General features: G+C 48.6%; 90 protein-coding genes (2 of these 90 cut by a window edge). 47 read left to right on the plus strand and 43 right to left on the minus strand.

Translation table 11 applies throughout. The features are described 5' to 3' along the window. From FN124_RS29470 to FN124_RS29495, 5 genes are all read right to left on the minus strand, one after another. On the minus strand, positions 1–489 hold the 5' portion of the coding sequence (locus FN124_RS29470; protein ID WP_142688386.1) for a flippase. It extends 858 nt beyond the left edge of the window; only the first 489 of its 1,347 coding nucleotides appear in the window; the start codon lies at positions 487–489; its stop codon lies off the left edge, out of view. Next, positions 482–2,845, minus strand: a complete 2,364-nt coding sequence (locus FN124_RS29475) for a GumC family protein (protein WP_185937453.1) — start codon at positions 2,843–2,845, stop codon at positions 482–484. The genes FN124_RS29470 and FN124_RS29475 overlap by 8 nt, the downstream gene beginning before the upstream one ends. Positions 2,846–2,853: 8 nt before the next feature. After that, positions 2,854–3,615 carry a polysaccharide biosynthesis/export family protein gene (locus tag FN124_RS29480; protein WP_142688388.1) on the minus strand — a complete coding sequence of 254 codons (762 nt, stop codon included), beginning with the start codon at positions 3,613–3,615 and terminating at the stop codon, positions 2,854–2,856. Between the two features lie 121 nt (positions 3,616–3,736). Next, the gene (locus tag FN124_RS29485; protein ID WP_142688389.1) at positions 3,737–4,963 is read right to left on the minus strand and encodes an acyltransferase family protein; all 1,227 of its coding nucleotides are present in this window, start codon (positions 4,961–4,963) and stop codon (positions 3,737–3,739) included. Between the two features lie 580 nt (positions 4,964–5,543). Beyond that, positions 5,544–6,062 (minus strand): hypothetical protein, encoded by a 519-nt coding sequence (locus FN124_RS29495; RefSeq protein ID WP_221887958.1) that lies wholly within the window; start codon positions 6,060–6,062, stop codon positions 5,544–5,546. A gap of 442 nt (positions 6,063–6,504) precedes the next feature. Here FN124_RS29495 and FN124_RS29500 point away from each other — a divergent pair, with 442 nt between their 5' ends. From FN124_RS29500 to FN124_RS29525, 7 genes are all read left to right on the plus strand, one after another. Beyond that, positions 6,505–6,957, plus strand: a complete 453-nt coding sequence (locus tag FN124_RS29500) for a hypothetical protein (RefSeq protein ID WP_142688390.1) — start codon at positions 6,505–6,507, stop codon at positions 6,955–6,957. Further along, positions 6,954–7,841, plus strand: a complete 888-nt coding sequence (locus FN124_RS29505; RefSeq protein WP_142688391.1) for a DMT family transporter — start codon at positions 6,954–6,956, stop codon at positions 7,839–7,841. The genes FN124_RS29500 and FN124_RS29505 overlap by 4 nt, the downstream gene beginning before the upstream one ends. Positions 7,842–7,968: 127 nt before the next feature. Further along, the gene (locus tag FN124_RS29510) at positions 7,969–9,282 is read left to right on the plus strand and encodes a RagB/SusD family nutrient uptake outer membrane protein (RefSeq protein ID WP_142688392.1); all 1,314 of its coding nucleotides are present in this window, start codon (positions 7,969–7,971) and stop codon (positions 9,280–9,282) included. 229 nt (positions 9,283–9,511) lie between these two features. After that, a complete protein-coding gene (locus FN124_RS31280; protein WP_221887959.1) occupies positions 9,512–9,988 on the plus strand; it encodes a hypothetical protein in 477 nt (158 codons plus the stop codon). Next, the gene (locus tag FN124_RS31285; protein ID WP_221887960.1) at positions 9,969–10,445 is read left to right on the plus strand and encodes a hypothetical protein; all 477 of its coding nucleotides are present in this window, start codon (positions 9,969–9,971) and stop codon (positions 10,443–10,445) included. The genes FN124_RS31280 and FN124_RS31285 overlap by 20 nt, the downstream gene beginning before the upstream one ends. Before the next feature lie 2 nt (positions 10,446–10,447). Beyond that, complete coding sequence (locus FN124_RS29520; RefSeq protein WP_142688393.1) at positions 10,448–12,139, plus strand: GH39 family glycosyl hydrolase; 1,692 nt, start codon at positions 10,448–10,450, stop codon at positions 12,137–12,139. A 303-nt stretch (positions 12,140–12,442) separates the two neighbouring features. Continuing rightward, positions 12,443–13,717, plus strand: coding sequence for a TCR/Tet family MFS transporter (locus FN124_RS29525; RefSeq protein ID WP_142688394.1), 1,275 nt, complete (start codon positions 12,443–12,445; stop codon positions 13,715–13,717). Between the two features lie 120 nt (positions 13,718–13,837). Here the strand turns inward: FN124_RS29525 and FN124_RS29530 are convergent, their stop codons facing one another. Continuing rightward, entirely contained in the window at positions 13,838–14,533 is a 696-nt protein-coding gene (locus FN124_RS29530) for a M23 family metallopeptidase (protein WP_142688395.1), read from the minus strand. Positions 14,534–14,658: 125 nt separating this feature from the next. Between FN124_RS29530 and FN124_RS29535 the strand changes: the two genes are divergently transcribed. Next, entirely contained in the window at positions 14,659–16,287 is a 1,629-nt protein-coding gene (locus FN124_RS29535; RefSeq protein ID WP_142688396.1) for a glycosyl hydrolase family 18 protein, read from the plus strand. 46 nt (positions 16,288–16,333) lie between these two features. After that, a complete protein-coding gene (locus tag FN124_RS29540; RefSeq protein WP_142688397.1) occupies positions 16,334–17,203 on the plus strand; it encodes a polysaccharide lyase in 870 nt (289 codons plus the stop codon). Between the two features lie 72 nt (positions 17,204–17,275). On the opposite strand, the gene FN124_RS29545 is transcribed toward FN124_RS29540, so the two are convergent. After that, a complete protein-coding gene (locus FN124_RS29545) occupies positions 17,276–17,959 on the minus strand; it encodes a response regulator transcription factor (RefSeq protein ID WP_142688398.1) in 684 nt (227 codons plus the stop codon). Between the two features lies 1 nt (position 17,960). Further along, on the minus strand, positions 17,961–19,469 hold the full coding sequence (locus FN124_RS29550; RefSeq protein ID WP_142688399.1) for a sensor histidine kinase: 1,509 nt from the start codon (positions 19,467–19,469) through the stop codon (positions 17,961–17,963). Positions 19,470–19,629: 160 nt separating this feature from the next. Here FN124_RS29550 and FN124_RS29555 point away from each other — a divergent pair, with 160 nt between their 5' ends. Beyond that, positions 19,630–20,442, plus strand: coding sequence for a GLPGLI family protein (locus tag FN124_RS29555; protein WP_142688400.1), 813 nt, complete (start codon positions 19,630–19,632; stop codon positions 20,440–20,442). A gap of 54 nt (positions 20,443–20,496) precedes the next feature. Here the strand turns inward: FN124_RS29555 and FN124_RS29560 are convergent, their stop codons facing one another. The 3 genes from FN124_RS29560 to FN124_RS29570 all read right to left on the minus strand — a co-directional run bounded on the left by FN124_RS29560 (position 20,497) and on the right by FN124_RS29570 (position 23,973). Then, on the minus strand, positions 20,497–23,313 hold the full coding sequence (locus tag FN124_RS29560; protein WP_185937454.1) for an outer membrane beta-barrel family protein: 2,817 nt from the start codon (positions 23,311–23,313) through the stop codon (positions 20,497–20,499). A gap of 97 nt (positions 23,314–23,410) precedes the next feature. Continuing rightward, positions 23,411–23,614, minus strand: a complete 204-nt coding sequence (locus FN124_RS29565; protein WP_142688402.1) for a helix-turn-helix transcriptional regulator — start codon at positions 23,612–23,614, stop codon at positions 23,411–23,413. Between the two features lie 5 nt (positions 23,615–23,619). Further along, positions 23,620–23,973 carry a hypothetical protein gene (locus FN124_RS29570; protein ID WP_142688403.1) on the minus strand — a complete coding sequence of 118 codons (354 nt, stop codon included), beginning with the start codon at positions 23,971–23,973 and terminating at the stop codon, positions 23,620–23,622. A 180-nt stretch (positions 23,974–24,153) separates the two neighbouring features. Here FN124_RS29570 and FN124_RS29575 point away from each other — a divergent pair, with 180 nt between their 5' ends. After that, positions 24,154–25,689 carry an alpha/beta hydrolase-fold protein gene (locus FN124_RS29575; protein ID WP_142688404.1) on the plus strand — a complete coding sequence of 512 codons (1,536 nt, stop codon included), beginning with the start codon at positions 24,154–24,156 and terminating at the stop codon, positions 25,687–25,689. Between the two features lie 96 nt (positions 25,690–25,785). Here FN124_RS29575 and FN124_RS29580 read toward each other — a convergent pair whose 3' ends face one another. Together FN124_RS29580 and FN124_RS29585 are read right to left on the minus strand one after the other, a co-directional pair. Further along, positions 25,786–26,778 (minus strand): lipid A deacylase LpxR family protein, encoded by a 993-nt coding sequence (locus tag FN124_RS29580; protein ID WP_142688405.1) that lies wholly within the window; start codon positions 26,776–26,778, stop codon positions 25,786–25,788. Positions 26,779–26,915: 137 nt separating this feature from the next. After that, positions 26,916–29,366: an ABC transporter permease gene (locus FN124_RS29585; protein ID WP_142688406.1), complete on the minus strand. Its 2,451-nt coding sequence runs from the start codon at positions 29,364–29,366 to the stop codon at positions 26,916–26,918. Between the two features lie 191 nt (positions 29,367–29,557). Here FN124_RS29585 and FN124_RS31595 point away from each other — a divergent pair, with 191 nt between their 5' ends. Genes FN124_RS31595 through FN124_RS29600 form a run of 6 tightly spaced genes read left to right on the plus strand, consistent with a single transcriptional unit; the run spans position 29,558 to position 32,256 of the window. Beyond that, positions 29,558–29,680, plus strand: coding sequence for a hypothetical protein (locus FN124_RS31595; protein WP_260607614.1), 123 nt, complete (start codon positions 29,558–29,560; stop codon positions 29,678–29,680). A 36-nt stretch (positions 29,681–29,716) separates the two neighbouring features. Next, positions 29,717–30,121: an MFS transporter gene (locus tag FN124_RS31600; RefSeq protein WP_260607615.1), complete on the plus strand. Its 405-nt coding sequence runs from the start codon at positions 29,717–29,719 to the stop codon at positions 30,119–30,121. Continuing rightward, the gene (locus FN124_RS31605; RefSeq protein WP_260607616.1) at positions 30,052–30,558 is read left to right on the plus strand and encodes an MFS transporter; all 507 of its coding nucleotides are present in this window, start codon (positions 30,052–30,054) and stop codon (positions 30,556–30,558) included. The genes FN124_RS31600 and FN124_RS31605 overlap by 70 nt, the downstream gene beginning before the upstream one ends. Beyond that, positions 30,546–30,779, plus strand: a complete 234-nt coding sequence (locus FN124_RS31610) for a hypothetical protein (RefSeq protein ID WP_260607617.1) — start codon at positions 30,546–30,548, stop codon at positions 30,777–30,779. Before FN124_RS31605 ends, FN124_RS31610 begins: the two co-directional genes overlap by 13 nt. Before the next feature lie 53 nt (positions 30,780–30,832). Then, positions 30,833–31,228 (plus strand): DoxX family protein, encoded by a 396-nt coding sequence (locus FN124_RS29595; protein WP_142688407.1) that lies wholly within the window; start codon positions 30,833–30,835, stop codon positions 31,226–31,228. A gap of 14 nt (positions 31,229–31,242) precedes the next feature. Then, on the plus strand, positions 31,243–32,256 hold the full coding sequence (locus tag FN124_RS29600) for a dienelactone hydrolase family protein (protein ID WP_142688408.1): 1,014 nt from the start codon (positions 31,243–31,245) through the stop codon (positions 32,254–32,256). Between the two features lie 3 nt (positions 32,257–32,259). On the opposite strand, the gene FN124_RS29605 is transcribed toward FN124_RS29600, so the two are convergent. Further along, a complete protein-coding gene (locus tag FN124_RS29605) occupies positions 32,260–32,850 on the minus strand; it encodes a TetR/AcrR family transcriptional regulator (protein ID WP_142688409.1) in 591 nt (196 codons plus the stop codon). Between the two features lie 69 nt (positions 32,851–32,919). Between FN124_RS29605 and FN124_RS29610 the strand changes: the two genes are divergently transcribed. Together FN124_RS29610 and FN124_RS29615 are read left to right on the plus strand one after the other, a co-directional pair. Next, the gene (locus FN124_RS29610; RefSeq protein ID WP_142688410.1) at positions 32,920–33,717 is read left to right on the plus strand and encodes an alpha/beta fold hydrolase; all 798 of its coding nucleotides are present in this window, start codon (positions 32,920–32,922) and stop codon (positions 33,715–33,717) included. Between the two features lie 182 nt (positions 33,718–33,899). Continuing rightward, positions 33,900–34,715, plus strand: coding sequence for an HAD-IIA family hydrolase (locus FN124_RS29615; RefSeq protein ID WP_142688411.1), 816 nt, complete (start codon positions 33,900–33,902; stop codon positions 34,713–34,715). A gap of 40 nt (positions 34,716–34,755) precedes the next feature. Here FN124_RS29615 and FN124_RS29620 read toward each other — a convergent pair whose 3' ends face one another. Beyond that, positions 34,756–35,655 (minus strand): NmrA family NAD(P)-binding protein, encoded by a 900-nt coding sequence (locus FN124_RS29620; protein ID WP_142688412.1) that lies wholly within the window; start codon positions 35,653–35,655, stop codon positions 34,756–34,758. Between the two features lie 81 nt (positions 35,656–35,736). Between FN124_RS29620 and FN124_RS29625 the strand changes: the two genes are divergently transcribed. Next, positions 35,737–36,138 (plus strand): winged helix-turn-helix transcriptional regulator, encoded by a 402-nt coding sequence (locus FN124_RS29625; protein ID WP_142688413.1) that lies wholly within the window; start codon positions 35,737–35,739, stop codon positions 36,136–36,138. A gap of 12 nt (positions 36,139–36,150) precedes the next feature. Further along, the gene (locus FN124_RS29630; RefSeq protein WP_142688414.1) at positions 36,151–36,582 is read left to right on the plus strand and encodes a hypothetical protein; all 432 of its coding nucleotides are present in this window, start codon (positions 36,151–36,153) and stop codon (positions 36,580–36,582) included. A gap of 77 nt (positions 36,583–36,659) precedes the next feature. Here the strand turns inward: FN124_RS29630 and FN124_RS29635 are convergent, their stop codons facing one another. The 8 genes from FN124_RS29635 to FN124_RS29670 all read right to left on the minus strand — a co-directional run bounded on the left by FN124_RS29635 (position 36,660) and on the right by FN124_RS29670 (position 47,325). Beyond that, positions 36,660–37,484 (minus strand): glycerophosphodiester phosphodiesterase family protein, encoded by an 825-nt coding sequence (locus FN124_RS29635; RefSeq protein WP_142688415.1) that lies wholly within the window; start codon positions 37,482–37,484, stop codon positions 36,660–36,662. After that, positions 37,484–38,836: a PhoPQ-activated pathogenicity-related family protein gene (locus FN124_RS29640; protein WP_142688416.1), complete on the minus strand. Its 1,353-nt coding sequence runs from the start codon at positions 38,834–38,836 to the stop codon at positions 37,484–37,486. The genes FN124_RS29635 and FN124_RS29640 overlap by 1 nt, the downstream gene beginning before the upstream one ends. 42 nt (positions 38,837–38,878) lie before the next feature. Continuing rightward, positions 38,879–40,588 (minus strand): SusD/RagB family nutrient-binding outer membrane lipoprotein, encoded by a 1,710-nt coding sequence (locus FN124_RS29645; RefSeq protein WP_142688417.1) that lies wholly within the window; start codon positions 40,586–40,588, stop codon positions 38,879–38,881. Positions 40,589–40,609: 21 nt separating this feature from the next. Beyond that, positions 40,610–44,059, minus strand: coding sequence for a SusC/RagA family TonB-linked outer membrane protein (locus tag FN124_RS29650; RefSeq protein WP_142688418.1), 3,450 nt, complete (start codon positions 44,057–44,059; stop codon positions 40,610–40,612). A gap of 85 nt (positions 44,060–44,144) precedes the next feature. Further along, the gene (locus FN124_RS29655; protein WP_185937455.1) at positions 44,145–45,167 is read right to left on the minus strand and encodes a FecR family protein; all 1,023 of its coding nucleotides are present in this window, start codon (positions 45,165–45,167) and stop codon (positions 44,145–44,147) included. A 48-nt stretch (positions 45,168–45,215) separates the two neighbouring features. After that, the gene (locus tag FN124_RS29660; RefSeq protein ID WP_142688420.1) at positions 45,216–45,755 is read right to left on the minus strand and encodes a sigma-70 family RNA polymerase sigma factor; all 540 of its coding nucleotides are present in this window, start codon (positions 45,753–45,755) and stop codon (positions 45,216–45,218) included. Positions 45,756–45,857: 102 nt separating this feature from the next. Beyond that, positions 45,858–46,370 (minus strand): hypothetical protein, encoded by a 513-nt coding sequence (locus FN124_RS29665; RefSeq protein WP_185937456.1) that lies wholly within the window; start codon positions 46,368–46,370, stop codon positions 45,858–45,860. Positions 46,371–46,467: 97 nt separating this feature from the next. Next, positions 46,468–47,325 (minus strand): AraC family transcriptional regulator, encoded by an 858-nt coding sequence (locus tag FN124_RS29670; protein WP_142688422.1) that lies wholly within the window; start codon positions 47,323–47,325, stop codon positions 46,468–46,470. Between the two features lie 125 nt (positions 47,326–47,450). Here FN124_RS29670 and FN124_RS29675 point away from each other — a divergent pair, with 125 nt between their 5' ends. The 10 genes from FN124_RS29675 (at position 47,451) to FN124_RS29720 (ending at position 64,009) form a co-directional block, all read left to right on the plus strand. Beyond that, on the plus strand, positions 47,451–48,980 hold the full coding sequence (locus FN124_RS29675; protein ID WP_142688423.1) for a sodium:solute symporter family protein: 1,530 nt from the start codon (positions 47,451–47,453) through the stop codon (positions 48,978–48,980). Positions 48,981–49,000: 20 nt separating this feature from the next. Beyond that, positions 49,001–49,945 (plus strand): dihydrodipicolinate synthase family protein, encoded by a 945-nt coding sequence (locus FN124_RS29680; RefSeq protein ID WP_142688424.1) that lies wholly within the window; start codon positions 49,001–49,003, stop codon positions 49,943–49,945. A gap of 87 nt (positions 49,946–50,032) precedes the next feature. Continuing rightward, positions 50,033–50,629 carry an RNA polymerase sigma factor gene (locus tag FN124_RS29685; RefSeq protein WP_142688425.1) on the plus strand — a complete coding sequence of 199 codons (597 nt, stop codon included), beginning with the start codon at positions 50,033–50,035 and terminating at the stop codon, positions 50,627–50,629. A gap of 271 nt (positions 50,630–50,900) precedes the next feature. Then, complete coding sequence (locus FN124_RS29690; protein WP_185937457.1) at positions 50,901–51,881, plus strand: FecR family protein; 981 nt, start codon at positions 50,901–50,903, stop codon at positions 51,879–51,881. Positions 51,882–51,901: 20 nt separating this feature from the next. Beyond that, positions 51,902–55,369, plus strand: a complete 3,468-nt coding sequence (locus tag FN124_RS29695; protein ID WP_142688427.1) for a SusC/RagA family TonB-linked outer membrane protein — start codon at positions 51,902–51,904, stop codon at positions 55,367–55,369. A 12-nt stretch (positions 55,370–55,381) separates the two neighbouring features. Further along, on the plus strand, positions 55,382–56,860 hold the full coding sequence (locus FN124_RS29700; protein WP_142688428.1) for a SusD/RagB family nutrient-binding outer membrane lipoprotein: 1,479 nt from the start codon (positions 55,382–55,384) through the stop codon (positions 56,858–56,860). 5 nt (positions 56,861–56,865) lie between these two features. Then, complete coding sequence (locus FN124_RS29705; protein WP_142688429.1) at positions 56,866–58,089, plus strand: purple acid phosphatase family protein; 1,224 nt, start codon at positions 56,866–56,868, stop codon at positions 58,087–58,089. 44 nt (positions 58,090–58,133) lie between these two features. Beyond that, on the plus strand, positions 58,134–60,371 hold the full coding sequence (locus FN124_RS29710; protein ID WP_142688430.1) for a glycoside hydrolase family 20 zincin-like fold domain-containing protein: 2,238 nt from the start codon (positions 58,134–58,136) through the stop codon (positions 60,369–60,371). A gap of 9 nt (positions 60,372–60,380) precedes the next feature. After that, positions 60,381–62,522: a hypothetical protein gene (locus FN124_RS29715; RefSeq protein ID WP_142688431.1), complete on the plus strand. Its 2,142-nt coding sequence runs from the start codon at positions 60,381–60,383 to the stop codon at positions 62,520–62,522. An 11-nt stretch (positions 62,523–62,533) separates the two neighbouring features. Continuing rightward, positions 62,534–64,009, plus strand: coding sequence for an alkaline phosphatase family protein (locus FN124_RS29720; RefSeq protein WP_142688432.1), 1,476 nt, complete (start codon positions 62,534–62,536; stop codon positions 64,007–64,009). Here FN124_RS29720 and FN124_RS29725 read toward each other — a convergent pair. The 4 genes from FN124_RS29725 to FN124_RS29740 form a co-directional block, all read right to left on the minus strand. Further along, entirely contained in the window at positions 63,993–64,292 is a 300-nt protein-coding gene (locus FN124_RS29725; RefSeq protein ID WP_142688433.1) for a DUF1905 domain-containing protein, read from the minus strand. The genes FN124_RS29720 and FN124_RS29725 overlap by 17 nt on opposite strands. A gap of 127 nt (positions 64,293–64,419) precedes the next feature. Beyond that, positions 64,420–65,982 (minus strand): serine hydrolase domain-containing protein, encoded by a 1,563-nt coding sequence (locus FN124_RS29730; protein WP_142688434.1) that lies wholly within the window; start codon positions 65,980–65,982, stop codon positions 64,420–64,422. Positions 65,983–66,037: 55 nt separating this feature from the next. Further along, positions 66,038–66,715: a hypothetical protein gene (locus FN124_RS29735; protein WP_142688435.1), complete on the minus strand. Its 678-nt coding sequence runs from the start codon at positions 66,713–66,715 to the stop codon at positions 66,038–66,040. A gap of 2 nt (positions 66,716–66,717) precedes the next feature. Beyond that, entirely contained in the window at positions 66,718–68,175 is a 1,458-nt protein-coding gene (locus tag FN124_RS29740) for a patatin-like phospholipase family protein (protein WP_142688436.1), read from the minus strand. A 134-nt stretch (positions 68,176–68,309) separates the two neighbouring features. On the opposite strand from FN124_RS29740, the gene FN124_RS29745 reads away from it, so the two are divergent. Then, positions 68,310–69,332, plus strand: coding sequence for a DUF3500 domain-containing protein (locus FN124_RS29745; protein ID WP_142688437.1), 1,023 nt, complete (start codon positions 68,310–68,312; stop codon positions 69,330–69,332). Between the two features lie 198 nt (positions 69,333–69,530). Here FN124_RS29745 and FN124_RS29750 read toward each other — a convergent pair whose 3' ends face one another. The 3 genes from FN124_RS29750 to FN124_RS29760 form a co-directional block, all read right to left on the minus strand. Then, the gene (locus FN124_RS29750) at positions 69,531–71,051 is read right to left on the minus strand and encodes a sulfatase family protein (protein WP_142688438.1); all 1,521 of its coding nucleotides are present in this window, start codon (positions 71,049–71,051) and stop codon (positions 69,531–69,533) included. Positions 71,052–71,151: 100 nt separating this feature from the next. Beyond that, positions 71,152–73,536: an ABC transporter permease gene (locus FN124_RS29755; protein ID WP_142688439.1), complete on the minus strand. Its 2,385-nt coding sequence runs from the start codon at positions 73,534–73,536 to the stop codon at positions 71,152–71,154. Between the two features lie 28 nt (positions 73,537–73,564). Further along, on the minus strand, positions 73,565–74,125 hold the full coding sequence (locus tag FN124_RS29760) for an AAA family ATPase (protein ID WP_142688440.1): 561 nt from the start codon (positions 74,123–74,125) through the stop codon (positions 73,565–73,567). Between the two features lie 375 nt (positions 74,126–74,500). Here FN124_RS29760 and FN124_RS29765 point away from each other — a divergent pair, with 375 nt between their 5' ends. The 4 genes from FN124_RS29765 to FN124_RS29780 all read left to right on the plus strand — a co-directional run bounded on the left by FN124_RS29765 (position 74,501) and on the right by FN124_RS29780 (position 78,766). Further along, on the plus strand, positions 74,501–75,652 hold the full coding sequence (locus FN124_RS29765; protein ID WP_185937460.1) for a sensor histidine kinase: 1,152 nt from the start codon (positions 74,501–74,503) through the stop codon (positions 75,650–75,652). A 199-nt stretch (positions 75,653–75,851) separates the two neighbouring features. Continuing rightward, entirely contained in the window at positions 75,852–76,592 is a 741-nt protein-coding gene (locus tag FN124_RS29770; protein WP_142688442.1) for an SDR family oxidoreductase, read from the plus strand. Between the two features lie 19 nt (positions 76,593–76,611). Beyond that, positions 76,612–77,517 carry a helix-turn-helix domain-containing protein gene (locus tag FN124_RS29775; RefSeq protein WP_142688443.1) on the plus strand — a complete coding sequence of 302 codons (906 nt, stop codon included), beginning with the start codon at positions 76,612–76,614 and terminating at the stop codon, positions 77,515–77,517. A gap of 118 nt (positions 77,518–77,635) precedes the next feature. Further along, the gene (locus FN124_RS29780) at positions 77,636–78,766 is read left to right on the plus strand and encodes an FG-GAP repeat domain-containing protein (RefSeq protein WP_142688444.1); all 1,131 of its coding nucleotides are present in this window, start codon (positions 77,636–77,638) and stop codon (positions 78,764–78,766) included. 59 nt (positions 78,767–78,825) lie between these two features. Here the strand turns inward: FN124_RS29780 and FN124_RS29785 are convergent, their stop codons facing one another. From FN124_RS29785 to FN124_RS29800, 4 genes are read right to left on the minus strand one after another with little or no spacing between them, the layout of a single operon-like run. Next, on the minus strand, positions 78,826–80,415 hold the full coding sequence (locus FN124_RS29785) for an MFS transporter (protein ID WP_142688445.1): 1,590 nt from the start codon (positions 80,413–80,415) through the stop codon (positions 78,826–78,828). A 2-nt stretch (positions 80,416–80,417) separates the two neighbouring features. Continuing rightward, positions 80,418–81,440 (minus strand): HlyD family secretion protein, encoded by a 1,023-nt coding sequence (locus tag FN124_RS29790; protein WP_260607618.1) that lies wholly within the window; start codon positions 81,438–81,440, stop codon positions 80,418–80,420. A gap of 34 nt (positions 81,441–81,474) precedes the next feature. Then, a complete protein-coding gene (locus FN124_RS29795; RefSeq protein ID WP_221887962.1) occupies positions 81,475–82,758 on the minus strand; it encodes a TolC family protein in 1,284 nt (427 codons plus the stop codon). A gap of 47 nt (positions 82,759–82,805) precedes the next feature. Further along, on the minus strand, positions 82,806–83,054 hold the full coding sequence (locus FN124_RS29800) for a hypothetical protein (protein WP_142688448.1): 249 nt from the start codon (positions 83,052–83,054) through the stop codon (positions 82,806–82,808). 93 nt (positions 83,055–83,147) lie between these two features. Here FN124_RS29800 and FN124_RS29805 point away from each other — a divergent pair, with 93 nt between their 5' ends. Then, positions 83,148–83,936, plus strand: a complete 789-nt coding sequence (locus FN124_RS29805; RefSeq protein ID WP_142688449.1) for a helix-turn-helix transcriptional regulator — start codon at positions 83,148–83,150, stop codon at positions 83,934–83,936. An 82-nt stretch (positions 83,937–84,018) separates the two neighbouring features. Here the strand turns inward: FN124_RS29805 and FN124_RS29810 are convergent, their stop codons facing one another. Beyond that, on the minus strand, positions 84,019–84,243 hold the full coding sequence (locus tag FN124_RS29810) for a hypothetical protein (RefSeq protein WP_142688450.1): 225 nt from the start codon (positions 84,241–84,243) through the stop codon (positions 84,019–84,021). A 123-nt stretch (positions 84,244–84,366) separates the two neighbouring features. Between FN124_RS29810 and FN124_RS29815 the strand changes: the two genes are divergently transcribed. The 4 genes from FN124_RS29815 to FN124_RS29830 all read left to right on the plus strand — a co-directional run bounded on the left by FN124_RS29815 (position 84,367) and on the right by FN124_RS29830 (position 88,752). Further along, positions 84,367–84,846, plus strand: coding sequence for an inorganic diphosphatase (locus FN124_RS29815; protein WP_142688451.1), 480 nt, complete (start codon positions 84,367–84,369; stop codon positions 84,844–84,846). Next, the gene (locus FN124_RS29820) at positions 84,843–85,334 is read left to right on the plus strand and encodes a DUF421 domain-containing protein (RefSeq protein WP_142688452.1); all 492 of its coding nucleotides are present in this window, start codon (positions 84,843–84,845) and stop codon (positions 85,332–85,334) included. The genes FN124_RS29815 and FN124_RS29820 overlap by 4 nt, the downstream gene beginning before the upstream one ends. A 111-nt stretch (positions 85,335–85,445) precedes the next feature. Further along, positions 85,446–88,055, plus strand: a complete 2,610-nt coding sequence (locus FN124_RS29825) for a PAS domain S-box protein (protein ID WP_142688453.1) — start codon at positions 85,446–85,448, stop codon at positions 88,053–88,055. A gap of 181 nt (positions 88,056–88,236) precedes the next feature. Further along, complete coding sequence (locus FN124_RS29830) at positions 88,237–88,752, plus strand: response regulator (RefSeq protein ID WP_142688454.1); 516 nt, start codon at positions 88,237–88,239, stop codon at positions 88,750–88,752. A gap of 6 nt (positions 88,753–88,758) precedes the next feature. Here the strand turns inward: FN124_RS29830 and FN124_RS29835 are convergent, their stop codons facing one another. Continuing rightward, positions 88,759–91,107: an ABC transporter permease gene (locus tag FN124_RS29835; RefSeq protein WP_142688455.1), complete on the minus strand. Its 2,349-nt coding sequence runs from the start codon at positions 91,105–91,107 to the stop codon at positions 88,759–88,761. Positions 91,108–91,197: 90 nt separating this feature from the next. Beyond that, positions 91,198–93,678, minus strand: a complete 2,481-nt coding sequence (locus FN124_RS29840) for a YfhO family protein (RefSeq protein ID WP_142688456.1) — start codon at positions 93,676–93,678, stop codon at positions 91,198–91,200. Between the two features lie 253 nt (positions 93,679–93,931). On the opposite strand from FN124_RS29840, the gene FN124_RS29845 reads away from it, so the two are divergent. The 5 genes from FN124_RS29845 to FN124_RS29865 all read left to right on the plus strand — a co-directional run bounded on the left by FN124_RS29845 (position 93,932) and on the right by FN124_RS29865 (position 99,701). Further along, positions 93,932–94,747, plus strand: a complete 816-nt coding sequence (locus tag FN124_RS29845; RefSeq protein WP_142688457.1) for a serine O-acetyltransferase — start codon at positions 93,932–93,934, stop codon at positions 94,745–94,747. A 93-nt stretch (positions 94,748–94,840) separates the two neighbouring features. Beyond that, positions 94,841–96,895 carry a TonB-dependent receptor gene (locus tag FN124_RS29850; RefSeq protein WP_260607619.1) on the plus strand — a complete coding sequence of 685 codons (2,055 nt, stop codon included), beginning with the start codon at positions 94,841–94,843 and terminating at the stop codon, positions 96,893–96,895. Between the two features lie 203 nt (positions 96,896–97,098). Next, positions 97,099–97,893 carry an MlaE family ABC transporter permease gene (locus FN124_RS29855; protein WP_142688458.1) on the plus strand — a complete coding sequence of 265 codons (795 nt, stop codon included), beginning with the start codon at positions 97,099–97,101 and terminating at the stop codon, positions 97,891–97,893. A gap of 2 nt (positions 97,894–97,895) precedes the next feature. Further along, positions 97,896–98,669 carry an ABC transporter ATP-binding protein gene (locus FN124_RS29860; RefSeq protein ID WP_260607620.1) on the plus strand — a complete coding sequence of 258 codons (774 nt, stop codon included), beginning with the start codon at positions 97,896–97,898 and terminating at the stop codon, positions 98,667–98,669. A gap of 3 nt (positions 98,670–98,672) precedes the next feature. After that, on the plus strand, positions 98,673–99,701 hold the full coding sequence (locus FN124_RS29865) for an MlaD family protein (RefSeq protein ID WP_142688459.1): 1,029 nt from the start codon (positions 98,673–98,675) through the stop codon (positions 99,699–99,701). A 1-nt stretch (position 99,702) separates the two neighbouring features. Here the strand turns inward: FN124_RS29865 and FN124_RS29870 are convergent, their stop codons facing one another. From FN124_RS29870 to FN124_RS29895, 6 genes are all read right to left on the minus strand, one after another. Then, a complete protein-coding gene (locus FN124_RS29870; protein ID WP_142688460.1) occupies positions 99,703–100,407 on the minus strand; it encodes a 3-keto-disaccharide hydrolase in 705 nt (234 codons plus the stop codon). A gap of 99 nt (positions 100,408–100,506) precedes the next feature. Continuing rightward, positions 100,507–101,550 (minus strand): DUF5013 domain-containing protein, encoded by a 1,044-nt coding sequence (locus tag FN124_RS29875; protein ID WP_142688461.1) that lies wholly within the window; start codon positions 101,548–101,550, stop codon positions 100,507–100,509. 30 nt (positions 101,551–101,580) lie between these two features. Then, positions 101,581–103,386 carry a RagB/SusD family nutrient uptake outer membrane protein gene (locus FN124_RS29880; RefSeq protein ID WP_142688462.1) on the minus strand — a complete coding sequence of 602 codons (1,806 nt, stop codon included), beginning with the start codon at positions 103,384–103,386 and terminating at the stop codon, positions 101,581–101,583. 16 nt (positions 103,387–103,402) lie between these two features. Beyond that, positions 103,403–106,522 carry a SusC/RagA family TonB-linked outer membrane protein gene (locus FN124_RS29885; protein WP_142688463.1) on the minus strand — a complete coding sequence of 1,040 codons (3,120 nt, stop codon included), beginning with the start codon at positions 106,520–106,522 and terminating at the stop codon, positions 103,403–103,405. 28 nt (positions 106,523–106,550) lie between these two features. Beyond that, positions 106,551–108,878: a T9SS type A sorting domain-containing protein gene (locus tag FN124_RS29890; RefSeq protein WP_142688464.1), complete on the minus strand. Its 2,328-nt coding sequence runs from the start codon at positions 108,876–108,878 to the stop codon at positions 106,551–106,553. Between the two features lie 29 nt (positions 108,879–108,907). Further along, positions 108,908–111,535: a glycoside hydrolase family 2 TIM barrel-domain containing protein gene (locus tag FN124_RS29895; RefSeq protein ID WP_142688465.1), complete on the minus strand. Its 2,628-nt coding sequence runs from the start codon at positions 111,533–111,535 to the stop codon at positions 108,908–108,910. A 206-nt stretch (positions 111,536–111,741) separates the two neighbouring features. Between FN124_RS29895 and FN124_RS29900 the strand changes: the two genes are divergently transcribed. Next, positions 111,742–115,343 carry the 5' portion of a hybrid sensor histidine kinase/response regulator transcription factor gene (locus FN124_RS29900; protein WP_185937461.1) on the plus strand. 409 nt of this gene lie beyond the right edge of the window, so the window shows 3,602 of its 4,011 coding nt (coding positions 1–3,602); its start codon is at positions 111,742–111,744; its stop codon lies beyond the right edge, outside the window.

Consider the following 115,343-nt stretch of genomic DNA (forward strand, 5'->3'; position numbering starts at 1 on the left):
CAGGTATATGATGACCAGTTTTATTGCGCAGAAAGCGAGGAACACCGTTACTTTGGGAATGATCACCTTTTTTACATTGTGCTTCGCCTGGTAGAAGTAGTCCAGCACATCGAAAGATTGCAGCACAATGATCAGTGCAGAAAAAATAGTGCAGTATATATATAGTTGCTGGTGTTGCCGTGTAAACCACACAATGCTTACGCTGATGGCCATACAGATGATACCGGCCACGATCCGCATTAAGATAACGGTAACTACAATGGCGCCCTGTTTTTGCCCGTTATGCAGGATCTCTTTTACAGCGAGTTTGTCCATGCCAAGTATGGCTACACTGCCTATAATAGTGGTGAGGGCCAATGCATAGCTCCAGATCCCGAATTCCTCCGGGCCCAGGTGCCTGGCAATGAGCGCCATGATGATAATGCCCGGGAAAAGTTTACTGAGCTTATCTATCAAAAGCCAACCGCTATTTTCAAATAATTTATGCAATGCGTTGTTTTATTTTTTTAACCAGTGATGACCACGTATGATGCTGCTGTTTATTTTCTGTGTATGAGTAATGATCGTAGTAGTAATAAGGATAGAAGGTATCCTGTTCTATGCCGTTGAAAATGATCCCTATTTTTTTGAAGAAGCCTTTCCGGACATTTTCTGATACAGGTATCAGTTTGGATTTAAGGGTGAAGTTGTAACGCACCACAAACAGGGCACAGTCGACCTGGCCAGAAATGCTTTTCGCATCGGATACAATACCAATGGGCGACATATCGATCACCACGTAATCAAACAGGTCTTTCAGCTGCGCCAGCAGCTCGGCCATACGCTCTCCCTCGATAAGCTCAATAGGGTTGGGAGGAATAGGGCCGGAAGATACCAGGTAAAGCCCGTCGGTGCCTGGTACTTTCTTAATGATCTCTTCTATGGTTTTATTCCCGATGATGTAATTGGTAACGCCAACGTTATGGTCCAACCCCAGGAACTGCGACAGCTTTGGTTTCCGCAGATCCAGTTCCAGCAGCACCACTTTTTTATTACTTACCGTTAAAGAGTTGCCCAGGTGGGCAGACAGGAAGGTTTTTCCTTCTCCTGATATGCTGGAGGTAAGGAGAATGGTAGGCGTACCGGTAACGCCGGTGAGCAGGAACTTCAGGTTGGTGCGCATATTAAATACCTGCTCCACCAGTACCGAACGGTTTTGAAGCGACATATCGCGGGCGCCTTCTTCCTGCTGGTAAATTTCCGCGATAACAGGCAGATCGAACACCTGTTCAATTTCTTTTTTACTGAGTACACTGGGATTCAGGAAATATTTCAGATAGATGTAAGCGCTGGTGAGTACCAGGCCGGCGGCGATAAAGCCGATGAATACAATAGATTTTTTAGGGGCGATGGGTTTGTCCGGTACAAAAGCAGGAGCAATCACTTTGTTATCTACCACGTTACTGGCATAGGCTACCGATGCTTCTTCCTTCTTTTTCAGCAGGTAGAGATACAGGTTTTCCTTTACGCCCTGCTGTCTTTTTATGTTAATGTATTCTTTTGCATAGGTAGGGATGTTGGCTATTTTTCCCTGTATCTGGTTTACTTTCTGCTGTGTTTCTTTTTGTACCACGTTGGCATTCCTTCTGTATCCGGCAATATAATCGCGGATGGTTCTCCGCGTATCGGTGATCTGCGACTCCACGTTTTGCAGGATCTCGCTGGCAGGCTTGAGGGAAAGCGACAACCGTTTCTTTTCCCGGAGCGCTTCTTCGTACCGGTTGATCATGGAGGTAAGTGTTTGATCAATATTACCAAGTACCGGTGCAAAGGGATAATTGCTGGCGGGGTTGCTGATATAGCTTTCCACCTGGTCAAAAACGGAGAGTTGCATATTGGCTTCGCTGAGCCGGATATCTGCTTCCTTTACCTGTTCCAGCGCCAGTTTGGAGCTGGCGTCAATATCTGTGATGCCTCTCTGGATCTTAAAATTTTCTTCCTGTTTTTCCAGCAGCCCCAGTTCTTCTTTTAAGGAATCAATTCTAACTGCCAGGAAGTGAATGGTTTTAAAGGCCACCCGGTTTTTGTCGTCGAGGGTATATTCATTGTAGGCTTCCAGTAAGGAGTTGAGGAAATCGGCGGTCCTTTCGGGTACGGGGTCTTTATAGCTTACGAGTATTACCGTGGCATCGCGGTTCACCAGCGCGGTACCTATTTCTTCTATTTTTTCATAGGTCAGTTCCGGTACCGAATCCACGCGGATACGGAAAGTGCCGGCAGGAGCGGTGGATGCTGTAGCGGGAAAAGTGATCATGAATTTATCTTTCGCCACGGTGAATGGTTCGCCGGGCCTGGTAGTGAATTGCAGGCCGCTATCGGTGGTATTGTTCACCTGTTTTATTTTCAGCAGATCATTTTCCCGGGTCACATCAAAAATGTAATTGCCTACTTTGGTACTATCGCTCAGTACGCGGATGGTGAGTGGAGGATGGTTGTAGATCTCTTCATTGTTCACTGTTCCTTTCAGGTAATACCGGGTATTAAAGCCGCCGGCTGCGATCACTTTTTCCACCAGGATAGGGGCTTTCAGCACTTCCATCTCGTTTTCAATATTTTTCCCGTTGTTAAAAAGTGCAAGGGATTTCAGGGCATCCATTTCTTCCCCGCCACCTTTTTTTTCATCTTTCAGGTAAAGCCTGGCGGTGGACATATAGATCGGTTTCTTGTATTTCAGGTACAGCATGGCGCCTGTTACCATGGCCATCAGTACCAGGAGATAAAGCGGCCAGTGGAATACCACTTTCTGGAAGAGATCATTCAGATCTATAACGGAGCCCTTATTGCTGGTTGTTTTTTGCTGATTCATAACACTGATCATTTACTTAGAATGACGATCGTGGTAATAAGTGATATTACGCCGATGATGGCCGGCAGCAGCTGTATTGTTTTGGACGTAGCGAATTTGCGGTCGGGGCCGGGCTTTACGTACACAACATCATTATTGCTGAGATAATAGTAGGGTGAAGAAAGGGTTTTGCTGTCGTTCAGGTTCACCGATGCATATGTTTTAACGCCGTTGATCTCCCTTATGATCATGATGTCGTCGCGTTTGGCGGTAACATTGAGATCGCCGGCCATGCTCAGTGCATCCAGTATGGAGGCTCTTTCAGCGCCGATGCGGAAGGATCCGGGGCGGGCTACATCACCGAGTACGGATACTCTGAAATTTACCAGCCGCGTAGATACATAGGCGTTACGGACTGTTTTCTCCAGTTCCTGCGATACCAGGTCGTTGATGGCGGCAGTGGTTTTATCTTTTACATTTATTTTTCCTATCACCGGCAGGGCTATATAGCCGGCACTGTCTACCAGGTATCCCGGTTCCATGCCGCTGTTCGAAGCCGGCCCGGAAACGGTAATGTTAGGGTTAAAGATCTGCGACACTTCTTTATCGAGCGTGGTGATCGTGATCTGAAGGATGTCGCCGGGTTGTATTTTCAATTGCTGCATGCGGTGTAGTGAATCTACTCCCGAGGCTGTTGCAATGTCGTTAAAGTAGGTCAGTTTCCGGGAGCTGTTGCACCCGGTAATTATTATCAACGCCAGGATCAATGGAAAGCTGAATTTCAATCCCATATTAAGTGATTAATTTATCTGTTCGGTACGGTATCACAGGAAGTGTGCATGCAGGTATTTCACCGGCATTCATCACCATTTTAAAACAAGGATCTAACGGGTCTCCTCATTGCGGACTTCTTTATGTTGTTACTTTAACATCAGCTATGTTTACACCGGCCCTGTTTGTTTTAAAGAATCTGGCCCTGAGCTTCTCCTGTGCAGGCAGCTCGAAATAGTAGTAAGTGATCAGGCTCAGTGGCAGCAGAATCAGGAAAAAAAGCAATAAAGTATATGGCGACCGGAATACTAGCCGGTTCATATGAAAGGCGTCTGCTACAAGTACAAAAATGATCTGCAGCGGGAAATGAATTAAGTACATCGCATAGCTGCAGTTACCAAGCAACGCCCATTTTTTGTTCAGCACACCCCTGGAGGTTTCCCACAGCGCCAGGGTAAGGATGGTGCAGGGTGACACCGCCGTGCGGAAGAAGAAGTTGCGGCCCAGTCCAAACGCAGATGCGGAGGACTCCGGGCTTTTACCGGGAAGCACCTGCATATACAGCTTTGTCCATATTTCCTGGAAGAAGGAGAACTGGTATTCTGCAAACAGCATGATCCATAATATTGCAGTAACCACAGCCAGGGCCGGCAGGTATTTCCGGGTCCTGTTCTCTTTCGTCATCCATACATACAGATAGTATACCAGCGCACCCAGGAAGAAAGAGTACATTCCTTTACCGATGATGCTATAGAAATACTGAATAAATATACCTGCAGGGATCATGAGGAGCAACAGCCATTTCTTATGTTGTAGCTTCAGGTAGCAGATAACAAAAAACATCAGGTATAACGCCACTTCCACGGAAACAGACCAGGAAGGCCCGTTAAAGGAGGGGCCTTTTTCAAATCCCCAGTTTTGCATGAACAGCAGGTTCAGGACAAAGTGGTAGCTGTCGTTGAACTGTATAATGAAATAATGCCCGGCATTTCTCAACATCAGCCATTGAAGTATGGCCACAGTTACCAGGGTTACCAGGTGAATGGGGTAGAGCCTGCTGAGGCGGAAGAACATAAACTTGCCAAAGTGAATATTCCTGTTGGCGATGCGTTCCGCATACAGCCAGAAGAAAATAAACCCTGAGAGGAGGAAGAATAAATCGACCGCTACCATGCCATCGTTGTAGAAGGCCTGCAGGTAAATATAGAACGGAAGTGCTGTTTTTTCGAAGCCTCCCTGTACCCAGGTATCATTGGCATAATAAAAGAACTGCCAATGGTAGAGGACAACTATAATAGCGGCGATACCCCTTATAGCATCCAGCGCATAAAAGTGCTGTGGGGAATTTTGATTTTGGTTTGAATTCATCAGGGCGTTTTCAAAGGCGATATTATCAATCTGCAGCAACCGGTCTTGTTGAATAATAATTGTATAGTCTTTCCCGTAGTGATTTGTTGGTAACAGTAGCCAGTCTTTGTTAGTTTTGAGATCTTTTCAATAGAGATATTATCACTGAACAGCAACAGTTCTCAATTGTATAATTCTAATTTAATTATAATAATGACAGTTATGATGCCTGCAAAACAAATGGATGTAATGAACGGGGCGGTTTTAAAATGAACAAAATGAATAAGGGGAAATCGAATAGCAGGTGGCTGTTTTTTATGATCTCTTTTCTCAACGGTTTAAGCCTGCAATTTGGATAACTGCTTTATAAAGTTATTGAGTATACGGATCTGAATGCTTCTCTTTCCAGTCATTTTCCGTCACATTGAAATTGGATAGCTTACAGTTGCTTAACAAACTGTTTAATACGCTTCATTACCTGGTCAAATCCAGGTAATCCTTCTCGATCAGGGCAGCATTTATGCCTGATTCCTCTTCTATGATACGTATTAAATCAGCAAAATCCTTATGTTCATGAAGATATTGTGGCATAGTTCAGTGCTCAATTTTCAGACCGGCGTAAAAAATCCTGATATAGTTTCCTGGCCTTGGCATTGCCGTAATAATTAAACAGCTTCATTAGCGTGTTTTTATCAATTTTCTCCATGAGAGAAAATAAGCGTGTAGTCAGTTCCACAGGATCTTCAGCGAGTGACTCCATATTTCCAGCCAGATCAACGAGCAAATATTCGGGGGTTACCTTTTTGGGATAATGCGGAACAATTTTAAAGTCAAAGAATTTATTACCCAGCTGGAATATGCCGTGTCGTTTATGATTATAAACAATACGTTTATTATACAGCTGGGTGGTACCTACTCCCAGGCTATTGTACGCGTTAGGAGAAGTAAGAAGAAAATCTTTAGCTTTTAAAAAACTACGTACCAGCTCCTTTTCATCCGGGGGAACCTGGCCAAAAGTAGATTGTTTGGGGTAATAATAAAGCCCTTGTTGTAGTTTCTTTAATGTACCATCTTCAATCAATTCCATTAAATGCCTGTCCACCGCATTTGTCCATTGCATAAGTTCTCCCCGACGGTAAACCCGGCCAGGCGAACAGGATATGTCCCTGCTGATCAATAAGAAAGTTGGCAGGCGCGCCATTGCGGTTACTAACTGATACCATTCGCACGAAAAGCCATTCCCCCATATCCTTTCGGACATACCCTACATTAAACCGGTAGTGAAAAAAAAGTTTAACCGTACTTCATCCGCATCTTTATAGATACGGCTTATCAGTGTCGCAAGTATGGCTTATCTATGGGGTATCTATCGGGTAAACGGGGAGTAGCTATACAGGAATGCCCTGAACGGCTGTGTTGTCTTTATAAAATGACCGGGCAGATCATTCTATATTCCGCATTACATTTCCGCTGAAAAGCCTGGTCATGGATAAAGATCATCGCAGGTCAAATATCGGACTAATTATCTAAATTACTTCTGGTTAAATCAATACTCAACCCTTATGACATCCGACACAGCAAAACAAACCGGCAGGAAAAAAGCGATAATGTCACTGTTGGTGGCAATGATCATCCTGGAGATCTTTTTGTTTTTTACAGAATCGGGAGGCGATTGGGCAAATGGACTGATCTTTTTTATAGATGCACAGATGAACCCAGAGGTGTTGGTCTTTTTTATATTTGGTATCACTTATTTTTTGGGAGGAAGAGCAGGAACCGGGATCTTTGAGCAACCGGAAAAATATTTATCCGCAGGAACGAAGTATGGTCTGCTTACCAGTTTGATCATGATCATTTACTGGGCCATTGCTTACCTGGTGAGCAATGGGTTTAATGTAACTTTTTACCAGATCATGCTGATATGGCCTGCTTTATTGTTAACAGCAGCTATAGCATCCGGCTGGTTATGGGCGGCCTGGCGGATCATGCAGAACGTGAAGAATAAAGACTTATGAAGAAAATAGTTGTAACAGAACGGGCAAAAGGTTTTATCAGTATTGTGTTTGTGATGCTCATATGGGGGAGTTCCTTTACGGTTACCAAAACGGTGGTAACAGAAGTATCGCCTTACCTGTTTGCTGCACTGCGTCATATAGTGGCCTGCGGGTTGTTGTTGCCTTTTTATTTGCGGCAGCGGAGAAAAGTACCGCAGCCGTTGCCTTATAAAAGGCTGGCTGTAATGGGCATATTGGGCATTACCGTATACTATGGTCTTTTCAACTCCGCCATGCTTTATATCCCGGCATCCACCGGTGCGTTGGTAGAGGGGTTAATACCGGTGGCGATAGCCATACCGGCGGCATTGTTGTTAAAAGAGCATATTGGGGGCAGAAGTATTGCCGGTATCGTATTATGTGTAACGGGTGTGGTGCTGGTAGGGTTTGTGGGAAATACCGGTGGGGCGCATACCCTGCGGGGCAGTGTGCTGATGCTGCTGGCGGTTTGCTGCTGGAGCGCATATACCTTGTTGTCGAGAAGCCTGAAGGATACAGATACCCTGTTAGCCACCGCGGTGAGCACTTTTATAGGATCGGCCTTTTTAATACCGGCCGCCGGCGTGGAACTGTACGCACATGGTATGCCGGAAATATCCGGGGAGGCATGGGCTGGAATTATTTACCTCGGTGTATTTGCTTCTGCGCTGGCTTACTTTCTTTATAACAGGGCGCTGGAAAGTTTGCCTGCCGCCCAGGTAGGGAATTTCCTGAACCTGAACCCTGTGATCGGTGCGCTGATTGCTGTGATATTCCTGAAAGATACTTTTACGCCCTGGCAGATGGCCGGTGGCCTGCTGGTATTGGCTGGCATCTGGCTGAGCTCAAAACGGCTAAAGCAATAGATCGTTTCTGCGGTGATTAAACCTGGTGATTAATGTGCTGTTGGTATGATGCAGACCGCCGTAGTAAAGTTGATTAATGACATGGATGCTGTAATTTTGCAGTGATTGAATCACCAGCAACTGTAATATGACCAACAGCACTGTTAAACTGCAAAGAATAAAGGACAGCAATATAGGAATAGCCACCCTGCTGGCTTTTGCCATGATCCCTATGTCGGGATTTGCCACGGATATTTATATTCCCTCCTTACCGGGCATGACAACCGCCCTGGGTATTTCCAACAGCCAGGCCCAGCTTACGCTGAGTCTTTTCCTCATCAGCTATGGCCTGTCGCAGCTTTTTATAGGAGGGCTGCTGGATAGTTTTGGGCGCTACCGGATTTCACTGGTGGATATGAAAGAGGAAATACGCCGCGAAAGGGCGGTGGAATTACAGGGCGAAGGTCAGCGCATGGATGACCTGAAACGCTGGCATATTGCGCATATTGAGCTTACAAAGCCATTACTGGGCGTACGTTGGGCTGGTACTGAGTTTGCCGCCAAATACCCCAAAGCGCCGGCTCTTACCGCCGATGGCGATGTACTTGCCGACCCGGTGAGCGAAAGGAAATTTACCGAGAAGAACTACCTGTGGCTGGATAAAGTGATCCTGGTTATTGACGATGTGAAAACATATAATACCGGGAAGTTTGAATGGCTGCTTCATCCCGGTGGCGATGCCCGTAAAACAGGAATGGACATCAGTATACAGAACAATAATGCCGCCGTGCTGGTAAGGCCGCTCTTCCCGGAAACACTGATACAAACAGGCTATAATCATGATTTCCCGGAGAAGATGAAGCTGGTGGCAAGAACGGCTCCGCAGGCAAAGGACCTTACCAGAACAGAAACTTATTTCTCTATACAATACCCGGAAGAAGTGAGACAAACAAAGTTTGTTACCACCATCATTCTGAAGGATTCTGTAAACGATAATAACATTCCGCAGATTGAACGGATTACGGCTGCAAACTATCTTGGCCTGCGTATCCGGCAATCCGGGAAGGTAACAAATGTGTACCTGAACCTGCTGGCAGACGGAAGGAAGATGCACCTGAACAGCTGCAACAATATGGGTGGATGGGATACGGATGCTTACCTGCTTGCCTTTACATGGGCGGAAAATAAGGATACCGGTAAGCCGGAAGATCTGCAGGATCTTTTTGTAGGCTATGGCAGTTATGTAAGAAAGGAACAGCGGGTAGTGTATGAATCTTTATCGAAATTATCCGGTATAGTAAGTTATGGGAAGAGTAATATAGCGGCGCATTTCAGCGGTCAACCCTATGCACGGATAGGGATATTTAGTGCGCGTGAGCCAGATGCGTTTTCCCTGAACGGAAAGAAGACCGCCATTAATTATCAGCCCTCGCTGTTTACTTTTTTACTGAAAGAACAATAATGAAAAGAAGCCTGGTTGTGGTGATGCTCTTTGTTTTTTCATGTGTGCAGCTGCACGCACAGGAATGGCAGTGGAGTATACCGGTAAGGGGTATACGAAAAAATAATCCACGTGCCTGGCTATGGATCCCTCCTGCGTGTAAACAGGTAAAAGGGGTAGTGGTAGCGCAGCATAATATGGAGGAAATTGCTATCCTGGAAGATCCTGTTTTCCGGGAGAATTATCGGCATTGGATTTTGCAGAGATATGGGTATCACCACCGTTTGATCATCTTTTCCGTTTTAATGAAGGCGCAGGTGAAATATTTGATTCCATGCTGCTGCGTCTTGCAGAGGGTTCCGGTTACAGGGAGCTGGTAACTGCGCCGGTGGTGCCGCTTGGGCATTCCGCCGCCGCCAGCTGGCCTTACTATTTTGCCGCATGGAAGCCGGAGCGCACATTGGCAGCTATCTCGGTAAGCGGGCAGTGGCCTTATTTCCGTGATGCCACCTTTGCGCCGGATATATGGGGTAACCGTAACATTGATTTTGTACCTTGTCTGGAAACGATGGGAGAATATGAAGCAGCAGATACCTGGAGCAATGAAGGCTTAAAGGAGAGAGAAGCGCATCCCCGTTTGCCATTGAGCATGCTGGCTTGTCCTGCTGAAGGGCATTTTGCCTCCACCACTGAAAAGGCTGCCTACATTGCCTTTTTTCATTGGTAAAGCAGTGCAGTACCGCATGCCCGGCGCCCACCGGTTCAGGCTACAGTTCCGCCCGGGAATGCTTCCTGACACCGGCCGCTATGACATATGGCTGGCGGCGGAACATCCCGGTGATAGCGTGTTTAAGCCCTCTGTGCAACAGGCGAAGATGACAGTGCCGGCTATACTTACCGGTGGCCGTGCGCAGCATATCCGCTTCGATGCATTGCCGGATACCCGGTATCATCAAAAAGGGATTGCTTTGAAAGCGGAGTCTGATGCAGGTTTACCCGTACAGTTTTTTGTAATGGAAGGACCGGCCCGTATCCTGGATAACCGCGTTTACATAACGCCATTACCGCCCCGCAGCAGGTTGCCCGTGAAGGTAACCATCGGCGCGTGGCAATATGGTATAAGAGACAGTATTAACACGGCGGTACCCGTTTACCGTAGTTTTTATATCACCAGCAATAAATGATCATGCAGAAGCACCTGTTACCGTTTTTTATCCTCCTGTTGCTGTTACCGGCCCTGCCGGGAAATGCGCAGCAGGATACCCTGTTGATGAGCGTAGATACCCGCAAAAGTAAAGGGCCGTTAAAACCAATATGGGCCTGGTTTGGCTATGATGAGCCTAACTACACCTATATGAAAGACGGGAAGAAATTGCTCACGGAAATTGCCGCGTTAAGTAAAGTGCCGGTATATGTGCGCGTACATAGCTTACTGGTAACCGGCGATGGTACCGCTGCATTGAAATGGGGATCTACCAATGCATATACCGAAGATGCCAGCGGCAACCCGGTATATAACTGGACCATTATAGACAGGATATTCGACACCTTTATAGAGCGGGGCATGAAGCCCGTTGCACAGGTGGGTTTTATGCCGGAAGCGCTGTCGGTAAAACCATCGCCTTACCGGCATCACTGGCAACCGGATAAGCAGTATAACGATATATTTACCGGGTGGGCCTATCCTCCGAAAGATTATAAGAAATTTGCCGCACTGGTATATGAATGGGTAAAGCATTCCGTAGCACGTTATGGAAAAGCGGAAGTGGAAAGCTGGTACTGGGAGTTGTGGAACGAGCCTAATATCGGTTACTGGAAAGGCACTACAGAAGAGTATATCAAGCTGTATGATTACACTGCCGATGCTGTGAAACGGGCATTGCCTACTGCCAGGATCGGCGGACCGGAAGTGACAGGCCCCAATTGGGATGTGGCTGCGAAGTTCCTTAAAACTTTCCTGGATCATGTGGTGAGCGGAAAGAACTACGCCACGGGAAAAACAGGCGCACCGCTGGATGTGATCACTTTTCACGCCAAGGGCGCGCCCAAGGTAACAGATGGGCATGTACAGATGAATATGGCCGCACAGCTGCGTGATATTGATAAAGGCTTTGAAATAATAGCCGGTTATCCATCGCTGAAAAAGCTGCCTGTTATTATCGGTGAATCAGATCCCGAAGGATGCGCCGCATGCTCGGAAGCATTTCACCCATCCAACGCTTACCGTAACGGCACTATGTATTCCAGCTACACGGCGGCTTCTTTTGCCCGGAAATATGACCTGGCAGCGGCCCGTGGCATTAACCTGGCAGGCGCGGTGACCTGGGCCTTTGAGTTTGAAGACCAGCCCTGGTTTGCCGGCTTCCGTGACCTGGCCACCAACGGCGTGGATAAGCCTGTGTTGAATGTATTCCGCATGTTTGGCCTGATGCAGGGCAACCGCCTGGAAGTGAGCGGGCAAACGAACTACAACTACCGGCAGATCCTCGACAGCAGCGTAAGGGGAGCCAAAAGGGATGTGAACGCATTGGCTGCCGGCGATGAGCACAGTACCAGCGTAATGGTGTGGAACTATCATGACGATAATATCATTCCCGCACAATCATCTCCCGTAAAAATAAAAGTAAAAGGGCTGCCTTCCACACACGTTTTACTGAAGCATTACCGGATAGATGCAACCCATAGTAACGCTTATGAAGTGTGGAAGAAGATGGGATCACCGCAACATCCTGATGCTATACAAACAGTGCAGCTGGAACGCGCGGGACAACTGGAAGCCATCAGTTCACCGGAGTGGGTGCTTCCCCGTAACGGCGAAATTGTATTAAATACAGATCTTCCCGGACAGGGAGTATCATTGCTGCAATTAACGTGGTAACATTTAATTTCCTGCGTAAAACCTGCCCTGCAGCAATAGCTGCAGGGCTTTTTAGTTATGTCGCAAACTCCCCTGATATTGTCTCGTTTTACCCTTTTTATTGGTAGTGAAGTAAATATCTTTGTGGCTGGTCAATTTTTACCGGTAAAAGATTTGGTTTTACCGGTAAAAAAATGATCCTGGCCGGAAAGGCTTTCTGTAGCGCATCTGCGGGATATATATTTGAAGCCCGAATGAAGGAAATTGGTTGCGGGAAGAAAAAACATCCGCCAGATCCATCGATATACAAAACCATCTATCTATATGCACACATCCAGAAAGGCCGCTATCAGTTTTATTTTCGTTACGTTGCTCATTGATGTAATGGGATGGGGATTGATCATCCCCGTGATGGCGGATCTTATTGCACAGTTAAAACATATCCCCGTTAATGAGGCCAGCACTTATGGAGCGCTGCTGTTGTCCGTTTTTGCGATCACCCAGTTTGTATTTTCCCCTGTGATCGGAAACCTCAGTGATAAGTATGGACGCCGTCCTGTTTTATTGCTTTCCCTGCTGGGTTTCGGGATCGATTATATTATTCTTGCGCTGGCGCCGGCCTATGGCTGGTTGTTTGCCGGACGTATTATTGCCGGTATCACCGGAGCCAGCTTCACTACAGCCACTGCCTATATTGCGGATGTAAGTACTGATGAAACATCCAGGGCGAAAAATTTTGGATTGATAGGCGCTGCATTCGGGCTGGGATTTGTGCTGGGCCCCGCGCTGGGCGCATTGCTGGCCAACTGGGGCATCAGGGCGCCTTTTTATGCTGCCGCCATATTGTGCCTGGTAAACTGTATCTGGGGATACTTTTTCCTGCCGGAATCGCTGGGTAAGGACAACCGCCGTCCGTTCGACTGGAAACGGGCTAACCCTTTCGGGTCACTGAAATTTCTGACACAACACCCGGAAATAGGGGGACTGGCATTCGGATTTTTCCTGATCTACCTGGGTGCACAGGCCGTGCAAAGCAACTGGAATTTCTTTACCATTTATAATTTTCACTGGAGTGAAAAAATGGTTGGTATTTCCCTGGCTGTGGTAGGCGTGCTGGTAGGGGCGGTACAGGCGGGATTAACCAGGGTAATTAACCCGAAGATAGGTAACGAAAAAAGTATTTACCTCGGCTTATCGCTTTACACGCTGGGACTGGTATTGTTTGGCTTTGCCACACAGGGCTGGATGATGTTCGTGTTCCTGATCCCTTATTGCCTGGGCGGGATCTGCGGGCCTTCTTTACAATCGGTGATATCCGGTCATGTGCCTGCTAACCAGCAGGGAGAGCTGCAGGGAGCACTTACCAGCCTGATGAGTCTTACCACCATTATTGGCCCGCTGATCATGAACGGCGCCTTTGCCTATTTTACTTCTGCGAAAGCCCCGTTCCACTTGCCTGGTGTACATTTCCTGATCGGTGCAGTATTTATATTACTCAGCATTGTAATTATTTACAAGGTGCTTTCCCGTGAAAAGAAAGAGCACCCCGAACTGGCTGAAGTGCTCAATAAAGACCTGAGCAGTACGCCTATGCACTAACGGGAGCGGGTATACTATATTTGTATCAGCAAACAGGACTGGCTATTGCAGCCAGTCCTGTTTGTTTTTATCCGGGAGATAAAGTGCATTAGATTGTTAACACTGAATACCCTATGGTGATCAGGGAAAGCTGATCACACTGTTAGACGACGGAAACTCCGCGCGCATGGGTTGAGAAAGCTGCCTATACGGTTGTTTACCAAATTCGTTAAAGTCGGGGATAGCACCTGATACTGTAAATTGCTCAAATACAAAGGGAAGTCCTTCTGCACCAAGCGGTGCATCAGCAGAAGCTACATGCAGGTGAAGGTGTGGCCCGGTGGATTGCCCGGTGAAGCCCAGCTGCGCAATGGAGGTTCCCTTTTTTACCCGTTGACCTGCTTTTACCACTATGCTTCCCGGCTGCAGATGCTCGTAAAATACGTAGGTGTTTTCTGCTATTTTCAGGGAAATGTAGTTGCCGGTAGCCAGGTGGGTAGCATAGCCGGGGTGATGGGATATAGCACTGCTTTCAGGGAAATCAGTTCTTACCGTGCTCACAATACCATCTGCCACAGCCAGTACGGTGGCGCCATAGCCGTGCCAGTTAGTGATGGTGTCTTCATTGCCGCGGGCGAATTTGCCGGTGCTGTCAAGTTTTACAAAATCAATGGCAAACCTGCCGGGGATGCGTGCCACGCCATCCTTTACAAATATGACCCGCCGATGCCCCCTTGCCCATGCGGGGTCGTAAACAGCGGTCCATGGCCCGCCTCTGAGCGGCGGCCCAAGTGCAATGGCCGGCCCGGTTGCCGGTTTGGTAACTGCGGTAATCATCTAAACACAAAAAAAATCCGCATGACGTAGTAATGCCGTAGTGCGGAATACAGGTTCTTTAGCGCTAACTGCTACATTTGAGAAGTCGACACCCACATTTCTTTTCAACCAAAAAAACTACCCGTATGAAAGCATTTTTAACACTGTTAGCCTTCCTTCTGATCTGTACTTTTAACACTTTTGGCCAAGCCCCTTTCCGCGTTATCGGGTACATGCCATCCTGGGCAGGTAATGTAAACCAGGTGCAGTACAGTAAACTTACCCATATCAATTACGCATTCCTGCTGCCTACCAGTACCGGCGGCCTGCAGGCGATCGACAACCCGGCGAAGCTGCAGAGCCTTGTAAGCACGGCGCATGCCAATAATGTAAAGGTGCTGATCTCTGTAGGGGGCTGGAACAATGGCGACGACAGTGGTTTTGAATCGCTGGCGGCCAACAGCACCTACCGGAATAACTTCGTCACTAATATGATCAACTTCGTTAACCAGTATGGGCTCGACGGGGTGGATATTGACTGGGAATACCCGGACCCGGGCGCATCGGCCAATAATTATATTACGCTGATGACGCAGCTCAGCACCGAAATGCATAACAGGGGTAAGCTGCTTACCGGTGCCATTGTAGGTACCGGCGGCGCCAGTATCCTCAGCAGTGCATTTGCACTGGTGGATTTCTACAACCTCATGGCGTACGATTATAATAACTTCGATCACTCCACTTATAATTATGCCGCCCAGTCGGTCAGCTACTGGCGCGGCCGCGGATTGCCGGCTTCCAAAACAGTGCTCGGCGTACCGTTTTATGGCCGGCCTACCTGGGAGTCCTATGCACAGCTGCTGGCCCGGGGCGCAAACCCTTATGCAGATGTATTTGATAATGTAGGCTACAATGGTATTACTACTATCAAACAAAAAACCAACCTGGCCTTCGACCAGGGCAGCGGCGTAATGATATGGGAGCTGTCGCAGGACGCTACCGGGGCCAATTCGTTATTGTCGGCCATCCATGAGGTAGTGCTTACACGCACCAATAATCCCGGCGGTAATGCCCCTGTGGGTCAAACCATCTGGCTGCGTGGCAACAACAACCTGTATGTAAGCGGTGAGAACGGTACCCAGGCTATGAACTGCAACCGCGCCAGCGCGCAGGGATGGGAACAATTCACCGTAGTAGATGCCGGCGGAGGCAAAATAGCCTTACGCAGCCAGGGTAAATATGTATCGTCTGAAAACGGGGCGCAGCCCATTACCTGCAACCGCAGCAGTATACAAGACTGGGAAAAATTCACCTGGATCAGCAACAGTAATGGCACCGTTTCATTTTTATGCAATAACGGCGGTTATATCTGCTCTGAAAATGGAACCCAGGCGATGAGCTCCTGGAGAACAGCCATCGGCGCATGGGAATCGTTCAATTATGGAGTGGTGAGCGGACTGGCAGCCATCAGCAATACCACCGCCGCCATAGCAGGCACGCATGGCGCCATACCGGAAGAAACGGCCACTGCTGCCATCAACGTATATCCCAATCCCATCGCGGCGGGCAGCACTTTCACCGTTACCCTGCAGCATTATAACCCAAAGGCGCCGGTGAGGGCCACCCTGGTGAACGCGGGTATGCAACCGGTGATAGTACAGCAACCCAATGCAAAGAACTTTACTGTAAATACCGGGAGCATCGCCGGCGGCACGTATATCCTGGAAGTGATGCACGACAATAAACGGCTCGTGAAAAAGATCGTTGTCCAATAACCCTCCTGATGATAAAACCTATTTTCTCACCCACAATTAAACGTTCATGAATTCCACTGTTTTCTCACGCAATGTTGCGGCAGCAGGACTGCTGCTTTTAGGCATCAGCTTCAATGCCTGTAAAAAGGAGCTGACTTCTTCCGGCCTGCCGGGCAATCTGTCTGCCGGCGCCGTAGCGGGCATCAGTGCCATTAACAGCACATGGTCTGTTAACTGGGACAATTACGCCAATGGCACTACCTACACTTCCACTAATGCGGCCAATGATTTTGGTAATGTAACCGGCTGGAACAATAACCGGGGGTATATTTCCAACGGCAACCTCCGTATCCAGCTGGACCCGAACGCCCTCTCTGCTGCCGGTGGGGTAGTGGCCAATATCGATGTGGCCGATGGCACGGCCTATGAAATGGATTATGATATCCGTTTCCACAGCCAGTTCGACTGGAGCCGTGGCGGTAAAGTGGGCTTCGGTTTTTCCATTGGCGATGGCAACACCGGTGGGGACCCCGCCTGGGATGGTAACGGTGGCACCTTACGCTTAATGTGGTACCGCAACGATGCCAACAGGGTGTACTTTCAGCCTTACCTGTACTACAGGGACCAGCCCGGCCAGTATGGCGATGATTTCGGTCTTACTTACCCGGCCAGCGGCAGCATACAGAAAGGCACTACCTATCATGTACACCTGTATATAAAAAGCAATACCGGCAGCAATACCAATGGTCATGTTCAGATAGTGATCAACGGCACCGTGTTGCTGGACAGGGATATCCGGTGGACGACCAACGACAGCAAGCGCCTGATCAGGGGTGTGACCTTCCACACCTTCCGCGGTGGCAGCCAGTCGTACTGGGAATCACCTACCGTAGGTTACATTTATTACGATAACCTCAGTATTCATAAGATCAACTGATAAAGCGCAACCTGCCGGCATTTACACCGGCAGGTTTCTTATGCCTGACACCGGCGGTACAGGCCAGAGATGTTAGCCCAGCACAAAGCGGTATCCTACACCCTTAATAGTCAGGATCTGCAGGTTGTCGTCTTCCTTCAGGTGTACCCGCAGCCGGGTGATGTATACATCCAGGTTGCGGCTGTTGAAAAAGGAATCGTGTCCCCAGAGCAGGTCAAGGATGTTTTTTCGGTCTATGATACCGTTTCGGTTTTCGTATAGTAGTTTGAGTAGTTCGCTTTCCCTGTAAGATAGTTTTTTCTCTTCCGTATCATTGGCCAGCACCTGGCGGTTGGCATAAAAACGGAACTTACCGATCTTAATATGATTGGCAGAAGGAGAGGGTGCTTTATCTGATTTGCGCAACACGTTTTCGATGCGCACAATCAGCTCTTCCATACTGAAAGGCTTGCGGATATAATCGTTGCCACCCAGTGTAAAGCCTTTTACAAGATCGTTGGTTTGCGTTTTGGCGGTGAGGAACAGGATGGGTACTTCCTGATCAATGGCGCGTATTTCCGTGGCAATTTCAAACCCGTCTTTATTCGGGAGCATAATATCCAGTACGCATACAGCAGGGTTTACCTGCTGGAACAATTGCATGACGTTGGCGCCATCGCTTTCCAGTATCACTTCATAGCCGCGTCGTTGCAAACTCTCCTTCACTATTTTACCAAGCGACAATTCATCTTCGATATATAGAATTTTAATGTTCATCTCACCCTGTTTTAAGCTTTATAACCCGGCGGTTCTTATCATAATGGATCACCGGCGCTTCCACGAAAGGCAGTTTGATGGAAAAGGTACTGCCTTTATTCAGTTCACTTTCCACTTCAATAAATCCCATATGTGATTGTACAATATGTGATACATAGCTCAGTCCAAGGCCATATCCTTTTATATTATGATGGTTGCCGCTCGGCACGCGGAAAAATTTTTCAAAGATCCGGTGTTTGTATTCACGGGCAATGCCTACACCGTTGTCGGTTACACGTAGTTCCAGGTATTGTTTGTGATCAATGATGTGGATGAGGATATTTGGGTCCTGGATACTGTACTTTAACGCATTGTCCAGCAGGTTATACAGTACGCTGGTCATATGCAGCTTGTCGGCAGTAATGGTAAAATTATGGCCGGTTCTTTTTAACGTAGTAACGGCGCGTTGTTTTTCGAACTGCAGCTTCATGGATATCATCACACTGCGGGCCAGGTCGGTAAGGTCGAAAGGTTCTTTGTTCAAAGGTATTTCCCTGTTTTCGAACATCGACAGCTTCAGTACTTTATCTACCAGTAAAGCCAGCCGGTTCATTTCATTCGCTGATATATCCAGGTATTCGAGCGTTGTTTGCAGGTCTTCCAGCGCGTCAAAATTCCTTAGTGCTTCAATGGCTACACTCACCGTAGCGATGGGCGTTTTCAGCTCATGCGTCATGTTACTGATAAAATCATTTTTCAGTTGGGCCAGTCGCTGTTGCTGTTTCAGGTTGCGGTATAGCAGGAGGAAGGAAAAGATGGTGACAGCCAGGAGGAAGAAAGACACCAGTATTGGTTGGCTGATCCGCCTCAGCAGGTACCAGGTATTGTTCTCAAACTTTACTGAGTAGTTCATTGGTTTGGTAAAACCAATGGTAACGGTGTTATCGTCTATATCATCCGGGAAGGTGTGATACATCTGGGAGGTATCAAATGGGGTGGCACTCACTACAAAAGGAACGGTGATGTTTTCACGGTTAAGCGCCTGTTGATACCGGTCTACCACTTCTTTTACGGTAATTGAATCCCGGAGGGAATCTACCCCGGCCAGGAACTGGAACACGCCGGCGGCGGGAACTGCAGGAAGAGCCCGGGTAGCACTGTATTGTACATTCACGGAGGTATCGTTTACCGTTCCGGCTGTCCTGTTTAATGAAACAATCATGGTCCGTTTTACGCCGGAAATGGCATGGGCGGGTACAAAGGAATCCCTTACCCTTTCCTGCAGTACATTGGAAATGCCGGTCATGCCCGCGCGGTCCTGTATCCGCAGGCTGATATTGGAATCCAGGTTCAGCTTCACCGCCTGCAGGCGGAAAATGGTTTCCCTGAAAAGTATATTGGTGCGTACGGTGAACAGTCTTTTTTCTTCCCGGTAATTATTGCTCAGCCAGTAGGCCTGGAAAGCGGTGATCAGCAGGATGGTCAGCGCAATCAGGAAAACAGTGGCCGGTATGGAAAGTTTATATCGCACTAAATTGATTGAATGGTAAGAAATAACAATACTACGGCAAATGTATCACTTCCCGCTTCCTGAACCCACAAACATTAACCTAAATTAACATTAAATCAAGTCATGTTAACCTCTGTTCCAGCGGGAAGGGAATAGCTTTATTTTCTTAAAAGTATGTAACATGAAGAAAATAATTTTTACGCTGGCAGCCGGCGGATGCCTGTTAACCGCCAATGGTCAGCAGCAACAGGGGCGCGTGCTTTATGAACGCACTGTACAAATGCAGATGCGTATGATGGGAATAGAGGCCGGTACAAGTGCGGAAGGAGAAATGGATAACCTGCTGCCGCATTCCCGGAAAGAAAAGCTGGAACTATTGTTCGGCAATGGGCAATCGCTGCGCCGTGCGGTAGAAGAAGCCCCGGAAGAAATTGCAGACGAAGGCGGTATGCACATACGCATGATGGTGATGGGTAATAATGATGTGAGTTACACCAGCTTTTCAAACAACCGCGTAGTGGAACAACGCGAGTTTGCCGCGAAGAACTATATCATTACAGACAGCATTCACCGGCTCAACTGGAAAATGACCGGCGAAACCCGTACCATCCTTAATTATCCCTGCCAGCAGGCGGTTACACAGCGTATTGGCAAACGCTTGATGAACACCGTGGAAAACGGGCAAGTGAAAAGTAAGGAAGTGGCAGACACTGCCAACATCACTGCCTGGTTTACATTGGCTATCCCCGTTCCGGCCGGCCCGGATTTCCAGGGACAGCTTCCCGGTCTTATCCTGGCCATCGATATCAATAATGGCGCTACCGTTTACCAGGCGCTGGAAGTTTCTCCTGTAGCAGATCTTGCGGCCATCAGGGAACCTTCCAAAGGGAAGAAAGTAACTGAAGAGCAGTTTAATAAGGAAAGAGAAAAACTGATGGCGGAGATGCAGCGCAACGGGCGCGGTATGATGCGGGCTACGAGGATTGCGCAGTAAAGCAGTAAATAAGCAAAGGGCCGGGACATTCCGGCCCTTTTTTACATCACTCTTCTAACGCCTTATCATCCTGATACCTGGCATAGCGGCATTGGAAAGGCCGTTTTTACTGAGACTATAAGTAAAGCTTAACAGGAAGAAACGTTGCAGGTTCCTGATGCGGGAATCTTCAATATAATTCTGGTTGGTACTGCGGCTGATGCCCACATTTTCATTGAGGATATCAAACGCGCTCAGCTTTAGCTCTCCCCGGTTAAAGCGCAGGAATTGCCGGCTTACGGATGCATTCCACAGCGGCACTTTTGCATTGAAGCCATCTGTACGGTTACTGTTCACCGTATAATTCAGGCTAGTGCTGATATAAAAATCAGCCGGCAGCTGCCAGTTCACTTCCCCTTCATATTGTTGCATGAAGTAACCGCTGTTCAGCGCAGGCTGCAGGGAATAGGTTGTTTTGTAATAATTGACACCCGCGCTGAAAGAAAGGTCCAGCTTATCGGCAGGGTCCAGGTCAAAGCGCATGGCAGGCCCCAGCGAAACGGTACTGATGCCGTTGGATGCCTTGTTGATAAACTGTTTGGTTTTGCTATAGCCTACATTGCTGCTGAAATTAACGGTGCCTTTCAGTATGCGTAACGGCAGTCCGAGGTTGATACTGCCGGACACATTAAACACCCCATTCACATTCACCGGCCGGCTGCGTTTAATACCTGCGCTGTCTACTACATCATCGTTTACAATTTTATTTTGCGTTTCCTGGATATTAAAGAATGCAAACAGGTTTTTATTCCTGAACGGGTTTACCGACATGAAGTTCAGTTGTACCGCATGGGTCAGCTCCGGCTTCAGGTCGGGATTACCTTCGCGGATATTGAGCGGATCGCTGATATCCGGTACGGGCTGTAACTGGGCCATGTCCGGCTGATTGGTAATGGCGGCGTAGTTGATGCTGAGATTGCGGTAACGGGTAAAGTCGTACTGAAAACGCAGCGATGGCAGCAGGTTATAAAATGTCTGCCGGATCACGGAATCTTTTTTTCCTGCAATGATAGTTCCTTCCAGGGAGGCGCCCTGCCAGTTAACGCCGGCAGCCAGGCTGAATTTTTTTTGTTTGGTACGCAGGCGTATACCGGCGTTGGTATAGCTATAGGTGTTTTCGAAATTGTTTGTGAGCCCGGGATTCAGCTGATCAAATTTGCCGTTACTGTTGTTGTAGTCCCAGGTGGTTTTATCGGAGGTAGTTTTCGTATAGCTGTTACCGATACTGAATTCCATGAGGGAGTGCTTGAATAACGGTTCCGTATATACGGCGCGCGCCGTATAGCTGTTCATATTACCGGATATGGTGTTCCGCTGATGGATGGAGTCGTAGGCCGGCTGTGATGCAGCGCGGTTATAGAAGTGGTTCACCGACAGGAGGCTGCCGTTGCTTTCGCTGTTATTGGCACTGTTTTGCAGGGCCAGTGAAAAGGTTCTGCCTTTGCGCTGGAATTTTTTACGGAACAGAATATCATTGCGCAGGTTACTGCCATGGCCGGTGGAGTAGTTGTTGCTGAAGCCCTGGTTGGCCGGTTGCTGATCTTCCGAAAGGGTTTCATAGGTGCTGCTGTTTTTGTTGCGGTTTTCCTGGTACCCGAAAGAAGAGGAAATTTTAACAGAGTGCAGGGAGTCGATCCGGATATCGGCGCCCAGGTTGAGGCGGTGTGTATTGTTCAGGTTATTGCTGGTAGCATGCTGGTTATAGAAGTAGGAGGAGTCGGGCAGGAAATATTGCCGCCGCATATCGCTTTCCTGCTGAGGGTTGTAATGGTTGTAGAAATAGCTGCTGGTGAATTCTGTTTTTTTCCCGATGATGTTATTATAGTTGAGCCCACCGCCCCATACAGTATTAATACCATTGCCGCTGCCATTGCTCATGAATGTGGCGGCAGCATCGTCGCTGCTCACGCTGAAGCTGGCATTACCGCTGCCGCTTTGCCGCATGCGGTTCAGCTCCCCGCTGAAGCTCATCATATCCATAAAGGAAAACCCTTCCGCATTGGTATTGTTGGCCATACCGATAAGGGAGAGTTGCCTGGCGCCTTTGAAAGAGTTGATATTGAAGCGTCCTTCGTACCTGTTGCTAGTACCTGCGCCGGCCATGGCTTTTCCGAACATGCCTCTCTTTTTGTCCTGTTTTAGTTTCAGGTTGATGGTTTTTTCGCTGTTACCATCGTCGAACCCGGTGAGCTGTGCAGCATCGCTCAGCCGGTCGTATACCTGCACTTTGTCCACCGCATCAGCAGGAAGATTTTTGGTGGCCATTTTAGGATCTTTACCAAAAAACTCTTTACCATCTACCAGTACACGGTTTACTTTTTGCCCCTGTGCTTTTACGGTGCCGTCTTTCGCCACCTGTACACCCGGCAGTTTTTTCAGCAGCTGTTCCACGCTGGAGTTGGGCGGTGTTTTGAACGATCCGGCATTATACTGCACCGTGTCGCCAACGAGCGTTACCGGCGGCGCTTCGCCGGTGATCTCCACTTCATCAAGATTAATACGCAGGTCGTTCATGACCATGGAAGGGAAACTGGCTACAGGAGAGGCCGCGTTAATGCTAACGCGGCGCTGCAGGGAATGATATTTTACATGCGTGATGAGGAGCCGGTATTCCCCGGCGGGGATGCCGGTGATCTCAAAGTATCCTTTTTCGTTGGTCATGGTAAAGGATACCAGCGAGGAATCTTTTTGCAGTAACAGGGTAATGGTGGCTGCTGCCACTGGTCGACCGGCACTGGTATCAGACAGGGTTCCTTTGATCACGCCATTTTTTTGTGCATTGGCGGCAAAGGATAAGCAGCAGGTAAGCAGCCACAGGTAGATTTTTTGCATAGCGGACATTTACTTTGTAACCGAAAGTAGGTCCACGTTCTGCAAAAGCAGGTTAACAAGCCTTGCATTAATGTTAAGGAAGGTTAATGTATTAAGCTTATTCATCCCCCGGTTCCAGCTCAAACAGCTGTTCCACCGTGGCGCCGAAAATCCGGGCTATTTTCAGCGCCAGCAGGGTAGAGGGAATGAATTTGCCCAGCTCTATGGCATTGATGGTTTGTCTTGATACCTTTGCCTTTTCTGCCAGTTCTGCCTGCGTAATATTTTGTTTGGCCCGTTCTACTTTAATCGTGTTTTTCATACAGGTTATTTACTGTGGCTCCCGGTAAAAAACAACTTCGTATAAAATATCAGGATGCCCAGGATGAGCACCAGCATTATAAAGTAGCGGGGTGTAGACAGCTGGAAGGTGAGCATTCCTTTATTATGAAGATAGGTGGTGGTCACCTCAATGATATAACCCAGTGCAAAGCTGATCATGAGCGCATTGGCGCGGATACTTTGCGATCTTTCATCTTCTGTTTTCTCACGGGAAAAAAATATAAGAAACAACCCGGTGATCAAGGGTAGTTCGGCCCCGGTTTGCGCCTGGTTCATCCACAAAACAGGGATGCCGGCAAGTACCAGCGCTATACCGATGTATTTGGTGGCGGTAAACATGGAAAGGTGCTTTTTGAATATAAAAGTAAAGTATACTTTACAAAAAGACAAATTTTATTGACGGACGGAGGAAGTGGATGATCGTTAAAGAATCCTGCAATAATTCTATAACTTTAATTCAGGCATTCATCAGACGCGCCATCAACTGAAATCGCTTTTTCTATAGTATAACATTTATTAATGAAAGTATTTACTATTGTACTCCTCCTTCTGGTTCACATTACTGCCAGATCACAGGATATTTCCCCGGTAAAGGATTCCCTTTTTTCTACTGTACTAAAAGAAACAAGACCCATAAATGTGGTGTTCCCGAAAAATTATAACCCGGCTTCCCCCGGCGAATACGAAGTAATATATTGCCTGGGAGATATCCCGGATTTTTTGAAGGAAGAATGGAACATGTTGCAATGGGAAGGATTTATTCCGAAGAACATGATCCTGGTGGGCATTCCGGACTTTATACTGAATGGGGTGAATATGCGGGAGAGGGATCTTGCACCTACAAAAACGGGCGCCAATTCCGGGGAGGCGGTCAGGTTCCTGCAGTTTTTCCGGGATGAGCTGATGCCTTATATCAGTAAGCGGTATCATGCAAAACCGGGCGGGCATACATTGTACGGGGGATCCATGGGAGGCCTTTTTGTGATGTATACATTTTTAACAGCTCCTGGTTTGTTTACTTCCTATATAGCAATTGATCCGAGTTTGTGGTGGGATGATTTTTACCTGCATAAACTGGCGGCTGAAAGGTTTGCCCGCCGGGATACACTGGATAACACGCTTTTTATTGCAGGGCGTGAAGGCGCCGCTTTTCAGTTCATGGGTGTGGCAGGGATGGACTCCATTCTCAAAGCAAAAGCGCCTGCAGGCCTCGACTGGAAATGTGTGCAGTATAGCAATGAAACCCATTATTCAACAAATTTTAAAGGATTCTGGGAGGGAATGAAATTTTCTTATGGTGGGTTCTATGCCTCCACAGGAGGTTATCCTACATCCCGGAAAATTGTTATTAAGCCGGATAAAGGCATCGTACTAAGTAATAAGCCTTTTAAATTAATATGCTATAACCTGGCGGCAGATGCATATCTCCATTACACCACTGATGGCACAGCGCCCGGTATTTCTTCTCCCCGGATAACAGGAGAAGAAACGGCCATTACCATCAACGGGGATTCAAAAGTGATCGTTGCGTCCCTTGGTAAACGAAAGGAATACAACAGATCGGCGAGTGCTTTTTTTCAAATGGGAGAAGTTTTTACGGCTGTTAGAATGCCGGCAGGAGCCAGGCCTGGCGGGTTGCGTTATAAATATTATGAAGGCAACTGGGATACTATCCCGGATGCAGGGAAGTTAAAACTAGTTGAAACAGGTATTGCTACGGCAGATTTTAATCTTAATAAAGTTTCAAAGAAAGATAATTATGCATTGGTAAATGAAGGATATATTCAGATCAGTGAACCGGGTTATTATATTTTTGAAATGGGAACCGGTAATGAGCATACCAAAGTGTATTTAAATAACAGGTTAATTCTTGGTGCTCATTTCAAAACAGGTGAAGGAGAGAGTTTTATGGTACCCCTGGAGAAAGGATTTTATCCGCTGCGGATCAGCTATCTTCATAAAAAAGGAGGAGATGATCTTCAGCCGGTTTATCTTAAAACAGAGGGGCGGGACGATTTCCCCCTTCCTGCAAATATGCTTTTCAGCGTGAAGTAAGTATTACAGGGGTCTGTAATGAACAGCTGTACCCGTGTTACCCTGTTTTTCATCCAATAGCTTCATGCCCTTTTTTGTTTAGCAGTCCGCGCCCGCTCACCATGTAAGACAGAAAGAAATATTACCCACTTCGTGATGTGATACGCCATTTATTACGGGCGACATGGTCCTTTGCGTAAGCGAGAATCCTACTTTCCCGTATACGACCACGAGGCCACAGTCGATCCCGGCCAGCAGCCTGTTATCCGCAAATGTAGGCTGACCTGCTTTTGCGGGCTGCTGTTCATCTTTCTGCGGCGCCACTCCTTTTACAAGGGCATTGGTAAACACCAGTTCCACATTAGGCCGGATGGTGCCATACAATTGCCAGCGCTTAGAGGTGGCGTACTGGGGAATATACCCGTTGTAGTAAGGGGTCATTTTGCCTATCCTGATCAGCGAGTATAGTGAGAACCCGTTCAGCATGGTACCGGCATATACCTGGCCTCCTGCTGTTATCTCTGCTATTTTTTTTATGGCTGCCACCTGTTTTTCCGCAGTAAAGTTAAGGTTGAGCAGTAATTTATTCCCGATCTGGTTGCGCCATCCCCTGGGGCGTTCATAGCCAAGGATCCGGTGGGCGAGGGTCTGGGTTTCTTTTGCCAACGCCCAGGGACCCATTACACCGGCGAACCACTCTGTTTGCAGGTTGTATTTATGTACCGGGTTGGTGGAGTGAATAGTATGTGTGAGGAACAATCCGCCTGCATAGGAGAAATCGCCGGGTACCGGCTGTACCCGCCGCAGGTCTTTGGGGGTGAACATCACCTGCATGAATCCCCAGCCATAGGTATTAATGCTTTCCTTGCCGGCTTTGGGCATCCAGCGGTCGAAGCCGCGTGGTGGCTGGCTACGGGTATAGAACAAATCGAAGCGGGTACCGTTCGTATATGCCTGGTCCGTTCCATTACCGTTCAGGTTAATGAAGTCATTGTCTTCGTAAAAGCGGAACAACCGCGTATTGTCATCGGAAGTCTGTGCTCTCAGATCGTCCCGGGGTATACCTACTAAGCCACAGTAAATTAATACTGATAAGATCGTCTTTTTCATCTTGTGCCCGACATGCGCACAAAGATCGCATAATGAAGATAAATAAAGATGGTTTTCCTATCAGTTTTATTGATAACGAAAGCCAGTTGTTATCAACCGGCTTCCTGTTTTAAAAAGATCATGAAAAGATAATATGATTATTCTGCTTTCAGGCTTTTCACCGGGTTGGCCAGTGCTGCTTTTGCGGATTGAAAGCTCACCGTAATCAGTGCAATCAGCATGGCGATGGTGCCGGCCAGTACAAACATCCACCAGGAGACAGGCGCACTGTAGGCAAATCCCTGCAGCCACCTGTGCATGGCGTACCAGGCAATGGGAGAGGCCAGCACAGCTGCAATGAAAACATAGCGCAGGAAATCGGTGCTCAGCATGGCGGCAATATTGCTTACGCTGGCGCCCAGCACTTTGCGGATACCGATTTCCTTGGTGCGCTGGCGTGCTGTAAAAGCGGCCAGTCCGAATAAACCAAGACAGGAAATAACGATAGCGATGGTCATACCGGTGTTCATCAGTTGTTCCATTTGCCGCTCCTGTTCGTAAAATTTGCTGATAGTATCGTCAAAAAAATGATAGTCGAATTTTTCATTGGGATAGATAGCGGCATATGCATTTCTTATATCGCTGATAGTGCGTTGCAGCTGTTCACCGCTATAGCCTGCGAGCGAGAGCTTTACATTTACAAAGCGGCAAATCTCCTGAGAGGATGCGATAAAAACCGGTTTGATCTGTTCGCGGAGCGCAAGTGCATGGAAATCGGCTACCACGCCTGCAACAGGTATGATTTTCCGTGAAGGGCCATCGCTCATACCGGATTCCACAAATTTGCCTACTGCATCTGCAGGGGTTTTAAATCCCAATGCTTTGGCGCAGGTTTCATTGATCAGCACTTCACTGATGGTATCGGTAGTACGCAGGTTCCGGCCAGCTACCAGTTTTAACTGGTATAGCGGTACATAGTTTTCATCGCCGAATTCCAGGTGGCAATCTGCCCGCAGTTCGGTTTTGTCCGTGTATTTCAGGAAGGTGCCCCAATGGTTTTTATCGGAAGGAGGCCCCTGGCTCAGGCTTACCATTTCCACCTGCGGCAGCTGCCGGATCTTATCTGCCAGTACACGCGGAAGGGTTGAGGCATATGCGCGGTTGGTATCAAAGGTGATGATCGCATCTTTCTTAAATCCAAGATCCTTGTTCAGCATATACCTGATCTGGTTATTGATCACCAGGGAACCTATAATAAATACCAGGGAGATGGTAAACTGGAAAACTACCAGGCCTATACGAAGATATCCCCGTTGGTTTCCTTTAAGCCCTGTGCTTCCTTTGAGGCTTTGCACCGGTTGAAAAGAGGACAGTATTTTTGCAGGGTAAAGGCCGGACAGTAAAGTAGTGAACAAGGTGATGAGTAAGAGGAACAGGAGGGTAGGCCTGCTGAATAAATGCAGCGATACCCCGTTGGGCATAAATGAACTGAATGCCTGCAGTAAAGGTTTCGCTGCCAGCAAAGAGAGCAGTACGGCAGATGCGGTAAGCAGGAATGTTTCTGTAAGGAAATATGCTACCAGGCTTCGTTTGTTGCTGCCAAGCACTTTCCTGATCCCTACTTCTTTAGAGCGCTCTACAGATTGTGCAGTGGAGAGGTTGATAAAATTGATAGCGGCTATTACCAGTATAAATAACGCAATAGCCATGAGCCCGTACATAGTGGGCAAATGCGCCCGGCGGCCGAAACCGTCTGTATAGTCGCTGTTGAAATGTATGTCTGACAATGGTTGCAGGCGGAAGGCCTTGCTTTCGCCTGCTTCTGTAAGCACGCGCTCACCGGCAAACGCTGCCAGCCGCCTGTTGAGCAGCGCGGTATCAGTACCGGGGGTTAATTTCACATATGCCTGTGTACCTCCGAACATGCCCCATTGATCAAACCCGAATTCATTTTTGAAGGGGCTGTTCTTTACGGTGGCAAAGGAAATAAAATCGTTGAAGATGAGGTCCGTGTTTTGTGGAAGGTCTTTTACAATACCTGCTACTGTTAACGGGATGGAATCGTTATAGGTAACTATTTTTCCCAGGTATCTTTCTGCAGGCAGGTCGCCGAAATATTTCGCTGCCTTGCTGGCGGTGAGCACCACCATAAATGGCTCCTGCAGCGCTGCTTCGGGTTTGCCGGCCAGCCAGGTGTATTGGAACACGCTGAAGTATTCGGGATAAGCAATCACTACATCGGGCTTGTTGCCGCTGTCAAATTTCTTTATTACACCATTACCCGCTGTAACCGATGTTTTGGGGTAAACAGGATGAATGGCCGCCAGTGTTTCAATGCCGGGAAACCGGTTGGATAAAGCTTCCGGGGCAGGGTCCGGTACGCCGGATACTTTATGGATACCCCGTTCCGGCGAACCAAACTGTGATACTACCCGGTAAATATTTTCTTTGCCGGGATGAAAGTTATCATAGCTCAGCTCAAAATGAACACTGAGAAAAATAACCAGGCAGGCGCTGATGCCGAGAGCAAGACCAATCACATTGATAGCTGCATATACTTTATTGCGGAGCAAATTTCTCCAGGCTATTTTTATATAACTTTTGAGCATAACAGGAATTGTGTGAGATTGATCATTAAAGAATGAAAAATATGCCAGTAATAGTGGATATTGATACTGATATGATTATGATTTTTGTTATCATGTAAGTTGTCCGCTTGTGTAACCAGTGTGTCCGGAAATGAACGCGGGAACATTTTGAGCAGTTGTACGTTAATCATTGTTCACCGTCTTAATGTATTATGACAACCGTAGCGCTTCACAGTTCCGCAGGCAAATGGGTAATGGTAACCACTATCCTTGCATCGGCCATGGCTTTTATTGATGGTACAGCATTGAACGTGGTGTTACCGGCCCTGCAGTAAAGCCTGAAGGCATCGGCGGCAGAACTGTTCTGGGTATTGAATGCCTATATGCTGATGCTGGCTTCCCTCATATTGATAGGCGGCTCTCTGGGCGACAGGTTAGGGCGTAAAAAGGTTTTTATGGCCGGTATTTTTGTGTTCATCCTGGGCTCCACTGGCTGCGGCTTTGCCGGCAGCGCCACCATGCTTATTATTTTCCGGATGATGCAGGGGATAGGCGGCGCACTGATGATCCCGGGAAGCCTTTCGCTGATCACTTCTTCCATCAATGAAAATGAAAGGGGAAAGGCTATCGGTACCTGGTCGGCCGTTGCCACCCTGGTTACTATGGGCGGCCCTGTGCTGGTTGGCGCCCTGGCAGATGCAGGGCTGTGGAGGTATATCTTTTTATCAATGTGCCTATTGGCGTGGCGGCGCTGGTATTTCTGGCCTGGAAGGTGAATGAGAGCAGGGAAACAGAAGGTGATCAGCGGCTCGATTTCCCGGGGGCGGTGCTCACCGTAGCAGGACTGGCACTGCTCACTTTCGGGTTCCTGCGTATGCCTTCACTGGGGTTTGACAATCCGCAGGTGTACGGTACTATTGCCGGCGTTGGTTTGCTGCTGCTGTCTTTTGTAAAGCAAACGTATGGAGCAGGAGAATACCGGACTACATTTTTCCCGGGCATTGTGGGTTTGGGATTAGGTATGTCGTTCACCGTGGCGTCATTAACCGCTACGGTGATGGGATCTGTGAGTGATCATCTATCCGGCACCGCTTCCGGTGTGAACAATGCGGTGACGCGTATTGCCGGTGTTTTTGCCAATGCTATTTTTGGTGCGCTGGCGGTGCTTTTTTCTCCGGGGCAGTACAGCGGGAAATCCGTGTGTTACCGCTGAACGGTCCGCAAAGGGAGGCGGTGGTAGCGCAAACGGTGGACCTGGGCAATGCTTCCATACCTGTGGGTATTGACGGTGCGCATCACAACATGATCCGTAAAGTATATAAAGATGGATTTATTACAGCGTACGGGCGCATCATGCAATTGTCTGCCGGTCTTGCTTTCCTGGGTGGCCTGATGGGTTTTCTTTTTATCCGTAAACGGCCGGCTACCGCTTAGAAATACCGGTTTACAGGTATTGTTTCCGTACCCGGCTTTTCTACATTTGTATCATGCAGTATCCTTTCCTCTCCCTGAAACAATCGCTACTTATACTACGTATAGCTGTGGCCGTTATATTCCTGGCGCATGCCATTGTGCGCATCTGTAATGGCTCTATTCCGCAGTTTGGAGCGTTTATGGAAAGTAAGGGGCTGCCATATGGGGTAGCCTGGGTATGGGCTATTACGGCCTATGAAATTGTCGGCGGTTTACTGTTGCTGCTGGGAATTTACACCCGTTTGCTCAGCGCAGGCTTTATTATATTGCTGTTGGCAGGCATTGTTTTAATACATGCCTCTCTCGGATGGTTTGTAGGAGAACATGGTACAGGGGGATGCGAGTATAGTGTGATACTTATTGTAGCTTTGCTGGTGATTGCGGCAGAGAAACGGGAGCGCATCTTATAACCTTCTTTTTTACAATGAAATCATTATTCTGGATTTTAATCATTCTTCCCGTCGTACTCCAGGCCCAAACGATGGATGAAAAACTATATGGATACCGGCATTTTCAATTCCTGTATAAAGGCGATACGGTGAATATGCTGGTGAAGTCGAAAGAGGGCGAAGAAAGAAAACGGAAACCGGTATTGCTTTTCTGCCAGGGGAGTCTGCCTGTTCCACTTATGATCCTTTATAATGAGGGCGGGCGCAAAGAGGTAGGAAATGTTTTTGTTTTCAACTCTGACCTGTTAACAGAAAAATATCACCTGGCTATTATAGGTAAGCCGGGTATTCCGTTGCAGGCCGACCGGCAGGTATTATCGGACAATTTTACATTTAAAGACAGTACAGGATATTTTCCACGGTTTTATACGGCGCATAACCTGCTTGATTACTACGTGGAAAGAAATAAAGAGGTGATTCGTTTTTTGCGTCAGCAAAGCTGGGTATCTGAAGAGGGACTGGTGATAGCAGGTCACTCTGAAGGAAGCACTATAGCCGCTAAGGTGGCAGTGGAAACCAAAGCTGTTAGCGCGTTAATTTATTCCGGTGGCAATCCCATGGGAAGGATCATGACTATTATTGAAAGGAACCGTGCGCTTGAAAAGGATTCCACAGATTTAACCACCGGAGATATGAATTACTGGCAGGAGGTAGTGAACGATCCCGGCGGGATGGATGCCAGCAATGGCGATACGCATAAGGCTACTTATCAGTTTTCCATACCACCCCTGCAATATCTTGAGAAATTGAAGATCCCTGTATTGGTGTCTTATGGTTCTAAAGATGCAGTAGCCCCGTTTGATGAGTACCTGAGAGTGGAAATGATCAGGCAAAAGAAGCAGAATTTCAGTTTCCTTGTTTACCCCGGAACAGAGCATAATTATTTCCCTGTAAAAGCGGATGGCACTATTGATTATGATATTTTTAACTGGGATAAAGTGGCAGGCGACTGGAAGAACTGGTTACTGCAATTGAAGAAAAGTAAATAACACCTACCCGAACACAATCCTGTGTACCGCCCAGCGCCATGTTTCCAGCACTTCTTTATTATCCAGCTGGGAGAGGTCTTTCAGCACTGTAATCGATTCTATCCCGAAAAAAACAGCCAACGCATTTACCATGTGCCGGAAGGTAGCGGGAAGCAATGTTTTCCGCAGTGGCTTCAGAGCTTCCTCTATCAGCACAATACGCCGGCCTGCCCTGGAATAGCCGCTTTCAGGGTGAATGGATTCTGATATGACAGAGCTGAGGAACAACCTGAACTCCGTTTCATTTTTTGTAAAGAGATCGAAGTGATAATCGATCAGTTTATTGACCCTTGCCTTCAGGTCTTTTTCAGGGATACCGGCAAACAGGTCGTCGCTCGTTTGGGCTTTGAGCTGAAGGGAAGCCTCCCGCTTTAAGGAAGACGTTCCCGTAAAATAGCGGTAGGCCGTGGCTTTGGAGATACCGGCTTCTTTGGCTACCAGCTCCACGCTGATATCTTTTCCCTGCAGCAATAGCGTGTTGGCTACTGCCAGCAGCTTTTCCCTTGTCTTTAATTTTTGTTCTATCCTGCCGTCATCCAGTGATAATTTGCCCATATCCTATAAGTGAATGTTTGATTTCCGGTGTAAAGATACTACTTTTGTGAGACAAAAGTCTCATTAATAATGAAGCACGAAATAAAGGTAAGAGGAATTAACATGGTATTCGATGATCATGGAAGAGGGGATGTGATAGTGTTTGTTCATGGGCAGCCGTTTAACCGCAGTATGTGGGATCAGCAGGTGGCCGCTTTCAAAACAAATAAACGCCTGATAGTACCTGATCTCCGGGGATATGGGGAAACCGGTATTCCTTCGGGCACTACGCTGCTGGACGAGCTGGCGCTGGACATCATTCATTTGCTGGAGGCGCTGCAAATTACGAAAGCCACTTTTGTGGGCCTGTCTATGGGCGGACAGATACTTTTTGATCTGTACCGGCTGGCGCCGCAGTTGTTTCATGCCATGGTACTGGCAGATACAGATGCAAAGGCGGAAAGCGCACAAAGCTACCGGGCGAGGTTGCAGCTGGCGGATAATTTAGCAGAGAAGGGAATGCATTTTTATATCACGCAGCACCTGCACGAGTTTCTCGGTAAAAAAACGATGGCAACGCAACCGGATGTAGTAAAACATCTGCGTGAGATGATGGAAAGCACCAACCCGCTGGGCGCCGCTGCTGTGCAACGGGGCAGGGCCGAAAGAAGGGATCATACGGCTATGCTGCCAAATATTCACTGCCCTGTGTTGATTGTGGTAGGGGAAGAAGACGGGTTTACACCGGTAGCCGTGGCGGAAGGCATGCAGGCGCGTATCAATGGCGCGCAACTGGCGGTGATAAAAGATGCATCACATATGCCCAACATGGAGCAACCGGAAATATTTAATCGCCACCTGGAATTATTTTTACAAACAAATCCATAACCCCGGTTATTCATCCCCATAAAAAAATAACTTTTTAATTTATTTTATTATCTTTAGGGGAGATATCTGATCACTGCATCTATGCAGCTTCCTGCCTTTATTCATTCCATGAATCTTCCTTTATTCATTCCATGGATCTTTTTGAGCAATAAACCAGTTTAAAAACCAACACCTGATTTGCTATGAAAAAAAAGGGATTTCTAATCGACATGGATGGAGTCATCTACAAAGGCAGTGAACCAATTCCCGGGGCTGTGGAATTTATTAACGGGCTGAGAGAAAAAGGCCTGCCCTTCCTCTTTCTTACCAACAATAGCCAGAGAACCAGCAGGGATGTATGTTACAAGCTGAATAAAATGGGCTTTAAGGTAAATGATACTGATATTTTTACCTGCGCCATGGCCACTGCAAGATACCTGGCATCCAAAAAAGAAAATGGTACCGCCTATGTGATCGGCGAAGGTGGTTTGCTGACGGAGCTGTACAATGCAGGTTATTCTATAGTAGATGACCAGCCGGATTATGTGATTATCGGGGAAGGAAGAACCATCATGCTGGAATCTGTTGATAAAGCCATTAACATGATCATGAAAGGCGCTAAATTAATTGCCACCAACCTGGATCCTAATTGCCCCATGGGCGATGGTAAATACAGGGCAGGTTGCGGCGCATTGGTGGCAATGCTGGAATTTGCCAGTGGTATCAAGGCTTTCAGCGTGGGTAAGCCCAGCCCTGTGATGATGCGCATGGCGCGTAAAGCGCTGCAGCTCACCACAGATGAAACGGTGATGATTGGCGACACCATGGGAACAGATATCCTTGGCGCCGGCTCAATGGGCTTCACCACGGTGCTCACCTTATCAGGTGTAACCCATGAAAGTGATCTTGCTCATTTCGGTTATTCGCCTGATTTTATTATTAAGTCGGTGAAAGACCTGCTGGATGAAGAGCTGTTTATGAAAGTGATGGGAGCGCCTGCTTTTGCGGAAGCCTACTAAAATAATTTACAGGGGCGCCTGCACAGCACCCCTGTAATTACTAAGCATGTTGATGATAAGCTGTCGCAAAGTCCTTCGCAAAATGATGAAAGGAATGAATACTGCCGGCGGCGTTATGCCGGTGTTCCCGGTAGCTATCCAGCAGTTGGTCTTCCCTCAGTGCCACCCCGATTTCCAGTACATATACTTTCGCCATCTGTTCTGTAAGCCCGTTCTGCATTAAACCATATAACAGGTCGTTGTCAGGAAAACCTATCCATGCAAGGTCCGGCCGGCCAATAGCATTACCCAGTATGGCCGCTACTTCAGCCCCGGTTATTTCATGACCAATATAACGTATATGCTTTCCCGTGAACCGGAGCGTATTATCCAGCGCTTCCGCCGCTACCATGGCAATATCCCGTGGATGGGTAAGTACCATGTTTACGGAGCCATCGAAATTATTGCCTATGATGCCCTGCTGTTTTATCATGGGAATACTGCCCAGGAAATTTGTGTAAAACATGCCGGGCCGTAAATGGAGTATATGCGTCCCCGTTAATTCGTTCAACTTTGCTTCTACATAGTGATTAGCCCCGGCAGGCCCTGCACCGTTTGCCAGGTGGGCGCCCACGCTGCTCAGGTTTACCACATGGCCTACGCCGTTCTCAGCAATGGCCCTGGCATAATTATCTCCCACACTACGCATATACTGGCGGATATCGGCTGCCTGGAAGGCCGGAGGGATCATGGTGTATACGGCATCGGCATCTTTAAAAGCGCTGCGGAGAAAATGGGGATCGTCAACAGACCCGATGGCAGGGATGGCCCCTAAGGCTTCAATAGCTTTTATCCTTTCGGGGCTATGGCTAACTATGGTTACGGTATGCCCGCCTGCAATCAGTTGCTGCGCCAGTGGTAAACTGATATTTCCCAATGATCCTGTTAAAGTAATTTTCATGATTTGTTTGTTTATTTGTTACTTGCACAAAAGTAGATTTGTACTTACTTTTGTACAAGTACTTACCCTAAAGTATGTGTCATGACCAAAGTAAAAGAAGCCTCCGTTATACAGGCCAATAAGCAGGCAGCATTTAATGAATGCCCGGTTACATACGTGATGGAGAAGATCGGCGGCTACTGGAAGCCTATCATCCTCTTTCAATTGTTATCCGGCGAAAAACGTTACAGCGACCTGAGAAAAGGCATCCCCGCTATCACGGAAAAAATGCTGATCCAGCATCTTAAACAACTGGAAGCAGATAACCTGGTAATACGTATAGCCAAACCCGTAGTGCCGCCACATGTTACCTACCGCTTAACAAAAACAGGCGCCAACCTGAAGCCGGTTTTGTATGCCATGGCGGTATGGGCGGTATCCGACAGTAAAGAAAATTCAAAAGTATTCGCCAGGAACCTGAAGAACTTCCCCGGCATTCATTAAACCCACTTCATCATGAAAAAGATACGTGCCCTGTTCCTGTTATGCAGTATGCTCACTACAGGATATTACAGCCATGCGCAAGAAGCCGCCTTACGCGAAGGCGCCCATAATTTTACCCTCCAGTGGATTGGATGGGATAACCCGGGCAAAGTGCAGATAAAGAAAAGTAAAGACGGTAATTATACCGTGAAAGGGGAGCAGCGCGATACGCAGAACGGCGGCTTTGTTACCATAGATGGTATCCTGAAAGTAGTATCGCCACGGGAGCTCACTTTTGAAGGCACCATTCAAACCATGGATAAATCACTGAATGGAGGAAAGGTGTGCGATAAAACCGGTACCTATCATTTCCTGGCAAAAGGAGCGCGTAAATACTGGCGCCTGCAGGAAATGGAAAACTGTGAAGGGAATAATGTAGTGGATTATGTAGATATTTTCTTTTAGCGGAAGAGGACCGGTTTTGTGATGCCCCCAAAGGTGTCCAACTTTTGGGGGCACGCTGTTTATTTGCAGGCCCTTTATCACTGAAGTGATGCCGTAGCAGTTACTCCATCCCGCAGGTGGTTGGCGTTAAGATATTTGATCAGCGCTTCCGGATGATCTGTTTGTACGCCCTGTATGCCTTTATTTACCGCCGCCTGCCAGTCGGCCGGCCCTTCATTGGGCTTTTGCACATCCAGCCATATAGCTACGTTATACTTCCTGGCAACGGCCATCATTTCCGGTTCGGTAATATTATCGAATACGGCTATACGCACTTTTTTCAGAAAGCTTTCCAGCTGTTCCGGCGTACTGATCCCATCCGGTAAACTGGCCATCAGCGGTACTTCAGGCGCTGTGTTGTGCCAGGCTTTGTACTGTTCTTTTTCATTGAGATATACGACCACCTGTTTATACATGCCGGCGGCCTGCAGTTGTTTCCAGGTTTCGGAAACGTCGGCGGCTTTAAAGTCGAGGTAAATATTCAGCCTGCCTTTACATGCCTGCAATGCTTCGGCAAAGGTAGGCACCCGGTATACTTTTCCATCACTGCTGCGTACCTTCAGTTGTTTAATCTCCGCCAGTGTGAGGTCGGCTACATTGCCTTTACCATCTGTCATTTTATCTACGGTGGCGTTATGCATAAGCACCAGCTGCCCGTCTTTTGTGGTGCGGAGATCCAGCTCTGCGTAGTCGGCCCCGCAGCGGATGGTTTCCTCTATGGCGGCCAGGGTGTTTTCCGGCACATCCACATGGTTGCCGCGGTGCGCTACCACCACGAACTTATTTCGTGTAGCCGGCAGCGTTTGTGCGTAGGTATTCATCGTAAAACAGCACAATGCTGCCAGGTATATAGTTGCTTTCATCAGAGAATGGCTTTAGTATCGGTCACGAATACACGCGTACTAACGGTGTAGGTACCGCCGGTAGCGTTCTGGTATTTCAGGTCCACATAAAATGCGCGGTAGCCATTGGAAGGCAGGGGAGTGGTCACTTTCACTTTAGCCTGGTGCGCCTGTCCCAGGCTTTGGGATTCCCATTTATCATTGCGGAAATCCAGGTCGGAAGAATTGGCCGACCAAAGGATCACATCCAGCAAACGATCGGAGGTGGCTTTGGCGGTAAGCTGTACTTTACCGCTATGCGTGGTGGTTGTCCAGCTGCAATCAGGATAAGCCTGTTTGCTCAGCGTCATGCCGAAGAAAGCGCTGAGGCCCTGGAATGCCTGTACTTTATCACCAAGATTATGACCTGCATTAGGTACATAGTTGATGAGGTTTTTACCGGGAATGCTGTCTATATAATTCTTGATATTATCCACTACCCAGTATTCATCGTTGGTGCCCATGAATATCATTTTGGGAATAGATAAATTGCTCCGGTAGGAGTAGGGATCAATCATGGTATTGATGGCCTGGCCTTCGCTGGTATGCGCCGCCTGGGGAATGCCCAGTTTTACGTAGTCTTCTATCTGCACGCTGTATTCTTTCCATGTTTTGATCTGGTAGTCCAGGCTTACCGGCATATTCAGCACATCGATCACCATGGGAGCAATGGCTACTACGCGGCTATCGTTCGCACCGGTGAGCCAGGTGGTCCACCCGCGTTTGGAAGCGCCGGACACCACGAAGCCATTCACTTTGCGGTGCAGGTCTTTCACAGCAAATTCCTGGATCACATCCATTGCCCTTACGGCACTTTTCACCATGGGGAATAACAGCGGCCAGTTGTAGTCGCCATCCTTTTTGAACTGGTGAAGGGTATAGGAAATGAGGGCATCTTCCGTTAATTTCCCAAAGAGCGGCTGATTGGGTGTTTGCCGTAAAACGGCGGTAATGGCGTGGTTGATGGTTGCTACTTTTCCCATCTGCTGGTACAGTTCATCTTCCGGGCCGTTCCAGTTGGGCATTCCTTCCTTTACGGATCCGCCGGTGATGAACAGCAGCGCGCCATCGTATTTAATATCATCGGGCACCAGTATGGTGAGCTGGTGTTTCCAGGTATATTCCCGCCATTGCTGTGAGGTGAGCAGTACGTTATAGCCTTTACCGTTAGTTATATTGAAGGAATCTTTCAGTTCCCATTTGAACGAGGTATCCCCATTGTTCAGGTAACTTTTAAGGGCGGTGGCAGGTGTTACTGTTTGCTGTGCAAAGATGTTTGTTTGGCTCAGCAGGAGAACAAACACGGCAGCGGCATTTAAAAAGAGTTGCTTCATATCCGGGTAAATTGTTTGAAGGGTTTAGTGAAATATAAGAAATTACCATGGTTTTCCCGTGCCCTGGATCACCCAGGGTTTGGACCAGGGGCTGTTTTTACTGCCATTGGCGCCAAAGGAGGAATAGCTGGTTACTTCCAGCCTGCCGGCGGCGGCTTCCATATTGGCTTTGTTCAGGTTACGCTCTTCCAGCATATAGTATAAACGTACAGGCAGCACGGGGCCTTTTGCATAAGGGCCGGCATGCAATACCGGGAAACCTGTTCTCTTGTAATCGGCCCAGGCTTCGGTGGCGGCGGTCCAGCTGGCAATCCACTTCTGCTCAATGATCTGTTCCTGTGTGTGATCGAATTTTACAGCCGGCTGCGCGAGATAAGCGGCAGCGCTTCCACCAACTCCCCAAACATTAAGCGATGCCTGTATGCCTGCGTTGTAATGCGCTTCGGCATCGCCGGCAGCCCATCCTTTCACGGCGGCTGCTTCCGCCAGGATAAAATGTACTTCTGAGGCGGAAATGATCCTTGCCTTCAGCAGGGGTCCTTTCGGTTGCTGGTAGATATCGTTAAGCCAGGAAACATGCGGGTTGCGGGATGCCTGGCTGGCATCGGGACTGAGGTTATATACTGCAGGACCGGAAATGGCCGGCGGCAGTCCCACATAATTTTCGTCCTGGTTAATATCATTGATGGTAAGCCCTTTGGAAGCCAGTACATCAGGGGAGATGTATCTTACCTTCCTCGGCACGCCTGCAATCACGGTGTCTGTGGCTTTATACACGTTGCCGGTGCCGGCTGGTTTGGTATCATCTACCAATAAAAAACACTGTACTTTGTTAGCCCATATGCTCAGTCGCGGGTCATGCCTTAACTGCAGCGCATTTACAAAGGTGGCGCACATTTTTAACCGGCGGTAGTTGCTGCTGTCTGTATCGTAAGCCACGTTTGCCGGCCAGGAATCCGCATTGCTGTTGCCGGGAAAAGACATGGCAGCATCTTCAGCGCCATCCGTATTAAGTATCAGCGGATACTGCGCGGGGTCTGCCACTATTTTTTCAATACCGGCTTTCGCAACGGCAGGCAGCTTCTCCGACAGCCGCATATAGTAGCGTAACGCCAGGGAATTGGCCATTTTACGCCATTTCACGGGGTCGCCCTGGTAGTACACATCCACGGCATCAATGGGGTTGGAATAGGCGCTTTTGGGCTTGGAAAGCAGGGTGTTTGCTTTTTCAAGATCAGCGAGTATCCCTGTGTAAATAGTTTGCTGCGGATCAAATACCGGCAGCGTGGTTTCGGGGGTGCCATTTTCCCCCTGCAGGGCAAAGGTATAGGGGGCATCGCCCCAGAGGTCTGTGATGAGGCCAAAGAGAAGGGATTTCATTACCAGCGCCACGCCCTGGTGCAGCTCACTGTTCAGCGCTACGCCGCGGTTATATACCAGCTGGTTGTTCCGCAATACATCGTAGTAACCGGTCCAGCTATTGGAGCCGGCCCAGTCGTATTCGTTATGCGTGGTGGTCCAGCCATCTTTCTGTGTATGCTGCATCACGCCTGCCATATCCTGGTAGCCCAGGGTTACCAGCTGCATCCCGGCGGTGGTGAGCACGGTAGACAGTACCAGGTTGGGATTGGTGGTAGCGGGATTGGCGCCGTTGGGGTTTTCGTTCATGCTGATCAGGTCCTTTTTACAGGAGGAAACAGATAAACAAAGCAGCCCGATGCTGAGTATAATAGATGTACGCACTGTTTTCATATATCAGGATTAAAGGAGCTCTTAAAAAGTAACGTTCAGTTTTGCGCCCACGGGAATGGCCCACGGAGTGACATTATATCTTTCAATACCCTGCTTGAACTGCATGCCAGAGCCCTGCACCGCGGTGGAAGGCTGGTAGGCATTTTCAGGATCGATACCAATTTTGGCGGCTGTCCACAGGATAATGTTCCTGCTGTATACAGAGAAGCTGGCGCGTTGCAGTTTAGCGGAACGGATCACCTGTTGCGGCAGTTCATAAGTGAGCGACACTTCCCTCAGCTTCAGGTATGATGCAGGGAACAGGAATGCTCTTGTAAACGACCAGGCGGTACTGCCGGCATAAGGTAGCGTAAGCGTTCCGTCGTTGCCAAGGTTTTCCGTATAGCCGGTAGGGTTACCATTGCTGTCGTATCCCTTGGCCCTTACACCGGGAATAAATACGCCGCCATAAGGCAGTACATACGGGCCATAGGTAAATGGAAAACTGTTGTATTCAGGTGTTGGGCCGCCAACCAGGGGGAAGTTATTGCCCGCGGGGATCACCATCTGATCCTGGTGGCTCACCAGGTAATCGCGCAGTTCCTGTCCTTTCATATTCCCAGGGTTGGTGAGCTTATCGAGGAACAGTTGTGAGTTGCCATGTTCTTCCCCGTAACGGTATGTTTGTGAAACAAAATCGCCGCCGTTTCTCCAGTCGAAGATCATGTTCAGCGTAAAATTTTTATAGGAAACAGATGTCTGGAAACCCATGATGAAGTCCGGGTTAAAATTGCCGATCTTATTTTTTGTGTTGATGGCGTCTATACTTTGCCATTTACCGGTGTTATCCAGAATCGGGTAGCCGTAGTAAGGAGATGATTTGTCTGTAACCGTTACCAGCTGCGCATCGTAGATGTCGCCTATATCTTCTCCCACATAGGTCCATGCCCCGCCTTTGCCTTCTTCCCAAAGGGTATAGTAAGGCATATCATCGGGGAGTGAAATGATGCGTGTCCTGTTGCGGGTGAAGTTGAAATTCACATCCCATCTCCAGTTCCTGCGCTCTATGGGTGTGCCGCCCAGCGTTAGCTCAATGCCCCTGCTCCTGAGCAAACCGGCATTGATGCTGCGAGAAGAGTAACCGGAAGAAGGAGGTGTTTTAGGACTGAAGATCTGGTTCTTGTTCTCAACAATATAGTATGTGCCTGAGAAACGCAGGCGGTTCCTGAATAAATTAATGTCGGTACCGCCTTCATAGGAGGTAGCTATTTCCGGCTTCAGGAAAGGGTTCAGCAGGGTGCCGGATGTAGTAAGCCTGGGTATATTGCCCCAGGCGCCTACGCTGCTGAGTGTTGCTGCCAGCTGGTAAGGAGCAGCATCGTTACCTACCTGTGCGGCCCCGGCCCTTAATTTTACCAGGTTGATCTTATCAGAGGTGATATGCGCTATTTCATTCACCAATACGCTCAGCGAGGCGGAGGGATAGAAATAGGACGCGGCGCCGGGGAGGGTGCTGGACCAGTCGGTACGACCGGTTACATCCAGGTAGGCCATTCCTTTGTAGCCAACATTCAGCATGCCGTATACGCTGTTCACGCCTCTTTCAAAAGTGCTGCTATAATAGTTGAGATTAGCGGGAGCAATATTCTGGATGGTATATACCCCGGGTGTATTAAGCCCTGTACCATCTTTGGTGGAGGTGGTGGTATTGCTGCCCGTTTGGTAACGCATATTGCCTCCTGCGGAAACAGAGAAATCGAAATGATGGATCGCTTTTTTATAGGTAAGCAACACATCCATGTTGCGCTCATAGTTGTCGAGGTTAATGATACCATATGCGCCGCCGGGGTTATTCAGGTAGCTGTTGGCAATTTTTGTTTCCCTTTTTTCACCGTAGGTATCCAGTGAATACCGCGCCATGAAGGTGAGAGAGGGTAGTATTTTCCAGTCGGCCCGTATATTACCAAACAGCCGGTCCCTTACAAACCCGTTCTTTACTTCATAAGCCAGGAAGTAAGGATTATTGAACACGCCGTTGTATTGGGTCCGTTGCTGCAGCCCTTCCTGGCCCGGCATCCAGTAGTTGGCCAGGTCGCGCACATCAATATGCGGGGAGATGCTGTATACTGCCTGTAACGGGTTGGCGCCACGGTCGCCCGCAGCGCGGTTGTTGGAGTTGTTGCGGCTGAAATCAATATTGGTGCTTAAACTGAGCTTTGAATTCACCTGTAAGGCGGAGTTCAGGCTCAGTGTATTTTTATAGAGATCGGTGTTGGGGATGATCCCTTTGTTCGACATGTTGGCATAGGCAATGCGGTAGGAGATCTTATCGTTGTTATTAGCAACAGAAGCACCGGCAATGGTGGTAATGCCGGTGTTAACAAAATTCTTTACGTTGTTCTTATGCGAGACCAGGGGCATGGGTATTTTTTTTCCGTTGGCATCGAGTGGGCTGTTCCACTGTACTTCTTCATAACCCATATCCAGTTCTGCACCGAAAGTACCGTCTACATTTTCCTGGATGATGGTACCAAAGGGATTGGTGAGCAGGTTGCCGCTGCGGGAAAAAGGAATGCCCGCCAGCTGACCGGAACCGAATTTCGTTTGCCACTTCAGGTATTTGTAAGGAATATCGAACACGGAATTAACGTAGGCATCCACTGTTACCCTGTTCACTTTCTTACCTGTTTTGGTGGTGATCAGCACTACGCCGTTGCCCGCGCGGGAGCCATATAAAGCAGCGGCGCTGGGGCCTTTCAGGATGGTAACGCTTTCAATGTTGTCAGGGTTGATATCGGAAATGGCATTGCCATAGTCCACCATATTATCTTTACCGATCTGGCTGATGTTGTTAACGGTATTGGCCACCGGTACGCCGTCTACCACGAACAGGGGCTGGTTGTCGCTGCTGAGTGAAGTGGCGCCGCGTATGATCATACTTACAGATGAGCCGGTGGCGCCGGTGGAGTTGATGGTAACGCCTGCTACTTTGCCGGACATAGAGTTAAGTAGGTTCTCCTGGGGCATGCGGTTAAATTCTTTGCCACCCAGTTCTTCCACGGAGTAGCCCAGCGCTTTCTTTTCCCTTTTTATGCCCAGTGCGGTTACCAGTACCTGGTTTAATTCTTCTACTTTTTTTTTCAGTACCACTGATAAAGATAACCTGCTGGAGTCGCTGATCATATATCCCCGAAGGGTATCAGTAGTATATCCCATTTGCGACAGCACAAAATGATAAGGGCCGCCGGCGGGTAATTTAGTAAATGTAAAGATCCCTTTTTCATTAGTGACAGTGCTTGCCAGTACTTTATTGTCTGCATCTTCCATCTTTACCATCACGCCGGGGAGCGTTTCATTGCTTTCATTCTTTATCAGGCCAATGGCAGCAGGACGGGTATTTTGCGCCAGTACATTTCCGGGAGTTAATTGCCACAGCAACAGTAACACCCAGGTGATGGTTGTGCAGCATAAATGTTTGGTTTTTACACACATAAAATTTTCATTTTAGGCAAAAGGAAGTCTGTGCAGCCTCAAAGAGGTTGCGGGTGTTGTAAGTATGGGAAATATTTTTCCGGGATTATTGTACTATGTAGATAACATCATCTTTCTGATTAATAGTAAGATTATTTAACGTACCAATAGTTGCCAGGAATTCTTTTAATGTTTCTTTGCTACTGTCGAATGTGCCGGTGAAGTTCATGCCTGTAAGGCTGTTTTCCATGTATTGGATCTTTACATGATATTTCCCGGACAGCTGTCTGAAAACGCCAGCCAGCGGTTCATTGTTAAAGGTGATAATTTCGTTTACCCGTACAGGTATTTTATCTTTTTTAATGCCGGCAGCCGTATTCACGGTTGCCATTTTCTTTTGCTGGTCGTAGCAAAGCTCCTGCCCGGGCGCCAGGTACACTTCTTTTATTGCGGCGTGTTCATGCTTTACTACTACCTTGCCGCTGATCAGCTGTACCTGTGTAATGTCTTTCTGTTTCCATGCAGTTATTTTAAACACGGTGCCTAATGCAGTAGTGCCAAGCTGTCCCGCATGCACGGTGAATGGCTGGTTTTTATTGGCGGTTACCCTGAACATGGCCTGCCCGGTTAGATAGATTTCCCTGCTGTTGCCGGTAAATACTGCCAGGTATTTCACTTCACTCCGGGGCGCCAGTTCCACTACGCTGCCATCGCTTAGTTGCAGGGGCATCATTTTCTTTGTGTTGTTCATTACTGTGCGCAAAGGAACAGCAGCTGTTATATTAGCCGGCGCCGGTTCTGTTGCCGCAATTTTCTCTCCCGGTGAAGAGCGTAATATAGTCCACAGCAGTCCGCCGGAAATGATCAGTATCACCGCTGCCGCCGCTGCATACCAGCGTTTATGGGAATGTTTTTTCTGAAAGGTATGTCCTTCTATCACCGTCATCATTTTACCGGAAACGGCTTCCGGTAATTGTTCTCCGGTATGGAAAGAATGCCAGCTCTCTTCTGTTAAATAAGGTTGTAAAGCTTCCGGGTGCTGTGCAATGTATTCCTTTACCCATTGCTTTTCTGTCTCACTGCATTCATCCCGGAGAAACTTTTCAATAAGTATTGCTGAATGCTTCATAGTATGTATTCGTTTGAAAACGGTAAATCCCTCACTCGTCATATTTACTTAACAAAACAGGAGCAGCAGCAGTAACAGCAGGGAATTCTTCAGTTGCCGGATGGCGCGCACAATGTGGTTTTCAACTGTTTTAGGGGAGATGGATAACTGCCTGGCAATTTCTTTATGCGGAAGTCCTTCAAAGCGGCTGAGTTTAAAAACATTTTTCCGGATGGGTGATAGTTGTTCTATACTATTATACACCCGGGTCAGCTCTTCCTTTACTGTGATATCTGTTTCCACATGCCAGTTGGTGTTATCCCTTACCAGTATTTCCGTGTGGCGGTTGCGCACCTGTTGCTTGCGGAGCAGGTCGGTCATCACGCTTTTGCCTATACGAAATAACTGTGTGGAGATGCTGAAGCTCATGGAAAGTTTTTCCCGTTTTTCCCAGAGAAGGATGAAGGTAAGCTGCACGGTTTCTTCCGCTATGTATACGGAGTGTGTACATTTCAGAACGTAGAAGTAAAGTTTTGTATGGTACTGTTGGTATACCAGTTTAAAACTTTCGATATTCCCATTGATAATATCCTGTACAATACTTTCCATAATTGCCAGCAAATATCTGATCAGCCTAAACAAGATACAAGGAATTACCGATTATATTATTGTTATTTTCAACAATAGCATACGATATCTCCGGCGGTTCATTTATTTCTTCAGTTTCAAAATAAGCGGTACAGTAGCTACACCTGGGATGGTTACCGTAAGGGAAAGATCCAGGTTGCTGCTGCTGATATTTTCGATCCAGTGCGGATCATTTTCATTTTTTGCAGAAACGAGTTTCAACACCGAATCGTGTACGTCCAGGTCCCAGGTACCGCTGTTGCCTGCTACCGGCAGTATCAGCGTGGTACAGCCTTCAATGGCAAAGGAGCCGTCTTCATTGAACCGGTAGGTATTACCGGCCGTACAGGTGAACAGGGCGCCGCCAGGCCCGAGCAGTGGCGCAAGTGCAAGGATGCTGGTGCCCTTGGGGATGTTCTGTTTATTCAGTTTAACGTCTACCGCCAGCACGATGTCCTGTTGTTTCCAGGTACCCTTCACCAGCTCGTATTTAGGTGATTTTTCGGGCGTTGCAGGCTTGTCTTTTTTACAGGCCCCTGTAAGTAAACAAAATACAGGCAGCATAAGGAATAGATAACGGGGGATAAAAAAGCGCATGAGTGTTGGTATTAAATGATGGAAGGAGTTTCGTTCCTTCTATGTATTCGTTTTGAAACGTCGCATCCCTCACTGCTTAACAATTGGTTAATATCATTTACCCTTTATCCCTGAATTTTTTAGGCGATACCCCCATGATCAGTTTAAACGACCTGGAGAAGGTATATTGATCAGGGTAGCCCATTTCCCTTGCAATTTCCTTTATGGTAAGACGGGTATCTTTCAGCAACTGGCTGGCCTTCTGCATCCGCAGCGAGGTAAACAGCTGGATGGGGGAGTAGCGTGTTTTTTCTTTAAAGAGGGCCGACAGGTACGAGGCAGAAATACAGGTTTCCCTGGAAAGGTCGGCCAGGGTAAGATGCTGATCCAGCCGCTGTTTCATGAGCTGTATACATTGTTCAATGATATTGTCGGCGCCCTTCTTCATATAATTGAAAACCGTAAGCCGGAAAGTGCCCAGGAAACTGTAGAACCTGAAATTTGCATACAGCAGGTTCTCTATATTATTCATGAGGTCGAGATGATGGAGTATATCATCGAACTGTGCATTACGCCCTACCAGTGGGGGAATGGTATGTGGCTTTAAACCGGTGCCCAGGTAACTGTATATTTCATCGGCCAGCTTACCGGAAAACTGCACGGCGTAGATCCTCCAGGGCTCATCTGCCGCAGGCCCCGATCTGAAAGCAAGGCCTTTGGGAAAAATAAGGTACTGGTTGGATTTGACAGGCATTTTCTTTTTCCCGGTTTCCAGCCATCCTTTTCCATGTGTTACATATAATAAGGTGTACACAGGAACGCCTTTAGGCTCACTGATTTCCCTGGCGGCATTTTCGGGATAGAGACCGATGGCGGTAATAAAAAGGTTCTTTCCAAGCGGATGCTTTTCCAGCTTGCGTTTCAGGTGATCAGGTAAGTTCCAGGTGGTCGGTGTGTTGGCTGCCAGGTTGTTCATCGCAATAGTAATTTAAGCTATTCTTTTCATAACATTCAACATTGTTTGATCCATAAAAAATAGCAATCTTCGTGTAACGGCTGTAATATTTTTATCCACGTATTGAAACTGCTTTATCTATCGTTATGCATCAACTGCCAATAATTGATCTGGCTGTAATCGCCATTTACCTGCTATGTATGATTGGAGTGGGGATATGGTTTTCACGGAAGAACGGCAACGCGGCACAATTTACCACAGCATCCGGAACCATACCGGGCTGGGCTTTGGGGCTTTCGTTGTATGCAACGTTTTTAAGCAGTAATACTTTTCTCGGTGTACCGGGAAAATCATTTGGCAGTAACTGGAATGCTTTTGTATTCAGTTTGTCGATGCCGTTGGCGGCATTTGTTGCGGCAAAATATTTTGTGCCGTTTTACCGCCGCAGCGGGGAAGTAAGCGCTTATACACACCTGGAGCATCGCTTTGGTCCCTGGGCCAGAACCTATGCAATGGTCTGTTTTATACTGATGCAGCTGGCCCGTATGGGCTCTATATTTTTCGGGGTGGCACTGGCATTACAGGCGCTTACAGGTTTGGAAATGCGTACTATCATGACCGTTACAGGTATATGCATTATTACATACACCGTATTGGGCGGTATGGAAGCAGTGATATGGACAGAGGTGTTGCAGGGTATTGTTAAAACCGCCGGCGCTGTTGTGATCCTCTGGCTGGTAATTACAGGAATGGATAATGGTGTAAAAGATATCTGGCGGATAGGAATGACTGACGGGAAATTTTCCCTGGGAAGCTTTTCCCTGCGCGATTTCAGTACCTCTACTTTCTGGGTGGTGTTCCTGTATGGCTTCTTTATCAACCTGAATAACTTCGGGATGGATCAGAACTATGTACAGCGATATCATACTGCCCGTTCAGAGAAAGAAGCCTCACGCAGCATATGGCTTTGCGTGTACTGGTATGTGCCGGTGAGCATGGTGTTCTTTTTTATAGGCACTGCTTTATATGCGTATGCCCAACAGCACCCCGAAGCATTGCTGGCGCTGAAACAACAGGTGGCTGCAGAAAGACAGGTACCGGTTGCATCCCTTCAGCCGGCAGATTACGGGGATAAGGTACTGCCATGGTTTATGGTGAGCAAAGTACCCAAAGGACTGATGGGACTAATCGTAGCAGCTATACTTTCGGCTGCTATGAGCACTGTAAGCAGTGGTATGAACAGTACAGCCACTGTGTTTTTGAAAGATATATACCAGCGCTATGCCGATCCGAAGATCACTCCTGCGGGAGAGATGCGGGTACTGTATATCGCTACTACCGTATCGGGTTTGCTGGCCATTGGTTTTGGTATTTCCATGATAGGGGTAAAAAGTATCCTGGATATGTGGTGGGAGCTATCCGGCATTTTTGCTGGAGGTATGCTGGGATTGTTTTTGCTGGGTATAATCTCCAAAACAAAAAATGCCACGGCGGTTACCGCTACCATCATTGGTATTATAGTGATCCTGTGGATGTCGTTATCAAAATACCTGCCTGCCGGATGGGTAAACCTGCGCAGCCATTTGCATGCGCATATGATCATCGTGGTGGGTACTTTATCAATATTCCTGGCGGGTACGCTGTTATCACGCCTGCAACGCCTTAAAACTTCCTGATTTTTTTAAACCCGTTTGTTATGCAAAAGAAATTCGTACCGGTGATGATCACCCCTTTTAATTTGAAAGCACAGATTGATCATGACATGGTGGAACACCTGATAGATTTTTACCTGGAGGCCGGTGTAAAAGGCTTCTTCGCCAATTGCCTGTCGTCCGAAATGTACAGTATCAGCGAGGATGAGCGACTGGCGCTTACCGAGCACGTAGTACGTTATGTAAACGGCCGTGCACCGGTGGTAGCTACCGGTTCATTTGGTCTTACTATAAAAGACAAAGCACTCTTTACACAGAAGATCTATGATACCGGTGTAGATTCCGTGATCATGATCACCGGGCATTTTGCGAATGTAGATGAACCAGACAGTGTATTGCTGCAAAGATTTGAAGAGATGTTCTCCCTCACCGGCGATATTCCCCTGGGTTTATACGAATGCCCTGCTCCCTACAAGAGGCTGATCACACCGGAGATACTACAAACATTGCTGGCTACCAATCGTCTTATTTATCATAAAGATACTTCCTGTAAAGTAGAAAGCGTGCGTGCCAAACTGGCGGTGACAGCCGGCAGCAGGCTGGAGTTTTACGATGCGCATACGCCTAACGCTGTTGCCTCTATGCAAATGGGAGCGGCGGGTATGTCGTCTATCTCCGGGAATTTTTATCCTGAAATACTGGTATGGCTGTGTAATCATGTGAATGATGAAAGCAGGCAGGAAGATGTGCAATGGATACAGTCTGAATTACAAAGGGTGGATCCGCTGATCCACATTGCGTACCCGCTGAGCGCGAAATATTTCCTGCAGTTAAGAGGCGTTCCGGTACGCACTATCAGCCGCGCTCATGCGCTGGAACTGACGCCGGAGCAGAAGGAAACGCTGCAACAGATCTACCGTGATTTCAGAGGCTGGTGCGGGCGTTTACAGATACGCGAGGTGATGCCGGCGTCTTTGTCTTCACATTAAATCGATGTTATTTCTGACAGGAAGTTATGATGGGAACCGGCCAATGTGTAGCTTAGTGAAAGATCCTTATGCTAATTCACATAATAGATGTCAACCAGCCCATACAATCCTCAGCAAGATGAACAGCTCCTGTGGGCCCGGCTCTGTAACGGAGACCGGGAAGCCTTCGGGGAGATATACCGGCGGTATTTTCCGCTGCTGTTCCGGTACTGTATACGGTTTACAACAGACCGCGCGCTGGTGAAGGATATGTTGCAGGATTTTTTCTCACAGCTGTATGTGCAAAGAGCCGGCCTTTCACTTCCTGTCAACCTCAAAAGCTACCTGATGGTATCTGCCAGGAGAAAACTGTTCCGCTACCTTGATAAGTCGGCCCACGGGCCGGCCAGCCTGGATGAAGGAACCGCCTCCAGCTTCGCTCTTGAACTTTCCCCTGAAAGCATCCTCATTAACCGGCAGCGCACCGAACAAACCACCCGCCTGCTGCAACAAAAACTGGATGCCCTTACCCTCCGCCAGAAAGAAGCTATCTATCTCCGTTTCTACGAAGGTCTTTCCTACGAGGAAATTGCCGACATCATGCTTTTAAAGGAAATAAAATACGCCCGCACCTTAATATACCGGGCCATTGCAGAATTAAAGGAGCTGCTGGCGCAAAATGAATCGGCCCTGATGCTTCGCTGAGCGAATTTTGTCTGACTCGCTGATTATGATGATTACGCTGATTTCACTGATTTATTCTTGGATTTAAAAACTGATTTTAAATGATTCGGGGAGATATAAGCGGATTTGCTTACATCTCCCCGAATTACTTATAAAATCCAAAAAATAAAATCAGTGAAATCAGCGTAATCATCATAATCAGCGAGTCAGACAAAATTCGCGAAAAAAAATGCTTTTCCCTGAGGGTATTTTCCCGCCCCGTGACTCTTCTTATTGTACAAGGTACTTTTTTATGAATTATAGTGAATTCGAAGCCGCAGATTTTGCCGGCGACGCCTCATTCCGTGCATGGGTGCTGGAGGGAACAAATGCCGCTTTCTGGGAAAGCTGGATACCGGCGCACCCGGAAAAGGAGGCGGTGCTGCAGGATGCGCGGGCGCTGGTGCTGGCGCTACGGTTCCGCACCAACGAAATAAGCCGGGAAGAAATGGAGGCGGTAAAAGGCAATATAGACCAGTTGCTGGACGAACCCGTTATTAAAAAAAATAACGAACGCCCACACAGGCAATGGTACTATGCCATGGCGGCCGCTGCTGCATTATTGCTGTTTGCCGGTATAAGGTATATATCCCAGCGCGAAACACCCATAGAAAACACCTTTGTACAAACCGGTTTCGGGGAAACCAAAATAGTGCAGCTCCCTGATGGTTCTATTGTACAGCTGAATGCCAATTCATCCATCTCTTATCCCCGTAAATGGACCAAAGAAAATGTAAGAGCCGTTACCCTGAACGGGGAGGCCTATTTCAATGTATCCAAATCTCCCGCAGGGCTGCATCCTAAATTCCGGGTAATGATGCCACAGGTAACCATTGAAGTAAAGGGAACAGCCTTTAATGTGTATCACCGCCATGACCAGGTGAAGGTGTTACTGGAAGAAGGAAAGATAGTGGTGAACGACAGCCTGGATATGAAGCCGGGAGATATGATGTATTTCGCTCCGGGGGAACATCACCGCCTGCAGGCAGATCCGGCTATGCTTACCGCCTGGAAACAGCGCCGGCTCCTTTTCAGGGACACTCCATTAATAAATGTTGCGCAGCAACTGGAAGATATATACGGCTACAGGATCCAGTTCAGGAATAAGAAAACGGAAGGCCTGTTATTTACCGGCTCAGGCCCTGCTGATGATCCTGCAGTGTTATTAAAAGCAATGGCTACTGTGCATCAGCTGAAAATGAAACAAAATAATTCAGTCATCATTTTTGAATAAGGTCTTTAAAATTTACAGTTATGCAAAAGAGCTTTACGAAGCTTTATGCTCCCTGGAGCGCAACGCTGCTATTATTGCTGCTGCTAACCACCAACGCAACCGCACAGCAACTGATGGTAAGAAGCAGCAATACGCCCGGGGAAGCAGGAACTATCCCACTCCGCCAGATGCTGACCAACCTTGAAACAAGGTTTAACATCAGCTTTAATTATTCGCCTACACAGGTGGCGGATAAATTTGTAGCAGGGAAACAAACCCGTGTTACAGATGCCAACCTGGAATCGCAATTACTGAAAATGCTCGCCCCACTGGGTTTACAGGCAGTTAGACTGAGCGACCGTGATTATGCTATCCGCCCTGCTACGGGGGAAGCATCTGTCACAACAGCACAGGAAGTAACTGTTAAAGGAAGTGTTACCGATGAAAGCGGCGTACCTCTTCCCGGTGTAAGCGTGCATGAAAAAGGCACTTCTAACGGTACCGCTACCAATGTAGACGGACAGTTCTCCATCAGGGTAGCCAACAGCAACGCCATCCTTGTATTCCGCTCTGTAGGCTACCAGTCGAAAGAAGTAGCTGCAGGCAACGGCACCCTACAGGTGCAGTTAACAGCCACTGTACGGAGCCTTGATGATGTGGTGGTAACCGCCCTCGGTATCAAACGCCAGGAAAAAGCGCTGGGCTATTCTATCGCCACCCTGAAAGGCGACCAGGTAAGCACCGTGAAAGAAGTGAACATCGCCAATGCTCTTTCAGGCAAAGTAACCGGTGTAAACGTAAGAAGCACCAGCTCCGACCCCGGCGGCACCTCGCTGGTAACCATACGTGGGCAAAGCAGCCTGGAAGGCTATAACCAGCCCCTGTATGTAGTGGATGGTATCCCTATTGCCCCGGCAGTACGTAACCCGAAACAACCGGTAGGACAAGTAGTAGTTGATTATGGCAGCACCATCTCCGATATCAACCCCGACGATATCGCCAGCATCTCCGTATTGAAAGGCGCCAGCGCCTCGGCTTTGTATGGCTCCCGCGCTATCAACGGGGTAATACTTATCACTACCAAATCCGGCTCCGGCGCTACAAAAGGACTGGGCGTTTCAGTGAACTCCAGCGCTATGTTCGATCAGCCCTGGTTATTTCCTGAGTTCCAGAATGACTTTGGTTCCGGCGACCGTGAAGGCTCTGATGAAACAATTTCCGATGCATCATGGGGCCCGAGGCTGAACACAGGTACCAAACATGTACAGTGGAACAGCCCGCTGGATGCCAACGGACAGCCTATTCCCACCGACTGGGTCGCTTATCCCAACCGGCACAAGGATTTCTTCCGTACCGGCTCTACCTTCACCAACAACATTGCCGTTACCGGTAATAATAAGGATGGCAACTTCCGCCTATCGTTTACCAACCTGAAAAATGAAGGCATCATTCCGAATACCGATCTGAAAAGAAATACACTTAACCTCGCAGCAGGATATAATCTCAATCCCAGCATCAGGGTGAGTACCAATATAGGCTATACGAAAAACAGCAGCGGCAACCGGCCTACCTTTAACCGGGGCAGCGTGAGCAACATCGTTTACACTACCACTCCCAACGTGGATATACGACAACTGCGTAATTACTGGCTGCCCGGGAAAGAAGGACTGCAGCAGTTTTCACATGTACCTGGATCTACTGATAATCCCTACCTGGTGGCATATGAATTCATCAATGGGTTTGATCGGGATCGCATGACCGGCAACGTGGAACTGAATATACAGATCACGAAAGACTTATCGCTCATGGGCCGCACAGGGATGGACCTCTACTCTGAAACCCGCGAAAGCAAACGGCCTTTCAGCGCAGTAAAGAACCCTACCGGCGCCTATGCTTTTGAAACAGAGTTTTTCAGGGAACAGAACACCGACTTCCTGTTGAGCTATAAAAAGAATATCAATTCAGATTTCTTTGTATCCGTATCCGCAGGCGCCAACCGTATGAACCAGACAGGTAAAGGTTCCAGCCAGAAATCGGAAGCGCTGGTGATACCGGGATTGTACAACATCGCCAATGCCAAGGCAGGTACCGTGGTAAATACTTCCAGCCGCTACAGCAAACGGATCAACAGTGTGTACGGAATGGGGCAGGTGAGCTTCCGCAATTATGCTTTCCTGGACCTCACTGCGCGTAATGACTGGTCCAGCACATTACCCGCAGGAAACAACTCTTACTTTTATCCATCGGCATCACTGAGCCTGATCGTATCCGATATGCTCGGTATTAAATCCGATGCCCTGTCTTTTGCAAAAATACGCGCCAACTGGGCACAGGTGGGCGGTGATACCGATCCGTATAACCTGTATAACACTTTCAGCTTCGGGCAGGACTGGAACGATGTGAAGCTTGCCAACATCAGTAATGTATTAAAGAACAACCGCCTGAAACCACTGATCGCCACCTCGCATGAATTCGGCGCTGATCTGCGTTTCCTGAAAGGAAGATTAGGTATCGACTTTACTTATTACAATACGGTGAACCGCAACCAGATCATCCGCATCCCGGTAACTATGGCCACCGGCTATTCCAACATGGTCACCAATGCCGGTAAGATCAGGAACAAGGGAATTGAGATAGGGTTGAATGCAACACCGGTAGCAGGGCCGTTCCGCTGGGACCTGCAGCTGAATTATACCCGTAACCGTAACAAGGTACTGAAGCTTATCGACGGCGTAAACAGCTACCAGCTGGGCAGTGCGGAAGGTATCAGGTTCCTCGTGAAGGAAGGCGCAGAAATAGGAGATATGTATGCACAAACCTGGGCTACAGTACCCGACGGTGAATTTAAAGGACAACCTTTACTGAGCAGTGAAGGCGGTTACCAGCAGTTAAATGATTATGTGAAGATAGGTAACTATAACCCCGACTTTATGCTGGGTATCAACAACACTTTTTCTTATAAAGGCTTTACGCTGAATGTGCTGATCGACTGGCGACAGGGCGGTAATTTCTTCTCCTATGTGGCAAAGAACCTGCTCAGCGATGGCCGCACCACCACCACTATCCCGGGTCGCGATCCTAAAACCGGCGGTCTTCCCTGGACAGATGCGGATGGTAACAAACGTACAGACGGCATGATCCTGTTCGGCTATATAGATGAAGGCAACGGCAAATACAAGCTCAATGATAATGTAACCGATCCCGAAAACTATTATGGTGAATACTACTGGAGCTTCAACGGCCGCTCTACTTTTGATGCCAGTTATGTAAAGCTCAGGGAGGCATCTCTTACCTACACATCTTCAAAGAAAACACTGGGTAAGCTGCCACTGGGAAATCTGACGGTATCACTGATCGCACGTAACCTGTTCACCTGGACCGCCGCTGAACAAGGCTATGACCCGGAAACAGCCATGACTATTTCCAACGGCAGCTTCTCACCTGGAGTGGCCAGCTGGGGATTGCCTTATACCCGTTCTTACGGTGCTAAGATAGGTTTCAATTTCTAAACCAATAATTGTATGGTTATGCAACGCATGCCTTTAAAATACCTGGTACTGATCTTTGGTGTACTCTTCGCCTCCTGCGAAAAGGGACTGGAAGATATCAATGTAAACCCGAATGAATCGGAAGTCATCAATCCTGAATTCCTGTTATCATCGGTGCTGATCAATACCGCTTACGACTACCAGAAAGAAGCTTACTTTGATAAGCCCGCTTCCGCCGGCCGTTATATTACGATGGTCCGCAATGAGGGAAATGATAAGTTCGACTGGGGCCCTCAAAGCTGGGATAGCTACTATGCAAAGCTGTCGGCCAACCGGGAAATGATGGACCTGGCTAAGAAGCTGAATGTGCCGCAATATGTGTCTGTAGGCAAAGTACTGGAAGCCTTTAACTTTGCGTATATCACCGATCTGTTTGGTGATATCCCTTACAGTGAAGCGCTGCTGCTGAAAAGCCAGACGCTCGCGCATCCTAAATATGATCAGCAGCAAACCGTTTACCCTGCTTTATTGCAAACACTGAAAGAAGCGAATACTGAGCTGGCCGGCAATATGGATAAAGTGGATACCAAAGCAGATGTGATGTATAAAGGAGAACCGCTGAACTGGCGGAAGTTTGCCAACTCGCTCCGTTTGCGGATGTTGTTGCGCATCTCCAGGAACTATCCCACTGCATTTACAGAAATGCAGGAGATCCTGAACGATAAAAACAAGTATCCCATTTTTGAAAGCAATGCAGATAATGCGGAGATCGTGTACCAGGGCGCTGTAGGCGCTAACAGCTGGCCAGGCAGCCCGCAGGCAAGCTTACCTGATGAATTTGACAAGCGGAAACCCAGCAAGGAAATTGTAGATGCACTACTGCAACGCAAAGATCCCCGCTTGAAAGTATGGATAGCGCGGGTGGATTCGCTGACAGGATGGAAAACAGATCCTAACCCGTATGTAGGCGTTCCCAACGCTATTCCTGCACCTTATGATTATAACGGTGGCAAGTACAATATTTCACGTTTGTCTTCTTTGTTCAGCAGCAGTAAGGCAGATATGTTAAAGGCCAGCATGCTCACCTATGCAGAAGTTTGCTTTATCCTGGCAGAATGCGTACAGGCAGGTAAAGTAACTGTACCGGGTAAAACCGCGGAAAGCCTGTACTACGATGGTATCCACGCCAATATGAAGTTTTACGGGGTAGACCAGGCCGCTATTGATTCCGGTTACTTCAGCCAGCCAGCTGTAAAGTACAATGGTACGCTGGAACAACTCATCGGTCAGAAATGGATCGCAGGTTTCCTGAAAGGGGCCGAAGCCTGGTTTGATAACCGCCGCACTGGGTTGCCCAAATTTGTGCTAGGCCCCCTGTCGTCTACTACGGTATTGCCTAAACGCTATATTTATCCTACCGGGGAACGCGATACCAATGAAGATCAATACCAGAAAGCACTCACTGTATTCGGACCAGATAAACAAACCACGCTCATGTGGTACCTGAAGTAATAGCTATGAAGAAAATACTGATAGGCGGGTGGCTGCTGGCCACCTGCTTTTTCCAACTGGAGGTAAATGCCCAGCGTTTGCAGCCCGACAGGATTGTAATGAACGTTACCGAAAACCCTTCCCGCTCTGCAGCAATCACATGGAGAACAGGTAAGGAGGTAACTGCCAGTTATGCAGAGCTGGCCCCCGCTAAGGCCGACCCGCGTTTCACGCAAACGGCTGTACGATATACTGCCATCACTACGCCGCCTTTCGCGGACTCATTGCCGGTGAGGTACCACCATTTTGTTTTTGATAACCTGCAACCCAATACCAGCTATGTTTACAGGGTAGGGCAGGGCGACCACTGGAGTGAATGGTTTTCTTTCCGCACTGCAGGATTGCCCGGCGAACCCTTTTCATTTATCTACCTTGGCGATGCACAGGCAAATATCTTCTCCATGTGGTCGAGGCTGATCCGGAAAGCCTGGTCGGTAGCCCCGGATGCACGCCTCATCATTCATGCGGGCGACCTGGTGAACAGGGGCAATAATAACAATGAATGGGAGCAGTGGTTTGAAGCAGGTGGTTTTATTCATAGCACGGTTCCTGGTATGATGACCACCGGTAACCACGAATACTATGAGAATGCCGCCGGCCAGGATGTGCCTTCCGCCTTCTGGCGCCCCCAGTTTACCCTGCCGGAGAATGGCCCGGCCGGACTGGAAGAAACCTGCTACTATACCGATGTACAGGGCATGCGTTTTATTTCCCTCAATTCACAGGAAGTGGAAATATCTGATACGCTGCTGGCCCGGCAGAAAGTATGGCTGGAAGCGTTGCTGAAAAACAATCCCAACCGGTGGACGGCCATCACTTTTCATCACCCGGTATTGTCAACAAAAAAGAGCCGCAACAACGAACGGCTCCGGGAAAACTTCAAACCCTTGTTCGACCGGTACAAGGTAGACCTGGTGCTGCAAGGCCATGATCATACCTATGCCCGCGGACGCGACGGCAATAAAGGACCGGTATACGTGGTATCTGTAAGCGGCCCGAAAATGTCGGCCATAGATCCTCAGCCCTGGATGACCCGCACCGGTTCCTATACCCAATTGTTCCAGGTAGTAGAGGTGAAACCTAAACTAGTATCCTACCGCGCCTATACGGCAACAGGTGAGCTGTACGATGCTTTTGATCTCGAAAAACAAACCAACGGAGATAATCTCCTTAAAAATAAAATGAAATAAACATCCTGCTATTCCTCTTTTTTTATTCAACAGTTTATGAAATAATGAAAGGAATCCTTACCATATTGTTTTTTATTCCATTACTTTGCACCGGGGCCGTGCTGCAAAAGCTCACTATTGTATCGAAAGACAATCAGGTAGCAGCACAGGTATTACAGGAAGAAGTAAAACGCCGTACCGGTCTCGTATGGCCCATTACAGCCCGGGCGCCTGAAAACGGCAGGGCGATCATCTTTCAAACAATATCCTGCGCACCGGAGTCATATCATATCCACACTACAGGCCGCACTATTGTTGTGGAGGCCAGCGGCCCCCGCGGATTGCTATATGGCGCAGGCTACCTGCTGCGTATGATGGAGTACCAACAAAATGCAGTTACACTGCCGGATGATCTGAAAGCAGACGCTATACCGGAAAAGGCTATACGGGGGCACCAAATCGGGTACCGTAACCTGGCCAACTCCTACGATGGATGGACGCCGGAACAATATGAACAGTATATCCGCGACCTGGCAATATTCGGGGCCAATAGCATTGAAGCCATCCCGTTTATGCCCGCGTCACCGCATTTTACGGTGTCTTCCAACGAGATGACACGCCGTATCAGCGGCTACTGCAAAAAATATGAACTGGACTTTTCTGTATGGACACCGGCTACCTTCGATTTGAAAGATACCATGAAGCGGCATCATTTCCTGATGCAGTTCGACACACTTTTCCACGATGCAGCGCGGCTCAATGCTGTGTTCTTTCCCGGTGGAGATCCCGGGAATAATCCCCCGCAGCTGGTGCTGCCGTTGCTGGAAGAACTGGCTGTTCCTCTGAAAAGATATCACCCTGCAGCAGCCATCTGGCTATCTCTGCAAGGCTACGATTCCACAGAATGCGCATTCGTATATTCATATATCAGTGAACATAAACCGGCATGGCTGGGAGGCATTGTAGTAGGGCCTTCCAGTCCTTCGCTGGAAGATACCCGGGCCGCATTGGCGCCACCCTACAAGATCCGTCACTACCCTGATATCACCCATACGGTGCGTTGCGACTATCCCGTGGTATGGTGGGACCCTGCATTTGCGTTTACCCTTGGCCGTGAGCCGGTAAACCCGCAGCCCCTGTATTATGCCAACATCTGCCGCTTCATTGCGCCTTATATGGATGGCTTTATCAGTTACTCCGATGGTGCGCACGACGATGTAAATAAAATGCTCTGGAGTATGCTGGGCTGGAACAGCCAGGCAGATGTAAGGGATATGATGCTCCAGTATGCCAGGTACTTTTTTCCTTCCGTGCCGGCGGAGCTGGCCGCCGATGGGATCCTTGCCCTGGAAAAGAACTGGGAGGGCGCTATCGCTGATAATGGCGGTATAACGGCAACGCTTACACTATGGCAGCAACTGGAACGCACACATACAGCCTTGTCTGGCAACTGGCGCTGGCAGATGTGCCTGTTAAGGGCTTACTATGATGCGTATACCCGTGCCCGTGCCATCAAAGAAGCGGCGCTGGAAACGGAAGTGAATAGTACGTTGCTGGTGCATGATGGCAATGAAATAAACCGCGCAGAAAAAATATTGCAGCAGGCAGATAAGAAAGTAATGCCTCAATGGAGAGATCGTATCATAGCGCTGTGCGACAACCTGTATAAATCTGTATCCCTGCAAACCAGCGTAACCAGGTATAAGGCCACAGGGCCGGAAAGGGGCGCTGTACTGGATTTCCTGGACCGGCCTTTAAACAACCGCTGGTGGCTGGAAGATAAGTTCCGTTACATCAGGACATTACCGCCGGCGGAGCAGCGTAAGGCATTGGATACTTTAGGCAGATGGGAAAATCCCAGGCCCGGCAGTTACTACGATGATATCGGCAATGTATCAAAATCACCACATGTGGTAAGGAGTGAAGACCTGCACACGGACCCGCTCATGCGCCGCAGCGATACGCCGGGCTTCGACTGGTGGGAGAGTGGTTACAGCCGCAAAAGATTATCCTGGATGGTGAGCCTGCGATGGCCCTCCGCTATGCGTTATGACCACCTGGATACTGCCGCGCATTACCTGGTAAGAATAACGGGTTATGGAGAAAGCCTGTTGCGGGCCAATGGCGTATTGCTTAAACCATCTCTCTATAATAAAGGAACAGGAGAGATAAAAGAATTCCCCGTACCGGCGGAAATTACAAAGAACGGCACATTGCTGCTCACATGGGATAATATTGATGAAGAACATCTTAACTGGCGTCAGCATTCACGGGTCACAGAAGTGTGGCTTATCAAATTATAAAAGATGGGAATGAAGAAAATAATTTACCTGGCAGCAGCCATCGTATTGTCGTGCCCCGCCTGGGCTACACCTGATCTGCCTTTTACGCAGGCAGTTTCCGTAAAATATCATATCCCGCAGGGATTGGAGCTGGTCAAAGTGATCACAGACTACAACGATAATGTGCATGTGCTCACAAAGCAGGGCTTTTATCGCCTCAGCGGAAACGACCTGGTGCGCGATCAGCGCTTCCGCCCACTGGCACAGAAAATTCCCCTGGATGTAACTACACAGGAAGGAAGTGGCCACCTGTATTATCTCTATGCAGATAAATGTCTTACCAACGGCTATGCAGGAATTCCCTATATTAATCTTCCGCAGGGAAAATTTAACAGGGTGGTTGTAGATGCAGCCGGCCGTATGCTCTTGGCCGGCAATAATGCGCTGGCTGTAGCCAACAAGGGGAAATTACAGGACCTGCCGCCAATCCCCGAAGGCGTGCAACGGATGGAAGCCAACGGCGGCACATTTTTTATTTTAAGCAATAAAGCTGTTTATACTTTCAAAGATGATCATTTTGTACAGGTACATGCCGTTCAACAGGCCACTGCCATGGCTTTCAGGGGAGATGATATCCTGCTGGGAACAGGCAGCGGGTATTATGCCGTGAACCGTAACACCGGCGACACCAGCATAGGGCTGCAAACACGTGTGCCCGTTCCCGTTATTAATGAGCTGATGGTGGCCAACGGCCGCATCTGGGCAGGCACCCCCGAAGGCGCCTTTATGCGTACGGATTCCGGCACTTACCGTTACTTTGCCTCAAAACGCTGGCTGGACCAGGATATGGTAAAAAGTATGGCCGCCAATAGCCACGGCGATATGTATGTACTAACGCCCACCGGTCTTAATAAAATTGCTTTTATACAACAAACACTGGCACAGAAAGCATCGTTCTTTGAGCGTAAGATCCGGGAACGCCATATCCGCTATGGGTTCATTGCTAATCTGCACCTGAATACGCCCGGCGATGTTGGCTCCGCTGAAATGGCGGATACCGATAACGACGGATTGTGGAGCAGCTTCTATCTCAGCAGCCAGGCTTTCAGGTATGCAGTTACACATGACCCCACTGCTAAAAGATATGCCTGGGAAGCGTTTGAGGCATTTGAAAGGATACTCTCCATAAACCAGCTCACCGGTTTTCCTTCCCGCACTTTTGAAAGGAAAGGGTATAAAAATTCTGATCCTGAAAGATGGCGCGATTCCCCCGATCCTGAATGGGAATGGAAAGGCCATACCAGCAGCGATGAGTATGTGGCATATATCTGGATCACCGCAGTGCTGAACGAAATGGTAGCAGAAACACCGGAAGAAAAGAAACGGGTCACTGATTTTATTGATAAGATCATGACGCATATTGTGGATCATAAATACACGATGGTAGACATCGACAATAAACCCACCTTATGGGCGCGCTGGAACCCCGAATATATCAACTGGTACCCGACCACTATCGGCGACAGGCGGCTGGGAAGCACTACTATCATTGCGGGCTTGCAGCTGGCATATAAATTAACCGGTAAAGAAAGATATAAAACAGAAGCCTATAAGCTGCTGAATAAATACGGTTATCTGAAAAATATACAGATCGATTACCGCACCATCAAACAAACGCCTGGATACCTGCATGAAGGCGTTAACATGGGAATGGGCGGCTGGAATCATTCCGATGATGAAATGGCTTTTCTTACTTACTGGGTATTGTATAAATATGCATTCACTGATGAACTGAAAGCACAATATAAAGGCGCTATCCTTAATCATTGGGAAATAGAACGGCCGGAGAAGAATGCAGTGTGGAACCTGATCACACTGGCCATTGCAGGCAACTATGATGCTGCTGCCACTACCTGGTGGCTGCAAACCTTCCCGATGGACCTGATCACCTGGAAGATCACTAATTCCAGGCGTAAAGATATTACGCTGCTTCCGCCTAATTTCCGGAACCAGTATACCGCGGAACTGCTGCCGCTGGATGAGCAGCCGGTACACCGTCATAATGCCAACGCTTTTAATCTTGATGGTGGCCACAATGGAGAATCCGAACTGGCAGGAGATGAATATTTACTGCCTTACTGGATGGCCCGTTATTTAAAAGTACTCGATTGAAAATGAATAGCATGAAACGTATACAACAACTTTGCACAACAGGCATATTGCTGCTGTTTACGCTTACAGCGGTGGCGCAGCAGGTAAGCAAACCCAGGATCGTAGTGGGCATGATGGTAGACCAGATGCGCTGGGATTACCTGTACCGCTACGCCGCCAGGTATGGTGACGGTGGCTTTAAACGCCTGTTGCGTGAAGGCTTTGCCTGTGAGCAAACGTATATCAACTATGCACCCACCGTTACCGCCTGCGGACATACATCCGTATACACCGGCAGCAGCCCCGCAGTGCATGGTATTGTGGACAACGACTGGTACAGCAGGGAACTGCAGCGTTCAGTGTACTGTACGGAAGACAGCACCGTTACCACCGCCAACGCTGCTTTCTGGTATGATGGAAAATCGGGTAATTTTATTTCCAGCAGCTATTACATGAAAGCATTACCCGAGTGGGCACAACGATTTAATGCGCAACAGCTGCCGGTGAAATACCTGGCGAAAGGATGGGAAACGCTGTATCCCATTACCAGCTACATTCAAAGTGATACCGACAATAAAGATTATGAGAAATCATTCGGGCATGAAAATGCGCCGGTGTTCCCGCATGCTTTCACAGGCAGGGAAAAGAATTCCATACGCAGCACGCCATACGGCAACACCCTTACTTTCGCTTTTGCCAAAGCGGCCATAGAAGGATATGGCCTCGGCGCCGGTACAGAAACGGATTTCCTCGCCGTAAGCTTTTCCTCCCCTGATGCCGTGGGGCACCAGTTTGGCCCTAACTCCATCGAGGAAGAAGATCTGTACCTGCGTTTGGATAAAGACCTGGAAGAATTTTTTATTTATCTCGATAAAAGATTTGGTAAAGGCAACTATCTCTATTTCATCACCGCCGATCATGGCGTATCACAATCCCCCGGCTTCCTGGAAGAGCACAGGCTGCCCACCGGTTTACTGGATGCAGATATCGTATTAAAAGACATCAACGCCGCTATTGCAGAACAATTCGGCATTGAACAAGGCGTAGTGGCTTTATCGGCTTACCAGCTGTATCTTAACAGGCCTGCTTTTGCCGCCAGGAAAATTCCGTTGCAACCGGTCATAGAACTGGTGATAGAAAAGCTAAAATCCGCTCCCGGTGTAGCCGATGCCGTTAGTCTGCATGATCTGGGCGCCGCTGCCTTACATGAACCTCTGCGCACCGTGCTGGTGAATGGGTACAACAAGCAACGCGGCGGAGACGTGATCCTCCTGATGCAGGCCGGCTGGAAGGATGGCGGCCGCAGCGGCGCCACGCATGGTTTATGGTATCCCTATGATGCGCATATCCCGCTGGTATGGATGGGGTGGGGGATTAAACCAGGCAAAACTTACCGGACCATTGGTATGACGGATATTGCGCCTACCGTAGCGGCATTGCTGAATATCCAGGTGCCGGGTGGGAATATTGGTCATGTGGTGTGGGAGTTGTTTAAAGCCGCTCCGTAAGATGTACAGTTACAACATCTCCCGCTTCTTTCCCAAGTAATTTTCTTAGCTCCACTTTTACCGGCAGCTTATGCGTGCCGTCTCCCAAAGCCATAAAAGAGCTTTGAAAAGCGTGATGATCGATAGTGCCCTTTACTTTTACCAGCCCACGGGTACCAAAAAAAGCGACCGAATCCGGCCATATTACATATGTCCACCCGCCGGCATTGGCACTCTTCTGCAGCGTTGCGCTAAACCGCTTGTTTAGCTTGCCTTTCGCGGGTGCTTCTTTTACTGTTGCCATATGATAAGGATTTTGTAAGATAAAGGTAGCATGATGGAAGTTAGGAGAAGATGGGTTGAAACGACATTCTTGGGGGCGATTTGCGACAAATGCCCTGATGAGAAATTTTTGCCTGATCTGCAAGAGGTCACCCCTTCATAACCCCGCTCAATGCCTTCCTGCTATCCGCTTTACCTGCCGTCATAGCCGTTAAGCTATCCAGGAAGTTAACCGTTAATTTATCGCCATTAAACACACACTGGATCCTGTCCCCATGCAGCGTTTCCACAAAGCGCAGGTTCAGCTGCAAAGTATTCTCATTGATCCAGGTTGCGGTGCCGGCTACTTTAGTTGGCTGTTTGTTTAAACCCGCTTCGGGAAATTTATAGCGTTGCCTTTCTTTATTCAATACCCATTTTTCCCAGCCCAGGCGGATGCTGGTAACGCCGTCTGCTGTTTGCGTGGTCCAGGTGCATCCTGAAGGAGAGAAGTCGAATTGCATGGTGCTGGCATTGAAATCATTGTTGTCAAGCGTCCAGTTTTTACCCTGGTAACGGGCGGCCATATCCTTATTGCTGCTGCCTTTTACTACGGGAAGGGATAAACTGCTTAAACGTGTTTTTAATGCCGCCTGTTGCACCGGGTCTGCCGGCAGCGTGCCATCATGAAGTGCGGGTAACAGGTGTTCCCAGATAATGTCAAGGGATTTCTGCATGTCGGCGGTTTGACTGGTCACTGCCAGCACCGCATCTTTGCCGGGCATTACAATGCAATACTGCCCAAAGGCGCCATCGCCGCGGTAGGCGTCGTGCCTGCATTGCCAGAACTGGTATCCATATCCCTGGGCCCAGTCGCCGTTACCTTCCTGTGAAGAGGTCTGGTAACCGGTGGCATCTTTTACCCAGCTTTCTGTAAGCAATGTTTTCCCGTTCCATTTTCCTTTCTGGAGATAGAGCTGCCCCAGTTTTGCAATGTCTGTTGTTTTTACACGAAGACCAAAACCAGCCATATTCAACCCCTGCGGAGAAGTTTCCCAATCGTACCCCGTAATATCCAGCGGATCAAACAGCCGCGGCGCCAGGTATTGCTCCAGCGTTTGCCCGGTTACAGCATGCAGGATAGCGCCCAGCATATAGGTAGCCCCGGTGTTATACAGGAAGTGGGTACCAGGTGCAAATTCCACCGGCTGTTCCAGGAATGTTTGCACCCATGTTTTGGTGGCTTTGAGCATCGGCGGCAGGGTATCGGCCCCGTTACCCGTATTCATGGTAAGCAGGTGCTTCACCGTCATTTTTTGGAGGTTGGGAGATGGATTGGCAGGGAGGTCATTGGGAAAGAACGAAATAACAGGGCTTTGGATGTCCAGTCTGCCTTCTTTTACCAGCATGCCAATAGCTGTGCTGGTAAAGCTTTTCGACAAAGAGTACAGCGAGTGTGTAAACTCCGCAGCATAGGGATTCCACCAGCCTTCTGCTACAATATGCCCGTTCCGCAGCAATACAAAGCTATGCCAGCTGATGCCGGAAGCGTTGGCAGCTTCAATAAAGGAAAGAATGCCCCGGGAAGATACGCCCTGCGATTCGGGGAGGGCATGGGGAAAGGACACTCCGGAAGAGCCCCATAACTGTTTTACAGGTCCCAGCACCGGCAGAAAGCCTATCCCGGCAAGACCCATCCCCGCGGTTTTAATAAAATGTCGTCTTGATTGCATTGCGTTCATGGAATTAATGTGAAACGTGGAATTGTGTAAATAAATATGATTTGAATCAGGCCAGCGGAGCGGCATCTTCCGCACTTTTGCGCCTGTTGATTATCACCATCGCAATGCCAAACAACAGTACTTCACCCACCAGCACCAGGAGGTAGTACAACGAATGCACCTCGTATTTACCCGATACCCAGAAAAACAACAGGGCGGAAAATGAGCATACAATGCCCGTGAGCAGAAGTATCCATTTGGAAAATACCATCTGCTGGTAAGCCCGGTGCACTTCTTTGGTGGAGGGTGTTACATCCGGTTTTATTTTGCCTAGCAGGTAACTGTTTTCCATGGCATCAAACAGCCAGGCGATGAGCTGAAGCCATGCAAGGCATTCGAAAAATATTTCGCCGGCAGGCGTCATTTTATTCGCCACCTGTATACACAACAGGAAGATACTGCCATACAGCGCCGGCATAAAAAGGAAATCCACCCACAGCTGTCCCCGAAGGGCGGAGAGTGTGCGCAGTTGCTGCGGAGCCGGCAACGCATAGATCCCTTTGATCAGCTCAGGTATCTCTTTGCAGGAAGCAGGGAACTGTAGGTCGATGATACTGAATTTACGCACCACCACATCAAACAGGTAAAACTGCTTTGCCTGCCGGAGCATAATAAAAGCGGTGACCAGCAGCAACGCTACGGAAAAACATAACCAACACCAGGCATTTGAAATAATGAGTCCCATAATTACTTTTTGAGTTGGATTTGCAGATCAGTACGGTCATTTTTATACGTCTCCCAATTGAAGTTCCTGAGAAATTCGCAGGCGGCTTTTACACCGAGTACAAACATGTCGATCTTATCTTTATCCGACAGGAAAAAGTTCAGCCAGTTGTACTGGTCAGACGACAGGTCCACTTTTCCTACACCCCGCTGGTATACTTCATTCTTGAGCAGGAAATCTTTATCATAATAGTTCCGGATGGTGTTGAACATGCGCCCGAAATACCCTGTGAGCGACCAGCTGAAGGCATTTTCCTGTTTGTCTGCCGGCTTGCTGTCGTCCAGGTCAATACCAAATGATGGCAACCTGGGCACCTGAACATTACTGTTATAAAAAATACTGATCGGGAAATTAGAGAGGATACCCCCATCTACGAAACGCGCGGTGGAAGGCGGTTGTGAAATACCAAAAAACTGCTTCCAGGCGGCTTTGATCCGGCTGTCTTCAGTGGGGATGTCATTGATCATATAAGATTCAAAAAAGATAGGGATAGACATGGACGCGCGTATAAACCCTGCGGGAGATAAGCTGTCGATGTCTGTACGGAAAAGTGAGCACATGGCAGGGAACTGGATCTTGTTCTGGGTCACCAGTTCGGAAGCAATAAAGGTGACATCTCCTTTCAGGTCGCCTAACCCGCTTTCATTAGGCACACGCAGCTGCAGCGGCGGGCACACGGCGGCTTTCCTGTTCAGCTCGCTCACGGTGGTTACCTGGTTCTCCTGCAGCAGTTTTTTGATCCAGTCATAAAAAACATCTCCGGGGTTGATGCCATATCCTGAATTCTTCAGCCGTTTAAAAAGATCGATCACATAGGAAACACCCACACCAATCACCAGCGATAAAAATCCGCTGAGAATAAAACAGATGCCTGTCCAAACGTACAAAGCCGGGAACTGTTTGCTGAGGCCCACCAGCACTACATCGCCAGCTATCAGCAATGCAAATGCCGCCAGCACCAGCAACAGCTTGTTTTTGGCTTTATCGATATAATCTTTTTTAGTGATGAAATTTTTAATCAGCGTGCGTGCAGCAGGATGACCATCTACCAGCGAAAAAAAATCAAGATCGCAGATGGCCTGCAATACTTCCGCCGATTTTTTATCGGACTTATTTTTAATCACCGTGATAAGCGCCGTGTTAATGGCGCCCGCGCTGGTCCCGGCCAGCCGCAGGAACCGGATGCCCATTTCTTCCAGGATATACGTATATCCCACCAGGGCAATACCAAATACACCCCCGCCTTTCTGAACCAGGTTCACATACTGGTGCCCTTCCGCATCCAGCACGTCGGATACGATCAGCGGTTTACCGCCACTGGCAGGATCAAAAGTTTTCTTTAAACCGGCAAGCTCGCCCACCACTTCGTGGTTATTGATAAAATCAGATACGGTTAATTTAACAGGCGTTTTCGAAGGCATAATGTGATATATAAGGGGGTAGCTCTAAATTAATCTTTTTTTTGATTCTTTTATATGGCAGCTATGGTTGCAGAATCGTTACTGATCGATTATATTTATCTGTTATTATTTTCCACGTTATTCAATTTACCTTTATGCACCGGTTGTTCCTGTTATTCGTTATTTGTTGTTGCGCATTCACTGCCCCGCTCCGGGCGCAGGAGATGGCGGAGAAAGCCAACCGGTTCATTCGCCTGCTGAACAAAACGCAACAGGCGCAAACACTGTTTCCTTTCGATACCGGTGAACGTTACCATTTTGCCTACGTGCCCCGCGACGATCGTAAAGGTATCTCTGTAAACGAACTGGATCCTGCCCAGCGCAAAGCGCTTATGAGTTTATTAAACACAGCTTTGAGTGAAGCAACGGTAAAAAAGGTAAATGACATTATGCAGCTGGACCTGGTGCTGAAGGAACTGGAACACAGAGCCGATGATGATCATTACCGCGATCCCGGCAAATACTTCCTCACCATCTTCGGGGTCCCGGGTGCAAACACTATCTGGGGCTGGCGGTTTGAAGGGCATCATGTGGCTTTTAATTTTTCAGCGGATAAAAAGGAACTGGTAGCAGGCACGCCTGCTTTCCTTGGCGCTAACCCGGCCATTGTACTGGAAGGGCCTCAAAAAGGAAAGGAAGTGCTGAGAGAGGAAACCACGCTCGCTTTTGCGCTGCTGCACGCCTTATCAGCGGAGGAGCTACAGAAAGCGCTGGTAACTACCAAAGCCCCTGCGGAAATTATTACGGGCAATAAAAGAAATGCCATGATTGAGCACCCGGAAGGCATTCGTTATAAGGAACTGAGCCCTGCACATCAACAATTACTGCTGGGGCTTATCAGCGTATACGTGCATCGCTTCACCAAATTATTTGCCGATAAAATGCTGAAAGAAATCCAGGAAGACGGCCTGGATAATTTATGGTTCACCTGGGCCGGCAGCACTGTGCACGCATTGGGTAATCCCTGCTACTACCGCATTCAGGGGCCAGGCCTCATTATTGAATACGATAACACTCAAAATAACGCCAACCATATTCACACCATCGTGCGCGACCTGAAGAACGATTTCGGCGGCGATATGCTGCTGCAGCACTACAAGGCCGCGCATGCGGAGTAACGCGGAGTTTGTCTGACTCAGGATTTTGATGATTTCGCTGACTACACTGATTTTATTCTTTTGTTTTATTATAAATGGGAAAGGGAGATATAGGCGAATATCCGCTTCTATCTCCCTTAATTTCTCAAACGCTAAAAAAGACATCAATGAAATCATCATAATCAGCGTAATCATTGTGCCAAGACAAAATCCGCGGTTTTACCTGCCCTGTACGCTCTCCAACTCCGCCGCCAGGGTTTTCACTTTGTCGGGGTATTGTGCCGCCACGTTGTGCTGTTCGCCGGCGTCTGCGGAGAGGTGGTAAAGTTGTGGCCCGGTATCGTTGCCCAGTTCTATGTTCACTTCGCGGGCAACTTTAGCTCCTTTGGAAGGGGAAATATATTTCCAGTCGCCCGAAATGATAGCGAGCGTGCCTGCATGCGTTACCAGGTAGGGCCGGTTCTGCCGGGATCTGCCCAGCAGCTGTTGCAGCATATCGAAGCTGTCGGGCGCTTCATCCGGCTGAATGGTTTGCCCGGTTAATTTAGCAAAAGAAGCAAAGAGATCCACCTGGCTGATGAGCGTATTGGAGGTTTGTTTGCCTTTTATGCCGCCCGGCCATTTGACAATGAAAGGCACCTTGGCGCCGGCTTCAAAGGCGCTGTATTTGCCTCCTCTCAAAGGCCCTGCAGGATGGTGGTTGCCCACCAGTTCCACGGCCTGGTCAAGATATCCGTCGTTTAGTACGGGACCGTTGTCGCTGGAGAAAATGATCATGGTGTTTTTGGTAAGCCCCAGGCTGTCCAGTGCTTTCACGATCTGTCCTACGGTCCAGTCGAGTTGAAGTATAGCGTCGCCTCTCAGGCCCATACCGCTTTTACCCCTGAACATACTGTTGGGGTAACGGGGCACATGGATGTCGCCGCTGGCGAAGTAAAGGAAGAAGGGCTGTTGTTTATTGCTGCTGATGAATTGAATGGCTTTGCCGGTGATAATGCCTGCGATGTTCTCATCTTTCCAGCGGGCGCGGTTGCCGCCGCTCATCCATCCGATCCGGCTGATGCTGTCTACAATGGTTTGGTTATGTCCCTGGCCGGGAGCGGGATGCATACGCAGCTTTTCCGGGTTCTCCAGGCCGGTAGGGTCATTGCCGGTCTTATGTTTATAATTGACTTCAATAAGATCATTGGGATCGGCATTTATCACGTGATGATCTTCTACAAATACGCAGGGTACGCGATCCAGCGTGGCGGGCATAATAAAGGAATAGGTAAATCCTGCTTCCAGCGGACCGGGGCTGATAGCCTTGTTCCAGTCGATCCCCGCATTGGTGCCCAGGCCCAGGTGCCACTTACCGATAACGGCTGTCTGGTAGCCCGCATCTTTTAACATGCCCGGAAGGGTGCGGTGATCGGTAGGAAGGATCAGTGAAGCATCGCCCGGAGCGATGCCGGTGTTCTTCTGCCGCCAGGGATATTTACCTGTTAAGATCCCGAAACGGGAAGGGGTACACGTAGCCGAGGTGGCATAGGCATTGGTAAACCTGACGCCTTGCTGCGCCAGTTGATCGATGTGCTGAGTACGGATCTTTTTCATACCATAACAGCTCACATCACCATAACCAAGATCATCTGCATAAATAATAACGATATTTGGTTTTTGCTGCGCAGATACTGATAGCGAAAGTAAGCCGCATAAAAAACCTGTACTGATCTTTTGAATAAGTGTAATTTTTTTCATCAGGATGATTGTTCACTTTTAATCCCTTATTGTGGAAGGAAGGACCGTAAAGATGCAGATAAATATAGTTTTTTCCTGTTGAAAGTTGTGTATAAAATCCTTATCCGTTATGCAGGTGCTTCACCGGGTTGGCGCCCACTGCGCGGATCACCTGTATGCCGACAGTAGCCAATGCAATAAACAGCGTAAAGCTACCGGTGGCAATAAAGATCCATGCGCTGATGCCGGTATGATAGGCAAAGCCCTGCAACCATTGATTCATGGCTATCCAGGAAAGGGGAGCGGCAATGATAAAAGCAATGGCCACCAGTTGCAGGAAATCTTTTGAGAACAGGGCCACTATGCTGGTAAGGCCGGCCCCCAGTATTTTCCGGATGCCTATTTCTTTCATGCGCTGATGGGTGGCTATATGGGCCAGTCCGAACAAGCCTGTGCTGCAAATAAGCACGGATAGTAACGCGGCCCATTGGATAACTGCTTTCCAGCGCTGGTCCTGTGCATATTCCCTTGCATTGAGGTCGTTGAGAAAACTGTAGGTGAACGCGGTTTCCGGCAGGGCTTTTTTGTAAGCTTTCGCCAGCGCGGCCAGCGAAGCGGCCTGTCGCCGCGGATCCAGTTTCAGCCACACATTACCGCCAAACCATTTGCTCGTGATCATTACCATGGGTGATATGGGCTCGCGCAGGGAGCCGGTATGAAAATCCTTTACCACACCAGTGATGGTTCTTAGCTCCTTGTCGAAGTACTCATCTGTGCGAATACGCGTGCCGATGGGGTTACGCAGTCCTGCCGCCTTTACAAACGCTTCGTTCACTATTACGCCATCCGACCAGCCTGGGCCGAAGTTTTGTCCTTCTTTCAAAGTGATGCCCATTGTAGCCAGGTAGTTGTGATCGATCACCCGGTGTATAGCGGTGATATTTTTTCCGGGGAGATGTACTGCCGAAACACCGCCACGTTCACCACCAAAAGAAAGACCGGTAATACCCGGTTCATTCATCAGTTCATTCTTCAGTACATCCTGCACCTGTTGCAGGTTGCGGTCGCCGTTGATATGTGTAACCACTACCTGTTCCGGGTGGTAGCCCAGGTCTTTGGACTGTACATAATCCATTTGCAGGTAAAACAGCGTGGTAACAATCAGGAAGAAAACGGCCAGGGAGAACTGTGCAACAATGAGCACGCGCCCCGGCAGGTTGTTACCGGTTAAGTGTGTGCGGCCGGAAAATGCCCTGATGGCGCTGAATTTCGCCAGCACATAGGCAGGGTAGGCGCCGGTGAGTATTACGATGAGCAACAGCAATGCAGCTGTTGCCAGCCCGATGAAGGGATGAAGTATAGCACCGGGAGCAATGGCTTTTTCGGTGAGCGCATTAAATACCGGTAATGCGGCGGCGGTGAACAGGAGGGCCAGCAAAAGGGCCGCGGCGCACAGCAATGCGGATTCCGCCAGGAACTGGCCGATGATCTGCATACCGCTGCTGCCGTTGATTTTGCGGACGCCTACTTCTTTAATCCGTTTTAATGAGCCGGCCAGTGTGATATTGATAAAGTTGATACCGGCCATCACCAGTATAAATACAGCGATGCCCATAAAGATCCATGCAAATGCAGGGTTGCTGCCATTTATCACGCCGCCTTCCCTGCTGCCTTCCGGTGAGTACAGCGGATGCAGGTGAATATCCGTGACCGGTTGCAAACCAAATGTAAGGGCAGTGGCATTGTTCCCTCTGGCATGGGATGCCTGTACCCGGTTCAGCTGCCGGGTTACGGTAGTTATATCTGCATCGGGCCGGGTCACCACAAATGTGCTGAGATACATGTTGTTCCAGTCGCTGTCGTTAAACGACAGCTGCAGGAACCGGAAGGGGAGCAATACATCAAACTGTATGGAAGAATGCCGGGGCGGGTCTTTCACCACTGCGCTCACTACCAGGGGCTTCCCCAGTTGCCTGGCGGAGGGGTCTGCATCCATCCGGAGCAGTTCACCCACTACATCGGTGCGGTTGAAATATTTAAGGGCGGTGCTTTCTGTAATAACCGCCGATCCTATATCACTGAGGGCGGTAGCGGAATCGCCTTTTAGCAGGGGGAAGGAGAACACCCGGAAAAAGCCGGGGTCCACAAACAGGAGCTGCTGCTTCAGTACTTTATTGCCGGCAATGATATCCCCGTAAATGTCGCCACCCATTACCCTGCTGTAAGCCATTATTTCCGGCACCTGGGCCTGGAAGGCTGGCCCATGCGGCTGCCCGGTGCTGCCGGTTTGTAACGGCATGTTACCTGGCTGGGTAACGGTGGTGGTAATACGATACAGGTGCCGGTGCTGTTCATGAAACCTGTCGAAACTGTTTTCATCTTTCCAATATAAAAATGCCAGCAGTACACAGCAGATCCCTATGGCCAGGCCGGTAATATTGATCCCGGCATACAGTTTATTTTTCCTGTGATGACGGAGCGCTATTTTAAAATAGTTAAGAAGCATACAGGAAGATACTCTATTTTACTATTGCTTAACTCCCGGAACGGGCGATGGTTTCCAGCATAAATGCCACCCGTTCCGGTACGGTTGTTTCCGGTAGCTGAACCAGCGTGTATTCCAGCCGGCTATATACTTTTATCATGCTTTTATAAGTAAGCACGGCTTCTTCAAAAGATTGTTTACGCTCTTTATCCTGTTCATAAATGGACAGCCAGGGAGGTGTAATAAACACTGTTTTATTAAACCGGTGGGAGGCCGCCGCCTGTTGCATTTTCTCCGGAACAGGCAGCCCGCAAAGCTCCAGGTACCCGATGGTATCGGCAATACCCCTGTCAAAAAATACAGGGCGGCTTTGTTCAGGCTGCACCAGGTAGTCGCGGAGCGACTGCTCAAACATCAGCCGGGCGAATGCCTCCCTGTTGGCCCATGGCAGCGCCTGTCCGCCTGCAGCTACCTGCTGCCGTATAATATCCCGTCCCGTTTCCGGGACAGTAACGTACCCCCGTTCCCGGAGCTCTTCTATAATAGCGGTTTTACCCATGCCAGGTCCGCCCGTAACAATAAAAAAATGATCTCTTGTAATTTTATTCATCTTCAAAAATCAAAAATTAAACAGGCAAATGAAATACCCTCCATAACAGCAGCTAACACCCCCCGGTGCTTTAAAAATAAAATCAAGGTAATCAGTGTAATCATTAAAATCAGGGAGTCAGACAAACTCCGCTGGAAGGGGGGAGAGGCCGTTAAAAAAAATGCCCGGCAACAGCCGTTATAGCGTATCTTCGCAGCATCTATGCCGCAGGGAGTCAAGGAATTTTTATACCGTTCAGCTGAATATCACTGGAACAACATTGTGAATGTTGGCGTACATCCTGCTATGCCTTATATAGAATCCAGGCGCACAAAGTTATTAAATTTACTTTCATTGCCCTGTATTCCTTTTATGTTTCTTTATTGCGTGTTAAACATGGTACAGGGCCGGCATGTGTTAGCGGCGCTGAATGCCGCCACTACCTGTATTTCTGTATTGGTATTGATCTTCCATAAATACAGGATGTATCTCAGCGCCAGGCTGGTGCTTATCTGCACCAGTATCTTTATCTATACTTTTACCGGTGTCTATTTTCATAACGGCTCGGAATACTTTCTGCTGAACATACTTTTCATCGTTATATTGATCTATGATAATAAATGGATAGTAGGATCGGTTAGCCTGCTGGTGATCACCGCTTTTATGCTGATCGTATTTATGCCCCGCTCCTGGTACCTGGCGCCGCCGGTACCGGCAGAAAGGATATGGGCGAATGTAGCGGTATCACTGATCTTCATTGTAGTGGCGCTCAGCTTCTTTAAACATATCCAATCGGATTACCAGCGGGAAATTGAACAGCAGCATCAGGCGCTGGTATCCATGAACAAGGATAAGGAAAAACTTTTTTCCATTGTGGCGCACGATATCCGCAGCCCGCTGGCTACGCTGGAAAGCCTGCTGGATATGTTCCGCAGGGGACAGTACCCCCGCAATGATATGGAAGAAGCGGCAGATATGCTATATAAAAAAGTATCGCAGCTGGGTGTTACGCTCGATAATATGCTGCGCTGGAGCACCCGCAGCATGAAGGGCATTCAGACCCGGCCCCGGCATTTTTTACTGGCTCCCGTAGTAACGGAGGTACTGCTTTTTTTTGAAGGGATCATACAGCAAAAGCAGATCAGGGTAGACCTGCAGATACCGGTGACTGCAGCTTTGTATGCGGACCGCGACCAGGTGTCGGTGATCCTCCGCAACCTCTTCAGCAATGCGCTTAAATTCAGTTACCCCGGCGGCAATATAGAACTCATCGCAGAAATAACAGATGAAATAGTGATCACCGTCACCGACTACGGCGTAGGCATGTCTGCCCAGCAGCTCAGCACACTTTTTACCTCCCATCAGCATCCGGGTTATGGTACCGGCGGAGAACGCGGTACCGGTCTTGGCCTGCTGCTTTGCCGGGAGTTTACAGAACAGAACGACGGCGTAATTAAGGTGAAAAGCCATCCGGAAAGCGGCACCAGTTTTACGTTGCATTTCGTGAAGGGCGATTTTTCCCCGGAAGATGATGCCGCTTTCAATTAACCATCAGCCCGGCTCTACCTGCGAATGGGGAAAATTAACGGCGCCGCCTGTATGAATACGACCATCAGGGAGGTGTTGTTCAGGAAGGCCGGCGCAGGCTATGCCGGTGAGGAAGCCGCAGCGCTGATCCCGTAAATCAGACTACTTATTTGTCGCTTTAGGCTAATTTATTGACGATGGCTTTATTGACCTTTGTTTTATGGAAAACAATATTCATGGAAAAGTAGTGGCAATAACCGGTGCCAGCAGCGGGATTGGTGAGGCAACAGCCATTATGTTAGCTGCAAAAGGTGCAAAAGTAGTATTAGGCGCGCGTCGTAAAGCCCGTTTGGAAGCGCTGGTGAAACGTATCAGGGTTGATGGCGGGGAAGCCATCTGTCTGGAAACAGATATCAGGCAACACAACGATTTGCTGCGATTGGTCAGTCTGGCCCGCGAAACCTATGGCCGTTTGGATGTGATGGTGAACAACGCGGGAATCGCCCGTCTTTCAAGGATAGATGATATCCGGGTTTCCGAATGGGAAGAAATGATTGATGTTAATCTTAAAGGAACCCTGTACGGAATCGCTGCAGCCTTACCTGTTTTTAAGGAACAGGGCTCTGGTCATATTATCAATATCATTTCAACTTCAGGTATAAAAATCGTCCCGTTACAAGGCGTGTATGCCGGCACTAAAAATGCGATTAGAACTATAGCTGAAGCGTTGCGGCAGGAATCAGCCGGGTTATACAGGGTCACAGGTATTTCTCCAGGGCTGGTAAATACAGAAATGCCGGATCATATCACAAACGAAGCAGCGAGATCAGCGGTTAAAGAGAGGGCTGCACAAATTGGTGTCACACCCCATGCAATAGCAGGCGTAGTTGCATATGCCATAAGCCAGCCCGACAATGTGGATGTTGGTGATATTGTTATCCGTCCGAGTGTACAGGATTAAGCCTAATTTAGCATGTATCATGAAAGCTTTGCAACAGCCGGTTATATTTAAAACCATCTCCGAACTAATGCGGGGAATGGAAATGCCGCCACCTTTACATCCGCTGGTGGCGGTTGTAAATTATGACGCGCAGAAGATCAGTCTTGAGAACGCAGGAAGAAGTTTCCTGATCGATTTTTATAAAATTTCTTTTAAGCAAAGTTTCAGGGGGCAGGTTAAATACGGACAAGGCTTTTATGACTTTGAGGAAGGTGGGCTGGCTTTTTTAGCTCCCAACCAGCTGGTCACCATGACAGGCGATGAAACCAGCTATGAAGGCTATACATTGTATTTCCATACAGATCTCATCCGTAATTACCCGTTAGGCAGTAATATTGATCAATATGGTTTCTTCTCCTATGGGGTAAGCGAAGCTTTATTTCTGTCGGACAAGGAGAAGAAAATAATCAGTGGTTTATTTGAGAATATTATTACTGAACTGGATAACAATACCGATGCTTTTAGTCAGGATGTACTGGTTTCGCAGATCGAATTGTTGCTTAATCACAGCAACCGTTTTTATAACCGGCAATTCCTCACCCGTAAAGCAGTTCATAATGATTTGATCAGCCAAATGCATAGCTTCCTGATAAAGCGTTTCGCCGGCCACCTGGACAGCATACCAACCGTACAGGAGGTTGCAGATTATCTCAACGTTTCGCCAAGGTACCTGACCGATATGCTCAAAACACTTACGGGGCAAAGTACACAACAGCATATTCATGATAAGCTGATCGAAAAGGCTAAATTACTGCTTGCAACTACCAGTATGAACATCGCCGAAATTGCTTATCAATTAGGCTTTGAGCATCCCCAATCTTTCAATAAACTATTTAAACGCAGTACGGCTATTTCACCCAGCGGCTTCCGGCGGTCTTTCAATTAAAATGGATACAGTTAACATCCGCCGTACCCGGGATCTTTCCTGACCCCTCAGGACACTACAGGATAGTTTATTGGAGGTATTCACTATCTTGTTACACTCCACGTTTTAACTGTTCAATATGAAAAAACACCTTGTTCCCGGTTTATTGCTGCTTGCGGTAACAGCCGCCGGGCAGTCTGCCAAAGGCCCTGCACCGCTGAAGTTTGAAAAACGGCAGGTCGCAGCGGAAAGTTATGAATCAGTAGCTGTAATGGATGTAAATAATGATAAGGTGCCCGACCTGGTATCCGGCGCTTACTGGTATGAAGGCCCCGCTTATTTCAAACGGCATTACATCGGCCAGGTAAAGCAATTCGGCGAATACTGGGACGACTTCTCCACCATTCCTTTTGATGTGAACGGCGATGGCCGGGTGGATTATATCACCGGTGGCTGGTTTGGCAAAACGCTGGTATGGAAAGAGAACCCCGGCAACGATACAGAATGGAAAGAGCATGTGATAGCCACTCCCGGTAATATTGAAACCACCCGCGCCAGGGACCTGGATGGCGACGGTATACCGGAAATCATTCCCAATACGCCCAACGACCCGCTGGTGGTATATCACCATACAAAAGGCAGTGCTACGTTTACAGCGCATAAGGTGCTGGACCGCAAGTCGGGCCATGGCCTGGGTTTTGGGGATATTAACGGCGACGGCCACACTGACCTGGTAGTGCCCGAAGGATGGATAGAGGCGCCCGCTTCGCCCTACAGCGCTGCCTGGACCTTTCACCCGGAATTTAACCTGGGCACAGCCAGCGTACCGGTGATAGTGGCAGATGTAAATAAAGACGGGCTGCCTGACCTGGTAGCAGGGCAGGGGCACGATTACGGGCTCGACTGGTACCAGCAGGAAAAGGATCCCAGAACAAATAAACGGAAATGGATCAAACATGCCATTGATCCTTTCAATTCACAATATCATACCATGCTGTGGGAAGATATAGATGGAGACGGAGAACCCGAACTGGTAACCGGCAAACGTTACCGTGCACACAACGATCATGATCCGGGCTCTGATGATCCCTGCGGTATCTACTACTTTAAATGGAACGGCAGCTCCTTCACCAAACAGGTGATCAGCTATGGATCAAAAGGAGCGGGATTGTATTTTGTAACGCACGACCTTACCGGCTCCGGAAGGAAAGATGTGATCGTGGCCGGTAAAGACGGGTTGTTTATATTTTATAATAAAGGAAACAGGTAATATATTGCCTGCATAATAAGCAGGCAGTATCCCGTTTAAAATAACTCCTGGGGTGCGACTTAATAAGGTATATTTCCTTTCCTTAGTTTAAGTACCACATGTTGGATCTGCGGAAGTAATAACAGCACCACGATGACACAAACCACACCAGCGAGCATCAGGTCATAATAATCACGTGTGGCGCGTGCCAGTATCTGCTCCCTTACCAGGTTATTGAGGTAGCCTTCTGAAGCTCCTTTTGCCGTATACAGATCGCTGCCGGCATTGATGTATTTGTGTTGAAGATCCGTTAGAACAACCGGTAACCGTGGATGAGTCTCCATCAGCGTTTCCCGTACTTTCTCCCTAACCGCAGATTTGGTATATAGCTGAAGTTCATTATTGAGCGCTAAACTGGCTGTAAACCCGGTGAACCTCGCAAAAATACCAACAAGTGAGGCGTTTGATGCGATCTTTGGCGGCGCTGCAGATACGGTAAAGGAAACTATCGGAACAAACAATACTCCTGTTGCAATACCATAGATGAACATAGGGAGTATAAAATCAGCTGTTTCCCCCTGCACCGAAACAAAAAGAAGCATATAAACATAATACAGCCCCATCATTCCAAAACCTGTAATGATGATCTTAACCAGGTTATAGCCCGTTAGTACAAACCGCGAAATAACAAACATACCGATAACGGTTCCCAGGATGACAGCCATCCATATAGGAATAGTACTGAGCGGATCATTTCCCAGGATGGCCTCAAGATACCCATATGTAAGCCCGGTGCTTCCCTTGAAAATATAGAATGTAAAAAGCATCAGTAAACCTGTAACAAAATTCTTTGTCCTGAAGATATGCAGGTTGATCAATGGCCGCTTCAGTGTTAGCTCTCTGGTTATAAAAAGGAACAGGATCAATATATCACACAGGCTGAGAAAAAGGATCTCAGAACTGCCGTACCACCCCAGTTGCCGTCCGTATACCAGGATGTATCCCAGTACCAGGATAAAAGACAGATAGAACAGGTAGCCAAGCCAGTCTACCTGGTAAAGCGGGATCTTTTTAAAGAATCTTGCTTTACCGTTCATGGTTATCAGCACAATGAATGTTAAGGCTGCCAGCAAAACATTTAAACCATAAAACAACCAGTTGAAATCAAAGAAATGAAGCATGGCACTGCTGTAGATGGAATAAAGAGGAACAGATATCTGTATCCCCGCGTAAAGTATGGTATAGCCTATAACCCTTGCCCGTGTGGATTGTAAGCGCGGAAAAATCAGGTTCAATACAATACCGGACATAAGTGCGCAGGTAATTCCCTGTACAAACTCGCACATTATCAAAAGCGTCCAGCTCCTGGTATGGAAACAGAGCAAAGAGCATACGGCATTGGTGGCAAGTGCAATCAACAGGTATTTCCGTGGAGGAAAATATTTCAGGATGCGGGCATCAAGCGCCAGGAAAGCAACCGTTGAGCCGTAAATAACCACCATAGCATATTGTACATCAGTAGCTGCTATACCGTAGAAACCCATCATGGCTACCGGGCTGCTAAACAGGGCAAAACAGAACAGGCAGGTCATCAGTATGAAAAATATAACCGATCTGGCCAGCCATTCGGGCACCCAGGGGTTGAAAACAGGAATTTTATGTGTTTGCATTATCAATCTTTTATTACATAAACATTGGCATTCATGCCGGCCGACAGCTTAGCAAGTTTTTCAGGTGTATCGGTCAGTTTGATACGAACAGGGATCCGTTGTATGATTTTAACAAAATTACCTGTGGCATTATCAGGCGGAAGGAGCGAATAACGGGAACCGGTGGTGGGAGAAAGGGATTCAATCAATCCATTGAACTTTTCACCCGGAAACGCATCTACTTCAACAGCTACTTTCTGACCTGATCTGAAGGTACTGATCTGTGTTTCTTTGAAGTTGGCAATGGCCCATTTTTCTTCCGACCTGTTCACTAAAAAAGCCAATGTTTGCCCGGGTTGTATCAATTGTCCCTCCTGGATGGTCTTTTTACCCACTTGTCCGTCAAACGGCGCGGTGATCACCGTATATTTAATATCCAGTTCCTGCCTTCCGAGTAAAGCTTCCTTGATCCTGATTTCCGCATCTATAGCAGAACGTTGTGCCCTGATGTCGTTTAGCCTGGATTCAGCTACCCGTAAGGAGGCCTCCGTTTGTTCATAATCAGATTGGGAGATGGCCAGCAACGAACTTACGTTATCAAATTTTTGTTGCGTCGCCGACTCGCCGGCCAGAAGATTTTTGTAGCGCTCGTATTCTTTCCGCTGCTGATCCAGTTTTGCCTTTGCGCCCGACAGTTGTGCTTTGATAACTGCAATGCTTTTGATCTGCGTTTCCTCACTGGCGGCCAGGATGGGTAATTTCGCGCCTGAGCTCTTCAACTCTGCCGATGCAGCGTCTCTTTTCAGCCTGTATTCATCAGGTTCTATAACAACAAGCGTATCGCCCTTTTTAACCTGCTGATTGTCCTGGTAATAAATTTTACTGATGTAACCACCTACTTTCGCGTTTACAGGCGACAGGTAAGCATCTATTTGTGCATCATTGGTTTGTTCATACCGGTAACCTCTGAAGAGATATACGCCTCCCCATATAATGAATGCGACCAATAAGGCGATTCCCAGGTATTGGGTGATGATTACTATCATTCTATCTGTTTTATTGCTATTCATAGTTTTTATATTAAAGTATTCCTGTTATTGCCAATAGCCTGATATGACTCAGTTTTACATTCACCTGTGCGGTAGTTAAATTGAATTTTGCTTCAAGAAGCTCATTTTCCGCATCCAGAAGATCGGTCAGAAGTGACTCCTGGTTCAGGTAACTGTTCCTGATCACCCTGACCGTTTCAGTGCTCATTGCTATATTTTTTTCTGCCGTTGCTACACTTTCCAAAGCCTGTTGCTGCTGCAGGTAAGCTTCATTAACCTCTATGGCGATCTCATCTTTCTTTCTGCCGGCCTTTTCTTTTGCCTCTTCTTTTATAACTTTTGCATGGGCTATGGAATGCTTGCTTCTATATAGGTTATCAATAGAGAACTGTACCCTGACTCCTGTTTGCCCAAACCCCCATAAGTCGTTGGAGTAAGGATAGAAGGATATCTGGGGATAAGTATAATTGTAATTGGAATACAATGAAACGCTGGGAAGCAAAGTGGATTTTACCTGTTTGATATTCATGTCACTTAACCTGATATCGCTGTTTACGATCCTGTACGAAGGAGATTGATTAAGCGCTATGTCCAGATAGTCGCCGTACCCGGCGTCTTTTGCAGTATCCGGGCTGAAGCTGTCCTGGTAAGGGATATCCAGCAATTGCTCACTATTACGCCCCATAAGTATATTCAGCTTTTGTTTGATGTTATCAATTTTCTTTTGAACATCTGAGAGGCTTAGTTCCAGCTGCGATAGTTTAACCGAAGTCCTTAATACATCACTTTTCATCGCAATGCCATTCTTATGCAGGTTTTCTATCATCGCTATCTGCTTTTTTTCTGCGAAAATTTCCGCGGAAATAAAATCGCGGAAATGAAGGAACTTATACAGGTCGAAATAGGCAACAGCGGCATTATATTTTACATTGCTCTTTTGCAGATCAAATTCATATTGTTTGCGTGTTTCCTCTTCCTGCCTGATCCTGATATTTCTCCGGTCTTTTCCACCGTTAAAGAGATTAACATTAAAATTATAGCCAACGCCATATCCATAACCGGAAACAGGTACGTTCTGCGGGGAAGAGAACAGGCCGTTGTTGTAAATAAGGAATTTTGAGTTAAGCTTCAAATCTCCTCCTGCATACAGTTCCGGCAAAAGATCATCTTTTGCTTCAAGCACACTTATTTTACTCTCTGCAACATATAAAAGGGAGAGTTTTAATTGACGGTTACCAGCTGTCACAGCTTTCCAGATCTCCTCCAAAGTAAATACCTGTGCAGTATCAGGTGACTGGGCTTCGACAGGTTGCACGGATATAAATGTGATGATCGCTAAATTTAATATTGATTTACAGAGATTCATTTAGTTGTGTTTTGGTAAGTATTTTTATGCTTTGATATGCCGGGGAACAGGCTCTTTACCATCTTTATTAACTCATCCATGGCAAAGGAGAGGTCAGCCACCGGTATAAAAGGATTGGAATATGCGGAAAGGATATAAAAGTCTGGTGTATTGAATTCGTTTGCTGATGGCTGTGTTTTATCATCATGATCTTTACGGCGCTTATTGGGCGCCGCGCTGTTTTGCTTACTTGTTTTCTGTTTCATAATGAGCGTTATTAATATTTTCATCACAAAACTATTCTTATAGCCAGCCTGTCGTTTTATATAATAAGCCTATTTTTTGTTATTTTTGGCCATATGAAACTTCTTAAGCGGGTAATCGCCAGTGTTGACCAGTATCCTGAATCGATTTTGGTGGTACGGCAACAAACAGAACAGCGGCTGCCATCGCACCAGCACGATAAAGCCCAGTTGTTACTGGTGTTTGGGGGTATTGCCTACCTGCAAACAAGAGAAAGGGATTTCTATATTCCGTCCAACCATTATCTCTGGATCCCGAAAAATTATCCTCATAACCTGATGTTTAATACACAGGATCTGCATATCATTAATATTTATTTCCCGGGAAAAAGTTTGGGTGGCTTCTATGATGAAATGGGCATTTACCCGGTCAGTAAACTGCTTTCCGAAATGTTATCCTTCAGTGAAAAATGGCAGGGTAATTATTTTAAGGGATCATGGGAATACAGTTTTTTAAATACCCTGAAGCATCTTCTTCCCAAAGAGGATCTTAAAAAATTCTCGATTCAGCTGCCTACTACAGACGATCAGCGGCTCAATACTATTTTAGATCGTTTAAGGGCCACTCTGAACGAAAACATTACCTTGGAAGAAACAGCAAAACAATCCGGGATCAGTGTCAGAAGTCTGACCAGGCTATTCCAGACAAAACTCCGGATAACATTTATCCAGTATGTAAAAATGCTCAGGATTATCCGGGCAATTGAACTGATTAAAGATGGCAACCTGAATATGACGGATATTGCCTATGAGGTGGGGTATTCCAATATATCTGCTTTTAGCAATAACTTTCAGCAATTGACCAACATGAGGCCAACTGAATTCAAAGCCATGTCTTCAAAATAGATGCAGGGCTCCCTGCCCGGACCAGGGGCAGGGGAAGATAACATGTTCGGGAAATTAATTATATTTATCCTGTAGCAACAGGTCATGAATTATTTTTCGCCAGCCAGGTCTCTATGGCGGCGCCTATAGCGGCAGTAAGAGTGGTTTCATTATCCTTGCCCTGCTCAAACCAGTGGTTAGCCCCTTCATTGTCCTGCCGCTTTTCCAGGTAAATTGTTTTTTCAGGAAGACGAACAATAAATACATCTTCATCACGGCGTGTAACCCCTGTTTCGTGATTGTTGAGTTGTATGCTGAAGCTGTCCATAGTTACAAAGTTTATTTTTTGGGGTACAATCATTATGCCTCATGTGTGCCGGTTGGTCCTTTTTTTGTTTCTTCGCAGTTGAGTCCTCTTTATTCTATTAAACAAGACCAATAAAATGTGCGTATGATCATTAAAGAGTTACCTGTTGTCATTGAAACCCCAAAAGGGAGTAGTGAAAAATACGATTATGACCCTGTATCCAGGTTCTTTGTGCTCAATAAAATATTGCCTGCCGGTATGGTTTTTCCCTATGATTTTGGTTTTATCCTTGGGACCAGGGGAGCAGATGGAGATCCGCTGGACGTGATGGTGATCTCTGAATTCAAAAGTTTTCCTGGCTGCCTGATCAAATGCCGTTTGCTGGGCGCTATAAAAGCCGAGCAAAAGGAAAGGGACGGCACAGTGGTACGGAACGACCGCTACATAGCGGTGCCCGTAGTATCAAAAGTGTTTAAGGGAATAGATGCGGTGGCCCCCCAAACCATCCGGGAAATAGAACACTTTTTTATTTCTTATAATGAGCAGGAAGGAAAACAGTTCACCCCGTTGGGATATATAGAAGCAGCTCCTGCCTATGAACAGATAAAATTCCCTGAAAAATGAATACCGTGGCTACGCTGTGGGGACAAGGCGATCAGTTGGACGTTCTGCAGATGTCTGTAAGGGCGGTAGTCATGTATTTTGTAGCCCTGGTCCTTATCAGGCTGGGCGGCATGCGTATTTTTGGTAAAAAGTCTGCTTTCGACACGATTATTGTAATCATGATGGGAGCAGTACTGGCCAGGGTAATTGTGGGCGCTTCGCCGTTTAAAGGAACTGTAGCTGCTGCCTCCGTTATGGTGGCCATTAACAAGGCCCTGGCCTGGATGTCTTTGAAAAGTAGTACTGTCAACCGTCTGGTGAAAGGAAAGCCCCTGCTGTTGTACGATGCAGGGGAAATTAAATGGGAAAACATGAACAAGGCCTGTCTTAGCAAAACCGATCTGATGGAAAGCCTCAGGCTGGAAACACTGAAGGGCTCGCTGACAGATGTAGCGCAGGCGTACATGGAAACGAACGGAAGAATAAGTTTCATATTGAAACCGGAGTAAATGAAAACTGTGCATTTTATTACACGCTTTTTATAGTTGGTTGTGGAATTTTAATGGCATCCCTTTAGCAAGGATCAACCAGTATTTTTTTAGGATCTTATATTTTATACCATGATGAATGCCCCCACAAAGGCAAAATTGAGTGAACCGGCCGCCGCGTTAAATGGGTTTCCTCCCGGCGGGGAAACAGGTGAACTGATCCGTTCTTTCAATTGGGCCGCTACACCACTGGGTTCTGCGGACCAGTGGTCGCAAAGTTTAAAGACCTGTGTCCAGATTTTACTTTCTTCTGCACACCCTATGCTGTTATGCTGGGGAAACGAAAGTATTCTTATATATAATGATGCATGCAGGGAACTGCTTGGCAATCAGCATCCCTTGTCCATGGGACAGCCTGCCGTAACGGTATGGCCAGCCCTATGGTCGGCCGCCCAGCCTTCCCCTGAAGGTGCTCCCGCAAATGTTCCGCAGCTACAACTGGTGAAACCCGACGGAAGCAGCTGCAGCTTCAATGGCAGCCCCGTAAAGGATGATACCGGCGATACAGGGTTCCTGTTCATGGGCGCCACACAGCATAACGGGAACGCCCCCTCGTTTGTTAAAACAGACCTTACCGTTTTCACCAGGGAATTACTGGAACAGCTGGATCCGGTGATCCGCGAATCAGGGTTAACCCTTGTGATTAACCTGGATACACTTCCGGAAGATGTATATATAGACAGGGACATTTGGGAGCAGATCGTATTGTCGCTACTTACTAACGCCCTCAGCTATACGCTGCAGGGAGGCGTGGCGGTAAGGCTTACCCAGGAGGGCAACCGTGTAATGCTTTCCGTTGCAGACACCGGCATCGGTATTACCCCCGGACTGTTATCAGAGATCCGGACGGCGTTGCAGGAGCCAGCCCGTTACCGTCGTGGATTAAACCAGGTAAACGAAGGCTTATTGGTTCATGGCGGCGAGCTGCATATCGACAGCATCCCCGCCCAGGGTACCACCTGTACCGTATCCATCCCCGCAGGCTATGCCCACTTACCTGCATCTCAAATCCTTCATAATCCGGCCGCGGTACATAAAGCTTATCATGGCTACCTGCCCGGCATGGCCGCCGATATCCGGAGGTGCCGGGAAAAGCTCCGCCTGCAGCATGCAGGAACGCATTACCGGCAGTTGCTGGAAGCATTACCCGCAGCAGTATACACCTGCGATAAAGAAGGACGGGTACTCCTCTTTAATAATGCAGCCGTTAATTTGTGGGGCAGAACCCCCGTGGCAGGATCCGATATGTGGTGTGGCTCCTGGAAAATATTTGAGCCGGACGGCATTACACCCGTGGAACTGGATAGCTGCCCCATGGCAGAAGCCATTAAAGGCGGTAAGCCAGTGAGGGGAAAAGTGATCATGGTGGAAAGGCCCGATGGCACCCGGCGACTGGTACAGCCATACCCGGATCCGCTTTTCGACAGCGCCGGCAACCTGGAAGGCGCAGTGAATATGCTGGTGGATATCACCGACCAAAAGAACGCGGAAGAGCACATATTCCGGCTGGCCGCTATCGTGGAATCTTCCGACGACGCCATCATCAGTAAAACGCTGGAAGGCATCATCACCAGCTGGAACCCGGCCGCAGAGCGGTTGTTCGGGTATAAGGCCGAAGAAGTGAAAGGAAAGCCCATTACCATTATCATTCCTGAAGACAGGCTCGAGGAAGAGCCAAAGATCATTGAACAACTCCGCGCAGGAAAAAGGGTGGAGCATTTTGAAACAAAGCGCCGCAGAAAAAATGGAGAACTGATCGACATCTCCCTCACTATCTCCCCCATAAAAGATATACACGGAAATGTGATCGGCGCATCAAAAATAGCCCGGGATATTTCCCAGCAACAGAAAATGTTCCTGGCGCTCCAGGAAAGCGAAGCCCAGTACATGCAACTGGCGGTACGGTTGGAAGCCATGGTGGAACAGCGTACCAAAGAGCTGGTGGAGGCAAATTTCTTCCTCGAAAAATCAAACAGGGAACTGGAACAGTTTGCCTATGTGACCAGCCATGATCTGCAGGAGCCCCTCCGCAAGATCCACACCTTTGCCGGCATGTTGTACAACGTGAATAAAGATATCCTTTCGGATACCTCGAGGATGTATCTTGATAAGGTGATGCACAGCGCCAAACGTATGTCAATGCTGATCAGTGAACTGCTGGATTACTCGCGCCTGATTCACGTAAAGGATCCTTTTGTGGAAACAGATCTTAACGAGATCCTGAAGAATGTATTAACAGATTTTGAAGTGCTGATTGACAGGCAGGAGGTAACCATTGCCGCAGAAGAGCTGCCCCGGCTGGCTGTAAGCCCCCTGCAAATGAACCAGCTGTTTCATAACCTCATAGGCAACGCCATCAAGTTTGTGTCGCCCGCAAGAAAACCGCTGATCCGTATCTATGCAACACCCCTGAGCCATGAAGAAGTGCTTGCGCTTCCCGGCCTCGACAGCACACTGAACTACTGTGCTATCATTGTATCGGATAATGGTATCGGGTTCGACCAGGTATATGCGGAAAAGATCTTCCAGATCTTCCAGCGATTGAACGATCGTACTACATATGAAGGAACAGGAATAGGACTGGCCCTGTGTAATAAAATTGCCCTCAATCATAAGGGAGGCATATACGCTACCGGCGTACCGGATGCAGGAGCTGTTTTTAAAGTAGTGTTGCCTGCATAGGAAGTGTTGTGTTTTTGTTAATTGTGTTTGTTTTCCGGAGAATGCGGCATTAATCCCGGCGGCTGATTTTTTCGGGAACATTTCCTGCTGTACTTTTGCAACAGTTACAACTTTTCTTTTTCCTCGTTTGTTTCATAGTACGAATTGTTATCGATTTATCCTACCATTAAAATGCCCTGCAATGAGAGAGAAATTAATCAGCTTACTAATTGGTCCGGATCGCGACCGGCGTAACCAGTTCTATCTTGCACTGGATCTTTTGAATGTGAGCAAAGCCTGCATAGCGCAGGATAATACCAGTAAAGCACTGGACTATCTCAAAAAACACCCCAACCTTAACCCGGACTATATCTTTTTAGACAGCCTGCTGCCGTCAGATGAAACGCCCCGGTTTTTAAAGGAACTGAGAAAGATAAAACGCCTGGTACAGGTGCCTGTTATCTGGTATGCCGCCTCCTTTGATGCCGATCAGCAACTGGCTATACGGGAAGCAGGTTTTGCCGCCGGCCTGGCCAAGCAAGGCGATGTACATAAGCTGAAAGGAAACCTCCAGGTGCTTTTCCGGAGTGAACTGCATGAAACCGCAGTGCCGGACGAAACCTCTGCGGCTGCCCGCTTTAAAATGAAGATGAAGGAGATGTTACTGCAAACCCAGTCTTTACTGGAAGTACCGGAACACCTGCTCACACATTCCTGATCCGCTTTATTCAGATTGTAATGCCTTTACGGGATTCGCCCTCGCTGCTTTCGTACCCTGGTAGCTGATGGTGAGTAACGCAATGAGCGCTGTAAGTATGCCCGCTACTGCAAACATCCACCATTGCAGCGATATGCGGTAATCGATACCGCGCAATGCTTCGCCCATGGCCAGCACGGCCAGCGGCACTGTGATCACAAAAGCAATGAACACCGGTTTCAGGAATTCCTTTGCCAGCATAAACCAGATCCTGCCCACACCGGCGCCCATAATTTTACGGATGCCGATCTCTTTGCTGCGCCGTTCCGCAAGATAAGCTGATAAGCCAAAAAGGCCCAGGCAGGAGATGAGGATAGCAATGCCGCTGGTCCAGTTGAGCATAAACCCACCGGAGCGCATACCGGTAAACATTTCCTGGTAGGCTTCTTTTACAAAGCTGAATTCAAAAGGAAATTCAGGGCTGTTCTTTTTAACAGCCGCTTCTATTTTTGCAAGGACTTTTTCCGGGTGCTCCGTTTTATGCAACCGCACAAAAATATGGTTCATGGATCCGGTGCCCATGTAAACCACCAGCGGGGCCGGCGTCCGGTAAGGGTTATTGGTCACAAAATCTTTTACCACCCCGATGACAGGGTTGGAGCCAAGCAGGGTACCTACCACCGGTTCCTTCAATCCCATTTTCTTTACCGCCGCTTCATTCAACAGGCAGCCCAGGGAATCGCTGCCATAGTCTTCACTGAAATCCCGGCCTGCGGCCAGCTGCAGCCCCGCCGTTTCTACCCAGTTGTGTTTTACCCAGGTAATATTGACAGGGAAATTCTGATCCGCGGTCTTCCCGGGCCAGTTTACACCATCTGTACTGCCATTGAAATGAAGCAGGTCGTCTGTACCGGCCGATACGCCTGCTATTTCAGGTATGCGCAGCAGTTCTTCCCGCAGCAACTGATACTTGCCGGTCATTTCACCACGCAGCGGTATTTCCAGCAGGTCGTCCTGGTTATAACCTACCGGCCGGTTTTCACCATGCTGCAGCTGCCGGTAAATAACGATGGTGGAAATAATAAGAAAGATAGAGATGATAAACTGGAGCGTGACCAGGCTTTTGCGGAACAAGCCATTACCGCGGTGGGCCGACACCGCTCCTTTCAGCACTTTCACCGGCTGGAAACTGCTGAGAAAAAATGCAGGATAGCTGCCGGCTACCAGGCTGGTTAACAAGACCAGCAGGAGTATCCCCGCCCACATTCCCGGGTGCAGGAAGTTAAGGTGCAGGCTTTTGCCGGATATGCTGTTCAACCCCGGCAATACCAGTTTTACGATCAGCAATGCCAGCAGCAGCGCTCCAAAGGTGGTGATCATCGCTTCAACCAGGAACTGGAAAATAATCGTGGTACGGGAAGCGCCCATCGCTTTCCTTACGCCTACTTCCTTTGCACGCCGCTCTGCACGGGCGGTGGAAAGGTTCATAAAATTGATACAGGCAATGAGCAAAATAAAGAAGCCAATAGTGCCCAGGAGCATTATCATTTCTATACGGCCCCCGCTGGGCCGGCCGTTCTTAAACCCGCTATGAAGGCGCAGCGAGGTAAACGGGTAGGCGAACAGGTAACTGGTGGTATCCGCAGCGGTAGTCTGCATGGCCTTGCGCAGTTTTTTATTGAATGCTTCCAGGTCACTTCCGGGCTGCAGCAGTATATAGTTACCGATGCGGTAATTATCCCACCGGTCAATCCAGTCGGCGTTCTCCAGTTCATAAAGGCGGAAGGGGAGCACTGCATCAAATTTAACCGAACTGTTGTAGGGCGCATCACGGATCACTGCTGCCACCCGGAGGTTATGCTGGTTATTATGCCTGATAATCTGTCCAATGGGATCTTTGTTGCCATACAATCTTTTGGCGGCGCTTTCCGAAAGTATGATGGCGCCGGGGTCACGGAGGGCGGCCACCGGATCGCCGGTAACAGCCGGGAAGGTGAAGATGTTAAAGTAATCCGGATCGGCATACATGTTTTGCTGGTAAATACTTTTTTGCCCGGTGCTGAGCAGTTGCTGCCCGCTGTAAACCTGGCGGGAGCTGTATTTTATCTCAGGAAAATCGTGCTGTAGTTTTGCCGCCAGCGGGGCGGGAGTGGCATCGCCGGTAAACCACCTGCCATCGTGATACTGGTTAGTCATCACCATATAAATACCGGACCGGTGCTGGTGGAAGGAATCATAAGTGAATTCCTCATGGAGCCATAACAGGATAATAATACCTGTGGCCAAACCGATGGAAAGACCACCTATATTGATAAGAGAGGAACGTTTGTTTTTAAGGAGATTTCTCCAGCCGTGCCTCCAGTAATTTTTAAACATAGCGATAGTTTTTGGGAGCTATATAAAAATAACCAGGGCACGGACGGTTTTATTTATAATGTGACAGAAAGTACATTTACTGTGATGAAATCATCCTTTTAACTGTTTCCACCCCGTCATGATAAATCCTGTCGCCACCAGCACCAGTAATAAGACGGAAGAAACCGCGGAGATCTTTCTTCCCAGGAAAAAGGTGGCCGGCTCAAAACGGAACACGATCTCATGTTTTCCGGCAGGTATAACCAGCCCCCGCAGGGCATAGTTCACCCGGAGGATGGGTGTTTCTTTCCCGTCGATAAAGGCTTTCCAGCCGGCGGGGTAGTAAATGTCGGAGAACACGCCTAACCCCGCGCCGGTATTTACGGCGGTAAACTTCAGCTCATTGAGGCCATACCTGTTAAGCGTGATACGCGCATTACTATCGGCCGCAGGTGTAAAGGCGCCAACCGTTTGCTGAAAGCGCCGGTCAATGACCACGGTATCGGCCGGGTTAAAATGATCCAGTGCCTTCATTTCCGAATTGGCATCCGGCGCCCATTGAATGGCTTTTACAAACCAGGCGTTTCCCAGGGCGCCGGGGTTGCGCTGCGCCACCGGTTGCCCGCTTTGCCTATCAGGTACAATAAAGTAGCGGGTGTTCAGCATATTGAGCACGGCCATATTGTTTTTGGTGAGCTGGTGCTCAATCAGGTCTTCATAGATCCAGAGCTTGGCGGGGCTCTGACCGCCCACCGATTTATGAAAGTAGCTGGTGTTGGCATCAAGAAATGGATTGGTGGTAACATTGAGCACCCGGTAATAAGGATCTTTGTCGCGCAATATCATTTCATCCGCAGGAGAAGGAGCTATATAATTTTCAAGGTTGGATGCTTCCATGAAGCTGTCTTCATTCAAATAACTTTTATCTACCTGGAACAGGTCAAACAATACTGCGAGCGCAATGATGCCCATGGCGTACCCCGGTTTTAATTTTTCTTTCAGGAAGAACCAGAGTGCAGCAAAGCCAATAAGAATAAAGACCAGCGCCCGGATGCCATCTGCCCGCAAAATGCTGCTGCGGTCCTGTTTGAGGGCATTCAGCAACCTTGCTGCCGGTATTTCGCCACCCAGCATTTGTGTGTAGCGGGCCAGGAAGTTACTATCGCCGGGGCCGTTGAAGGCATATACCATACTGCCGCCAATGGCCAGCAGCAGCACCAGGCCGCCGGTTACATACAGCGCCATGCGGAGGTGCTGTTGTAGCCAGGCTTTTGTCTGCTTACCGGATAACAATTCCTGTAAGGCCCAGCAGGCGAGGATCACCATGGTTACCTGTGGTATTACCAGGGCCATGGTAGGCGCCCGGAATTTGCTGTATAAGGGAAGATGATAGAAGAGGAAGTTATTCAGCCCCGGGAAATTTGAGCCCCAGCTGAGCACCACGCCAATGAGCGTAGCGGCTACCAGCCACCATTTATGCCAGCTGTTCACAATGAACAGGCCCAGTACAAACAGGAAGCAGATAACAGCTCCAAGGTAAACGGGGCCGCCGGTAAAAGGCTGCCCGCCCCAGTACAATTGCCAGAAGGGGCGCTGTACAGCTTCGGCTGCTTTTTCAGGCGGTACGCCTATATCTGTGAGGGTTTGATAAACATGCGAACCGACAGAGAGTTTTTCACTGGTAGATCCTCCCACCAGGTGGGGCAGCAACAGGGTAAATGTTTCGCCCTTGCCATAACTCCACTGGAATGCATAATTAATATCGAGGCCACCGGATTTTTTTGCCAGCTTGCCGGGTTGGTCGTTGGTTAATTCCGACTGGCTCCCGCGGATGGTATAGCTGGTATACTCCTTCATGATAAGCAGGTTGTCCATTGCAGGGAGTATAGCCAGGATGCCTGCCACCACTAAAATTGCACTCGCTTTAAAAAAGGCAGGCAGCTGTTTTTCACGAAAGGCCTGTATGCCTGCCGCCACGGCCAGGCACAAAGCGATGATGCCGGTATAGTAAGTGATCTGCGGGTGATTGTTATAGATCTGCAAGGCTGCGGCCAGGGCAGTAAGGCATCCGCCGGCCAGGTACTGCTTTCGGTAAGTGAGGATAAGGCCGCCCAGTATGGGCGCCATATAGGCCATGCTCATTACCTTGGTAATATGCCCCGCATCAATACTGGTGATGGTGAATGTGGCAAATCCATAGGCAACGGCGCCGGTTATTCGTATCCACCAGGAGAAGTTGAGCACGCAAAGGAATACATACATCCCCATCATCAGTACAAAAAACATATCCACCGGGTTGGGGAGGTATAGGGCAAACGCCCGGTTCAGCCAACCAATTTTATTCACAGAAGGGCCCGTGTAAATGACATAGGTAGGCATACCGCCAAACATGCTGTTGGTCCAGAGGGGAATATCGCCGGTTGCAGCGTAGTAATCTCCTGCTTCTTTTTGCATGCCTTTGTAGTGAACCATGTCTGATTGCAACAATTGTTTGCCCTCCAGTACAGGGCTGCAAAATGCAAATGCCAGGGCCACAAACAGCAACAATGCACCAAGGTGTGGAATTAAAGCGCTAATTCGTACTGATTTCATAATTAACTGGTTTTCATTAGTGTTGTAAAGATTGATTAATGTAAGTAAACAACCTTTTTACGCCTTTACTTAAAGTTTTACTTTAAGTAAAGGCCGGTGCACCACCAATAGCCGGCAGGAGGCTGATGAAAGTAAAAAATGTTCTTCCCATAAAAATGTGTGAGGCGCAAAACTACAATTATCTTCCTTCAAAATATTACCCTACTAATTTAGTAGATTATTCATATCTTACCGGTAAATCCCACAACTGTATATGGATACCAGGCATACCCAATCATTAATCAGTTTGCTCCGTAAAACGCATCATGCGGAATGGGAGGCTACCCCGGCGGCACAGGATGCCATCGCCTGGCTGAACGACCTGGTTGGTTTTTTATTCCCGGGCAATCATCTCCCCAAACAAACCTCCTATGAAGGCATCTTAAAAAAGAACCAGATAGACCTGGAGAACATCCTGCTAAGTTACCTTGACCCACGGGAGGTACCTATAGAAGAAATTGTAAATGACTTCTATAACTCGCTGGGAACCATTTATCAGCATCTTCGCCAGGACGCAGCAAAAATACATGAATACGACCCGGCGGCCACCAGTGTGAACGAGGTGATCGTGTCTTACCCGGGGTTTTATGCCATCACGGTTTACCGCATCGCCAACCGGCTCACCCGCCTGAATGTACCGGTACTGCCGCGTATCATCAGCGAATACGCGCATGGCAAAACCGGGATCGATATTCATCCCAACGCCACCATTCATGTACCTTTTATTATAGACCACGGCACAGGCATCGTAATAGGCGCTACCAGCATCATTGGCTCCAATGTAGTGATCTACCAGGGCGTAACACTGGGCGCGCTGCATGTGACCAAGGAGCTGTCGGATGTAAAAAGACATCCTACGGTAGAAGACAATGTGATCATCTACGCCCGTAGCACCATCCTGGGTGGCAACACAGTGATCGGGCAGGGCAGCATCATTGGCGGCAGCGTTTTTATCACGAAAAGCGTTCCCCCGTACTCGCAGGTGTTTAACACCCACCAGGTGAGGATCACCACCAAAACCAGCGTATAACGGTTCCCCACAAATCCCCGCGGCATTCGCAGAAATATTTATATCTTAAGCTGGAAGAAGACCGCCGGCTGTGGCGGAAAAAGACTTACCGACATGCGAATGAGCGTTTTGCCTCCGGGCATTGTATTAACCATGCTATCCTTTTCCGGGCTAAAGGCCCAGGATACCCTGCAACAGCTGCCGGAGGTAGTGGTGCAGTCCTATTACTCAAAAGCCTCGCTGCAGCGTGTACCCACCGCCGTGAGTATCCTGTCGCCCGCCGATATGCAGCTTCAGCAAGGCGCCTCCCTGCTGCCGGCCATAAATACGGTGCCGGGTATACGAATGGAGGAAAGATCGCCCGGCAGTTATCGTTTATCCATCAGGGGTAGTTTGCTCCGTTCTCCTTTTGGCATCCGGAATATTAAAGTTTATGCAGATGATATCCCGCTTACGGATGCAGGAGGTAATACTTATCTCAACCTGGCAGACGCAGATGCAGTAACCCGCGTGGAAATACTGAAAGGCCCTGATGGCAGCCTCTTTGGGGCCAACTCCGGTGGCGTGGTGCGGCTCGATCTTTTCCCCGCCGCGGCAGACACGCCACACCTGCAGCTGAACCTGCAGGGAGGCAGCTATGGCCTGTTCCATGGCAGCGTAGCCTGGCAGCGGCAGTTTGGCAACTACCAGGTACAGGTGTTCCAGGGCTACCAGCGGGCAGACGGCTACCGGGAAAATACCGCCATGAAACGCTCTTATACCCAAACAGCCCAGCGCTGGGAATACAAACCCGGCTACACCCTCAAGCTGCTGGCGTTTTATTCTGACCTCGCGTACCGCACACCGGGAGGGCTCACCCTGGCGCAAAGCGAAGCCAATCCACGCGCGGCCAGGCCCGGCACACCGGCTACTCCCGGCGCAGTGGCGCAAAAGGCAGGCATCTATAACCGCACCTTCCAGGGAGGGCTCATCCACGAAGCGCAGTTCACACCACGCCTGCAACATGTGCTGTCGGTGTTCGGGGCTACCACTCATTTCGAAAATCCCTTTATCACCAACTACGAAGCCCGGGATGAAAATACCGCCGGCTTCCGCACCTACCTGCAATGGACCAACGATCCGCAACGTAATTCCATCTTCCAGTGGAAATGGCTGAACGGCGCAGAATGGCAGCAAACCACTACCGATGTCATTAATTATGGTAACAGGCAGGGCAAACGCGATACAATGATCGCCGCCGATAAACTGAAAGCCAGCCAGTATTTTTTCTTTACCCGCTTCCAGGCCAATGTAAATGCCTTTACATTCGAGGCGGCGGCCAGTTTAAATTATTATGGCTACGGCTACAACAGCAACGGCCACACGAAAATAAATTTCACGCCCCAGCTGATGCCGCGCTTCTCGCTGTCGTACCTGTTTACGCCACAGGTATCAGGCCGGGTTACGGTAAGCCGGGGATATTCCCCGCCGGCCACCGCGGAAGTTCGTGCATCCGATAACGTGATCAACACCGCCCTGCAACCGGAAACCGGCTGGAACTATGAAGCCGGCATACGGGCAGGCACCCGCAACCACCGCGCTATGCTGGACGCGGCGTTCTTTTATTATAAGATGCAGAACGCTATTGTGCTCCGGCAGCACGACAGCGGCGAGGAGTATTTCATCAACGCCGGCGGCGTTAAGCAAAAAGGTATAGAAGTACAGGGCATGTGGTGGCTGATGAAGCCGTCGCGCCGCGGCGTATTACGCGGTATTAAATGGCAGGAAGGGTATACGCTGAGCGACTTCCGGTTCAGCCATTACCAAAGCGCCGATGGAAAAGACTATTCCGGCAATGCCCTCACCGGCGTGCCGCAGCATGTACTGGTAAGCAGTTTACTATGGCAGTTCCCCGCGGCAGTATCCCTATACGCGCAACATACTTTTACCAGCAGCATCCCGCTGAACGATGCCAGCACCGCCTTTGCCGGCGCCTATCATTTGCTGCAGGCCAATGTGAGCTGGAAACTACCGCTGCGTTCCCGCTGCAATATCAGCATACGTGCCGGGGCAGATAACCTGCTGAATGTAAACTACAGCCTGGGCAACGATCTCAATGCCTTTGGCGGACGCTATTACAATCCCGCGCCAAAACGGAATTATTTTGGCGGCATCAGCATGCAGCTGTAATGATCCAACTATTCATGAATAATATTTTTTTGCAGTTGGGGAATATAATAGCCGTATTGTGCAGCTACATCCTCACGCAACAGGTACCACATTACAACGGCCCCGGTTTAAAATACGTACCAAAGCGGGGCCTGACATTAACATCTGCCCATTTAACAAAAGCGGCATAGAATTGTAATAAGTGGGTAAGCATTTACAAGAAGATGAATTCTACCAACGGAAAATCGGATAAGCCGGTCATAACCGCAAAAATTGATGGCTTTTTTCTCCAGTTCTATAACATCGCCGTCTTTATTGCCCGCTTTTTCAGGGAGGCGTTCCGCCCCCCGATTGAATGGGGGGAGTTTGTACGCCAGTGTTACCAGGTGGGGTATAAGTCGCTTGCCCTTGTTACGGTAACGGGGTTCATCACCGGTGTGGTGTTCACGGAACAGTCGCGCCCCACCTTATCAGAGTTCGGGGTTACGGCCTGGCTGCCGTCGCTGGTGGCCATTGCAGTAGTAAGAGCGCTGGCCCCGCTCATTGCCGCACTGATCTGCGCCGGTAAAGTAGGGTCCAGCATTGGCGCGGAACTGGGCTCCATGAAGGTAACAGAACAGATCGATGCCATGGAGGTATCTGCCATTAACCCTTTCCGTTACCTGGTGGTTACCCGCGTTATTGCTATGACGGTTTGTCTGCCGCTGCTCATGTTCTACAATGCGCTCATTGGTTGCCTCGGCTCTTATTTCGATGTGCATGCGCATGAACAAACCAGCCTGGTATCATTTTTTGATAACGCCTTTGCACAGATCACTTTCCTGGATTATACCACCGCGCTTACCAAAGCTATCCTGTATGGATTTACCATTGGCATAGTAAGCTGTTACCAGGGCTTTAACGCCAGCCAGGGCACTACAGGAGTGGGTAAGGCAGCGAATGTATCGGTAATTGTATCCATGTTCCTCATATTTATAGAAGAAGTAATTATTGTTCACGTGTTTAATTCCATCCGCTAGTCATGAAAACAAATGGTCACCAGATAGATATGAATGAAACCGTGATCAGTATCCGGAACCTCTATAAGTCTTTTGGAGAAAAACATGTATTACAGGGCATCGACCTGGATCTTCACAAAGGGGAGAACGTAGTGGTACTGGGCCGTTCGGGTACGGGTAAATCGGTGCTGATAAAAATTATCATAGGACTGCTGAAGCCGGATGCCGGCACCGTAAACGTACTGGGGGAAGAGGTAGACCAGCTCAAAGATGCCGCCCTGCGCGCGCTGCGGCTCAAAGTAGGTTTCTCTTTCCAGAGCAGCGCGCTGTATGATAGTATGACGGTGGGAGAAAACCTCGCCTTCCCCCTGAAACGCAACAACCGGGAAATGACAAAAGACCAGATCCGTAAAACGATCGATATTGTACTGGACGCTATCGGGCTACCGGAAACCATTAACCAGATGCCCTCCGAATTATCCGGCGGCCAGAAGAAAAGAATAGGCATCGGGCGCACCCTCATCCTGCGACCGGAAATTATGCTGTACGATGAGCCCACTGCAGGTTTGGACCCTATCACCAGTATGGAGCTGAATAAACTGATTGTGGCCGTACAGGAAAGGTTCAATACCAGCTCCATCATTATTACCCACGATCTTACCTGCGCCAAAGAGGTGGGCGACAGGATAGCGGTAATGGATGAAGGAAAGTTTATCCGCCATGGAAGCTTTGAAGAAGTATTCAGTGAGAAGGATGGACTTATTAAAAGTTTTTACGACTATAATTTTATACAGTAAGTTATGGAAGCAGGAAAAAAACGCGCCGTTATTGTAGGCATCTTTGTATTTGTAGGACTTGCCATCTTTGTTACCGCAGTGATGATGCTGGGCAAGCAACAGAAACTATTCAGCAAGTCTATCCAGGTGAAGGCCTATTTTAAAGATGTGAACGGCTTGTCCGTAGGCCGGAATATCCTGTATTCCGGGGTGAAGATAGGTACCGTAAAGAAGATCAGTTTTGTGAGAACCAACCAGATCCTGGTGGTCATGAATATTGATGAAGCCTCGCAGGAATTTATCCATAAAGATGTGGAAGCCCGTATCAGCTCCGAAGGGCTGATGGGAAATAAGATAGTGATGCTTTCCGGCGGTACGCCCAACATGCCGGTGATCGAAGACGGCGATCAGCTGCATGTAGTGAGCGGTCTGAGCACCGAAGAGATCATGAGCACCCTCCAGGTGAACAATAAAAGCCTGGTGGAAATCACCAACAACCTGAAAACGATCACCAAAGGTATCGTAGATGGAAAAGGCACCCTGGGCAGGTTACTCACGGAAGACACCATTTACAAAAACCTGAACACCACCATGGCCGGCCTCAACGATGCGGTAGTAAATACCCGCCGGCTTACCGGGGCTTTGTCTTTATACGCATCCAAACTGCAAACCAAAGGGGTATTGTCCAACGACCTGGTAACAGACACCGTGGTATTTGCCCAACTTCGTACAGCCGTTGCCGAAATGAACAGCGCCGCCGCCAATGCCAATAAAACGGTGGAAGACCTGCGCTTTGCCAGCCAGGGCGTACGCGCTAATCTCGATGATCCCGAAGCGCCGGTAGGCATGCTCCTGAAAGATACCCTGCTGGCGGATGCCTTTAAGGAAACCATCTATAACCTGGAAAGCAGCACACAGAAACTGGATACCAATATGCTGGCGCTGAGGAACAACTTCCTGTTCCGTGGCTACTTCCGTAAACAGGCCAAACGGGAAAAGAAAGCCCAGAAAGAAAAAGAAAAGGCTGAGCGCCAGGCCCAGCAACAGAAATAGATCAGCGTCCCTTTTCAGAGAAAGCGGTAATAGGGGTAAGGGCTACCTTACGGAACTCCACTTCGGAGCCTTCTGCCTGCAGCGCAATTTGTCCTTTACCCGCAGTAGCGTTGGTGCCATAGTTTACCAGGTCGCCGTTCTCCCATACTTTAATGGCGTTACCCACGCATTCAATGATCATGGTGTTCCATTGTTTCAGCGGCTTCTCGGAATTGTCGGTAAGATTAATAATGCGGCGTTGCTTGCCGTCTACCGCGCCCCATTCGCTTTTAGGCCCCCTTCGTTTTTCCATATCCGGTACGGTAATATCTTCCCCAATGCACCAGAAGTCGCCGGCATCATTATGCTGCAGCTGTACCTCAATAGATTTCGGGAACATACCATATAACACCCGCGGGGTGGAAGCGAACACCAGTACGCCGCAGTTGCCCGGTTTACCGGGGAAACGGTATTGTACTTCCAGGCGGAAGTTTTCGTAACTGTTGTCTGTAATAATATGCCCCTGCGGATTGGCCAGGCTTACAAAAACGCCGTCCCTTATAATGAACGGGCTTTTCACATTGGGGTCTTTATCCATGGCGGGAACATCAATATGCCATCCGCTCAGGTCTTTAAAGTTGAACAGGCTGCGCGTTTGTGCGTTTACGTTGGTAAAGGCGGCCAGCAGGGCGGCAGCGGTAAGGGAATGGAAAAGGTATTTCTTCATAAAGGAAATTTATCAGGATCTTCAAAAGATAAATATATGAATTCATTTCCACGGGCTCCCCGCTAAAATGATATCCTGTTCTTTTTAATGGTAGCCTGTTCATTGATCGAACAGGCTTTTTATCTGGTATATTTTAATATTGCTGGCTTGTAGTACTTTCTGCACGCCCTGGTCGAAGTTAAGCAGGAAACCCGCTGATACCTGCTGGTCAGCGGGATTGGTGAACGGCAGCGATAATATGCCGTTGTTATATTCCGTTGTGATCAGTTTGCTGGCAATGGCGGAGGCAATCCCTGTATCATCCGGAAGGGTGGCGCCGGCGGCCACGGCTACATATGTGTCACGGTCCGGGATTACAGTGGCCATAGATACGTCTATCTGGTACTTCCCTTTGGGCAGCATAAAGGTCTGGAAGATCTTCCCGTTGATGATGGGATTATCACTGCTGCTCCAGCGTTCAATACCAAATTTACCCACGTTGTTATCAAAACCGGCGCCGGTGGCCCTGGAACTGGTCACCGCTGTATTGGCTGTCCAGTCGGCCAAGTTCACAAACCGCCCTGAAGCGCCGGGCACGGGGCCGAAGTTTGCATTTTTAAAGTAACTGGCGGTGACCTCTGTTTTTAACGACCCGAAATCATTCATATCCATCAGCAGGTATACGGAATCAGATTGGGTGTTCAATTTATAGGCGCTAACGCCGGTGAGCCTGATCTTGGCAGCTAGTTTTTTACCGGGATGTGTATCTATGGCTGCTTTTGTGACATTGAAATAGAAAGGCGTATTCCTGGCGCCTTCAGGAATAGTGATGGCGCCGTTCATTTGTTTACCATCTGCCGTTGTGCTGATAAAGCATTCGCCTTCGGCAAATGGTTCGTATCCATCGGGCATATCGCTGGAGCTGAGCGTTACGGTGGCATTGAATGTTTCATTTCCCCTGTAGGCGGCATAACTGATGCCCAGGGTTTTTCTCACCAACAGGTTGGTTTTGTCGATGCTGAGGTCTTCCGGTTTCAGGCTTACACTTCCCTGGCCTGTTTGTACCAGGCTAACCGATGGTTCCCTGGCTTTGATATCCTTCAGCGTATCCACTTTGCAGGCGGCAAGCGATAAGAGCAATAAGGCAAAAGGCATGTTTTTCATGATGTAAGTTTTTGGGTGAATAAGTAAAAATTACCAGCCGGGGTTTTGTACACAGGCCCTGTTGCGTACTATTTCGCTTTGCGGGATGGGCCACAGGTAATAGCTTTTTTTAAATACTCTTTTTTCGATCAGGGTACGTTTATAGAATGCAGGATCTGCCAGGTTTTTACCGGCGTCTACATTCATGCCGGTGAGTGGTGCGGCGTCTGTTTGTTCTGCTATTTTCCAACGACGGGTATCCCAGGCCCTGAAGTTTTCAAAGGCCAGCTCCACGCGGCGCTCATCCCTGATGGCGGTGCGCAGCGCTTCTCTGGAGGCTTTCTTTGCCGCTTCCAGTGCAGGCAGGCCGGCCCTTTCCCTGATAAGGTCAATATAATGCGCGGCTTCTTCGCGGCTGCTCTGGTCGTTCATGGATTCATTGAGCGCTTCTGCATAGTTGAGATAAATTTCAGCAAGACGCATCATCACCAACGAACGGAGCGCCCCGGTCCATTCCACGAGATTGGAATTAGGGCTGATATTTTTGCAGCAGAGATAGCCGGTAGCAGAATGATCGTGCGATGCCTGCTTACCGCAGTTGCCGGTGAAATATAGTTGCACTGTTTGCACAGGTTTACCGTTTTCCTTGTAGATCCAGTCGGCCCCGTTATACATCACGGCGGCATAAAAGCGTGGTTCCCTGTTCACATACATGTTAAAGATCCCTGCTTTGGTATATTTTCCCGGCGCCGCGGCAAATCCTGTTTCGCTGTAGCCGGATCCTGCTTCACTGATCTTTTTACCATTGATCATAAAGAAGGCATCTATCATTTGCTGGGAAATACCTACGCCGTTCCATCCATTCACAAAGCGGGGCGCACAGTGTCTTTCCCATCCGTCGGCAGCATTGCTGGAAGCCATTTGCGGGCGGCAGTAAATTACTTCCTGGTTCCATCTGTCCAGTAATACATCACGTACGGAAATGAAAGGATCAAATGTATTGGTGCCAGGTGCTACCTTTTTATAAAGTCCTGCCGGCATCAGGTCTATGAGCGCCTTGGCGGCAGCCGCGGCTTTTTTCCATTTGGTTTCATCATAGGTGGTGCTCACCAGTTGTTTGCCATCGGCGTTTTTAAACCCGGCGTAGTCTGCATTGCCGTTCCAGAGCGGGCTGGCGGCCAGCAGCAGGGCGCGCGATTTGAAGCCCATCACCGTGCGTTTGTCGATACGGCCCTTGTCTTTGTCGTTCACAAATGTTTCCGGGAGGTCGGGGCTTTGCAGTACAGCATCCAGTTCACTCACTATGTAGTTAATGCATTCATCAAATGAATTACGCGGGATCTGTAGTTCTGCATTGGTGGCGTTTACATCAATGGTGGCTTCGGGCAGAATGATCACCGGCCCGTACTGGCGAACCAGGTAGAAATAGTAAATGGCTCTCAGCGCCCTGGCTTCCTGTTTCCAGCTATTGCGGATCTCGATGCTGAGAGTGGGATCATTATTCTTATCAATGTTATTAATAAATACGGAAGCGGAGCGGATGCCCTGGTAAAAAGGTTTCCATTTATCATAGTAGCCACTGCTTACATTCCAGTTACCGATATTCATCTGGCCTGCCCAGGCAGCATCCCATATAAAATCGCCTTCATCGCAGATGCCCAGCAGGTTGTAATTATTCTGCATTTTTGCTTCATCGGGAATAAAGGAATAGATACTGCCCAGGTAGGCCTGCGACTGCGGGCGCGATGCCCATACATCGTCCATCGTAAGCATATCGTCGGGTTGTTTGTCGAGGTATTTACTGCAGGATGTTAACACCAGCAGGCATACTGCAATACTTATATTTCTTATTGGCATGATCCTGTTTTTTTAGTTAGAAGTTGATATTGATACCGCCGTTAATAATGCGCTGAATAGGGTAGGCGCCGCCGTTGGCGCTGCCCAGCTCAGGGTCCCAGAAACGGAAACTGCTGAAGGTATAGAGGTTCAGTCCAGACATATACAGCCGGCAGGTGGAAATCTTCAGGCGCTCCAGCCAGGGCCTGGGAATGGTATAACCCAGTTCCGCTGTTTTTAGTCGCAGGTAATCCGCTTTACGCTGCCACCAGGTAGAGGCCTGGTAGTTGTTGGGATTGTCGCCTGCGCTCAGCCGCGGGAACAGTGCATGCTGATCAGGGTTTTCAGGCGTCCATCTGTTGGTGGCATACCAGGTTACATTGCCTTGTTCTTCTCCCCTGCGATATGGGAAAAATCCATCGCCACCCAGCATAAAGTCCATATTGCCTGCGCCCTGGAAGAACACGGAAATATCAAATCCTTTCCAGTTAACGGAGGCTCCGAAGCCATACACCATTTCAGGCGTGGACGGGTTGCCGATAGCCACCCGGTCGTAGGTATTGATAACGCCATCGCCGTTCACATCGCGGTACTTGATATCGCCGGGGCGTACGGTACCAAAGGTTTGTTCCGGGGAGCTTTTGATATCATCTTCAGAAGTAAATAATCCTTCCGCCAGCAGTCCGAATGGCTGTCCCAGTCTTTTGCCCTTGGCATTCTGGTAGGTATACAGCTCATCAGGCGCGTCGTTATTGAGCAGGTTGTTGCGCGCAAAGGTGTAGTTGCCGCGCAGCGATACATTTACTTCTCCAAAGCGGTGGCTGTATTCCAGAGTAGCTTCCATACCGGCATTTTTGAATTCGCCTATATTACCCCAGGGATTGTTCTTTAATCCTATAATAGATGGTAATGAATTACGTTGCTGGAAAATGCCTGTACGGTGACGGGCAAAATAATCCAGTTGTAAGTAGAAGCCGTTGAGAAAGCGTACTTCCACGCCCATGTTTTTTTCTTTTTCTTTTTCCCAGGTAAGATTGGAGCCCCATTCATCTTCGCCTACGCTGCCCCAGTTGGTATTTACATCATAGCCCATTACATAGCCGCCATAGCCAGGCCCAACAGTGGTGAGATAGGCAAACCTTCTGCCGCCGATCTGGTCATTGCCTTTAATACCGTAAGAAGCGCGGAATTTCAGGTAGGTGATCCATTTCTCCGGAACCAGCGCCTTAAAAAAGGGCTCTTCTGAAGCCATCCAGCCTGCAGCAAAGGAGGGAAATAAGCCGAAGCGATGACCTTTTGCAAAGTTTTCCGAACCATTATACCCGCCGTTTATTTCTGCATAATATTTTGAGCGATAGTTATAGGTAAGCCTGCTCACCAGTCCCATAAAACGGAAAGGGATGGCGTTGATAGCATTGGCAGCATCGGCATCCTGGTAGTCCTGCTGGTTATACAGTACCAGTGCGCCAACACGGTGGTCGCCAAACTGGCGGTCGTAGTTAATATCTCCCTGGAAATAGATACGACGGTTGCCGCCGGCCGATTTCGTATAGCCAAGGCTGGTAGTACCGCTGTAAATTTTCTGCAGCACCAGTTTACCATCCGCATCGCGGCCGGGAGGCACTATGGTCCACTGGTCGCCGCCTTTAGTACGCTGGATCTGGTTATGTGAATAGGCATCGTACGCGAATTTAATGCCTCCTTTCAGCCCTTTGGTGATTGCTGCTGCATCGTATTTCAGGGCAATATCCGTTTGCAGGGTGTTGTTCCAGGCGTTGGTATAACCCCTGTCTTCCAGGTATTGCAATGGGTTGATGTTACCGCCGCCACCGCTGTTGAGATATATTTTTTTATCCGGATAAACAGGATCCGGTATAGCAGGCAGGTATTTGGCAGGTGTAGCCAATCCCATATAATACCATACCGCATCGGTGTTACCGTCACCGGGATAATTACTGAGTGTAAGATATCCGCCTAATCCAAGGCTCAGCTGCAGATCCTTGCGCAGGTCAAGATCGGTATTGGAACGGAAGTTAAACCGCTTCAGCTTTGTTTGCGAATCATATTTGGTAAGTGCATCGGTTGACCATGCGCCGGATTCATCGTAGTAACTGCCGGCTACATAGTACTTCGCCTTTTCAGTACCACCGCTTACGTTCAGCGTGGCGCGCTGGCTGTTGGCAAAGTTTTTCATCATCAATCCCATCCAGTCTACATTGGGATAAAGCACAGGGTCTTCTCCTGAGCGGTATTTATTGATCACCTCTTCGGTGTAAGGCGTTACATAGTTTGGATTGGTAGCCAGGTTGGCTTCGTTGAGCAGTTCCAGGTAAGTAGGGGAGTCAACGTATTTCGGTTTGGAGGTAGCATTCTGCACGCCTTTTTCATACTTGAAATTGATGGAAGCTTTGGCTACGCTGCCCCTGCGGGTGGTAACAAGGATTACGCCGTTGGCGCCCCTGATACCGTAAACGGAAGTAGCGGAAGCATCTTTCAAAACTGAAAAGCTTTCAATGTCTTCCGGCTCTACGTTGTTCAGCGGTCTTTCCACACCATCTACCAGCACCAAAGGCTGGGAGCCTGCGCCAAAAGTACTGATACCCCTGATCCAGAACTGTGCATCATCTTTACCTGGTTCCCCACTGCGCTGCACGGAAATAATGCCTGCCACTTTTCCGGCGAGGGCATTGGCGAGCGACCGTGGCGCCGCGGTTTTCAGGTCTTTTACTTTTACGGTGGAAATAGCGCCTACTACGCTTTCCTTCTTTTGCACGCCATAGGCTACCACCTGTACTTCGTTGATCGAAGCCACATCGGGCTCCAATGAAATACTGATATGCGTTTGCCCGTTGATAACGGCTACTTCCTGCGGTTTGTAACCAATGCTGGAGAAAAGGAGAGCGCTGGTATTGCGCGGCGCCTTCAGCGCATATTTGCCTTTTTCGTTAGTAGTAACACCGATGCCCGTGCCAGGCACTTTTACGGATACGCCTGGCAACGGCGTATCATCGTTTTTATCGGTCACTGTTCCGGTAATCACCGTATCTTTTGCCTGCTGAAGCATGGCCGGTGCTGCCTTTACAAAAAATGTTGCAAGGCACAACATGGTAAATATAAAGGCGGTAGCCCACGAGGAGCGGATTCCTGCGTTTTTCATAACGTTAAATATTTAGGCGGTGGAATAGTTATAACCTCACTATCTTAAAAATCCTGGTTGATCCCGGCATAATGATTTTCAAAAGGTATAAGCCGTTTGGTACTCCGGAAAGATCTATTGTATGTATGGCTGTTGCTGATGTAGTGCCAAGCTGCCGGTTGAAAATAACTTTCCCGGCAACATTGGCCAGAAGAACCATGCAGCGGTTGTTCTTACTGTTGAGCCCCGTGAGATACAGGGTATTTCCTACCGGGTTTGGAAACGCCTGTATATTATCTGCAGAGGAGCGGTTGTTAAATTTGCCTGTTAATACAGGCCGCGTAGCGGAACTGTTGCCGCTATGTTTAATGAACTCAATTTCTGCTACGTTACAGAAACCACCATCCGGGCTGAGGTAACGCACATACTGGTAGTTACTGCTCACTGTTGTGACATTCCAGCCCGGGGCCGGATTGGAAGGTATAGTGTAAATAGTGGTATAGCTGATATTATCATTGGAGCCCTGGAACTTACCGCCGTTCATGCGGTACTCAAAACCGCTTCTAGGGTAAAACCGGATACTGTCCAGCACTACAGGCTGAATAAAATCCATACCGGTATAAGCGCCGTTGGCAGCAGCTGCATCCACCCATGATGCGGTATTGCCGTCGAATGCTTTACCGCCGCCGTTATTACAGCAATAGGGAGTAACGTTACTGAATGGTTGCCCGTTCACATCGAAAATACCCCTCCGCAATTTCACCAGGTTATTAATACGGGTGGCTATCAGCAGTGAATCCAGCCCGGAGGTATGCACGCGGTTACTGTCGAGCGTAACATCGCTGCAGTTTTTCAGGTACACCACCGTTTGCTGTGGTATGCCTGCCTGGCCACCGGTTTGGTTGGGAGTGGTCATCCCCGTGCTGTAAAAGCTGTTATCTTTGATCAGCACATGGTTGGCGGAGGTAACTACGATATTCACGCCGGAAATATCCGTGAACCGGTTGTTTTCCACCCGGATGCTGTCGAAGGTTCCTGCCGGCGATATAGTGTCTGCAGCATTGAGGATACAGATAGCTCCTGCCTGTACATTCCACCAGGCCGACATAAAATGACCGGTGCCTATAATATCATTGTTGCGGATCACCAGATTGCTCATGCCGGTAACATGCCCGGCTCCCTGCTCTGAATGCACGGTTATGCCGCTGTGCGTATTATCAAAGGTGTTATTTTCTATCAGCCCGTGACCGGCTTTTACAAGCACTCTTCCGGTGCTGTGGAAGTAGTTGTTCCGCAGGATAAAGTTTTCGCATCGCCTGCTGGGGGAATAGACATGTGTGCCGGTGCTCCAGGGACAGGTTTTGTTCAGCGTAAGCGTGGAGCCGGTTTTAGCGGTTACATACACTACATCGGAAGAGAGGGAGGTGCGTAATGAATCGCCTACCTCCAGGTTGTCGGGTGTAACGGTAATGCTGTTGCCGCCACCGGAAGAGATCTGATAATCGCCGTCCCAGGTAACGCTCCAGCTATCGTCGCCGGCACTCTTTACCGTGCAGTACTGCACTACCGGACCAGTGCGGGTAAGCTTATGCTGGATGGCATCCCAGGAAACAGAGAGTAGGCGGTCCTGCGTTGCGCCTGCGGGCTTTGGCCCCGGTTCCACGCGGCAGCTGTCGAGCAAGGTGCCACCTGCGCCGCCGGATTCAAAAATACCAAAACCAGGACCGGCGTTTACGGTCACATTCCTCAGCACCATACCACCCTGGCAGTCTGAAAGCACCAGTGTATGCGGCGCCCCTCCGCCTTCCGCACCGGCAGATATGGCGGCCATATCGCCTACCTGCGCTACGGTGGTGATGTTGGGATTATCTGTATTGGTAACACGAACGGTATCGCCCCCAAGTATCTGTGCTGAAGTATTCCATGCAAAAATGCTTCCCCGTTTGCGGTAACGGGTTGCGGGGTCAATAATATCCAAACGGCTCCAGGGCTGTACAGGATAGCCCTGGTGGATCTTAATGTCTACATAATTGCTACCTACATTTACAATATCGCCCTGTGTGCAGGTGAGCGGATCGTAATCGATGGTGAGCCCTTCCAGCGTGATGTTGGCGCATTTGGTAAACTCCAGGGCCCTTACTCTTTTTTCACAGACCATCCGCACACCGTTTGCCACAATGTGCAGGTTAGAGGTATTTTGTATCCAGATAAAGCTGTTGCCGGAAGTATTCCCCCGGTATTCGCCAGGGGGAATTGTTACGGTCGACTGATGCGTTGCCGCAGCATTCCGGATAAGGGAGTCCAGTCGCGCAATGCTGTACTGTGCGCTTGCGGAGAAAGGAACAGACAGGAAAATGAGCAATAAATTTTTTTTCATAGTGGAATTATTGATGATGGTGATTACGGCTACCTGATCCTGCTTCTCATTTCCATTATTTCCTGTTCTTTGCTGGTCATCTGCTGGCGTAGCCGGGCGTTTTCATCTTTAAGTTTTTCCAGGTCGGTATTGGTGAGCAGGTTTTCTTTCATTGATGCAGCCGGCAATACGGGTTGCGCCGGGGCGCTCTCCGAATAAAGCAGTGGCAGCGGCGAAGGGGCTGAACGGATGGTAATGGCGTCGCTTTTCAGCCCGTCGGCATACGCTTTAATGGTGATAAGGCCCGGTTGTGTGCCTGCTCTTACCAGGATGGTAGCGGTGCCGAACTGGGTTTTCATGGGATTGATATTGTTCACTGTTCCGCCAATAAGGCTGCCGTTGCCGGATATTTCAAAATGTACTTCTTCCGAAGCAAGCACTTTTGGAATGCCTTTGTTGTCTGTAATAGTAGCCCTAACCGGCACCAGGTCCGCGCCGTCGGCGCTAAGCCCTATACCCGCCGAATCAACGGTGAGCTTAATACCGGTAGTTCTTTCTGCATATTTTTTTACTTCCCGGCATACTACTTTCCCGTTGATGATGCCTTCGGCGATCATTTCCACTTTATCACTTTTATTACGCCAGTGCGTGGATATATCGTGATACCTGAATACATTCCTGAACACAAATGGCGCGTGTGGCATAGTGTACATGGAACTGTCAGGCCGCTGTGTGCCGATCACCTTTCCCAGCCAGGTAAGTCGTATTTCATCACAGTTGCTGTAAATGGTAACATCGCTGCCGGATACCTGTGTAAGCTCATGCGCGATGTACACCATTGGCCCGGTGGAAATGCCTTTCAGCCGGAAGCCGGGATCGTACTGGCTTTTGAACAGGTAGTAGGAATAGCGCGGCATGCGGTATACATCCAGCAGCCCGCCCCAGAAGGGATCCGGGTGGTAGCCCCGCTGGTGATCAATACCGCACCAGATAGCGGCGCCAATACGTTTGGGCGGTGTGCCATAAATGCCATTCAGACCTTTCGCCCGGACGCTTGCCTGGTTCAGCAGCGCCTGTTCGCCCCATTCTCGTTTAACACGGGTCATGGCGTTCTGCGAGTAAAAGTTCTCTACTTCGCCGCCATCGCCGTATTCCCGGGTAAAGGAGCATTTTTCTTCTTCCATACCACCGTGGTAGTAGAAGTCGAATCCCGCCAGCTTTGCCTTGTCCACATCAGACACCGTGAAGATGCCGGGATAAGGCATTTCCTCATGGGTGATGCGGTGCTGCTCTTTCATCATGGAAATGGTTTGGTCGTCGGTTTCATTGAGGGCTGTTTCCCAAAGTAGAGTGGCGGCATAGTTGCGGTCCCGCCGCGCCATGTTGCGCACGTCTTCGCCTATACGTTTTTCAAACAGCGGGTCTTTGGTGTTGAAGAACTGCCAGCCGGGCGTAGCCACGGCTACCAGCATGCCCAGTTCATCGCAGGCATCCATAAAGGCAGGGTCCATAGGGTAATGCGCCCCGCGTATAATATTAACGCCTCCTTCGCGCAGCAGCTGTACATCGCGCCACTGGCCGGAGTTGGGTAAGGCATTGCCTACATACACATAATCCTGGTGGCGGTTTACGCCTGATAGCTTATGACCTATGAATTGTTTGTTCACGAAAAAACCTTCGTTGCCGCGCATCTCGAACAGCCTGATACCAAAACGGGTGCGGTAGCTGTCGGCCACGCGGCCCTCCTGTATCACTTCCGTCCTGATAAAATGCAGGTAAGGATCATCGGGATGCCAGAGATGTACATTGCGTGGATTCATTTCCTGCACCAGTTCCCGGGTAGCGCCGGCGGGCAGGTTAAAACGTTTCTCTTCCCGGAGAACAACATTGCCGGCAGCATCTTCCAGCGTGCTGCGAAGGGTTACACTGGCAGCAGCACTGCCTTCATTGGTCACTTCTGTTTTTACATCCAGCTGCGCGTTGTTGCCGTTCACATCTTTTACGGCCACATATACACCGCCGCCTGCAATGGTTTTACTCTGCGTGGTAAAGGTGACGTGAACAGGGGAGGTTTGTACCAGGTATACATCCCTGTAAATGCCTCCCAGGTAAGTGAAATCCAGTGCGTCCTGCGGTTTGCCGGGCGGATAGGAAGGATCGTCGGAATTATCGGCCAGCAGGGCCATTACATTGAACTGCCCTTCCGGGTTCAGGTATGCGCTGATGTCGGCGGAAAAGGGCAGGTACCCCCCGAAATGATCAGCTATTTTATGCCCGTTGATCCACAGCACGGATTTGCCCATCACGGCTTCAAAGTATATCACCTGCTTGGTGGCGCGTGCACCTTTTGGTGTTACAAACGTTTTGCGGTACCAGGCCGGCCCCTGGTAATTACGCATACCACTGGCATTTTCTCCCAGTACTTCCAGGCCATGCGGCACATTTACTATTTCCCAGTTCTTGTCGTTGAATGCGGGAGATTCGGCGCCTTTCACATCGCCTTTGTAGAACCGCCAGCCGGGATTGAAATTATACACCTTGCGGGGACTGCCGGGAATACTGTAAAACCCTGCGGTGGAAAACCTGCCGGTCACCGGGTTGTTTTGCTGCTGTTGCGCCGTGGCAATACCGCCGGTCAGCAAATAGCCCAATAATAATAACGTGGACTTACAATTCATTTTTTCTGCGCTGTTTATATTACGTGGTTGATAAAAAAATCAGGGACTTTCTGGCAGCTGTATACTGCCGGACAATATTATCGAACTATTGCCTGGGAGGTTGGCAGATATGTAACATAAAACCTGCTGTTTTGTAACAAAAACCGCCGGGAGCAATGGTTATGGCTTATATTAGCGCCAGGGTCCAATATTTATATTCCACTTTTATGAAAAAACAGGGCGTACTTTTTTTATTCCTGCTGCTATGCCATACCGTCATTTTTGGAACCGCCGTTCCCGATACGGCGAAGAATGTTTTCTTTAATTACCTGTCGGTGAACAACGGGTTGTCTCAAAACTCCGTGACCTGTATCCTGCAGGACAAAAAAGGATTTATATGGATAGGCACCTGGGATGGGCTGAACCGCTACGACGGTTTTGCGGTCACCACCAGGAGACATGAGTCGGCTAACCAGAACAGTTTAAGCGATAACCGCGTGAGATGTTTGTATGAAGATGTGAACGGTCATATAATAATAGGTACGCAAAGCGGGGAACTGAATATCTATGACCCGGTGCACGACCGGTTCTCCCATCTTTCTGTAAACGAGCATCCGTATGAACATGATATCAAAAGTATCAGCAACGACCGGCAGGGCAACCTGTGGATAGGCACAACAGACGGGGTAACGGTGCTGGGCCCTGATTACCGTATCCTGAAAAAGCTGCTCCCGCAGCAGGTGGTGAATATGATCATCTGTGATAAAACAGGCAATATGTGGCTGGCCACAGGCAACGGGCTTTTATTCAGCCAGGGCGGAAAGGACCCGATCTGCATTCCCATTAAGGAGATAGGCAACGCAGTGGTAAGCGCTGTGTATGAAGACCGGCACGGCCATATCTGGTTGGGAGAAAACGACCAGCTTTCCAGGATCACACTGGAGGGAGCGGAATATCCCTATACACATATCGACCGGCAACTGTATCATTTATTCCCGCTGAAAGAACCAGGGGAAGTAACGGGCATACAGGAAGACCAGTACGGCGACCTTTGGATTGCGCACCGTATGCGCGGGCTCTACCAGCTGCATATTGATGCCGGCGGAAATCCCAGTGTAAAGAAAAGGTACGCCACTTCACAGCCTTTTTGCAACATCGCAGAAAACACGATCAGCACGGTGCTGATAGACCGGTCCAATGTGCTTTGGGCAGGCACTTTCCAGAAAGGAGTGAACTATGCCAACCTGTCTATCAAAAACTTTTTTCCCTTCTACCCGCTGATGACAGACCACATCGGCGAATCAGGCTACCAGGGAAAATTTGTTACCGCCGTGTGCGACGACGGACGGCGTATCTGGGTGGGCACTTCCACGGAAGGATTGTTCAGCTATGATCTTCAGCAAAAAAAAGTACAAAGCTATGATGCCATCATAGGGCCACAATGGATCTCTTCCATTTTTACCGCTGCCAACGGTGAGAAGTGGATAGGCACTTCTGCCGGCTTATACCGCATCCGGCAAAACGCGCAGCCTGTACTGCAACTGCCCGGGCTGAATATCCACGCCATTGCAGAAGATCAGCAGCACCGCCTCTGGCTTACCACCTGGGAAGGCGTTTATATTTATGATATCGCGACCGGGAAAATCACCAACTTAAATGTAAAGGAAGGCCTCAGCTCCAAATATACCTTCCTTGTGTATGCAGATCCCGTGTTTCCCGTGATGTGGGTAAGTACTATAGGCAGTGGTCTTAACAGGATCGCCTATAACAATGCCCAATACCAGGTGAGCACTTATCACCAGCAGCCAGGCAACGGTCTTACCAGTAATTATATCTGGAGCATTTACCGCGACAGCTCCAACATCATGTGGCTGGGCACTGATGCGGGCCTTGACCGCGTGCAATTAAACCCGCAGGGAAGTATTGCACGCATCAGCCATATTACTCATGGTATGCTGGAAGATCGCAAGATCCTGGGAATTCTTAAAGACGACAAACAAAATCTCTGGCTGAGCAACAGCCAGGGATTATTCAAATTCAACCCGCAGCGGAATGAAGTAAAAAGATATTCCTATAAAGACGGCCTCCAAAGCAATACGCTCACAGAAGCCGTTTACCGGAACAGCAAAGGGATCATGTATGTGGGCGGCATCAATGGCCTCAACTATTTTAACCCGGACGATATACAGGATAATCCTTTCGCCACCCAACTGGCGCTTACCGGTCTGCAAATATTCAACCAGCCCGTGCAGGCAGGAGAAAAAATAAACAACCGGGTCATCCTGGAAAAAGACATTAATAACACCGATAAAATTATCCTCTCTTATAAAGAAAATAATTTCCTGCTCAGCTTCGCCTCCCTGCACTACGCCGTTCCGGAAAACAACCGGTTTAAATACATGCTGAAAGGATACGATCCCGGTTGGATCATTGCCAATGCCGGCCAGCGTTTTGCGGCCTATTCCAACATGCCCGCCGGCACCTATGAATTCCTGATCACCGCATCCAACAACGACGGGCGGTGGAATGAACATTATAAACGGATCACCTTCGTCATAAAACCTGCGCCCTGGGCCACCTGGTGGGCAAAAGGAATATATGCGCTGCTGTTGGCCGCATTGGTACTGTTCATTGTACGGCATTTTAAAACCAAACATGCCCTGAAAGAACAGGTATACCGGGAAAAGATGGAGAAAGAAAAAGTGACGGAGCTCAACGAGCTTAAGCTGGGCTTCTTTACCAATATCACGCATGAGCTGAGAACACCGTTAAACCTGATCACAGGCCCTGTACGGGAGCTGCAGGAAAAGGCGGCAAACTATGATCACTTCACCCGTTTCCGGCTGGAGCTGATCAACAGCAATACCCAACGGCTTTCCACGTTGATCAACCAGGTGTTGGACCTGCGCAAAATATCATCCCAGAGCAGCAGTCTTTTTGTTACCAACGGGGATATTGTACAAACGGTGGCCGGTGTGAAAAACGCTTTCAACTGGACCGCCGAACAAAAACACATCCGCTACACTTTTGATTTTGACCACCTCTCTTTTTCCGCCTGGTATGATAAAGACAAGATAGAAAAAGTAATTTTCAACCTGCTGGCCAATGCCTTTAAGTATACTCCCGAAAACGGGGAAGTACAGGTAAGCATGACCATCGAAGGAGCCACCACCATGAACCCCGTGGTGCACATTACTTTCCGTGATACCGGCACTGGTATTGATCCGCAGGAGATAGAGCGGATCTTTGATATGTTTTACCAGGGAAAAAAGCAAAGCAGTTTTGGCAGTGGTATAGGCCTGGCCTTATCCAAAAAACTGGTAGAAATGCATCATGGCAGCATAGCGGTTACTTCTGTTGAAAACGCAGGCGCTACCTTTAAAATATCTTTCCCGGCAGGATTGCACAGTTTTCCTCCCGCCGAAATATTTAAAACAACTGATAAATCCCAGCTGGCTTCCATCCCCGTAAAAAAAGATAAGCACCGCCGCAGTTTTTTAATTATTGAAGACAATGAAGAACAGCTGGCATATATCCGCGAACATGTGAGCGAACAATTCGAGGTATATGAAGCACGCGATGGGCAAACCGGCCTGGAATATGCCATCAGGTACCAGCCGGACGTGATCCTTACCGACCTGATGATGCCGCGCCTCGATGGCATTGCGCTTTGCAGGCAGCTGAAAAGCCACGCCGGCACCAGGCATATCCCGGTGATCATTCACAGTGTGCGCAGCAATAATGAAGCGTTGCAGGAGGCACTGGAAGCGGGTGCGGATGATTTTATAGGCAAGCCCTGCGACTACCGCCTGCTGTTGCTCAAGATCAA

Source organism: Chitinophaga polysaccharea (genome assembly GCF_902150045.1).
Lineage (GTDB): Bacteria > Bacteroidota > Bacteroidia > Chitinophagales > Chitinophagaceae > Chitinophaga > Chitinophaga polysaccharea_A.

Bases quoted from the DNA above. Each gene is read 5' to 3' on its own strand.
- FN124_RS29745 (WP_142688437.1), top strand. From the start codon at position 68,310: ATGCACCGGTTGTTCCTGTTATTCGTTATTTGTTGTTGCGCATTCACT.
- FN124_RS29495 (WP_221887958.1), bottom strand. From the start codon at position 6,062: ATGCAATGGACAAATGCGGTGGACAGGCATTTAATGGAATTGATTGAA.
- FN124_RS29565 (WP_142688402.1), bottom strand. From the start codon at position 23,614: ATGAAAAACACGATTAAAGTAGAACGGGCCAAACAAAATATTACGCAG.
- FN124_RS29610 (WP_142688410.1), top strand. From the start codon at position 32,920: ATGAAGCACGAAATAAAGGTAAGAGGAATTAACATGGTATTCGATGAT.
- FN124_RS29670 (WP_142688422.1), bottom strand. From the start codon at position 47,325: ATGAACAACCTGGCAGCCAACACACCGACCACCTGGAACTTACCTGAT.
- FN124_RS29630 (WP_142688414.1), top strand. From the start codon at position 36,151: ATGAAAAAGATACGTGCCCTGTTCCTGTTATGCAGTATGCTCACTACA.
- FN124_RS29475 (WP_185937453.1), bottom strand. From the start codon at position 2,845: ATGAATCAGCAAAAAACAACCAGCAATAAGGGCTCCGTTATAGATCTG.
- FN124_RS29720 (WP_142688432.1), top strand. From the start codon at position 62,534: ATGAAACGTATACAACAACTTTGCACAACAGGCATATTGCTGCTGTTT.
- FN124_RS29645 (WP_142688417.1), bottom strand. From the start codon at position 40,588: ATGAAAACAGTGCGTACATCTATTATACTCAGCATCGGGCTGCTTTGT.
- FN124_RS29740 (WP_142688436.1), bottom strand. From the start codon at position 68,175: ATGCCTTCGAAAACGCCTGTTAAATTAACCGTATCTGATTTTATCAAT.
- FN124_RS29710 (WP_142688430.1), top strand. From the start codon at position 58,134: ATGAAAGGAATCCTTACCATATTGTTTTTTATTCCATTACTTTGCACC.
- FN124_RS29705 (WP_142688429.1), top strand. From the start codon at position 56,866: ATGAAGAAAATACTGATAGGCGGGTGGCTGCTGGCCACCTGCTTTTTC.
- FN124_RS29815 (WP_142688451.1), top strand. From the start codon at position 84,367: ATGATCATTAAAGAGTTACCTGTTGTCATTGAAACCCCAAAAGGGAGT.
- FN124_RS29700 (WP_142688428.1), top strand. From the start codon at position 55,382: ATGGTTATGCAACGCATGCCTTTAAAATACCTGGTACTGATCTTTGGT.
- FN124_RS29820 (WP_142688452.1), top strand. From the start codon at position 84,843: ATGAATACCGTGGCTACGCTGTGGGGACAAGGCGATCAGTTGGACGTT.
- FN124_RS29520 (WP_142688393.1), top strand. From the start codon at position 10,448: ATGCAGAAGCACCTGTTACCGTTTTTTATCCTCCTGTTGCTGTTACCG.
- FN124_RS29790 (WP_260607618.1), bottom strand. From the start codon at position 81,440: ATGATAGTAATCATCACCCAATACCTGGGAATCGCCTTATTGGTCGCA.
- FN124_RS29785 (WP_142688445.1), bottom strand. From the start codon at position 80,415: ATGCAAACACATAAAATTCCTGTTTTCAACCCCTGGGTGCCCGAATGG.
- FN124_RS29635 (WP_142688415.1), bottom strand. From the start codon at position 37,484: ATGAAAGCAACTATATACCTGGCAGCATTGTGCTGTTTTACGATGAAT.
- FN124_RS29890 (WP_142688464.1), bottom strand. From the start codon at position 108,878: ATGAAAAAAAATTTATTGCTCATTTTCCTGTCTGTTCCTTTCTCCGCA.
- FN124_RS29880 (WP_142688462.1), bottom strand. From the start codon at position 103,386: ATGCCAATAAGAAATATAAGTATTGCAGTATGCCTGCTGGTGTTAACA.
- FN124_RS29485 (WP_142688389.1), bottom strand. From the start codon at position 4,963: ATGAATTCAAACCAAAATCAAAATTCCCCACAGCACTTTTATGCGCTG.
- FN124_RS29715 (WP_142688431.1), top strand. From the start codon at position 60,381: ATGAAGAAAATAATTTACCTGGCAGCAGCCATCGTATTGTCGTGCCCC.
- FN124_RS29860 (WP_260607620.1), top strand. From the start codon at position 97,896: ATGAAAACAAATGGTCACCAGATAGATATGAATGAAACCGTGATCAGT.
- FN124_RS29665 (WP_185937456.1), bottom strand. From the start codon at position 46,370: ATGCGCTTTTTTATCCCCCGTTATCTATTCCTTATGCTGCCTGTATTT.
- FN124_RS29675 (WP_142688423.1), top strand. From the start codon at position 47,451: ATGCATCAACTGCCAATAATTGATCTGGCTGTAATCGCCATTTACCTG.
- FN124_RS29850 (WP_260607619.1), top strand. From the start codon at position 94,841: ATGCGAATGAGCGTTTTGCCTCCGGGCATTGTATTAACCATGCTATCC.
- FN124_RS29600 (WP_142688408.1), top strand. From the start codon at position 31,243: ATGAAATCATTATTCTGGATTTTAATCATTCTTCCCGTCGTACTCCAG.
- FN124_RS29825 (WP_142688453.1), top strand. From the start codon at position 85,446: ATGATGAATGCCCCCACAAAGGCAAAATTGAGTGAACCGGCCGCCGCG.
- FN124_RS29685 (WP_142688425.1), top strand. From the start codon at position 50,033: ATGTCAACCAGCCCATACAATCCTCAGCAAGATGAACAGCTCCTGTGG.
- FN124_RS29595 (WP_142688407.1), top strand. From the start codon at position 30,833: ATGCAGTATCCTTTCCTCTCCCTGAAACAATCGCTACTTATACTACGT.
- FN124_RS29690 (WP_185937457.1), top strand. From the start codon at position 50,901: ATGAATTATAGTGAATTCGAAGCCGCAGATTTTGCCGGCGACGCCTCA.
- FN124_RS29535 (WP_142688396.1), top strand. From the start codon at position 14,659: ATGAAAGCATTTTTAACACTGTTAGCCTTCCTTCTGATCTGTACTTTT.
- FN124_RS29835 (WP_142688455.1), bottom strand. From the start codon at position 91,107: ATGTTTAAAAATTACTGGAGGCACGGCTGGAGAAATCTCCTTAAAAAC.
- FN124_RS29525 (WP_142688394.1), top strand. From the start codon at position 12,443: ATGCACACATCCAGAAAGGCCGCTATCAGTTTTATTTTCGTTACGTTG.
- FN124_RS29830 (WP_142688454.1), top strand. From the start codon at position 88,237: ATGAGAGAGAAATTAATCAGCTTACTAATTGGTCCGGATCGCGACCGG.
- FN124_RS29560 (WP_185937454.1), bottom strand. From the start codon at position 23,313: ATGCAAAAAATCTACCTGTGGCTGCTTACCTGCTGCTTATCCTTTGCC.
- FN124_RS29755 (WP_142688439.1), bottom strand. From the start codon at position 73,536: ATGCTTCTTAACTATTTTAAAATAGCGCTCCGTCATCACAGGAAAAAT.
- FN124_RS29625 (WP_142688413.1), top strand. From the start codon at position 35,737: ATGACCAAAGTAAAAGAAGCCTCCGTTATACAGGCCAATAAGCAGGCA.
- FN124_RS29555 (WP_142688400.1), top strand. From the start codon at position 19,630: ATGAAGAAAATAATTTTTACGCTGGCAGCCGGCGGATGCCTGTTAACC.
- FN124_RS29510 (WP_142688392.1), top strand. From the start codon at position 7,969: ATGACCAACAGCACTGTTAAACTGCAAAGAATAAAGGACAGCAATATA.
- FN124_RS29640 (WP_142688416.1), bottom strand. From the start codon at position 38,836: ATGAAGCAACTCTTTTTAAATGCCGCTGCCGTGTTTGTTCTCCTGCTG.
- FN124_RS29680 (WP_142688424.1), top strand. From the start codon at position 49,001: ATGCAAAAGAAATTCGTACCGGTGATGATCACCCCTTTTAATTTGAAA.
- FN124_RS29870 (WP_142688460.1), bottom strand. From the start codon at position 100,407: ATGAAGAAATACCTTTTCCATTCCCTTACCGCTGCCGCCCTGCTGGCC.
- FN124_RS29545 (WP_142688398.1), bottom strand. From the start codon at position 17,959: ATGAACATTAAAATTCTATATATCGAAGATGAATTGTCGCTTGGTAAA.
- FN124_RS29840 (WP_142688456.1), bottom strand. From the start codon at position 93,678: ATGAAATCAGTACGAATTAGCGCTTTAATTCCACACCTTGGTGCATTG.
- FN124_RS31595 (WP_260607614.1), top strand. From the start codon at position 29,558: ATGACAACCGTAGCGCTTCACAGTTCCGCAGGCAAATGGGTAATGGTA.
- FN124_RS29540 (WP_142688397.1), top strand. From the start codon at position 16,334: ATGAATTCCACTGTTTTCTCACGCAATGTTGCGGCAGCAGGACTGCTG.
- FN124_RS29500 (WP_142688390.1), top strand. From the start codon at position 6,505: ATGACATCCGACACAGCAAAACAAACCGGCAGGAAAAAAGCGATAATG.
- FN124_RS29615 (WP_142688411.1), top strand. From the start codon at position 33,900: ATGAAAAAAAAGGGATTTCTAATCGACATGGATGGAGTCATCTACAAA.
- FN124_RS29655 (WP_185937455.1), bottom strand. From the start codon at position 45,167: ATGAAGCATTCAGCAATACTTATTGAAAAGTTTCTCCGGGATGAATGC.
- FN124_RS29605 (WP_142688409.1), bottom strand. From the start codon at position 32,850: ATGGGCAAATTATCACTGGATGACGGCAGGATAGAACAAAAATTAAAG.
- FN124_RS29750 (WP_142688438.1), bottom strand. From the start codon at position 71,051: ATGAAAAAAATTACACTTATTCAAAAGATCAGTACAGGTTTTTTATGC.
- FN124_RS29885 (WP_142688463.1), bottom strand. From the start codon at position 106,522: ATGAAAAACGCAGGAATCCGCTCCTCGTGGGCTACCGCCTTTATATTT.
- FN124_RS29805 (WP_142688449.1), top strand. From the start codon at position 83,148: ATGAAACTTCTTAAGCGGGTAATCGCCAGTGTTGACCAGTATCCTGAA.
- FN124_RS29695 (WP_142688427.1), top strand. From the start codon at position 51,902: ATGCAAAAGAGCTTTACGAAGCTTTATGCTCCCTGGAGCGCAACGCTG.
- FN124_RS29895 (WP_142688465.1), bottom strand. From the start codon at position 111,535: ATGAATTGTAAGTCCACGTTATTATTATTGGGCTATTTGCTGACCGGC.
- FN124_RS29760 (WP_142688440.1), bottom strand. From the start codon at position 74,125: ATGAATAAAATTACAAGAGATCATTTTTTTATTGTTACGGGCGGACCT.
- FN124_RS29730 (WP_142688434.1), bottom strand. From the start codon at position 65,982: ATGCAATCAAGACGACATTTTATTAAAACCGCGGGGATGGGTCTTGCC.
- FN124_RS29765 (WP_185937460.1), top strand. From the start codon at position 74,501: ATGGTACAGGGCCGGCATGTGTTAGCGGCGCTGAATGCCGCCACTACC.
- FN124_RS29725 (WP_142688433.1), bottom strand. From the start codon at position 64,292: ATGGCAACAGTAAAAGAAGCACCCGCGAAAGGCAAGCTAAACAAGCGG.
- FN124_RS29575 (WP_142688404.1), top strand. From the start codon at position 24,154: ATGAAAGTATTTACTATTGTACTCCTCCTTCTGGTTCACATTACTGCC.
- FN124_RS29735 (WP_142688435.1), bottom strand. From the start codon at position 66,715: ATGGGACTCATTATTTCAAATGCCTGGTGTTGGTTATGTTTTTCCGTA.
- FN124_RS29865 (WP_142688459.1), top strand. From the start codon at position 98,673: ATGGAAGCAGGAAAAAAACGCGCCGTTATTGTAGGCATCTTTGTATTT.
- FN124_RS29530 (WP_142688395.1), bottom strand. From the start codon at position 14,533: ATGATTACCGCAGTTACCAAACCGGCAACCGGGCCGGCCATTGCACTT.
- FN124_RS29570 (WP_142688403.1), bottom strand. From the start codon at position 23,973: ATGTTTACCGCCACCAAATACATCGGTATAGCGCTGGTACTTGCCGGC.
- FN124_RS29480 (WP_142688388.1), bottom strand. From the start codon at position 3,615: ATGGGATTGAAATTCAGCTTTCCATTGATCCTGGCGTTGATAATAATT.
- FN124_RS29650 (WP_142688418.1), bottom strand. From the start codon at position 44,059: ATGTGTGTAAAAACCAAACATTTATGCTGCACAACCATCACCTGGGTG.
- FN124_RS29855 (WP_142688458.1), top strand. From the start codon at position 97,099: ATGAATTCTACCAACGGAAAATCGGATAAGCCGGTCATAACCGCAAAA.
- FN124_RS29875 (WP_142688461.1), bottom strand. From the start codon at position 101,550: ATGAAAAACATGCCTTTTGCCTTATTGCTCTTATCGCTTGCCGCCTGC.
- FN124_RS29505 (WP_142688391.1), top strand. From the start codon at position 6,954: ATGAAGAAAATAGTTGTAACAGAACGGGCAAAAGGTTTTATCAGTATT.
- FN124_RS29810 (WP_142688450.1), bottom strand. From the start codon at position 84,243: ATGGACAGCTTCAGCATACAACTCAACAATCACGAAACAGGGGTTACA.
- FN124_RS29775 (WP_142688443.1), top strand. From the start codon at position 76,612: ATGAAAGCTTTGCAACAGCCGGTTATATTTAAAACCATCTCCGAACTA.
- FN124_RS29620 (WP_142688412.1), bottom strand. From the start codon at position 35,655: ATGAAAATTACTTTAACAGGATCATTGGGAAATATCAGTTTACCACTG.
- FN124_RS29780 (WP_142688444.1), top strand. From the start codon at position 77,636: ATGAAAAAACACCTTGTTCCCGGTTTATTGCTGCTTGCGGTAACAGCC.
- FN124_RS29585 (WP_142688406.1), bottom strand. From the start codon at position 29,366: ATGCTCAAAAGTTATATAAAAATAGCCTGGAGAAATTTGCTCCGCAAT.
- FN124_RS29580 (WP_142688405.1), bottom strand. From the start codon at position 26,778: ATGAAAAAGACGATCTTATCAGTATTAATTTACTGTGGCTTAGTAGGT.
- FN124_RS29660 (WP_142688420.1), bottom strand. From the start codon at position 45,755: ATGGAAAGTATTGTACAGGATATTATCAATGGGAATATCGAAAGTTTT.
- FN124_RS29770 (WP_142688442.1), top strand. From the start codon at position 75,852: ATGGAAAACAATATTCATGGAAAAGTAGTGGCAATAACCGGTGCCAGC.
- FN124_RS29800 (WP_142688448.1), bottom strand. From the start codon at position 83,054: ATGAAACAGAAAACAAGTAAGCAAAACAGCGCGGCGCCCAATAAGCGC.
- FN124_RS29845 (WP_142688457.1), top strand. From the start codon at position 93,932: ATGGATACCAGGCATACCCAATCATTAATCAGTTTGCTCCGTAAAACG.